At 43.3% G+C, this 115,343-nt stretch carries 115 protein-coding genes and 2 pseudogenes (1 of these 117 running past the window's edge); 58 read left to right on the top strand and 59 right to left on the bottom strand.

Annotated features, from left to right (window positions below):
• The 35 genes from HY064_12185 to HY064_12015 form a co-directional block, all read right to left on the bottom strand.
• Positions 1-487 carry the 5' portion of an N-acetylneuraminate synthase family protein gene (locus HY064_12185; protein MBI3511416.1) on the bottom strand. Its footprint begins 569 nt before the window's first position, so only the first 487 of its 1,056 coding nucleotides appear in the window; its start codon is at positions 485-487; its stop codon lies beyond the left edge, outside the window.
• 16 nt (positions 488-503) lie between these two features.
• Positions 504-1,328, bottom strand: a complete 825-nt coding sequence (locus HY064_12180) for an SDR family oxidoreductase (protein ID MBI3511415.1) — start codon at positions 1,326-1,328, stop codon at positions 504-506.
• Between the two features lies 1 nt (position 1,329).
• Complete coding sequence (locus HY064_12175; protein ID MBI3511414.1) at positions 1,330-2,661, bottom strand: glutamate-1-semialdehyde 2,1-aminomutase; 1,332 nt, start codon at positions 2,659-2,661, stop codon at positions 1,330-1,332.
• A gap of 12 nt (positions 2,662-2,673) precedes the next feature.
• Positions 2,674-3,435: a glycosyltransferase family protein gene (locus tag HY064_12170; protein MBI3511413.1), complete on the bottom strand. Its 762-nt coding sequence runs from the start codon at positions 3,433-3,435 to the stop codon at positions 2,674-2,676.
• Entirely contained in the window at positions 3,432-3,962 is a 531-nt protein-coding gene (locus HY064_12165; protein ID MBI3511412.1) for a GNAT family N-acetyltransferase, read from the bottom strand. Before HY064_12165 ends, HY064_12170 begins: the two co-directional genes overlap by 4 nt.
• A 1-nt stretch (position 3,963) precedes the next feature.
• Positions 3,964-4,617, bottom strand: a complete 654-nt coding sequence (locus HY064_12160) for a glycosyltransferase family 2 protein (GenBank protein MBI3511411.1) — start codon at positions 4,615-4,617, stop codon at positions 3,964-3,966.
• 43 nt (positions 4,618-4,660) lie between these two features.
• Positions 4,661-5,902 carry a glycosyltransferase gene (locus HY064_12155; protein ID MBI3511410.1) on the bottom strand — a complete coding sequence of 414 codons (1,242 nt, stop codon included), beginning with the start codon at positions 5,900-5,902 and terminating at the stop codon, positions 4,661-4,663.
• Between the two features lie 48 nt (positions 5,903-5,950).
• A complete protein-coding gene (locus HY064_12150; protein MBI3511409.1) occupies positions 5,951-7,099 on the bottom strand; it encodes a glycosyltransferase family 4 protein in 1,149 nt (382 codons plus the stop codon).
• Between the two features lie 10 nt (positions 7,100-7,109).
• Positions 7,110-8,267 (bottom strand): glycosyltransferase, encoded by a 1,158-nt coding sequence (locus HY064_12145; protein ID MBI3511408.1) that lies wholly within the window; start codon positions 8,265-8,267, stop codon positions 7,110-7,112.
• Positions 8,264-9,235, bottom strand: a complete 972-nt coding sequence (locus HY064_12140) for an SDR family oxidoreductase (GenBank protein ID MBI3511407.1) — start codon at positions 9,233-9,235, stop codon at positions 8,264-8,266. The genes HY064_12145 and HY064_12140 overlap by 4 nt, the downstream gene beginning before the upstream one ends.
• On the bottom strand, positions 9,232-10,830 hold the full coding sequence (locus tag HY064_12135) for a hypothetical protein (protein MBI3511406.1): 1,599 nt from the start codon (positions 10,828-10,830) through the stop codon (positions 9,232-9,234). Before HY064_12135 ends, HY064_12140 begins: the two co-directional genes overlap by 4 nt.
• A 3-nt stretch (positions 10,831-10,833) precedes the next feature.
• Positions 10,834-11,439 carry an acyltransferase gene (locus HY064_12130; protein ID MBI3511405.1) on the bottom strand — a complete coding sequence of 202 codons (606 nt, stop codon included), beginning with the start codon at positions 11,437-11,439 and terminating at the stop codon, positions 10,834-10,836.
• A gap of 54 nt (positions 11,440-11,493) precedes the next feature.
• Positions 11,494-12,597, bottom strand: coding sequence for a hypothetical protein (locus HY064_12125; protein ID MBI3511404.1), 1,104 nt, complete (start codon positions 12,595-12,597; stop codon positions 11,494-11,496).
• Entirely contained in the window at positions 12,587-13,642 is a 1,056-nt protein-coding gene (locus HY064_12120; GenBank protein ID MBI3511403.1) for an FkbM family methyltransferase, read from the bottom strand. Before HY064_12120 ends, HY064_12125 begins: the two co-directional genes overlap by 11 nt.
• Positions 13,643-13,648: 6 nt before the next feature.
• Positions 13,649-14,476 carry a phytanoyl-CoA dioxygenase family protein gene (locus HY064_12115; protein MBI3511402.1) on the bottom strand — a complete coding sequence of 276 codons (828 nt, stop codon included), beginning with the start codon at positions 14,474-14,476 and terminating at the stop codon, positions 13,649-13,651.
• Between the two features lie 10 nt (positions 14,477-14,486).
• Positions 14,487-15,215 carry a hypothetical protein gene (locus HY064_12110; protein MBI3511401.1) on the bottom strand — a complete coding sequence of 243 codons (729 nt, stop codon included), beginning with the start codon at positions 15,213-15,215 and terminating at the stop codon, positions 14,487-14,489.
• A gap of 1 nt (position 15,216) precedes the next feature.
• On the bottom strand, positions 15,217-16,137 hold the full coding sequence (locus HY064_12105; GenBank protein ID MBI3511400.1) for a hypothetical protein: 921 nt from the start codon (positions 16,135-16,137) through the stop codon (positions 15,217-15,219).
• A gap of 1 nt (position 16,138) precedes the next feature.
• Complete coding sequence (locus HY064_12100; protein ID MBI3511399.1) at positions 16,139-16,750, bottom strand: class I SAM-dependent methyltransferase; 612 nt, start codon at positions 16,748-16,750, stop codon at positions 16,139-16,141.
• Position 16,751: 1 nt separating this feature from the next.
• Positions 16,752-17,414: an acetyltransferase gene (locus tag HY064_12095; protein MBI3511398.1), complete on the bottom strand. Its 663-nt coding sequence runs from the start codon at positions 17,412-17,414 to the stop codon at positions 16,752-16,754.
• An 11-nt stretch (positions 17,415-17,425) separates the two neighbouring features.
• On the bottom strand, positions 17,426-18,499 hold the full coding sequence (locus tag HY064_12090) for a peptidoglycan bridge formation glycyltransferase FemA/FemB family protein (protein MBI3511397.1): 1,074 nt from the start codon (positions 18,497-18,499) through the stop codon (positions 17,426-17,428).
• Entirely contained in the window at positions 18,496-20,385 is a 1,890-nt protein-coding gene (gene asnB, locus HY064_12085; GenBank protein MBI3511396.1) for an asparagine synthase (glutamine-hydrolyzing), read from the bottom strand. Before asnB ends, HY064_12090 begins: the two co-directional genes overlap by 4 nt.
• 95 nt (positions 20,386-20,480) lie before the next feature.
• Complete coding sequence (locus tag HY064_12080; GenBank protein ID MBI3511395.1) at positions 20,481-21,521, bottom strand: acyltransferase; 1,041 nt, start codon at positions 21,519-21,521, stop codon at positions 20,481-20,483.
• Positions 21,521-22,663, bottom strand: coding sequence for a DegT/DnrJ/EryC1/StrS family aminotransferase (locus tag HY064_12075; GenBank protein ID MBI3511394.1), 1,143 nt, complete (start codon positions 22,661-22,663; stop codon positions 21,521-21,523). The genes HY064_12080 and HY064_12075 overlap by 1 nt, the downstream gene beginning before the upstream one ends.
• Positions 22,664-22,781: 118 nt before the next feature.
• Entirely contained in the window at positions 22,782-23,171 is a 390-nt protein-coding gene (locus HY064_12070) for a VOC family protein (protein MBI3511393.1), read from the bottom strand.
• Positions 23,171-23,416 (bottom strand): acyl carrier protein, encoded by a 246-nt coding sequence (locus HY064_12065; GenBank protein ID MBI3511392.1) that lies wholly within the window; start codon positions 23,414-23,416, stop codon positions 23,171-23,173. The genes HY064_12070 and HY064_12065 overlap by 1 nt, the downstream gene beginning before the upstream one ends.
• Before the next feature lie 12 nt (positions 23,417-23,428).
• Positions 23,429-24,340, bottom strand: coding sequence for a class I SAM-dependent methyltransferase (locus HY064_12060; protein ID MBI3511391.1), 912 nt, complete (start codon positions 24,338-24,340; stop codon positions 23,429-23,431).
• Between the two features lie 99 nt (positions 24,341-24,439).
• Complete coding sequence (locus tag HY064_12055) at positions 24,440-26,185, bottom strand: HAD-IIIC family phosphatase (protein MBI3511390.1); 1,746 nt, start codon at positions 26,183-26,185, stop codon at positions 24,440-24,442.
• A gap of 114 nt (positions 26,186-26,299) precedes the next feature.
• Complete coding sequence (locus HY064_12050; protein ID MBI3511389.1) at positions 26,300-27,259, bottom strand: SGNH/GDSL hydrolase family protein; 960 nt, start codon at positions 27,257-27,259, stop codon at positions 26,300-26,302.
• Between the two features lie 2 nt (positions 27,260-27,261).
• The gene (locus HY064_12045; GenBank protein MBI3511388.1) at positions 27,262-28,758 is read right to left on the bottom strand and encodes an MBOAT family protein; all 1,497 of its coding nucleotides are present in this window, start codon (positions 28,756-28,758) and stop codon (positions 27,262-27,264) included.
• A gap of 7 nt (positions 28,759-28,765) precedes the next feature.
• Complete coding sequence (locus tag HY064_12040; GenBank protein ID MBI3511387.1) at positions 28,766-29,737, bottom strand: NAD-dependent epimerase/dehydratase family protein; 972 nt, start codon at positions 29,735-29,737, stop codon at positions 28,766-28,768.
• 2 nt (positions 29,738-29,739) lie between these two features.
• The gene (locus HY064_12035; GenBank protein MBI3511386.1) at positions 29,740-30,378 is read right to left on the bottom strand and encodes a class I SAM-dependent methyltransferase; all 639 of its coding nucleotides are present in this window, start codon (positions 30,376-30,378) and stop codon (positions 29,740-29,742) included.
• Positions 30,375-31,190: a hypothetical protein gene (locus HY064_12030; protein ID MBI3511385.1), complete on the bottom strand. Its 816-nt coding sequence runs from the start codon at positions 31,188-31,190 to the stop codon at positions 30,375-30,377. The genes HY064_12035 and HY064_12030 overlap by 4 nt, the downstream gene beginning before the upstream one ends.
• 6 nt (positions 31,191-31,196) lie before the next feature.
• A complete protein-coding gene (locus tag HY064_12025) occupies positions 31,197-32,495 on the bottom strand; it encodes an ABC transporter ATP-binding protein (GenBank protein MBI3511384.1) in 1,299 nt (432 codons plus the stop codon).
• A 9-nt stretch (positions 32,496-32,504) separates the two neighbouring features.
• Positions 32,505-33,371: an ABC transporter permease gene (locus HY064_12020; protein ID MBI3511383.1), complete on the bottom strand. Its 867-nt coding sequence runs from the start codon at positions 33,369-33,371 to the stop codon at positions 32,505-32,507.
• 164 nt (positions 33,372-33,535) lie between these two features.
• Positions 33,536-35,956: a polysaccharide biosynthesis tyrosine autokinase gene (locus HY064_12015; GenBank protein ID MBI3511382.1), complete on the bottom strand. Its 2,421-nt coding sequence runs from the start codon at positions 35,954-35,956 to the stop codon at positions 33,536-33,538.
• A gap of 108 nt (positions 35,957-36,064) precedes the next feature.
• Here HY064_12015 and HY064_12010 point away from each other — a divergent pair, with 108 nt between their 5' ends.
• The 5 genes from HY064_12010 to HY064_11990 are packed head-to-tail and all read left to right on the top strand — an operon-like array spanning position 36,065 to position 41,248.
• Entirely contained in the window at positions 36,065-38,686 is a 2,622-nt protein-coding gene (locus tag HY064_12010) for a T9SS type A sorting domain-containing protein (GenBank protein ID MBI3511381.1), read from the top strand.
• 11 nt (positions 38,687-38,697) lie between these two features.
• Positions 38,698-38,934, top strand: coding sequence for a hypothetical protein (locus HY064_12005; protein MBI3511380.1), 237 nt, complete (start codon positions 38,698-38,700; stop codon positions 38,932-38,934).
• Positions 38,931-39,476 (top strand): archaeosortase/exosortase family protein, encoded by a 546-nt coding sequence (locus HY064_12000; protein MBI3511379.1) that lies wholly within the window; start codon positions 38,931-38,933, stop codon positions 39,474-39,476. The genes HY064_12005 and HY064_12000 overlap by 4 nt, the downstream gene beginning before the upstream one ends.
• Entirely contained in the window at positions 39,473-39,934 is a 462-nt protein-coding gene (locus HY064_11995; GenBank protein ID MBI3511378.1) for a hypothetical protein, read from the top strand. The genes HY064_12000 and HY064_11995 overlap by 4 nt, the downstream gene beginning before the upstream one ends.
• A gap of 39 nt (positions 39,935-39,973) precedes the next feature.
• Positions 39,974-41,248, top strand: coding sequence for a serine hydroxymethyltransferase (locus HY064_11990; GenBank protein ID MBI3511377.1), 1,275 nt, complete (start codon positions 39,974-39,976; stop codon positions 41,246-41,248).
• Between the two features lie 18 nt (positions 41,249-41,266).
• Here the strand turns inward: HY064_11990 and HY064_11985 are convergent, their stop codons facing one another.
• The 4 genes from HY064_11985 to HY064_11970 are packed head-to-tail and all read right to left on the bottom strand — an operon-like array spanning position 41,267 to position 45,047.
• Complete coding sequence (locus tag HY064_11985; GenBank protein MBI3511376.1) at positions 41,267-41,917, bottom strand: hypothetical protein; 651 nt, start codon at positions 41,915-41,917, stop codon at positions 41,267-41,269.
• Positions 41,918-41,961: 44 nt separating this feature from the next.
• Positions 41,962-42,681 (bottom strand): hypothetical protein, encoded by a 720-nt coding sequence (locus HY064_11980; protein ID MBI3511375.1) that lies wholly within the window; start codon positions 42,679-42,681, stop codon positions 41,962-41,964.
• A gap of 20 nt (positions 42,682-42,701) precedes the next feature.
• Positions 42,702-44,435, bottom strand: coding sequence for a hypothetical protein (locus HY064_11975; protein ID MBI3511374.1), 1,734 nt, complete (start codon positions 44,433-44,435; stop codon positions 42,702-42,704).
• A 27-nt stretch (positions 44,436-44,462) separates the two neighbouring features.
• Positions 44,463-45,047 carry a sigma-70 family RNA polymerase sigma factor gene (locus tag HY064_11970; protein ID MBI3511373.1) on the bottom strand — a complete coding sequence of 195 codons (585 nt, stop codon included), beginning with the start codon at positions 45,045-45,047 and terminating at the stop codon, positions 44,463-44,465.
• A 218-nt stretch (positions 45,048-45,265) separates the two neighbouring features.
• Here HY064_11970 and fahA point away from each other — a divergent pair, with 218 nt between their 5' ends.
• The 8 genes from fahA (at position 45,266) to HY064_11930 (ending at position 54,741) form a co-directional block, all read left to right on the top strand.
• On the top strand, positions 45,266-46,537 hold the full coding sequence (gene fahA / locus HY064_11965) for a fumarylacetoacetase (GenBank protein MBI3511372.1): 1,272 nt from the start codon (positions 45,266-45,268) through the stop codon (positions 46,535-46,537).
• Positions 46,538-46,541: 4 nt separating this feature from the next.
• Entirely contained in the window at positions 46,542-47,345 is an 804-nt protein-coding gene (locus tag HY064_11960; GenBank protein MBI3511371.1) for a hypothetical protein, read from the top strand.
• A gap of 140 nt (positions 47,346-47,485) precedes the next feature.
• On the top strand, positions 47,486-48,241 hold the full coding sequence (locus HY064_11955; protein ID MBI3511370.1) for a hypothetical protein: 756 nt from the start codon (positions 47,486-47,488) through the stop codon (positions 48,239-48,241).
• Positions 48,242-48,333: 92 nt separating this feature from the next.
• Complete coding sequence (locus HY064_11950) at positions 48,334-50,568, top strand: bifunctional (p)ppGpp synthetase/guanosine-3',5'-bis(diphosphate) 3'-pyrophosphohydrolase (protein ID MBI3511369.1); 2,235 nt, start codon at positions 48,334-48,336, stop codon at positions 50,566-50,568.
• Between the two features lie 458 nt (positions 50,569-51,026).
• A complete protein-coding gene (locus HY064_11945) occupies positions 51,027-51,518 on the top strand; it encodes a transcriptional repressor (GenBank protein MBI3511368.1) in 492 nt (163 codons plus the stop codon).
• Complete coding sequence (locus tag HY064_11940; GenBank protein ID MBI3511367.1) at positions 51,515-51,862, top strand: STAS domain-containing protein; 348 nt, start codon at positions 51,515-51,517, stop codon at positions 51,860-51,862. Before HY064_11945 ends, HY064_11940 begins: the two co-directional genes overlap by 4 nt.
• A 1-nt stretch (position 51,863) precedes the next feature.
• Positions 51,864-53,144: an adenylosuccinate synthase gene (locus HY064_11935; GenBank protein MBI3511366.1), complete on the top strand. Its 1,281-nt coding sequence runs from the start codon at positions 51,864-51,866 to the stop codon at positions 53,142-53,144.
• 22 nt (positions 53,145-53,166) lie between these two features.
• Positions 53,167-54,741: a hypothetical protein gene (locus HY064_11930; GenBank protein MBI3511365.1), complete on the top strand. Its 1,575-nt coding sequence runs from the start codon at positions 53,167-53,169 to the stop codon at positions 54,739-54,741.
• A gap of 26 nt (positions 54,742-54,767) precedes the next feature.
• Here the strand turns inward: HY064_11930 and HY064_11925 are convergent, their stop codons facing one another.
• Positions 54,768-55,286 (bottom strand): NAD(P)H-dependent oxidoreductase, encoded by a 519-nt coding sequence (locus tag HY064_11925; GenBank protein MBI3511364.1) that lies wholly within the window; start codon positions 55,284-55,286, stop codon positions 54,768-54,770.
• A 161-nt stretch (positions 55,287-55,447) separates the two neighbouring features.
• Here HY064_11925 and HY064_11920 point away from each other — a divergent pair, with 161 nt between their 5' ends.
• The 6 genes from HY064_11920 to HY064_11895 all read left to right on the top strand — a co-directional run bounded on the left by HY064_11920 (position 55,448) and on the right by HY064_11895 (position 61,916).
• Positions 55,448-56,128 carry a metal-dependent hydrolase gene (locus HY064_11920; protein MBI3511363.1) on the top strand — a complete coding sequence of 227 codons (681 nt, stop codon included), beginning with the start codon at positions 55,448-55,450 and terminating at the stop codon, positions 56,126-56,128.
• 68 nt (positions 56,129-56,196) lie between these two features.
• Entirely contained in the window at positions 56,197-57,006 is an 810-nt protein-coding gene (locus tag HY064_11915; protein ID MBI3511362.1) for a ParA family protein, read from the top strand.
• A gap of 87 nt (positions 57,007-57,093) precedes the next feature.
• A complete protein-coding gene (locus HY064_11910; GenBank protein MBI3511361.1) occupies positions 57,094-57,993 on the top strand; it encodes a ParB/RepB/Spo0J family partition protein in 900 nt (299 codons plus the stop codon).
• 11 nt (positions 57,994-58,004) lie between these two features.
• Positions 58,005-58,625 (top strand): hypothetical protein, encoded by a 621-nt coding sequence (locus tag HY064_11905; protein ID MBI3511360.1) that lies wholly within the window; start codon positions 58,005-58,007, stop codon positions 58,623-58,625.
• 112 nt (positions 58,626-58,737) lie between these two features.
• Complete coding sequence (locus HY064_11900) at positions 58,738-59,400, top strand: hypothetical protein (protein MBI3511359.1); 663 nt, start codon at positions 58,738-58,740, stop codon at positions 59,398-59,400.
• 23 nt (positions 59,401-59,423) lie between these two features.
• Positions 59,424-61,916, top strand: a complete 2,493-nt coding sequence (locus HY064_11895; protein ID MBI3511358.1) for a carboxypeptidase-like regulatory domain-containing protein — start codon at positions 59,424-59,426, stop codon at positions 61,914-61,916.
• A gap of 9 nt (positions 61,917-61,925) precedes the next feature.
• On the opposite strand, the gene HY064_11890 is transcribed toward HY064_11895, so the two are convergent.
• The 3 genes from HY064_11890 to HY064_11880 all read right to left on the bottom strand — a co-directional run bounded on the left by HY064_11890 (position 61,926) and on the right by HY064_11880 (position 63,440).
• Positions 61,926-62,156, bottom strand: a complete 231-nt coding sequence (locus HY064_11890) for a hypothetical protein (protein ID MBI3511357.1) — start codon at positions 62,154-62,156, stop codon at positions 61,926-61,928.
• A gap of 177 nt (positions 62,157-62,333) precedes the next feature.
• Positions 62,334-62,528 carry a hypothetical protein gene (locus HY064_11885; GenBank protein ID MBI3511356.1) on the bottom strand — a complete coding sequence of 65 codons (195 nt, stop codon included), beginning with the start codon at positions 62,526-62,528 and terminating at the stop codon, positions 62,334-62,336.
• Between the two features lie 162 nt (positions 62,529-62,690).
• Positions 62,691-63,440, bottom strand: coding sequence for a helix-turn-helix domain-containing protein (locus HY064_11880; GenBank protein MBI3511355.1), 750 nt, complete (start codon positions 63,438-63,440; stop codon positions 62,691-62,693).
• Between the two features lie 193 nt (positions 63,441-63,633).
• Here HY064_11880 and HY064_11875 point away from each other — a divergent pair, with 193 nt between their 5' ends.
• The 8 genes from HY064_11875 to HY064_11840 all read left to right on the top strand — a co-directional run bounded on the left by HY064_11875 (position 63,634) and on the right by HY064_11840 (position 67,507).
• On the top strand, positions 63,634-63,852 hold the full coding sequence (locus tag HY064_11875; protein ID MBI3511354.1) for a hypothetical protein: 219 nt from the start codon (positions 63,634-63,636) through the stop codon (positions 63,850-63,852).
• Positions 63,853-64,133: 281 nt separating this feature from the next.
• A complete protein-coding gene (locus tag HY064_11870) occupies positions 64,134-64,919 on the top strand; it encodes a methyltransferase domain-containing protein (GenBank protein MBI3511353.1) in 786 nt (261 codons plus the stop codon).
• A gap of 2 nt (positions 64,920-64,921) precedes the next feature.
• Complete coding sequence (locus tag HY064_11865) at positions 64,922-65,152, top strand: sulfurtransferase TusA family protein (GenBank protein MBI3511352.1); 231 nt, start codon at positions 64,922-64,924, stop codon at positions 65,150-65,152.
• Between the two features lie 19 nt (positions 65,153-65,171).
• Entirely contained in the window at positions 65,172-65,534 is a 363-nt protein-coding gene (locus tag HY064_11860; protein MBI3511351.1) for a DsrE family protein, read from the top strand.
• Between the two features lie 33 nt (positions 65,535-65,567).
• Positions 65,568-66,239 (top strand): RNA polymerase sigma factor, encoded by a 672-nt coding sequence (locus HY064_11855; GenBank protein MBI3511350.1) that lies wholly within the window; start codon positions 65,568-65,570, stop codon positions 66,237-66,239.
• The gene (locus HY064_11850; GenBank protein ID MBI3511349.1) at positions 66,236-66,499 is read left to right on the top strand and encodes a hypothetical protein; all 264 of its coding nucleotides are present in this window, start codon (positions 66,236-66,238) and stop codon (positions 66,497-66,499) included. Before HY064_11855 ends, HY064_11850 begins: the two co-directional genes overlap by 4 nt.
• The gene (locus HY064_11845; GenBank protein MBI3511348.1) at positions 66,499-66,822 is read left to right on the top strand and encodes a rhodanese-like domain-containing protein; all 324 of its coding nucleotides are present in this window, start codon (positions 66,499-66,501) and stop codon (positions 66,820-66,822) included. The genes HY064_11850 and HY064_11845 overlap by 1 nt, the downstream gene beginning before the upstream one ends.
• Positions 66,823-66,865: 43 nt before the next feature.
• Entirely contained in the window at positions 66,866-67,507 is a 642-nt protein-coding gene (locus HY064_11840; protein ID MBI3511347.1) for a class I SAM-dependent methyltransferase, read from the top strand.
• A gap of 246 nt (positions 67,508-67,753) precedes the next feature.
• On the opposite strand, the gene HY064_11835 is transcribed toward HY064_11840, so the two are convergent.
• The 5 genes from HY064_11835 to aroC form a co-directional block, all read right to left on the bottom strand.
• On the bottom strand, positions 67,754-69,784 hold the full coding sequence (locus tag HY064_11835; protein ID MBI3511346.1) for a PD40 domain-containing protein: 2,031 nt from the start codon (positions 69,782-69,784) through the stop codon (positions 67,754-67,756).
• Positions 69,785-69,884: 100 nt separating this feature from the next.
• Positions 69,885-72,710 (bottom strand): AsmA family protein, encoded by a 2,826-nt coding sequence (locus tag HY064_11830; GenBank protein ID MBI3511345.1) that lies wholly within the window; start codon positions 72,708-72,710, stop codon positions 69,885-69,887.
• A gap of 99 nt (positions 72,711-72,809) precedes the next feature.
• Complete coding sequence (locus HY064_11825) at positions 72,810-73,574, bottom strand: zeta toxin family protein (GenBank protein MBI3511344.1); 765 nt, start codon at positions 73,572-73,574, stop codon at positions 72,810-72,812.
• 19 nt (positions 73,575-73,593) lie between these two features.
• Entirely contained in the window at positions 73,594-73,977 is a 384-nt protein-coding gene (locus tag HY064_11820) for a hypothetical protein (protein MBI3511343.1), read from the bottom strand.
• Positions 73,978-74,058: 81 nt separating this feature from the next.
• A complete protein-coding gene (aroC, locus tag HY064_11815) occupies positions 74,059-75,141 on the bottom strand; it encodes a chorismate synthase (protein ID MBI3511342.1) in 1,083 nt (360 codons plus the stop codon).
• 90 nt (positions 75,142-75,231) lie between these two features.
• On the opposite strand from aroC, the gene HY064_11810 reads away from it, so the two are divergent.
• From HY064_11810 to HY064_11790, 5 genes are all read left to right on the top strand, one after another.
• Positions 75,232-75,975 (top strand): hypothetical protein, encoded by a 744-nt coding sequence (locus tag HY064_11810; protein MBI3511341.1) that lies wholly within the window; start codon positions 75,232-75,234, stop codon positions 75,973-75,975.
• A 101-nt stretch (positions 75,976-76,076) separates the two neighbouring features.
• The gene (locus HY064_11805) at positions 76,077-77,327 is read left to right on the top strand and encodes an imidazolonepropionase (protein ID MBI3511340.1); all 1,251 of its coding nucleotides are present in this window, start codon (positions 76,077-76,079) and stop codon (positions 77,325-77,327) included.
• Positions 77,308-78,576: a hypothetical protein gene (locus HY064_11800; protein ID MBI3511339.1), complete on the top strand. Its 1,269-nt coding sequence runs from the start codon at positions 77,308-77,310 to the stop codon at positions 78,574-78,576. Before HY064_11805 ends, HY064_11800 begins: the two co-directional genes overlap by 20 nt.
• Before the next feature lie 6 nt (positions 78,577-78,582).
• A complete protein-coding gene (ftcD, locus tag HY064_11795) occupies positions 78,583-80,259 on the top strand; it encodes a glutamate formimidoyltransferase (protein MBI3511338.1) in 1,677 nt (558 codons plus the stop codon).
• A gap of 128 nt (positions 80,260-80,387) precedes the next feature.
• On the top strand, positions 80,388-82,706 hold the full coding sequence (locus HY064_11790; GenBank protein MBI3511337.1) for a hypothetical protein: 2,319 nt from the start codon (positions 80,388-80,390) through the stop codon (positions 82,704-82,706).
• A gap of 4 nt (positions 82,707-82,710) precedes the next feature.
• Here HY064_11790 and HY064_11785 read toward each other — a convergent pair whose 3' ends face one another.
• The gene (locus HY064_11785) at positions 82,711-84,444 is read right to left on the bottom strand and encodes a glycosyltransferase family 39 protein (protein ID MBI3511336.1); all 1,734 of its coding nucleotides are present in this window, start codon (positions 84,442-84,444) and stop codon (positions 82,711-82,713) included.
• Positions 84,445-84,479: 35 nt separating this feature from the next.
• Between HY064_11785 and HY064_11780 the strand changes: the two genes are divergently transcribed.
• Complete coding sequence (locus tag HY064_11780; protein MBI3511335.1) at positions 84,480-84,605, top strand: FeoB-associated Cys-rich membrane protein; 126 nt, start codon at positions 84,480-84,482, stop codon at positions 84,603-84,605.
• A gap of 42 nt (positions 84,606-84,647) precedes the next feature.
• Here the strand turns inward: HY064_11780 and HY064_11775 are convergent, their stop codons facing one another.
• From HY064_11775 to HY064_11765, 3 genes are all read right to left on the bottom strand, one after another.
• On the bottom strand, positions 84,648-84,908 hold the full coding sequence (locus HY064_11775; protein MBI3511334.1) for a hypothetical protein: 261 nt from the start codon (positions 84,906-84,908) through the stop codon (positions 84,648-84,650).
• A 138-nt stretch (positions 84,909-85,046) separates the two neighbouring features.
• A complete protein-coding gene (locus HY064_11770) occupies positions 85,047-85,328 on the bottom strand; it encodes a hypothetical protein (GenBank protein MBI3511333.1) in 282 nt (93 codons plus the stop codon).
• 125 nt (positions 85,329-85,453) lie between these two features.
• A complete protein-coding gene (locus HY064_11765; protein MBI3511332.1) occupies positions 85,454-85,783 on the bottom strand; it encodes a hypothetical protein in 330 nt (109 codons plus the stop codon).
• A gap of 145 nt (positions 85,784-85,928) precedes the next feature.
• On the opposite strand from HY064_11765, the gene HY064_11760 reads away from it, so the two are divergent.
• The 5 genes from HY064_11760 (at position 85,929) to HY064_11740 (ending at position 89,510) form a co-directional block, all read left to right on the top strand.
• Entirely contained in the window at positions 85,929-86,627 is a 699-nt protein-coding gene (locus HY064_11760) for a DUF5011 domain-containing protein (GenBank protein MBI3511331.1), read from the top strand.
• A 72-nt stretch (positions 86,628-86,699) separates the two neighbouring features.
• Positions 86,700-87,038 carry a translation initiation factor gene (locus tag HY064_11755; protein ID MBI3511330.1) on the top strand — a complete coding sequence of 113 codons (339 nt, stop codon included), beginning with the start codon at positions 86,700-86,702 and terminating at the stop codon, positions 87,036-87,038.
• The gene (locus HY064_11750; protein ID MBI3511329.1) at positions 87,004-88,089 is read left to right on the top strand and encodes a CoA transferase; all 1,086 of its coding nucleotides are present in this window, start codon (positions 87,004-87,006) and stop codon (positions 88,087-88,089) included. The genes HY064_11755 and HY064_11750 overlap by 35 nt, the downstream gene beginning before the upstream one ends.
• Positions 88,090-88,139: 50 nt before the next feature.
• Positions 88,140-89,072 (top strand): hypothetical protein, encoded by a 933-nt coding sequence (locus HY064_11745; protein ID MBI3511328.1) that lies wholly within the window; start codon positions 88,140-88,142, stop codon positions 89,070-89,072.
• A 6-nt stretch (positions 89,073-89,078) separates the two neighbouring features.
• Positions 89,079-89,510, top strand: coding sequence for a GNAT family N-acetyltransferase (locus HY064_11740; GenBank protein MBI3511327.1), 432 nt, complete (start codon positions 89,079-89,081; stop codon positions 89,508-89,510).
• Here the strand turns inward: HY064_11740 and HY064_11735 are convergent.
• The 3 genes and pseudogenes from HY064_11735 to aroQ form a co-directional block, all read right to left on the bottom strand.
• Positions 89,502-90,059, bottom strand: a complete 558-nt coding sequence (locus HY064_11735) for a hypothetical protein (GenBank protein ID MBI3511326.1) — start codon at positions 90,057-90,059, stop codon at positions 89,502-89,504. The two genes, HY064_11740 and HY064_11735, sit on opposite strands and share 9 nt — an antisense overlap.
• A pseudogene (locus tag HY064_11730) lies at positions 90,052-91,330 on the bottom strand (NAD(P)/FAD-dependent oxidoreductase). Before HY064_11730 ends, HY064_11735 begins: the two are co-directional and overlap by 8 nt.
• 74 nt (positions 91,331-91,404) lie before the next feature.
• A complete protein-coding gene (gene aroQ, locus HY064_11725; GenBank protein MBI3511325.1) occupies positions 91,405-91,821 on the bottom strand; it encodes a type II 3-dehydroquinate dehydratase in 417 nt (138 codons plus the stop codon).
• A 101-nt stretch (positions 91,822-91,922) separates the two neighbouring features.
• Here aroQ and serC point away from each other — a divergent pair, with 101 nt between their 5' ends.
• The 17 genes and pseudogenes from serC (at position 91,923) to HY064_11640 (ending at position 108,522) form a co-directional block, all read left to right on the top strand.
• Positions 91,923-93,017, top strand: coding sequence for a 3-phosphoserine/phosphohydroxythreonine transaminase (gene serC, locus HY064_11720; GenBank protein ID MBI3511324.1), 1,095 nt, complete (start codon positions 91,923-91,925; stop codon positions 93,015-93,017).
• Between the two features lie 82 nt (positions 93,018-93,099).
• Positions 93,100-93,219: pseudogene (locus tag HY064_11715) on the top strand (3-phosphoglycerate dehydrogenase).
• Between the two features lie 54 nt (positions 93,220-93,273).
• On the top strand, positions 93,274-93,591 hold the full coding sequence (locus HY064_11710) for a nucleotidyltransferase domain-containing protein (protein MBI3511323.1): 318 nt from the start codon (positions 93,274-93,276) through the stop codon (positions 93,589-93,591).
• 1 nt (position 93,592) lies between these two features.
• Positions 93,593-93,979, top strand: a complete 387-nt coding sequence (locus HY064_11705) for a HEPN domain-containing protein (GenBank protein ID MBI3511322.1) — start codon at positions 93,593-93,595, stop codon at positions 93,977-93,979.
• Positions 93,980-93,999: 20 nt separating this feature from the next.
• The gene (locus HY064_11700; protein ID MBI3511321.1) at positions 94,000-94,947 is read left to right on the top strand and encodes a D-2-hydroxyacid dehydrogenase; all 948 of its coding nucleotides are present in this window, start codon (positions 94,000-94,002) and stop codon (positions 94,945-94,947) included.
• A 144-nt stretch (positions 94,948-95,091) separates the two neighbouring features.
• Positions 95,092-96,339, top strand: coding sequence for a DUF1015 domain-containing protein (locus tag HY064_11695; GenBank protein ID MBI3511320.1), 1,248 nt, complete (start codon positions 95,092-95,094; stop codon positions 96,337-96,339).
• A gap of 2 nt (positions 96,340-96,341) precedes the next feature.
• Positions 96,342-96,992 carry a YggS family pyridoxal phosphate-dependent enzyme gene (locus tag HY064_11690; GenBank protein MBI3511319.1) on the top strand — a complete coding sequence of 217 codons (651 nt, stop codon included), beginning with the start codon at positions 96,342-96,344 and terminating at the stop codon, positions 96,990-96,992.
• 44 nt (positions 96,993-97,036) lie between these two features.
• Positions 97,037-97,555 carry a hypothetical protein gene (locus HY064_11685; protein ID MBI3511318.1) on the top strand — a complete coding sequence of 173 codons (519 nt, stop codon included), beginning with the start codon at positions 97,037-97,039 and terminating at the stop codon, positions 97,553-97,555.
• 75 nt (positions 97,556-97,630) lie between these two features.
• Positions 97,631-99,121, top strand: coding sequence for an LptF/LptG family permease (locus HY064_11680; GenBank protein MBI3511317.1), 1,491 nt, complete (start codon positions 97,631-97,633; stop codon positions 99,119-99,121).
• 2 nt (positions 99,122-99,123) lie between these two features.
• Positions 99,124-100,317: a glycosyltransferase gene (locus HY064_11675; protein MBI3511316.1), complete on the top strand. Its 1,194-nt coding sequence runs from the start codon at positions 99,124-99,126 to the stop codon at positions 100,315-100,317.
• Positions 100,314-101,492 carry a glycosyltransferase gene (locus HY064_11670; protein ID MBI3511315.1) on the top strand — a complete coding sequence of 393 codons (1,179 nt, stop codon included), beginning with the start codon at positions 100,314-100,316 and terminating at the stop codon, positions 101,490-101,492. The genes HY064_11675 and HY064_11670 overlap by 4 nt, the downstream gene beginning before the upstream one ends.
• Entirely contained in the window at positions 101,473-102,222 is a 750-nt protein-coding gene (locus tag HY064_11665) for a hypothetical protein (protein MBI3511314.1), read from the top strand. The genes HY064_11670 and HY064_11665 overlap by 20 nt, the downstream gene beginning before the upstream one ends.
• A gap of 173 nt (positions 102,223-102,395) precedes the next feature.
• Positions 102,396-102,749, top strand: a complete 354-nt coding sequence (locus tag HY064_11660) for a hypothetical protein (GenBank protein ID MBI3511313.1) — start codon at positions 102,396-102,398, stop codon at positions 102,747-102,749.
• A 5-nt stretch (positions 102,750-102,754) separates the two neighbouring features.
• Positions 102,755-105,826 (top strand): gliding motility-associated C-terminal domain-containing protein, encoded by a 3,072-nt coding sequence (locus tag HY064_11655; protein ID MBI3511312.1) that lies wholly within the window; start codon positions 102,755-102,757, stop codon positions 105,824-105,826.
• A gap of 91 nt (positions 105,827-105,917) precedes the next feature.
• Positions 105,918-106,424, top strand: a complete 507-nt coding sequence (locus tag HY064_11650) for a phosphoribosyltransferase (protein MBI3511311.1) — start codon at positions 105,918-105,920, stop codon at positions 106,422-106,424.
• 357 nt (positions 106,425-106,781) lie between these two features.
• The gene (locus tag HY064_11645) at positions 106,782-107,192 is read left to right on the top strand and encodes a PIN domain-containing protein (protein MBI3511310.1); all 411 of its coding nucleotides are present in this window, start codon (positions 106,782-106,784) and stop codon (positions 107,190-107,192) included.
• Between the two features lie 61 nt (positions 107,193-107,253).
• Positions 107,254-108,522, top strand: coding sequence for an aspartyl protease family protein (locus HY064_11640; protein ID MBI3511309.1), 1,269 nt, complete (start codon positions 107,254-107,256; stop codon positions 108,520-108,522).
• An 89-nt stretch (positions 108,523-108,611) separates the two neighbouring features.
• On the opposite strand, the gene HY064_11635 is transcribed toward HY064_11640, so the two are convergent.
• On the bottom strand, positions 108,612-109,619 hold the full coding sequence (locus tag HY064_11635) for a redoxin domain-containing protein (GenBank protein ID MBI3511308.1): 1,008 nt from the start codon (positions 109,617-109,619) through the stop codon (positions 108,612-108,614).
• Positions 109,620-109,711: 92 nt separating this feature from the next.
• Positions 109,712-109,900, bottom strand: a complete 189-nt coding sequence (locus tag HY064_11630; protein MBI3511307.1) for a hypothetical protein — start codon at positions 109,898-109,900, stop codon at positions 109,712-109,714.
• Between the two features lie 46 nt (positions 109,901-109,946).
• Between HY064_11630 and HY064_11625 the strand changes: the two genes are divergently transcribed.
• Together HY064_11625 and HY064_11620 are read left to right on the top strand one after the other, a co-directional pair.
• Positions 109,947-110,675, top strand: coding sequence for a hypothetical protein (locus tag HY064_11625; GenBank protein MBI3511306.1), 729 nt, complete (start codon positions 109,947-109,949; stop codon positions 110,673-110,675).
• Positions 110,676-110,701: 26 nt separating this feature from the next.
• Positions 110,702-112,381 carry a T9SS type A sorting domain-containing protein gene (locus HY064_11620; GenBank protein MBI3511305.1) on the top strand — a complete coding sequence of 560 codons (1,680 nt, stop codon included), beginning with the start codon at positions 110,702-110,704 and terminating at the stop codon, positions 112,379-112,381.
• On the opposite strand, the gene HY064_11615 is transcribed toward HY064_11620, so the two are convergent.
• Complete coding sequence (locus HY064_11615; GenBank protein ID MBI3511304.1) at positions 112,382-112,867, bottom strand: hypothetical protein; 486 nt, start codon at positions 112,865-112,867, stop codon at positions 112,382-112,384.
• A gap of 10 nt (positions 112,868-112,877) precedes the next feature.
• The gene (locus HY064_11610; GenBank protein MBI3511303.1) at positions 112,878-113,261 is read right to left on the bottom strand and encodes a RidA family protein; all 384 of its coding nucleotides are present in this window, start codon (positions 113,259-113,261) and stop codon (positions 112,878-112,880) included.
• Between the two features lie 414 nt (positions 113,262-113,675).
• Between HY064_11610 and HY064_11605 the strand changes: the two genes are divergently transcribed.
• Entirely contained in the window at positions 113,676-114,968 is a 1,293-nt protein-coding gene (locus HY064_11605) for a gliding motility-associated C-terminal domain-containing protein (protein MBI3511302.1), read from the top strand.
• Positions 114,969-115,343: the final 375 nt, after the last annotated feature.

The following is a 115,343-nucleotide window of genomic DNA, read 5'->3' as shown; positions in this document are numbered from 1 at the left end:
CCCAATGATACGAGGATCCTGTCGAAAGAATAACAGGTTTTCCGAAACGACACTGGTGTTCAATGAAAGGAAGATTGGTGATATCGCTGGAAGAAATTTTATAGACCGGCATCAGGTCGTTTAGAAAATTTGCCGACTCCACGTCGAATGCAGTTGACATGAATTCAATTCCTGCTTTGTCACAATATTTTTTCAACTCTTCGTATTCTTTCTTCCAGAACTTATCGTACTTCTGAAAAAGTTCGTGCTGGCTGCGCGTGGGTTCCTTTGTAATATCCCAATAGTACGGGCTGTCTTTACTCGCGATCGTGTCGGCTTTGTAAGTTTGAAATTTAATGGCATCGGCCCCGGCTTCAGCCGCTTCATCGATGAGACGTTTCGCCAGTTCCATCGATCCTTCGTGATTCACTCCCGCTTCCGCGATCACATACGGGCGCGTGAGAATTTTCGAATCGTAATCGCTGATGAATTTTAAAATATTTTTCATTGCTCAGATTTAAAATTTACCATGCTGTCCAACCGCCATCCACAATCAGATTGTGTCCCGTAACATAACTGGAAGCATCGCTGAGTAAAAAAATTGCGGCGCTCGCCACTTCGTGATTGTAACTCATTCGTTGCATCGGAGAAAAGTTGGCGAAATTCTTCTCGAACTGATCTTCATGATTATTCCACACACCATGCGGAGTGACCTGGTTCACGCGAACTCCTTTCGCCGCCCAGTAAGTAGAAAGATATTGGGATAACGCTTCCACTCCACCTTTCGAAGCAGAATAAGCCGCCGGGCAACCGATGGAAGTTCCTTTGTAAAGATTCTGATTCGGCGCAACGACAGAATAGGTAGAAGGAATATTAATGATGGCGCCACTGCCCTTCTCCGCCATGTGAGAACCGATAACCTGGCAGGTGAGAAAAGTTCCTTTCAGATTCGTTTGCACCACCGCATCCCAGTTCTCATCGGAATATTCTTCGAACTTCTGGAAAAAATTATTTGTTTTATTCTGGTGGCCATTGATGAGTCCGTCTATTTTCCCGAATGAACCCAGCACATTTTCTTTCAAACTCATCACAGAATTCCGGTCGGCAACATCCACTTCTATTCCAAGCATTTTACGCGCGTGCTTTTTTTCAAGTGCATCTGCTTTTACAGCCGGGTTCGCAGCTTTGATATCGGCGATCACCACGTGCGCGCCAAACTGTGCGCAAGCTTCTGCAAACGCGCGCCCGATGAGCCCGCATCCGCCCGTGATGATGATCACTTTTTCCCGGAGATCAAATTTTGTTTTGAAATCAATAAGATCCGGATCTGTTGTTCTGATGTTTTTCATGTCAGATAATTTTTCTGAAAACGGGTTTGATGCTATCACCAGCAAGATATTTTTCATAACCGTCATCCAGTCCTTTTTTGTAAACACTCATTGCTTCATCGGCCGCCCATAGAATATGATCCATATCTTCTTTCGTGTGGCTGAAGCAGGGACAGAATATTCCCTGGAACAAAACGCCTCGTTTGATCAGTTCCTGGTTGAACAACGTTCGCATTCCGAAATCTGCTTCTTTTTTTGCATTGCGGAATCCCATGCTTGCATGCCAGTTGAACTGGAGTTGATCGATGTACTCATTTAATCCGTGCTTTTCTATCAGCGACTTTATTCCATTCACAAAAATATCGCCAATAGCATGGTTGTGTTTTAACACATCCTTTGTTTCAAATTCATTTATTGTAGCAAGGCCGGCAGCGATCGAACACGTTTCTCCACCGTGAGTTGTTGAAACAAGAAAAAGTTTACGTTCACCTTTCCTGCGGATGCCGCCGAGTTCCATCACTTCTTTTTTCCCGGTGAGTGCGCAGAATGAAAATCCATTTGCAATTCCTTTTCCCCAGGTGGCCAAATCGGGAACGACGCCGAACTTTGCACAGGAACCCGGGAACGCCGTTCTGAAACCGGTGATCATTTCATCAGCGATATACAATGCACCGTGCTGGTGCGTGAGATCGATCGCATTTTTGAGATAATCTTTTTCCAGGATATTTATTTTCTCCGGTTCAGAGATCACGCATGCAATTTGCCCGGGATATTCTTCAAACAGTTCCCTGAGTGAGGAAAGATCATCCGCTTTGTACATCACCGTCATAGCGGCAATTTCCTGCGGGATCCCGAAATTCGCAGCAGTAGAACTGATGAACCAATCATCGTAAGAATAGAATGGATGGTCTGCAGGGCGCGCTATTAATTTTCTTCCCGTGTATGCACGTGCGAGCTTTACCGCTGCAGTAGTAACAACGGAACCATTCTTTGCATACTTGATCAGGTCATGTCCATCAACAAGCGAAAGAAATTTTTCCGCCATCTCTTTCTCGATCACAGAAGGCCTCGAAAAATTATTTCCTTTTTCCAATTCTTCACGCACACGCGCCAGCACCGGCTCGTATGCATGCCCGAGACTCACCGATGCAAGTCCGAGTAAACATTCGATGTATTCATTTCCATCGGCATCCCACACATGCGATCCTTTTCCCCGAACAATTGCAGCCGGAGAATGCAAAGGAAATTGGTCATCACCTTTTGAATACGTATGCGCGCCTCCCGGAATAAGATCGTGAATTGTTCTTCGATACTCATCCGACCGTGTGAAATCTGAAATGTATTTCTTTTCCATCCGGAAAGAATTCTATTTTATTTTTTTGTCTTCGCTAAGCGATCTTGCATAGCCCGCATTGATCACGCTTTTTTTATTCGCAGCAATAATTGAAGGATCACGCAGAATAAGATCTACCACCTGGGTGATCGTAAAATCTGCTGAGGGAGCGAGTGTTTTGAAAATATTTTCTATTGCTTCATGATCTTCGGGAGTATCCACCGAAAGTTTGAAACAATACCGCGGATCGTATTTTTTATAACCGGCGAGAAATTTTCCCGAATCTTTCATGTAAGGAGTCACATGTTCGCGTTGCGATTGCAGATCGGCTTCTTTCCACGTTTGCTCCAGTACACTGTACCGGAAAACTTCCGTATCGCATCCGTCTTCGAAATGCGGGGCAAATGAATTGGTGAAATAATCCAGTTCGTGTCTTGCAAATTCATCGAGTGCAAAACGGATCACGCTCTCGTGATGCAAAGGACAATCTGCGGTAATGCGAACGATGGTGGTGTTGGATGAGGCACCAAATTTTTTTGCCGCTTTATAAAACCGGTCCAGAACATCCTCTTCACTTCCGCGGAAAAATTTTATTTCCTGTTCAACACAGAATTTTTCAATCGCATCATCTGTTTTTTTATCACTCGTAACTACAACCACCTGCCCGCGACCCGTGTACACGCCAAGACGGTCAATGAGATGCTGTAATTGAAGTTTTCCACCGATGGGTTTCAGAACTTTTCCCGGCAGACGTGTGGAGCCCATGCGGGCCTGTATGAAGATCAGCGGATTCATCCTTTTGAATTGTAAACAGACATGATGATCTTATCCACGAATTTTCCATTGGAGAAAACATGTTCGCGAAGGCAACCTTCCTGTACAAAACCCAGTTTTTTATAAAGCTCAACCGCGGTTTCATTATTGGAAAAAACCGTGAGCCAGACTTTATGAAGATTTAGTTTTTCAAAAGCGTATTTCACGAGCAACACACACGCATCTTTTCCGAAACCTTTTCCCCACGAATTTTTATCGCCGATGAGAATTCCCAGTTCACCATTACGATGGACCCAGTTGATATTGCCGAGTTTGATATTCCCGATGTGTTTCTTTTTTTCTTTGTCGATGATGGCGAACATCACATCCGATTTACTTTTCGAAACGTGATCGAGAAATGCTTCGAGCGAAGCGGCCGATGAAGGAAAAATTCCGGTCTCCAGTCCCACTGTAACTTCCGGATCATTGAGCCAGGAAAGATATTCCGGGGTTGCATCATCGGCAGTGACCGGCCTTAATCCTGTTCTTTCAGTTTCAGTAAAATACATATCAGGAATTTGATCCGTTGTGTTTCTGGTCGAGTTTGCGGCGATACTTTTCCATTTCAGCTTCGTTGTCGGTGAGATTTCCTCCGTGACGGCGATAACGGTAAAGCGGAAGAATGATATTGTAGATATTATATTTTTTCAGGAAACGAATTCTGAAATCCTCATCTTCTCTTGCGCGGAAATCATCGTCATACAAACCGATATCGAACAAACGATCTTTGCGGAACATGATGCCGCATGCAATTGGTTTCAGGGATGCGTCGATCCATTCAATATGATCGCCGAATTCATTCACCACATGATAATCGACAGCCACCGCATCAAGACGATTGTTTTCAATAAGAAAAATAGATTGAACTTTCAGCAGATCGGAGTGAATGTAATCATCGGCATCAAGGAACAGAACATATTGTCCGTGTGCTTTTTTTATTCCGAAATTCCGTGAAGCCGCGAGACCGATATTTTTTTCCATCCGGAAGAGGCGGATCTTCTCTCCATAATTTTCGAGCACTCTTGGTGTTTCGTCTGTACTCGCATCGTCGATCACAATAATTTCGAACTGCGAAGGATCGAGCGATTGATTTTGCACACTGCGAATTGCACGTTCGAGGTAGCGAGCATAATTGTAAGCAGTAATAATTACGGAGACAAGCATACGCTCTGGTTGGAAGCACTAAATTACGGAAAATAGAGCGACGTCAGAACAACAGGATCCGGCTGATAAAATCGCGGAAATTAGAGGGCGCGAGGAAATATTTCAGGAAATGCCGGCGAGAATTTTCCGATAATTTTTTCTGTAGTTCAAGATCACCTGCAAGACTCGAAATAAATCCGGCAGCTTCTTCATCCGAAAATTCTTCGGGCAGCAAATGTCCGTTTTCTTCATTCACGATTTCGGGCGTTCCGTAAACTGCAGTTGCCATGGAAGGAATTCCGAATCGTTGTGCTTCCATGATTGAAACCGGAATTCCCTCACAACGACTCAGGTTGATAAAAAGATCGATATCGCCTTCCGCATATTCCTTCGCGATGATCGCGTTGTTGGTGAATCCGCGGAGATCAGATTTAATATTGGAAGACAGAAGCGAAGTTTGTTTAATGAGTTCTTCGAGTGCGATACCTTCTCCTCCATAATGGATCCATCGCACAGGAATTTTCAGTCGCGAAAGAATACCCGGCATGCGCTGGATTCTTTTATTGGCGGAAAGATTCGAACAGGTGACAACAGTGAATTCTTTTCCGCTCCTGTTTTTCCGTTCACCAAGATCGTCTACGCCCAGGCGTGCATACGTGAATTTCGAAACATAAGACGGATAATACTTTTTAAGATGAAGACAACCGTGTTCGGAGATCGCGGCAACTTTATCAATCCATTTCAATTTGAACATCATAAAAGGCAGCGGTGTCATTTTTTCCGAGATACCCGGCCACCATTCGTTGTAGAGATCGATGGAATGTGCGCGTGAAAAAAAATAACGGATGATATTTCTTTTTTTCAGCAATGCCAGCATCAGGGAAGAATTATGCAGCCAATACGTATAGAAAACAGAATTTCCGATGTCGATCTTATTTTCATTCAACCATTTTGTAAATGCATCGGCACTCGCCTGCTGGTAAAGAAGAATGGACGCGTATCTTTTTGTAAAACGAAAAAAATATTTTCTTTTCGGATGAGAAAAAAATTCGGAGAAAAACACAGAAAGAAATTCTCCCCAGTGTTTTTTCGGCGCACCGGAAAGTCCCGGAAGTTTATTGATGAGGAGTATTTCTGTATTGGATGGCAATGGATAGACGGGAGTGCGTTCTTCATCAAAATATTCTGAGGGAATGATAATGATCCTGGAAAATTTTTCGGCGAGAAAGGACAACTCGTCGGAAATATATTTTTCCTGCCTGTCGAACGGGAATTTTTTTGTAAAAAGAAATAATGTCTTTTTCATCGATCGCGGCAACGGTGCGCTGAAATTTCCGGAAAGGTACGGCAAGAATCAGGAACTGAGTTCCTGCAGCACCCTGTAAAATCTTTCCATGATCTTTTTTTTGTCGTGGAATTGTGTGACGTAATTTTTTGCAGCTGCCGACATGCGCTGATAAATTTCTTCCTGCTGGAGGATATTTTCCGTTTCGCCAATTACTTTTTCCAGCGAATCTCCGGCAACAATTCCAGCGTGATGTTTGGAAAGCATTCCTTCGGGATCAACATTCATTGAGATCACCGGGACGCCGTATTTTGCCGCCTGCAGAAATGTATTCGGGAATCCTTCGAATGAAGAAGTGTTGATGAGCAATTTCGATGATGCAAAAAGTGATTCGATCTGATCGGCAGGAACAGTATTCAGCCAATTGACATTCGGGGGTACCGATTGTTTGAGCCGGTCATGCATTTCCGCATCGAGACGATTACAAACCATGCAGAAAGAATTCGACTTCATTATTCGCGCGATCTCCAGCATGAGTTCCGGGCGTTTTACACCGCTGCTTTTTCCAACCCACAGAGCATCGTATTTTTTTTCAATCTTATTATCCGCGTGATGCTCAAGATCGACCGGGTTGTACAACACTTCACCTTTTGCACTGAAACGTTCCAGCATTTCCAGTTGCGAACGATTCTGAACAAAAATGTGATTTGAACATATCACAATATTTTTTAATTGTTCCAGCGAAATTCTGTTCCATTCTTCGGTTTCTTTCTGATCAAAGTTTTTTCCGCCGAGATCCATATCACTCGCGATACGCAGAATGAATTTCTTTTTTGTTTTTTTTGCGTATTCCGAGATTTCCAGCGCTTGTTTTGAAAATCCCTGCAAATAAATAATATCAGGATCGCACTGCGCGATGAATTCAACGAGCGTGACTGTCCTTTTTTCACCGGCCAACCTGTTCTTGATCTTATTCGCCAGCGACCTGCTTTTTTCCCAATGGCCCTGTCCTTTCATTCCCGGGTAACCGATCACTTTCACTTTCCCCGACATTTTCATTCCTTCATCATGATCGCGTGTAACCACCGTTACTTCTATTCCTTTTTCAGAAAGCCCTCTTGCGTAATGCGCAGCTTCGATCTCGATCCCGCCGAAAATGAAATTCGTATGCGGAAAGAAAACCGACCATGCATCCGGTGAATAGACCAGTAATTTCATTGTGAATTTTTCATTTTGCTTCGATCAATTCAAGGTAACTCTTTCCCATTTTGTCAATGGAAAAATCCGATTCAATGCGTTTCTTATTCTGCCCGCCAACTTTTTTTCCGGGTTTTTCATCTGAAATAAATTTCAGGATGAGCGACGACATCTGTTCTGCATCGCCTGCTTTGCATAAATAAGGATAATCATTTCCGAGTACTTCTCTGCAACCTTCAATGTCAGTTGCTACAACAGGCAAACCTGCAGCCATAGCTTCCATCACTGCATTCGGATTTCCTTCGAGGCGTGAACTGTGTACGCACAGATCACAAATGCGTAACAAGCCATCTACATCTTTCACACTGTCAAGAAAAATAATTTCATTTTCAATATTCAGTTCTTTCGCCAATACGCGGAGTTTAGATTCGGTTCCCCCGAATTTTCCTGCGCAGATAAGTTGTGGCTTCCGGTCAGCACAAGCATCGACAACTTTTTTCCACGCGCGCACGAGCGTATCATGATCTTTGTTCGGATGAAAATTCGCAAGCATAACGACGCGAAAATAATTTTCAGGAAGATGAAATTCTTCAGCATTTTTTCCTGTTTCATTTCCCGGGATCACAATCCCGTTGTGGATCACGCGAAGGTTTGCGTCCGCGATGTTCAGTTTTTCTTTCATGAATGCGGCGCCCTGCGTTGAATTGGAAACAAAATGAGTTGTTCCTTTCACTGCAAGTTTTTCCGGATAACTTCCCGTCATTCCTTCAAGGCCAATGTCGCGCTGGTTCCAGATACAGATCTTTGCGCCTGAATTTTTCCTGGCCAGGCCGCAAACCACGTTCGGGTAATAGGTGAATGGCATAAGCACATCGGGCGAGAATTGTTTCAGTTTTTCGGCGTAACTGTTTTTTTCTCTTTTCAATTCGCGGAAATATTTCAATGAATGCCGGTTCATTCCAAGAGCGCCGAAATGATCGATGAAATGAAAGTTGAATGGGATGACGGTATGCGGGATTCCGAGTTTATCCAGTTTTTCATTCACGCGTCCGGGTCCTGAAAAAGAAATGAAGCGCAATTCATGGGTTGTGTTGGAACGCAACCATTCAGCCAGATAAACGGACTGCCGTTCAGCCCCTCCCTGGTTCATATTTCCCAGGACGAAAAGAATTTTTTTCCGGGTCATCATTTTCCGGCCAATGACCTGAACCAGTCGATCGTTTTTTTCAGACCTTCATTCAATCCGACAACAGGCTGATAACCGATAAGGGAAATTGCTTTTGAAATATCGGCCCAACTATCGCGTATATCTCCTTTGCGGAAAGCACCATACTCCGGTTTCAATGAAGAACCAAGCTGGCTGGCGATAACACTGAACAATTCATTGAGTGAAACGGTAGAACCAAAAGCAATGTTAAGAACAGGTGAAGAAGTCCCGATGGTGTCTGCAAATGCGGCGCACATATTCGCACGAACAACATTTTCCACAAAAGTAAAATCGCGCGTATTTTTTCCATCGCCGAAGATGGTCGCACTTTTTCCTTCCATCAAAGCATTAATGAAAAGAGGAATAACGGCTGCATACGGTCCATTCACACTCTGATGCGGGCCAAACACATTGAAATAACGGAGGCCGATCGTTTGCAATCCATACACATCGGCAAAAACTTTTGCATATTCTTCGTTCGTTCTTTTGGTCACTGCGTAAGGCGACAACAATTTTCCCGTACGCTCTTCTACTTTCGGCATTTGAATGTCATCGCCATAAACAGAAGAAGAAGAAGCATAAACAAAACGTTTTATTTTTTTCTGAACCGATGCATGCAGCATATTCACAAATCCATCCACATTCACGGCATTGGTCGCAAGCGGATTTGCAATACTGCGAGGAACAGAACCAAGCGCTGCGTGATGGAGAACAATGTCAACCGAATCGCATGCTTTCATACAAGTCTCCGGGTTACGGATATCGGCTTCGATGAAACGGATCTTGCCGGAAATTTCTTCGAGATTTTTTTTGTAACCGGTTGAAAGATCATCCAGCACACGAACTTCCTTCGCATTATTCTTCACCAGGAAATGAACGATATTGGAACCGATGAATCCTGCGCCTCCGGTAACAAGAAAAGAATTTTTTCCAATAGAATTTCCGTTCATTTCGGGTCGTTGTTGTGGTTTTGATTTCCCGGCATTGAATATACTATAAATCTATCCTTACGGAACACCTGCTTTGGGCTGATGCCGGGCGGAAACAGTTGATCGATGTTTTTTTTCATCAATGCTGTATCGATTACCAGGAAATTCAAACGATAACGTTCAACGAGAACAGGCAGCATATTTTCCGACACGTAAGAATAATTTTCCGAATAAATTTCTGAAAAAGAAAACTCATCGTTCTTCACCGCATTCACAAGATAATAGTACTGGTGAATGCGCTCATCGAAAAGATATTTACACGCGTTCGTGCTGTTACAAATAATTCTTGGAATAAAATTTTTGCATTCACCAACAAGAAATTCATGCACTTCAAGTATTGCTGACTCATAAGCGGTATCCGGATGTTCGGCAACAGCACCATATCGTGTTACCATGAATATTATCCTGATGAAAGAAAGAAAAAGTAAAATGCCAATGACGATCAATGGAAAAACCATCGCGTCGACAACCGCTGCAAACAAAAATGCAAATTCCACATAGCGCTCCGGCTCACCGAGAAATCTTGTTTTGCGGAAACTCGTAAGAAAAAAAAGAGAAAGAGTTGTCCACACAGGAACAGAAATCAATGCTACTCCGGGGATCGCGCGCCCGTACCAGTACGCAACACAGGCCAATGGAACGAGCAACATTTCTGTCACAACAATGAGCATCGGGTTTCCTGCAATGTATGGCTTGCGGAAAGCAGAGAACAAAACGCGCAATGGATTATATCCTTTCCGTATGTCGGTCAATAATATTTTCGGAATATCATACACGAGATCGCGCCAGATACTGTAACGTGTTTTCAGAATAAAGCGATCTGCAAGTTGAGTGAAATATAATTTTTTGTGGCTCCATTGACCAGCGATCGAACGCAATGCGATCCGTGGAAAAAAAACGAGGTAGATAAAAAATCCTGCGAATGGAAACAAAGCAATGAGCGGATCGCGCAATAAAATACAAATGAGAATTGTTCCCAGCACGAGGTATTGCGTAGCAAACTGGCTGGAGAACAAAATGAAAAAAGCGCTTGCAGCGGCAATTCCCATCATGATCTGATTTTCATGATCGTGATGAACGGCGAGCAACGCAAACGTGTACCACAATCCGAAAAGAACACCCACTCCCCTTGCACTCAGCCCCACGTTCTTTGCATTTCCGGGATTGAAGACATAAGGCACGAGTGCATAAATGAGAGCAGAAAAGAGTATTTGGTTTTCAGTAAGCGTAATCCCAAGCATTCCCGGAAAAAGATGAAGAATAAAAATGCAACTCATGCCGAGAAAAAAATTAATCGCAAATGGCATATTGCGATTGAACCATTCGAAAGTTTTGTCGTTGGAAAAAGAAAGCAACCAGTGAACCAATTGCGGATAACTCTGTTTGGTTGTATTCACAAAACAAGTGTGCGTGGTGATGGGATAATATTTATTAGTACGAATAAGTGCGATTAGAAGTTTGTGATAATATTTATCTGAACCTGGAATTGCAAAGAGTCTCCCGAAAATAAATGAGAGGAGCGAAGGCAGCAGGAAGATCAGGGCTGCGTAATGCATTTTTCAGGAATGAAAAATTAATTCCACATTTTCTCCGTTCACCACCACTTTTCCCCTGACGATCGCAGGCACACCCAGCGCAATCGAAAAATCAGGAATATCTTTTGTGACCACCGCTCCTGCTCCCACGAGGCAATGCTTTCCGATCTTCACACCTCTTGTAATGAACGCTCCTGTTCCTATAAAACAAAAATCGCCGATCTCGATGGGTCCATATTCATACGGATTTTTTCCTCCACTAAGCGCCCACTTCACCGAATCGTGCGAAACAATATTTACACCTGAAGAAATGGAACATCCTTTCCCGATCTTCAATCCGGCGGTTCCATCAAGCGCGGTGTACGGGCCGATCCATGTATTCTCACCCACTTCCACTTTACCAACTACTGTGCATGAATTGTAAACCGTAATATTTTTTCCTTTTCCGAAAAGACGTTCGCCCCGCTCTTTCCAGTCGGTGATATCTTCAATGAAAGGATTGGCGCGATCGAAGCGAGTGAGCGTAATATCTCGCATGGCATTTTGCAGTCCCACAATATTCTGCAGCAACGCGACCTTTTCGGGATCGCTGGCAATTGCCGGATCCATCAGAAGAGTTTTCAAATCCATTCCGGAAAGTTAGTCTTTTTCGATTTTCATTTTTGTTCTCACCACAAAGAAGTTTTATTTCACGGAATTGAATTTCATGAATCCTCCTTCGAAATCCTGCCCTGCGCCATGTTTCACCGTTGCTGCAATTGCATTTTCCATTCCATCTCCTGCTCTTTTTGCGCGCGTGTAAACTTCACCGACTTTCAAACCCGTTACATTCAGTTCAAGCACTGCAGCGGGGCCGAGTGAATCTCCGCTGTAAGTCATATATCCGAATGGCATTATCTTTTCGGGATGGTGAAATAATCCGGAGCGTTTCAATTCTTCTTCGTCAATGGTTCCCGAAATATGTCCCCATCGCAAATGAGGAAATTTATTTTTGAGGTCTGTGAATTTCAGATCCGCATTTGCACCGGCGAGTAAAATATTTTCGCGATGCTCCGCACAGATCACGGCATCAATATTTTCTTTTTGCAAAATTGTTTTCAGATCAGAATAAGGAAAGCAATTTGTTTTACGTTCATTGCCATTTTTAGTAAACCAGTCAAATTTCAATCCTATGCGTTCCCACATTTCCGCAATGAGTTTCCCGGTAAGTCCGCCGCCAACGAGAACAAGATCACTGTTACCGGTTTCGATCTGCATCCTGAAAAGCAAATGCAAAGAAAGTAATCCGGGGTACCGAAACATATCGGTGAGCGGATAATTCTCATTGGTGCCGATCACGGGAATGCACGCTTTTTGAGCAGCGGGAATATCAATTTCATTTTTCCTGAGCTCCCACGTTTCCCACATGAGGCAAATGACCGCATCTTTTTTTAATTTGTTGATGATCGCTGAATCGATAGGGCGGACAAAACCTGAATTGGTTACAATATCAAATTCATTCCACGATTGAATTTCTTCTTTTCTGCAAATAGAAACATTCCCGGGAAGATCTGCTTTCTTCACCAATCTTTCCAGCGTGTTTTTATTTTCCACAAAAGTTCCGAATGAAGAATCGCGCCCGACTGCGGTGACCTGTGCACCCGCCATACACGCCATGAGCGCGGTGTATGCATACGCGCCACTCGCACATTCCGTGAGCACGTGCATTCCGCGCAGGTCAAGCTCCAGTTTTTTCACCAGTTGCCAGGCAAGATACAATGTCCGGTCTTCAGAAAAATCAGTGCTCATCTTTTTTCAGAAATAGAAAATTGTAAACTCCTTCTACAGGCGGACCAATGATCTCCGCAATTTTCTGTCGTTCCTTCATCTCGTAATTATTTTTTTGCATCAGGTTGAAAATATTTTCCGCCTCCTGTGTGCCCTCCCGTAATTCGATCAACCACGATCTCACTTTTCCCGATGCAAGTCTTCCTGCAGCTCCCTGCATCACATTCCACTCCGCTCCATCTACATCGATCTTCACATGATCAGGTTCAGGCAAATTAAAATCAGTAATGAGTTTATCGAGCGAAGCGGTAAGCACCATTTGCGTGTGCGCATAAGCAGTATGCAGATCAGAATTTTTTTCCAGCGTTTTATTGTGATGGCCGGCTCCGTAATTCACTGCGTGAAATGAACCGAGATCATATTTATCGGAAGCAGCAACGTTCAAAGAAATGATGGGCGTGCTGATTTTTTTATTATTGAGAAAGTGATTCATTTCAAGTACGGAAAAATTCTGTGCATCGGGTTCGAATGCAACTACACAGCAATTTTTTTTCACCGCAGCATAAACGGCGAACATTCCATTGGAGGCGCCGATATCGTACATCGTTTCTCCGGCGGAAAAAGAATCGATCCAATCGAGCGTTTTAGGTTCGATCGTTTCAAATGCATCGGCAATGAACCGAAGCACGCGTGACGGTGTGTGAAATTTCAACTCCGTTCCCCGCGCAGGGCAAATTGTTATTTCTGTTTTCTCTTCTTCAAAAAAAGGATCTCCGATAGCGAACGAATTCCATTTTACTTCCTGGAGTTTCAATCTCACTTCCCGCCAATAAGAAGTAGTAATGAGAACAAGATCGGGTTGAAAAGAATCAAGTTGTGATGGGTCGATAACCGGCAAACCAAACCGTTCTCCTTTTTTCTGATCGTCAATGAAACAAACCACTTTCACATGTTTTGTTTTTTCAGACTGATCCAGGAAATATTTTCCCACTGCGCCGGCGCCATACAAAGCGATGCGTGCGCCTTTTTCCAACTGGTTCAGATCGCTGATGAAACGTTCTTGCATAAAAGTTCAGGAAAAAGTTTTATCCAGGTCTTCCTTCGTCGGAAAGCCGGGCGTGATTATTTCCTGCTCCGGGCGATAGATAACATACGGATGCGGAAAACTGCGCTGTGCAAAAGAAGGATCGAGCACATCATTATAGCGGAAATGCATTGACCAGCGAATGCGATCCGTAATATTATTTCCGGAACGGTGAACGAGAAATGCGGAGAAGAGAACCATATCTCCGGGTTCAACTTCTGCAGGAACAAAACTATTTTCAGTGATCTCTGCATTATTCACGTGGCGATACCAATCATCTTTTTCGCTTTCAAGCAATCCATGCCGGTGACTTCCGGGAACAAATTCAACAGCCCCAAGATCTTTATCAATAGGAACAAGCGGCATCCACACCACCACTGAATTCAGGCTTCCCTGCATACTTCTCCAATCCTGGTGCGCCGGTGTTTTATAATGCCCTTCCATTTTTGCGAGAAATTTTGAATTGAAAAAAATAATGGGCTTCACACAAATAACAGGATGGCTCAATCCGATTTTTTTCAGCGCCGAGTCGATTTTTTCACTCACAGCAAGGCGATGCATGGATAAAGTATGCTGAACCAATTTTGCGCTGCCGAGAAACCCATTGTAATCTTTTTTGAAAAGTTCGAACAAAGCCAATTCAAACGAATGGAGATCTGCGTTTTTCCCGGGAGAAATTCCATTACGCCGGAGTTGTACATCGAAAATAGATCGCGCTTCATTTAGAATTTCAGTCAGCAAAGAAGGATCGAGATATTTTTTTACGAGACAGTATCCGTCCTTTTTGTATTGCCTGGTGTGGTCGGGTGTGATCACTGAATAAATGCTAAATGAGTTTCAAAGTATCGTGCAGGAACCAGGTTGGTTTCCCGGAAAGATATTCGATCAAATTTACAAAAAAGTTTTCCACTCCTTTTTGACTTTTATTGGCTGCAGCGGAAGCGCTTTCTTCGCTGAGTATTTTCATATCCGGATTATTTTTTTTGAAAGCAGCGTAAAAATTCAGCGAAGGTGTATTCAGAAAAATATTTACAGGATGAAACATCATCACTTTCAATCCCGGCATCTCACTATAACTTTTGAGTTTCCATTCTTTTTCTGATTTGCACAATTCATAATCATCGGCCCAGAAAAAAGGAACACGAACTAAATTCCCATCGGGCAAAAGATGATTCACCGGGCGGATGTGCGGCATCTCCGGAAGAAATATCGTAGAATCAATTTTAATTTTTGTTTTTTTCGCATAATAATTCAGCAACTGTCCTGATTGCACTACCGCGTGTGAGCGCACACTCCTGGCAGCGGGCGCGATCTTCAAAAGATGATCCATCACTTCTTCGGTTGAATTTCCGTGCGACGATCCCGGAAGAAAATTCGGATGAAGCCCGATCTCGATCATCGGATCAAGCAACATTTCGCGGATCGCCGGGCTCTCGTGTGTAATGAACCACGTGGATCTTATTCCTGCTGAAGAAAGTTTTTTACGAATGAAACGCAGCATGAAATCGGGCGCCCAGTCCACATCAAAAGTCAGAATGAATTCATTTCCTGTCATCTTATTCCTTTTCCAGAACAGCCATTCCTATTCCATCGAATCCGAAACGATTTCCGTTGTACAGCATGTACAATTTATTTTTGTGTGCGAATACTTCCTGCTTGTCGAGCGCCTCCGAATCCCATCCGTCAGCAGAAACATCGATACCTGCCAATTCATCTTTTCGTTCCCATTTTATTCCGTCTTTTGATTCTGCGTAACCAATTCTATAACCACGCTCTTCACGCTTGTAAGGATACCAGCACCGATAACCGTTTGAAGTTTTCAGAATAGAAATTCTTGAAATATTTGTTTCTCCTTTTAAAAGCGGAATAGAAATTATCCCTTCGCGTTTCCAGTGAATGCCATCTTCTGACTCTGCGTATTTAATATCGTAGAATGATCTTGCTCCTTTTTCTGTAAGTTCAAATTTCTGTCCGGAAATGTACCACATTCTCCATCGGTCACTTTCTTTCAGCACGCTGCAACCCGAAACCATCCATGGATCGAATTCACTTCGCTCCAAAATTGGCGCTTGTGAATATTTTTTAAAATTCAATCCGCCGTCATCACTATAAGCAAGACCGATGGAAGTATAAAAAACCGGCTGTGTCAAACCCGGACTCCAGCCGAGATAATAAAGCCATATCCGGCCTCCTTCTTTTACGAGACTGCACGTTTGAACACCGTGATCGTCGAAAAATCCGAGTGGTCCAGGAGAAAGAACAGGATATGAACTTCTGCGGAGAATTTTTTCCGGTTGTAAAATATTTATTTCAAACCAACCGGAGTACGTTCTGTTGTTTTCATCTCTGCTTGTAAAATAAATTCTGAATACATCGTCATGAAGATGAAGTGCAGTTGGCAATGCGGCATGCGACTTCTGCCAGGAAGAAATTCCATCGGGTTTAAAAATGAGTCCGTACTTTTTCCAGCGCTGCATTTTATTTTCTGACAATGATGGTCCATTCATAGAGCGGATAATCGTGCAACAAAGCAACCTGTTTCGAACATTCACGTTTACAGAAATCAAAAAAGATCGCCGGATCGGCGTAATAAAGATCGGCTGCTTTGAAATCGACATAACTTGTAAGCAGGTTGAAAGAAAATCCTTTCGTCGAAAACCGATTCATGTTGAGCAATGTTTCTTTGATGTAATCTTCCCAGTCTTCTTTCCGTGCGTCAAACATGACATTGAAAATTCCGGAAGTGGTGCTGTAATCTGCTTCCTGCTCTAATTGCGGCCCTTTGATCAGTTTCACTTTTTCATCTTCACCAAGATAATTGCGCGCACTCTTCAGCATTTCATCGCTGATGTCGTATCCGGAGAATTTATTTACGCTGAAATTTTCTGCGAGAAGGAATTTGTAAAGTTCGCCATAACCGCAACCGAGTTCATTGATCGTGAACGGAACATTTTTTTCACTGACCACGTTCATCAGTTTCTGAAATCTCAACGATTGCGATCCGGCATCTTTCCATCCTACACTGCGCGAATCGATGCCGAACTTTTCGATATTGCCGGAATATAATTTTTCAATTTTCGAAAGATCCATTTCAGTCTTTTTTAATATAGAGTGAAGCTTTTGTGCCAATGTAGGTTTGTCCTTCTTCCGTGTCTTTCACGATCAGGCAACCGGCGCCGAGTGTTGTGAATGGCGCGATCTTTATTCCATCGCGCAAAGTGGAATTCACGCCGAGAAAAGAATGATGGCCAATGCGGCAATGGCCGGAAATGACAACGTGAGAAGAAATAAAAACATTTTCCTCCACCACCGAATGATGGCCAATGTGATTTCCGCTCCAGAGAATGCAGTTGTTGCCGATCTCCACGAATGGCTGAATGGTATTGTCCTCGAAAATAAAACAGTTGTCACCGATGCTGCGCGCATAGTTCGTGCATTTTGAACTTATGTACGTCAGCAGTTTGTATCCTTTTGCTTTTGCTTCGTGATAAAATCTTTCCCGTGTTTTATTCTGCGTGTTGTAGCCGATAGCAATATGCATTTCAAATTCTGAAGGAGAATATTTTTTTTCGATATCTTCGAATGCAACAAGCGGACGGCCGTAGATCGAATTTGTTTTGATAAAATCGTCGGTGGAAGTAAAAGCAACCACATCGTAGCCGCTATCGTTCATGATGAGATGGTCCATCACTTCGGCTTGGCCGGATGTTCCGAAGATGACCGCTTTTTTTGTTTTATTCTGCAGGGAAGACATAATGCTTAAAGTTACACAACAGGTTTCAGTTGACCGAACGGCGCCACGAAAAAGAACGGATATTCGCGGATCAATTCTTCTTTGGAATGTTTCAGAATATTCTCATCGGAAATACGGGTGTAATAAAAATACGGATGGTCTTTTGTTCCCCATTTCTTTTTAAAATCGTAAACACCTCCCTGTGAAAGCCAGGTTCCGCCCCAATTCCACCAATGAAAGTTTTCATTCATTGCATCCAGCATCGCCCTGTAAATAAGTAAAGCGGAAGGTTGTAATTGCCGGAATGCTTCAACAACTGCGGGAGTGAAATATTCCACCGTTTCGTTGAAATAAAAAAGTAACAATGCGGCAATTTTTTCCCCGTTGAGTTCGGCGACATAGATCCTGAAATCTTTTTCTGAAAAATGTGATGGAATAAGGTCGAAGAAACGTTTTTCTTTTGCGATACCGCCGATCGCGGTGATATTCTGCTGATGCACTTCAAAAAGAAAATCAAGATCGGCAGGATCATTGGAGAAACGAACGGTGATATTTTCTTTTTGCGCGCGCCTGATGTTGCGCGGGCGGGGATCTTCGAATAATTTCAAGAGTCGTTCTTCTGCTTCATCGCCTTTCAATGGCAACGGAGTCAACTGGCCAATGCGTTCATCCACGAGATCGTGTTTGAAATGATCGCGGATCCAGTTTCCGGTATCTGCATCGAGCGGATTGGTAATGATCGTGGAAGAGACGCAATCATATTCTTTCATTTTTTTTTCTGCCAATGAAAGAAGAGAAGCGCGGACTTCATTTTTTTCTTCTACACTCAATTGAGAATGCGTGATGATGCCACCGTTACTTCCGTAATAAGGAAGACTGTTGCAGACATTGCCGTATTTTTCATTGAGGCGAATGACAAACGGAAAATAACCGGCGAGTTTCCCATTGGAGAAATGACGCAACACTTCCATTCGCACAGGGGAAAGATAATTTTGCAACAAGGACAAATAACACGGAGAAGAATAAAGTAAATTATTTCCTGAACCGAGTAAAAAAGAATTCAGTTGTTCCGCTTCTTCTGGTTTCAAAGCTCCATTCCCGTTCATTGAAATTTTTCATTATGGATAAATATCCTGCACCACCATTCGAAATTCATCAGCGACCAGATGAGGAGGCGGTGATTCATTTTTTTATGGAGGTGTTCATCCACGATCTTCGCAACAAATTTAGGATCGATGAATTCGGCGTATCTCGCTTTTTTATCGAGCAGCAATTCCTGCACATAGCGCGCGTTCTCTCCCCTGTACCACGATTCATCGGGAGCGGAAAATCCCTGTTTCTTCCTGTTGATGACCGATTCCGGAAGAAATTCAAGCATCGCTTTGCGCAGCACATTTTTTCCATCGTTGAATTCCGTGTAGGCATTTTTATGCGTTACATTTTCATCGACGCGTTTCATCTGCTCGAAATTCCCGAGTTTGTGTTTCACCGGAACACGCTGTGCAAATTCCACGAGATCATTATCGAGAAACGGAAATCGTTCTTCGAGCCCGTTCGCCATCGAAAGTTTGTCACCGACAAGAAGCAATCCGGGAAGAAAAGTTTTTATTTCGAAATAAAGACTGTTGGCAATATGTTCTTCCGGGCGTGAATAGCGGAGTTTTTTATTGAAAGTGAAAACACGTTCAAAGATCTGCCGTGGTTCATTCAAATCCATTTTTGAAACCACGCCCGCATGAAAAAGTTCTGATTTTGATTCGTCGGAAACGAGCCGTTGCCAGTAGGAATAATAATTTGAAAAAAAAGAAGACTGGTCGAGCGATTTTGAAACACGGTAATATCTCCACGGATAACCACCATACAATTCGTCGCCACCGGTTCCCTGCAAACAGACTTTCACAAATTTTGACGCGAGGCGGCTGATGTAATAATTCGGATAACTCATTCCAACGCGCAGGTCTTCGAGATGCCACACCACACGCGGAAGCGACCACGCAAGATCGCCGGCATTGATCACCTGCTCGTAATGTTCTGTCTTGTAAAAATTCGCAGTAAGTTCTGCATCGCGGCGTTCATCATAATTTGCTTCCACGCCGGTAACTTCAGACATATCGAATCCTGCAGTGAAAGTTGTCATTCGCGGAACGTGCTTGCTTGCAATCGCCGTAATGGAAGCGGAATCCATTCCTCCTGACAAATAACTTCCAACCGGAACATCGGAAATCATCTGGCGTTCCACTGCAATTTTCATCAGGCGTTTTGTTTCTTCTGTTGCATCTTCAAAAGAAATTTTTTCATCCGGATTGGAAAAATCATAATCCCACCACGAATTATGTTTGATGAATGAAGTTTCATCGCCACTGATGCGCACGGTATTCGCAGGAGGAAGCATCACTACACCATCGAACAAAGTGCGGAATGTAAAAAGATTCTGAAATGTGAAATATTCGTTCAGCGCGTGATGATTGAGTTGAACACTGAAACCCGGATGAGCAAGAAAAGATTTTATTTCGGAAGCAACAAGAATAGTCTTCCCGTTAAACCAATAGTACAGCGGTTTTATTCCGAAACGGTCGCGGCTTAGAAAAAGTGTTTTGGTTTTTTTATTCCATGCTACAACAGCAAACATGCCGTTGAATTTCCTGAAAACTTCTTCGCCCCATTCTGCAAGGCCTTCGCTGATGACTTCGGTGTCCGATTCCGATCTGAACTGATGCCCGAGTGCGAACAACTCATTCCGGATCTCTTTGTAATTGTAAATGCAACCATTGAAACCGATCACCCATTCTCCATTTTGCGAATGCATGGGTTGTGCCCCCTTCTCAGAAACATCGAGGATCGATAAGCGGCGATGTCCCATTGCAAAATTATCGTGCAGAAAAAATCCTTCATTGTCGGGCCCACGGTGAGCAATAGCCCGCGTCATTTTATTTACGATCTCCTGCGAGGCCGGTTCACCGTTAAGATTGAATATTGCTGTGATTCCGCACATAAAAATTCCGGATGCAGTTGTTTTTCCGTTGGGGAAAAGCAGGATGAAGCCCGCTCTAAAATTAGACTTTTTACCCTTGCGGAATGAACTTTTTATCAGGCGAAGCGTTCCCGCAATTTCAACACCGGTTTTTCGAATGAATAATAGATCACGAACGCGCAGGCGTAAACGACCACGATCGCAAGAGCTGCGTGAAATGTGGAACTCGTTTTTGAAATGAAATAAGGAAACACCAACGGGTGAATAAGATAAATGCTGTAAGTAAGAAGGCTGGTTTGGGTAAAAAAATGAAATGGGATTTTTGCAGCAATATTATCCGACGGAAATTTCAATTGCTCGATGAAAGGGATCGTGATCGCGATGGAAATACTGAAAATAAAAAATCCGATAGTGCGTGGAAAAATAAGATGGTCCCTCATATCAGTTGGCGCAATAATGGAATGAATATAAAAAACATAAGCAGCGATGAATAAAATTCCTGCGATGAAATAAAACACGGATCGCATTCGCGCGTACACGTGCTGCACTTCCTGGCGCAGAAAAGCAATGAACACTCCGCAGAAAAGTGAATCGAAACGGAATGGAAAATTCCCATTCACTCCACCGAACGGCGTATCGCGACGGAGAACGTACCCCAGCCGGAAAATATTTTCTGCAATAAGAAAAACAACCAGCCATAAAAGCAGCCGAACAGGATTGTGTCCCGAGAAATAAAATGCGATCATGAGAAAAAGCGGCGCAAAAATGTAAAACCATTCTTCCACAACCAAACTCCACGTCACATTATAAAAATCGATACCGTAAAAATTATTCTGCAGGAAAAACACATAGTAGAGTATTTTCAAACCGATGAATGGCCCGAAGAAAAATAATTTCGTGAATAGCACCAGATAATAAACGGGAAGAATACGAAACCATCGCCGGATCCAGAATTTTTTCAGCGTATGAAAACTATTTTCTTTCCGAACCTCGCGCAAAAGTATTTGCCCGATGAGAAATCCGCTCAGCACAAAAAAAACTTCTACGCCGAGTGCGCCTATCTTGAGTCCGCCCGGGCTTACTCCTGTATGCTGCAGCAAAACAAGCCAGATGGAAATGGCCCTCACAATATCCAGTCCGTAGTTCCTGTTCTGCATCAGCCGAGTGAAAGAATAGCGTCTGCAACGTAAGCGTAATCTTCAGCTCTCATTCTGTTGTGCAACGGGATAGCCATGGAAAGATCATTCGCTCTTTTTGCGCCGGGAAAATCATCCGGTTTGATATTAAAATTCTTCGCGTAGTACCCGAGCATGTGTACCGCATGCGTACCCGGGCGCGTGCTGATCCCCTTTTGCTGCAACGCTTCCATGATATCATTTCTCTTCATCGGTGAAATTTTTTCATCGATGAATGTGACGAAAGATTGCCATCCGTGACGATAGCCATCGGCAACAACCGGCGTGCGTAACCATTTGAGCGGAGAAAGTTTTCCGGAATACCATTTCGCCCATTTATTTCTTTCATCGATAAACTGATCCAGTTTTTTTATCTGCACAATTCCGAGAGCGCCCTGCACATCGGTCATGCGATAATTATATCCGACGATATCGAATTCAGGGAGAATATACGGACGCGGGCCTTTATGACGCTGTTCTTCGGAAACAGATGCGCCATGATTTCGAAGACGATTCAGGTGTTCGGCAATGGCATCATCATTTGTTGTGAGCATTCCTCCTTCGCCGGTAGTAACTGATTTTCTCGGGTGAAAAGAAAAACATCCAACGTCACCGAGCGCACCGGCTGATCTTCCATGAAGCATGGCTCCCGAAGCACACGCGCCATCTTCTACAATGAAAATTCCGGGTGCTGCATTTTTCACCGCATTCACATCGGCGCACAAACCGAAAAGATGAACGGGAATGATCGCTTTTGTTTTTGATGTTATCCTTTTTTTCATGTCCGCAACATCGAGGTTGAATGTTACCGGATCCACATCGCAGAAAACAGGGGTTGCGTTACAATACAACACTGCATTGGCAGTAGAGACCCATGTGAATGCGGGAATGATCACTTCATCGCCGGGGCCTACTTTTCCTGCGAGTAAAGCAAGATGTAATGCAGTGGTGCAATTGGAAACCGCGAGTGCATGTTTTACCTGGTGACGCTGTGCAAATAATTTTTCGAACTCAGCAACTTTTGGCCCCTGCGTGATCCATCCGCTGAAAACCGGTTCGCGCATGGCTTCCCATTCTTCCTGTCCCATGGACGGCTGAGAGATCTGGATGATACGTTTTTCCATTGGTGAAATTTTATTCAGGAAATTCTTAGAAGCTTCTTAGTGCAATAAAAATACGAGTCTTTGTGGTAACCACTTTCGGGGGAATATTGACTTCATAATATTTTGAATTGCAGAAAATTCATTTCTCGATAAGCTCTATCAGCCGCATATCGGGAGTAAAAAGGAACGCGCATCTTTTTCCAAGGAAAGCTTCGGAAGAAAAAATGCTCAGCACTTTATGATCTGTACTTTCCAATTGTGCGACCGCCTTGTCGAAGTCAGCAACTTTGTAACCGAGATGATAGTAGGTGGTGTGTTTTTTTTTCAAACCGTCGATCACTGACCCTGTTTCATCGGCCTGCACAAATTCAATATGAATTCCAGGCGCAAGTTCCGCGAAACAAACGGTGACCTTCTGTGATGTGATGTGAAATTTTTCAGAAATTTTTCCTCCATTCGACTCAAGATGCAAAGCAACCGACGCATCAATGCTTTCAACAATACAGCCTACGTGGTGGAATTCGAGCATCAGGATATTAATTTTCTTTCAACGGCATCGCACATATCGCCCACCGTTTTGAATGCCATGATCTCCATGGAAGTGAATTTTATTTTGAAATGCTTTTCGGCCGACACCACCACCTGAATATGCGTGAGCGAATCCCATTCCTCGATGTCGAGTGCAGAAGTTTTTTCAGTGATGGTGAGCGCATCATTATCAAAAACTGTTTTGAGAATTGTGCTGACCTGGTTCAGAATTTCTTTTTTGTCCATAAAGCGAATGAATTATTTTTTCCTGAGAAAAGCGGCGTACATGAGCGTGATCTTCAGTTGTTCTGCAATTTCTTCCGGAACATCTTCGGCATAAACACAGAGTTCCTCTTCGATGGCGAACCCGGCTTTGTCGATGACATCGCGAATCTCAGCTGCATTCCGGAAAAGATAAATGTGGTCGATGGCCGGTGCGTTCGTCGGGGTGGTCACGAAAACTCTTCCGTTATCAGCGAGAAGTTCGTGTAATTTTTTCAGCAGCGCTACCGGGTCTTCCACGTGTTCGAGCACTTCGCCCATCGTAATGAAATCGAATTTATTCTCAGGAAAATATTTGAAAATATCCGAGAGAATGAAATTCACCGAGGGAGATTCTACAAAATTCTTCGCCATCTCCAATGAGATCTTCGAAATATCGATCACATTATTGTCTAAAGAATTGGTGAAACAACGAACCGCTTCATTCACATACAACCCGTGCCCGCCACCAACTTCGAGATAATGTTTCACATAAGGTTTGTACCGCGGAAGTGAATCGACATAAAATTTGAGCAATTCGAAATGATGCAGCCAGATGAACTGTGACATGAGCAAACCGTGCATGTAATAATCCATGATGTCGGGATTTGCATAAACACGCTTGTTCACTTCATCAAATGATTTGCTGGTGTATTCTCCGGTTTTTTCAAAATGGATCGATTCATTCATCACATCGTGGATCATTTTGAGATAACTGTCGACCGCATACGCTCTCGTTTTCCCGATCTGTTTGAGAAATGAATCGTACTTATCGTAAAATGCATTTGCTTTCACGCGCGCTTCTTCATTCTCCCATATCTTCTTCACATTTTTCCTGGCCTTCTTGAAATGAAGAGGGTTTTGCTGTGCAATGCGGTTGAGCGTAAAATCGACAAATGATTCTTCCATCTGAACTGTTTTTTTTCTTTGACGATGTGTTGTTACAATGATAGTGATTTTCCTGTTTTCTAAAAGCGATAACGTTTATCCTTCATTCGGATAAAAAAATCATTCCTTTCCGTTCTGATAATCGGCCCTGATGAAACATGGGCGCTCCGGATATTTTTCAAGATCAAGTTGCCATTGACCGTTCCTTTCTTTGAAGCCGAGATCCCTGTAATGTTCTTTCACCATTATGTTTTTAGCCGTTGGAATATATTCACCAATGAGAATTTTTCCTCCTTTATCCCGAACCTGTTTCACGATGGTGTTCAAAGCAAAATTTTCCATTCCGCGGCGAAGCACACGGCAACTCATAAGCCAGGTATCGATGAACCATGCATCCGGTTTTATTTTTTTCAGAATGATAACAGCGATCAAACCATTGTCACCGAATTTATCAACGAGTGTAAAAGTGAGATGGATGTGCTCTTTCGATGAAGAAAGCGTTTCAATTTCTGATTCTGTGTAACGAACTGTGCGGAGATTGAATTGGTTCGAACGTTGAGAAAGTTGTGCAATACGCGGCGTGCTGAACTTGTCAAAATGTTTTATTACCGAAACCATTTCAAGGCTTTCAAGAAAATCTTTTTCACTGGTAAAACTGCGTTGTGCTACATTTCGCTCCGCTTCCTTTTGATACTGTTTGGTCCGTTGCTCATCTTCTTCCGAAACAGATGCCGTTTCGAAAAGATTGAGTGACTGAAGATGATCGAGGTACTCAGCCGGATCTTCCGGCAATTCGGGAACTGTGACCGCAGGAAGATGCTCGCGGATAATATTTCTTTCGAACGGATTATCGTCAATGAAAACCATGGAGTCGAAACCGACCTGCAGAACCGATTGAATATATTTTATGTTGTCGATCTTGCTTTCCCAGTTCGCGGCAAACACGGCGATGTCTTCCATTCTCAAAACCATGTCCGGATGTTTTTCGAATGGTTCTTTTGCAATTTTCTCATCGTTCTTGCTGCAGACTGCGATAATAATTCCGCGTTCCTTCAGTTGCTTTGCCCAGAGCTGCAACCCGGTGAATGCTTTTCCGGCACCAAGATCCCCGATCTGAATATTTTCAATTCCATCATCACCAATGATTCCGCCCCACAGGGTGTTGTCGAGATCAAGGATAAGGCATTTGTGAAAAGTTCCGTCGATGGAAAGAATAATATCCACCAATGATTTCGCCACATGCGGAATAAAATCGAGACTGAAGATCATGTCGGCGCTGAGATACATTTTCGGATCGGACATGATTTCATTTCCGAAACGCGACTGGAGCATAGCAACATCAGCAATAAAGATGTTTTTTTTGTCCGCGGCCCATTTCATCAGGTTCATGTTCAGCGAACGCAGCTGCCAGGTGAAAGAACTTTCGACTTTATTCGCATAATTTCCGAAAACAGAATCGTCGTGCGCCGGAAAATTCATGCAGATGATACGCGCATGCGTACGTGAACTGATGGCTTCGCCAATAGAAGAAAACCACTCTGCTTTTTTTTCTGCAAAATTTTTGCGATGATCTTTCGGTGTGTTGTAAAAATTTTTCAGCAGTTTTCTCACCGAGCAGAAAATAATAACGAAATCGGGATGAAAATTATACATCGCGGAACGTTCGTCAAAAACCTGGAGATCCACCTGGTCGTAATCCGCTTCAAAAATTTCAAGGTCGTACGCACGTTCGTACCCGTACCCGCGCACCGCCTGCGCAAGAAACTGCGTTGCAGAATCGCCGAGGATGGCGACGCGAAGTTTCTTCAATGAAGAAAAATCTTTTTTAAGATTTTTACGAAGTGTGTTGAAATCTATAAGATCCATGATTATACTACTCCCGTGAGTTCGTTTTCATTTGTAAAATTAGCCAAAAAGATTCCCGCTTTATTCCGGGTTAATAATTGACCATTTCGGTTTATGATGATTTAAAAAAATCCATCATCGTTGTGTCATCCAGTCCAGGAGTGAATCAGCAAGGAGCGCCGAAAATATTCCTGATCCTTTCCTGTTGAGATGTGTAAAATCGCGGAAATCCTTGCGCTCATCGCAAATAGAACTTTTTTCAAAATCAAAATACGGGATGGAATTCCTGTTCGCGATCGCATCGAGCGAATCGTGCATCACTTTATTATCGGGTTCATAAGGAAGATAAACTGAATAAGTAGGCGATGTAAAAAACACCACCGTGCAATTATGTTTTCTGGCAAGAGCAATGAGTTGTTGGAGCGATTCTGCAGAAGCTGCGCAATATTCACGATGTTGCACTTTCAATGAATCCGTAAAAACTTTATCGCGCTGTCCATCGTTGTCACGGAGATAAACACCGGCTTCTTTTTCAAAATCGGCGGGCTTGTGCGGAAATCCTGCATAAACGGAATTCATCGGGTAAATATTATTGTACTCCGCGTAAGAAAAGAACGGAAGATATTTTCTCAGGACATGTTTCAGCGGATTGGTGTTTTTAGCAATGACAGAATCGGAAGTTCCTTTGCCAATGAGAAAAAGATAACACTGATCATTGAAAGGATGGGAATACGCTTTTTCTGGTGCAAGCAGTCCCCACATATCCACCTGTATCAATATAATTTTTGCTTTGTTGCCATTTTTGAAAAACTGATCGAGCAGCAGAAAATTCTCTGCATAACCTGTTCCTCCAACGCCAAGATTCACACCTTTCATTCCAAGCACGCTGTCCATCACCAAAGGAGAAACAACATTGAAAACCCGCGATGAACCAACGAGTACATAATCAAAAGTTTTATTCTTCAGTGAAAGCACCCAAATCCCTTTTTCTGCAGTGTCCTTCTGAATCTGCCGGTCATAAAAATGTGCAAGCGGATAGAGCGGTGCAAAAACAAGCACAACAAACAAAACCGATTTATATAAAAAACGTTTCAAGTTCAGAATTGAAAATAGATGAATTCATTTTTACTGTGGTAAACACCGAAGAGAAGAATGAGCCACGTAAGCCCGATGTAAAATCCCCAGCGCACTGTTACTGGTTTTGTGCGGAGTAATTCACGGCCGCTTCTTCCCCGCTGCAACCAGTGCACACTTTCCATCAATGCAATGGCGATGAAAATAACCACGTATTCAAACCAGATCGCATGAAGATCGCGTTTGAGCGTGATCGGTTCGAGCCACAGAAAATGACGATTGGTGAGAAAGTGATAAATATATTTCGGAACACCGGTAGCAATATGCGAGATCATGTACCACGCTTTTGCCAGCGAATCGGCGCGGAAAAATATCCATGCAAAACTTACAAGAGAAAAAACTATTGCCGCCTGCAGAATTTTGTCGAGTAATTTTCTTTTCGTGATGCCAAGAAGATCGCGCATCTTTTTTCTTGTCCCCTGTGTGAGAATTGCAAAGATGAGGTACGAACCGTGCAATGCTCCCCAGATAATGAAGGTCCAGTTGGCACCGTGCCAGAATCCGCTGATGAGAAAAGTGAGAAAGAGATTGCGGTACGTGAAAAATTTTCCTTTCTGGTTTCCACCAAGCGGAATGTAGAGGTAATCGCGGAACCAGGAAGAAAGAGAAATGTGCCAGCGTTTCCAGAATTCCGAAATTGATTTTGAAAAATACGGACGATCAAAATTTTTCATCAGTTTTATTCCCATCACCTGCGATGCGCCAAGAGCGATGTCGGAATAACCGGAAAAATCACAATAGATCTGGAAACTGAAAAAGATCGTGGCGACCAGCATGGAGATCCCTTCGTAATTCTGCGGGTGGTCGAAAACAGGATTTGCGAGTGTAGATAAACGATCGGCGATCACCACTTTTTTGAAAAGCCCCCACGCCATTAATTTCAATCCGTCGGTCACGCGCACGTAATCGAATGTTTGCGGAACGCGGAATTGCCACAACATATTCTGCGGGCGTTCGATGGGGCCGGCAACGAGCTGCGGATAATACATCACGTAGAGCGCATAGATCCCGAAATGTTTTTCCGCTTTCTGGTTCCCGCGGAAAACTTCGATCGTGTAACTCATCGCCTGGAACGTGTGAAAGGAAAGCCCGATGGGCAGAACCATTTTCAACATTGGAATTCCATAATTCCATCCGAGCCGGTGTGCGAGCTCTTCAAAATTGGTATTGAAGAAATTGTAATATTTGAAAACAGCAAGAACGCCTATGTTGGCAACGAGACTCATGATGAGCCACAACTTTTTCCTGCGTGCATTTTTTTCTTTCCCGAGGAGCAGCCCCGCAAAATAATCGACGATGATGGTAAAAATGAGAATGAGCACATACGCCGGGATGAAGAACATGTAGAAAAAACAACTGGCGGCGAGCAGCATGAACCAGCGGAAACGATGCGGCAAAAGAAAATAAAGCCCGGTTACAACAGGAAAAAAAACAAGGAAATTGAAAGAGTTGAATAACATCCGGCTGTCATTTCCTGGACTGGTCTCTCCACTTTATCAAACGGAGAAGGCCTTCATCAAGGTTGTATTGGAACACAAACCCCAGTTCTTTCTCCGCTTTTTCTTTAGAACCGATCCTGTTCTGCACGAGCGAGCGCGCATCATCCGCGCTATAGGGTTTGTAAGTGACTTTTAAACCTGACTTTTTCAGGCGGAGAATAGTATCGCAAAGAGTTTTGATAGTGGTTTGAACACCTGTTCCCACATTGTAGAAACCATAATTCACATCACTTTTCAGCGCAGCCACATTGCACGCAGCCACATCTTCCACATAAATAAAATCGTATGCCTGTGTTCCATCGCCATTGATCACGGGCGCTTCGTTCGCATCGATCTTATTGAGCATGATGGGCACGACTCCGCTGTAAACCGCGTGCTGATCCTGCCCGGGCCCGTACACATTCATGTAACGCAGGCCGATCACATTCAAACCGTAACGATCATTGAAAGCCGTGCACATGGCTTCACCGGCGATCTTCGTTGATCCGTAAAAATTTTTATTATTGAACGGATGATCTTCCGTCATCGGAACTTCCACTGCATCGCCATAAACAGAAGCGGAAGAAGAATAGATCAGTTTTTTCACTTTGTTCTTCACGCAAGCTTCGAGTACGTTGAATGTTCCTGCAATGTTCACATCGAATGCGGTGCGCGGATAATCTTTGCAGTGCAGCAACCACATGGCCGCAAGATGAAAAACATAATCGACGCCTTTCATCGCATCGTTGAGAATATCGGTTTCACGCACATCGCCCCCGAGCGGGTAAATGCTGCAGCGCGAATCCTTAAGCGACGCGCTGATATTTTCCATTTTCCCTCTAGCGAAATTGTCGTAGATGATCACTTCGCCGGCATTTTCTTTCAGCAATTCAGCAACGACAAATCCGCCGATGAACCCGGCTCCACCGATGACCAGTATTTTTTTATTTTTTATTTCCATTTTCAGAATCTGAAAAGATGAGCGATTTGAGTGGGATGCTTCACTGTTTTTTCTACAAATTCAATTTGCAGATCTTTCGCGATGGCGCGATAATAATCCGGGTTGCAGAATGCGCCTGAGATCATCGGGTGAATTCCGCCGTAAAGAAAACCTCTCGGGTAATCGGTTTGAATATTGGTGAATAGAAGTGTTCCTCCTTTTTTCATCACCGCCTTCAGGTTTCGCATGCAGGTTTCTATCTGTTCTTTTGAAAGATGGGTGAATACCGATTGTGCAATTGCGAAATCGAATGTTTCGTTGAATTTCCGGAAGTTGAATTCCTGGTCGAGGATCACCTGGTATTTTTTCTTCAAACCGGTTTCCGTAAAAAATAATTTTCCAAGATCGATGAAAGGAGGATAAGCATCCATTCCGCAATAATTGGAATCATCGAGATAATTTATTGCCTGTATTCCGAGGCGGAGCGGGCCGCAACCGATGTCGAGCAATTTATGTTGCGGTTTCATTCCGCATTCGATGAGCGCATCCATCTGCCATTTGGAATATTCTTCGAAACGATAATGGAATTTTGCATCAGGAATCATTCCAACCTGCAAACTCAGATCGATAATACGTTCAACGGGTAGGGTGATCAGTTTCATGAGCTCAGTTTAAATCGCTTGAGAATTCTTTTACGCAGATGTTTGAAAAGTACAGAAGCGCGTATCTCACTCATCACACTTTCTTCTGATCGCGGAAGAATTGTTTCGGGCGGAAAAATCATTCGCAGGAAACCGACTTGATCCTCGCTGCTCCTCACATTTTCGACGGAGTGTACATTGTTGTATCTCCAGATGACAAGATCACCGGGTTCGAGCGGCATATTTTCCGAATCGAAAACATATTCTGTTTTTTTATCATTGGAAATTGTTTTCATCCCGATCCCATTGTAATCCGTTCCTTTTTTTGAAAGAATAACGGTGGCCTGCAAACGTTCGGGCCTGAAATACGGAGGCGTTGTCCAGTCGGAATGCGGTTCCACTATTTTTTCCCCGTTTCGAGTGATGACCACGCGGTAACTGCAGCAGTATCCGTCAAGCGGATAAAAATCGAGATGATTTTTATTGGATTCGATGAGACTTCTCAATTGCTGCACGGCAAATGCAACGGCGTAAGTAGCTTCATCAACAGGTTTATTCCAGAAATAATTGTAGTACGCTCTTCCGAAACGTGTTTCGTAGAGATAATCGGGATTGCCGAGCCAGAACATTTTCTTTTTGTCAATGCCCTGAAGTTTCACATGCGATTTGGAAATGGGCGCTTCATGGATCCAGAACGAACGCATGTGGTTCAGGAAATTTTCATTGATGAATTTTCTGAAAATGAAAAAACCGGGAGCATCCGAACGGTAAAGTTCAGATCTTATCTGTTTCAATTCTTCATCCGATGGACGGAAAGAAAACTGGTTGATCATCTTGAATTAGTTTAAAACTTCCCATTTGCAGGGAAGGTGAATAAAAGTATTGATCTTCGCCGACAAAACGTGAACATCGCCTTCCGAAATATTTTTTACCTGGAAGCGGAGAAAATTTCCGATCGCATCATAGAAAACCGTTCCCTCCGTGTTGCAGAAGTAAATGAAGAAAGAATATTTTCCCGGCATTAATTTAGGATCCATTTCCACTTTCACAGCATGATCGCCGGGTTCGAAGTTCCATTGCTCTTTCGAATAATTATTGGAACCGGAATAAGTGATCTGTTGCCCGTCGACCGTTGCTATCCTGATCTGTAAAACGGCATTCTCAATTTTCTTTTCCACGTTGAAATGAATAATGAGTGAGAAGGGCTGAAGCAAAAAAAGCTGGCTGACGAGATCATTGGAAGGATTATGCATCTCTATGCGCTTCAGAACAGCATCTCTTCTTCCCCACGGACGTTCCCATTTCTCAGGAACATCATAAATATTATTTTCATCATTCGTTTGCCGGTCAGAATTATCGAGGTATGCGGCCACTACATCAAGCGTATCGCCCTGCATGGCACAACTTCCATTTTCCATCCAGATTGTTCGCTTGCAAAGATTATTTACTGCCGACATATTGTGACTCACAAAAAGAACCGTTCTTCCCTGTGAAGAAACATCTTTCATTTTGCCGAGACATTTTCTCTGGAATTCCGCATCACCTACCGAAAGCACTTCATCGATGATAAGAATTTCGGGATCGAGATGAGCAGCAACAGCGAATGCAAGGCGGACATACATTCCGGAAGAATATCTTTTTACCGGCGTATCGATATAGCGTTCTACGCCGGAAAAATCAACGATCTCGTCGAATTTTTTTTTCACTTCACGAATAGACATTCCCATGATAGTTCCATTGAGAAAAATATTTTCCCTGCCTGAAAGATCCTGGTGAAATCCTGTTCCCACTTCAAGCAGCGCTGCCATTTTCCCGCGCACGCGAATTTGCCCGCGCGTGGGAGCGGTAACGCGCGAAAGAATTTTAAGTAATGTAGATTTTCCAGCACCGTTTCTTCCTACAATTCCAAGTACTTCACCTTTGCTTACTTCGAATGAAACATTGCGAAGCGCCCACACATAATCTGAATTTCCTTTTTTTGTCCGGTCGTTTATATCACCGACTTTCAGGAACGGATCTTCTTTTCCGCGCACACGCGCAATCATGCGCCTGAGATCATTGCCAAGCGAACCTGTTCCAACACTGCCGAGGCGGTATTGTTTCCAAATATCATCAACCTGAATGGCAACTTTATTCATCGTGATCATTTAGACTGTATCCATTACATTTTTTTCGACACGATTGAAAACCATAATGGAAAATAAAAGAAGTACAACGAGAATTCCACCGGCGTAACCGAGTCCCATCCAGCTCCAACTTCCGTAATCAAGAATGGAATAACGTATGCAGCGAATGATCTGCAGCAATGGATTCCATTTGAGAACACTCATGACACGAGGCCCGAACATATCAACCGGAATCACAACTGAAGAAGCATACATGAGCGCCTGGATGCCGACGCCAACGAGAAAAGTAAGATCGCGGTATTTATTGGTGATTGCGGAAATGATGAGTCCGAATGAAAGACTGTACCCGGCGAGAAGCACAATGAGCAAAGGAAGATACGCGAGGAAAATATTCGGATGTACCGGCGCTCCCTTCGCAACATAAAACACGTAGATGATGAGCAGCATCAATAACTGAACACCGAGTTTGATGAGAAAGGAAATCACAACAGAAACAGGAGTGACCAGCCGCGGAAAATAAACTTTCCCGAAAATACTTGCATTGGAAGAAAAAGTGATCGAGGTTTTATTGAGGCAATCAGAAAAATATCCCCATGGAATGACCGCTGACATAATAAAAAGTATAGGCGGCACCGGGCCTGTTTTCATTTTCACAAGGATAACGAAAACGAAGAAATACATGAGCGTATTCACGAGTGGTTGCAGCAGCATCCATACCGGGCCAAGAATAGTTTGTTTGTAAGCAGAAAGAAAATCGCGGCGAATGAGTAAGCGTATGAGGTCACGATATTGCCATACACCATGAAGATCAAGCCTGAACCAATTTGATCTCGGCTTAATTAAAATATCCCATCCGGAATTATCTTCCTGAAGTTCCGGTTTTGCCATAATTACTTTTGAAGAATTGAAAAAACAGAAATCAAAAATAAGGTTTTAATTCCAAAGGTGTTTCCCGAAGGACTTGCTCCCGCCTTTTTTCTGCATTGCCCAATCATTTTTCACAGGAAAAAATAAAAAAAAGAATTTCCTGCGGCAATAAAAAATCATTGCTTTTATTTTTCTTTTTCTTTTTTATCGCCGCCTTTGTTCACTCTCACTTTACCGGAGCCATAACTTCCGTAGCCGCCATAACTTCCATATCCGCCATAACTTCCATATCCGCCATATCCTCCCCCGTAACTTCCGTAACCATATCCATAACGATTGTAATAATATTTTGATTTTTTACGCTTCACGCCATTGAGTACGAAACCGAAATGAACACCGGGATTCATCGTGGAAATCTCATGCGCATTTTCGATGGAAGAACGGTAAGAGAATTTTGTGTTGATCACAAAAAGCATTACGGCAGCTTTACTCATAAGTACAAGCGCATCGCTGATCAATCCTACCGGCGGTGTATCGATGATGATGAATTCATAATGCTGTTTGCAATAATCGAGAATCTCATCCATTTGTTTGGAACTGATGAGTTCCGAAGGATTCGGTGGAAGCGGCCCGGATAGAATAACATCGAGATTCTCGATCCTGGTATTCATCACGCATTCCGGTATGTTGTGTTTGCCGGCGGCGATAGTTGAAATTCCTTTTTCTGCCTTAATGCCAAGCCCGGTTTGCACGCGCGGTTTGTGAAGATCAAGTTCCAGCAGCATGGTTCGTTTTCCCGATTTTGCAAGAACAGCTGCAAGATTGAGTGAGCAGAAAGTTTTTCCTTCTCCCGGATTATTCGAAGTAATAACAATAAGATGCGGGCCCGGACCGGTGGCCATGAATTGCAGGTTGGTGCGAATGGTGCGGAACGATTCTGCCATTGCAGATTTCGGATCGTGCTCCACAGCAATGGAAAGATCTTTCGATACCATATCCTTCACCACATCACCGAGGATCGGAAGTTTGGTATTGTTTTTCAATTCCTCGTACGACTCAATGCGGTAGAAGAATTGTACCCTGATAAATGCAATAATAAGACTGAGAACAAATCCTCCGATAGTGAATGAGATAATTAATTTTTTTTCATCCGGGCTTACAATTCCGGCATAACGCGGCCGTTCAATAATTTTTGTTTCCGGAATGATGCTCGCTCTTGAAATGACCGTATTCGCTCTTCGCTGCAGAAGAAAAATATACATATCCTCATTTACTTTCTGTTTCCTGGTGATATTCAGTAATCCGCGCTGCTGTTCGGGAATCTCCTGCAGCAGCCCTTCATAAAAACCAATCTGAACATCAATCGCTTTTTTATTTTCTCCCAATGCAACACGTGTATTTTTAATATAGATGAGCAAATCACGCTTGGTGGAATCGATCTGGTTTTTGAGATTCGTGATTGAAAAATTATTCGGCTTCGCAATATTCATCAGTTCATTGAGTTCTTTCTGCTTGTCGTAAAGAGCAGAAAGTGTACTGATCTGGAAATTGTCTCCTTCGAGCAGGTACGCCGATGGCGGAAGGAAAGTCGGATCTTTATCTTCAATGATATAACGCTCGAGATCGTTCAGCGTTGTTTCCTTGTATTCGATCTGTTTTTTCTGATCAAGATAATCCACATAGCGTTCAAAATAATTATCGGATTGCTTCGTGATATCGATTATGGAATTCTTCTCACGGAAACGCACCATTGTGTCTTCAATGTTATTGAGAATATTTACCACTTCATCCATCTGGCGATCGATATAGTAGATGGTATTTTTATTCACTTCCAGTTTCGAGATCACACTGTTTTCAATGTACACCTGCGATAACGTGTCAAGAAATTTTATGCCGCGTTCGGGAAGAACATCAGTGTAAGTCATCTTGAGCACATTGGTGTATTCCGGATTTTCCACTTTCAGATTCGCAAGAAAAGTTTTGATGAGAACATCCTTGTCGTGCGGTTGAATAAGATAATTTCCGGATGCACTCACCATGATGGTCTGGCCTGTTATGAAAGATCGTTTCTTGCTGATCAGGATATGCATGTGCTGATTGATGAGGTCTTCTCCGAAATTTCCTTTCACCACATAAGGTTGATCGCCTATGGTATAATCCAGCTCGTAAGTTTCTGGCGACAATAACTTGAATTTCATCTGCTGCTCATAAAGCGCAGGATTCAGTGTAAAGGTTTTTACAGAAAAAGGTACACCGGAATAAACTTCAGTAGTACGCAGCCGTCCCACCAGGAAATAGGATACATCAAAATCAAGCCGGTCGAGCGTTTTTTCAATGAGATCCTGAGACTGGATTACGCGGATCTCATTCGAGTTATCAACATAGGTTTTATAGGTGTTACCGTAGAATTTATTATCAGTAATAAGACTATTTGTATTGTAATCGTCGTTGGATTTCAGTAGCAACTGGGTGGTAACCGAATAGACCTTGCTTAACTTATAAACATATAATTTACCGACCCCATAAAGAATTCCGCTCAGTAAAATAACCAGCCACCAATTTTTACGTACAACAGGTAAGAATTTCCGCAGATCGGAAATTGACATAGCTCCCTTTTCTCGATTATCCTCTCTCATATTTCACCCAAAAGTATGAAAATGAGAGATATTATATTAGAAATTCTTACATTTGAACATACAAAATACCCACCCCGCATGAAACGACTTTACCTCCTTTTCGCGGCTATTTTTCTGGCATCGCTCTCAAGAGCGGCTACCTTTACTTCTATAGCCAGTTCTTCATGGACAACACCAGCCACCTGGAGTGTAGTTGGTGTAGATGCTGACGGAATTCCGGATAATAATGATGTGGTGAATATTGCGGGTGGATTTACTGTGAATATGACGACCGCAGCGGCGTGTCAAACACTTAATATTAATCTCGGATCTACTCTTACCTGCGCAAATTACTCGCTTCTTATTTATGGCGACTTCACAAAAAACGGCGGACTCGGTAGTGCAGGAAGTATCCAGTTTTTCGCAGCAGGAACTGTTACCTCTTCTACTTTGATCTCCAGCAATACAATTTATTTCTATCAGAACTATACGATCGCTGCCGGCACAGTGCTCATCGCTCAATCACTCATCAACATTACCAGTAACAGGATCATCAACAATAGCGGAAGTGTTACCTGTAATTCAAATGTTCAGATCAATTCAGGAGCTACATGGAATAACCTGAATGGTTCTTCACTTACAATGTCGGGATATGCATCAACAGGGACACTCAATGCATCTGCAGCAACCAATACTGTAACTTATCAGAAAGGGTATACTACAATTGTGGGAGGTGCGCAGGCAACTTATTATAATCTTGTTCTGAATACCGCCGCTGCTCAAACAAAAACTTTGTCTGGTGCCCTCACTGTTAATAATGATCTTACCATCAATGCTCTTGTTACTTTGAATTGCAATAATTTCGACGTCACCATTGGCAGAAATTGGAATAACAATGCAAACCTCACTTGTACCAATATGGCAACGGCTACATTCAATGGTGGCGGAGCGCAAAGTATTACCCGCGCATCAACGGAAATCATGAAAAATCTCGTTGTAAACAAAGCTGCCGGAACACTCACACTCGCAACGCCACTAACACTGAATGGAAATTTTACGATCACTGCAGGAACATTTGATGTGAGTGCAGCAAATTTTTTATTGACAATAAAAGGAAACTTTACAAATACGGCCGGAACATTCACCGGGAGATCGGGAACTGTTACGTTTGCCGGCGCTGCTGCTCAAACCATAAGCGGAGCCGTTACTCCTACATTTTTTGATGTGACTTCTTCCAATACACTGGGTGGAGTTTCCGTTACAGGAACAATTATTATTTCTGATATTCTCACTGTAAATACGCAATCATTCGGTACAGGCGGCGCTGGTACAATTATTCTTCCAGCTACCGCGGCAACAACTTGTGCGAAAATCGGAGTTGTCGGAGGTTCGTTGGTTGGTGCGGGATGGAGCGCGCAAGCTTACATTGATGGCCCTGCTACCGGTTATTGGCAATTCCTTGGCTCACCAATTAATGGATCTACTCTTGACGATTGGGATAGCGATGCAAGATTTTATATGAGCGGTGTTGGTGGCAATGATGGCAATGCATGCTGTCCTGTTTTTTATTCTGTTAGAACTTATGACGAGCCTTCAGGAACATGGGTGAATGTTACGACAACAGCAACTGCTCTCACTGCCGGAGAAGGATTCATGTGCTGGATGGCTGATGATATGTCAACTCTTACCGCTCCTCTTGTTTTTGATACTAAAGGAACACCAAGCTTTGGCAATAAAAGTATTGCTGTCACTGCCGGCGGTGTGGGTGGTGGTTATAATCTTGTCAGCAATCCTTATGGATGTCCTATCACTTACGCAACTGTTGTTGCTGCTTCAGGAAATCTCAATCCGAATTTTTACATTCTCCAGGAAAACGGAAGTTATGTTGCAAATCCGAATGGAGGCGTAATTGCCGGGACACAAGGATTCATGTGTCTTGCTACTGCAGGAGGAAATGTAAATTTTACAGAAGCAGCAAAAAATACAGCAGCAAATCCAAATATTATCCGTCTGGCCGATCCGGAAAATTTTGTACGCATTCGTCTTACTAATGATGTAAACGGACTCGGAGGAGAATCAGTTGTAAGTTTTCAACCCGACGCGCTCAATACTTTTGATGTGCGTGAAGACATGCCTTTCCTCGCAAGTCCGTATGATGATGCTTCGCTGATATGGACATCAGATGCTTCTGCAACGAAAATTATGCTGAATACAATGAATACCGATCAGAATTCAGTGAGCATTCCATTGGTGATCAAATCTGCACTTCCGGGAAATCAAATAATTTCTTTTTCGGGAATAGATCATGTAACAGCATACTCCTGCGCCTGGCTTGAAGATCCTTCAAATGGAAAACGAATAGATCTCGCTCAGAATTCATCTTATTCTTTCCTTGCAGAGCCCGGCGAAGAACGTAACCTGATACTTCATTTTGACAAAAAAGGAACATGCCCTCTGGATGAACAGAATATTGCGCAGGCACTCGATGGAAATTGTACTGTTTTCAATAGCAACGGAAATCTGAAAGCTTCGTTCTTCTTCGATCAGCAAACTGATGTAACGATCTCTATTTATGATGTGGAAGGCAAAGAAATTTCTGCGCCAAAACAATTCACCGTTACCAGCGAAACAGTTTCACTGGAGAATCCTTATGCGCACGGAGTTTATTTCGTGAAGATCACACAAGGCGAACAGGTCGTCACTAAAAAGATATTCTATTAAGCGAACCAATTATGAAATTCAACCGGAACATTTTCTTCCTTCTTTTTGTGCTTTGCGTTATTGTATTTGCGCAAACAGCGCATGCGCAACCACCACCACCTCCTCCTGTCGGCGGGCCTCCATGCTGGCCTCCTCCGTGCGTTCCTGTAAATGGCGGGATTTATTATGCTCTTGCTGCGGCAATTATTTTCGGCGCCGCAATGGTATACCGCTCATTCAAACTTCGCGGCGCTTCTGAAAGGGCATGAATCTGAAAATTCCCGAAAGCAGAACGCTTCGGTTCATCGGAATATTTATCGCTTTGTTTTTGGTGTGGATGATGATCTACGAATGGGTCATTCATCCCTGGGGTAAACTCGACCGGCTCGTGATCAACGATAATTCTCTCTGGTCACTTTTTATTCTCAGCAAACTCGGCTTTCATACTTTTATTGGAAATAATCCGACGATAAGGACCATCGGCATCGACGGAACACACGGATTATGGATCGGTGATCCTTGCGATGGAATAACACTCTTCGCCTTATTCACTTTCTTCATAGCGGCCTATCCGGGAAAATGGATTTATAAATTATTCTACATCCCGGCAGGTATCACGGTCATTCATTTTCTGAATATTTTCCGGATCGTACTGCTCTGCATCATTGTAAAAAATCATCCATCGTGGCTGGAATTCAATCACACTTATCTTTTCCAGATACTGATGTATGGAATTATTTTTTTTATGTGGTATTACTGGATAAAAAAATTCAGTGATCCCGGCGGTTTACAGAACTACAGCAAGCCATGAGAAAAAAAATCGCCGGCGGCCTGCTTATCCTGCTCTACATTGTGACCGGGTTCCTTCGTGAATTCATTTTTGTGAATATCAATGAGCAGAGCCGGGTTACTTATTATCATGACGCCGATTCGCACGTTTCTCCTTCCCTGCATTTTCTTTCGGGATGGAGTTACGCTGCTCTTTATTATTCCAAGTGGCTGCTCACCGTTTTATTTGCGATCGTCTTTGCGCTCCTTGCAGCAATCACGGTGAAGACTATTTTCAATGAAAGAGAAAAGATCCGTATTACACTCATCAGTTACGGGATAATTTTCATTCTTGGTTCTTTATTCTACCTCGCCGGTTCATTGACAGGCATGATCGATTCTACTTACAATATTGCGCGCTTTCTCGCCGGGCTAACGGAAACGCCGGCCTTACTTGTGATCTTAATTGCATCCTTCCTCGTTCTCCGAAAAAGTGAATGATTTATTTACTTTTGTCCACACTAATTTCAGTATCGCATCATGAAAAAAGATACCGCCATTTTCGACATCATCAAAAAAGAACTGCATCGCCAGACCAGTGGAATTGAACTGATCGCGTCTGAGAATTTTGTTAGTGACCAGGTCATGAAAGCGATGGGATCTGTGCTCACCAATAAATATGCAGAAGGACTTCCGGGAAAAAGATATTATGGCGGATGCGAATTTGTTGACCTTAGCGAACAGCTTGCCATTGACCGCGCAAAATCTCTTTTCAATGCACAATGGGTGAATGTGCAACCGCATTCCGGCGCACAGGCGAACGCTTCTGTGATGCTTGCCGTTTTAAAACCAGGCGATACAATCCTCGGTTTCGATCTTTCGCACGGCGGACATCTTACGCATGGATCTGCTGTGAATTTTTCCGGCAAACTTTATCGCCCTACATTTTATGGAGTGGAAAAAGAAACCGGGATGATCAATTATGATAACGTTGAAAAAACTGCGAACGCTGAAAAACCAAAACTCATTATCTGCGGCGCCTCTGCGTACTCACGCGATTGGGACTACGCGCGCCTGAGAAAAATTGCGGATTCAGTTGGCGCGCTACTCATGGCCGACATCGCACATCCTGCAGGATTGATAGCGCGGGGAATTCTCAACGATCCGGTTCCGCATTGCCACATCATTACGACAACAACACACAAAACACTTCGCGGACCGAGAGGAGGAATGATTTTCATGGGAAAAGATTTTGAAAATCCCTGGGGACTTAAAACACCGAAAGGAGAAATAAAAATGATGTCGGCACTACTCGACGCTGCTGTTTTTCCCGGAACACAGGGTGGGCCGCTCGAACATGTGATCGCTGCAAAAGCAGTTTCTTTCCATGAAGCGCTGAGCGATGGTTTTCTCCGTTACGCGGTGCAAGTGGTGAAGAATGCGGCGCTGCTTGCTGATGAATTTGTTGCACGCGGTTATCATGTGATCTCCGGCGGAACTGAAAATCATTGCATGCTCATCGATCTTCGTTCAAAAAATATTACGGGTAAAGAAGCAGAGAATGCGCTGGTGAAAGCCGATATAACGGTGAACAAGAACATGGTTCCTTTCGATGACAAATCTCCATTCGTCACATCAGGCATCCGCGTGGGCACGCCTGCGATCACTACGCGCGGAATAAAAGAAAAACAGATCCCGAAGATCGCGGAACTCATTGATGAAGTAGTGATGAATCACACCAGCGAAAAAAAGATAGCGAATGTGAAGAAGGAAGTGAATAAGATGATGAAGAAATACAAATTATTCGCCTGGTAATTTTTCCTGCATTTTTTTTCAGTGATCTATCACTTCGAGCGGTTTCATTCTTCCCGCGCCCGCATCGCGCGCGTAAACAGTGATGAGCAGGTAACTCGGAATATTCTTTGTGCGTAATTTTCTTCTCTTCTTTTTTGTATAGCGCGCCGGATACCAGTAACTGCATTTACGCATCCTGTCGAAAGATTTTTTTTCGAATGCGATCGTTGTACTGTCCGCAATTTTCCACGGCATCAGTTTTATTCCTGCCAAACCATTCTCATCGATCTGCACGGCAAACTGCGCACTGTCGAATCGCACGGTATCGCTCCAGGAAAAACCATAATGCATCGGCAGGAGAAATGTATTCCAGTTGAAACTGTCATTATTCAATGAGCCATGTTCGCGCAACACCGCAAGCATTTCCGCGTTCATGAATGAAGAATCGACATTCACCGGCGACGGAGGAAGAATTCCTCTTGCAGAATCAGACAGCACAATTTCATTGCGTGAAATTTTATCGACGTGGGTTGCTACGCCATATTCGCCATAATCATAATTAATGGAAACTGTGTAAGCCACAGGGATGAGCGGTCGGCGCACAACAATAATTCCTTCCGGAATTGAATCCTGTGCGATCACATCCGCCAAACTGAAAAAAATAAAAATGAAAAGTAAAAGTTTTCTCACCAGATGAAATTAAGAATTAAATGAACGGGGAGAATTGATTTTTTTTATTGCTTCGAAAGATTCCGCTGCAGAAAAGCTTTTTGTTCTTCATCGGAAGCAGGACAGTTAAGCGGAATATCGAACGGGGAAAAAACAGCGCGGGTATTTTTCTGATCGGTGGTAAGCGGCATGGAAGAAACAATGATCGCCATTCGGCAACAATAATTTTCTGCAACGAATTCCGATGGCTTCATCAATTGTTTCGGCGTATCGAATCCTCCCGCAGTTCCCCATTGCTGCCCTTCAAGACTTACAGTGAGTGCGCCGAGTTCCGCCACCAATTCATTATTCATATTTCCTGTATTCACCGTATCGGGATCAGCGTACTGGATTTTTCCGTTCTTCGAGATCCACACATCAACATACATCGTATCAACCGCAGGAGTATCGTTCGCAGGAAAACTGAAAGCAAGATTCAAACCGATGTAACGGGAAATATTTGTGGTCTCGCGCGGATATTCTCTTTTTAGATCGGGACCGTAAAAAAGAGAATCGTAAACCGGCACACGTTGCAGTTGCACATCACCATTGTAATTCACGCTGCGTTCGCCCCACGCTACTTTAGAAAGTTGTAATGAATATTCTACTTTCACATACGGCGTACAGGTGGCTTTGCGAATGTGAATGACTCCCTGTGGAATTTCTTTTTTTGCCGTGTCGGGTTGCGATGAACTATTCAGCGATGAAAATATTCCGAGGACGAATATGGCCGCAACTTTATTCATGATGATAATTCAACGCGAGTTCACTGTCTTTTTGTATGAATGCCGAAGAAATTCTTCATCTCATCGGGCGAAGCGAATGAACGGAGAACCGGTTTCATTACAAATGTTGCAGATGCCTGTCCACGTACATTTTTGAACTGATCGTCATCGGCCGTGTACAACATTCCGTTTTTCACTCCCCATAGCATATTGGAAGAATTGGAATCAAAAGTGAAATTCGCAACAGGATTTCCGCCGTAAGAATACAAACCGAAATGATGGCGATCTACGAGATAAAGACTTGTGAGATCATTCATCGCTTTTCCATCGGCATCTTTCATCGCGAGCACCACGCGCGTATTGCCCGGGTAATCGCCTGCGCAATCGCAATTGTAAATTCCGAAATTACTGATCGTGAAAACGCGCATGAAATTATCCGTCACTTCCACATTCACCGCATCATTCACATGCGAAGAAACAAGATAAGCAAGGCCTCCATTGTTCACTGCTATCTCGTAATTACTTCTTGCTGTTTGTTCTGCTTTATCACGTTTTGCAAGTGCGTCGGAATATTGCTGGTAAAGTTTATCGTACTCCTTTGTTGCATTTTCGAGACCGGTCCCTTCGTACGATGGATACACGTCGAGTTTCAGAACAGTAGTTCCTTTTTTAAGCGTGAGAATATATTTTCCTTCTTCCGTTCCTTTTGAAATTTTAAAATCTTCCCATTGTATGTCGTACGCTTTCGTGTCAAAATTTTCTTTCGATTCATCCACCGTCCAGATCACATCTTTGTAAGCGAGAATTTCAGGAAATTCTCTCGGATCGCAATCAATGGGGAAACGATGTTTTGTTTTATCAGCGTGAATGGGAACTCTGGGCTGCGCGGGAACTGCATTCATCCGGTAAGATTCTGCAATTCCATCATCGCGCTGGGTTTGCAACGCCGAAAGTTTTGCCTGGTCATCTTTTTCCTTTTGCGCTTTCTGTTTCGGTGTGAGTTGCGAAGCGGAAACCGGTTGTTGCACATTATTTTTTCCTTTGAATATCCAATTGCCTGCTGTAGTATCAAAAAGATAAACGCTGAATTTAGAATCGGAATTCTCCGAAGCGAACTGGATCTGCACATTTTTATTTTTATCGAGATAAACAGGAGTTCCGTTCATCGACGCTGTGACTTCCATCATCCCTGCCGATTCGAACTGGAAAGTTTTTCCGGCAGAATCATATTGCATTGGAATGCCCGCAAGAAAAACATCTACAGGATCGTGGAATTCCCGGTAATGAATATCCACATTCCCATTCACCGATTTTCCATTCGCATCCACGAAAGCATTCTCCGGGAAAATAAGTTTCGATCCCGAATTATAAGTCACGGTGCCGCCTTTCGCAGAACTGATTTTGAAATCGGTGAAAGAAATATTCATGCCTTTAAGCGGAGGCGCAATCTTTCTTTTCTGCGGAACGATCGTGTTCGAAGTATTCGTCATTTGCCCCGGCGTTCTCGTATTCGCGGACTGCAACGATGAATTTGTTGCAGCAGGAGAATTATTTTTTTCCGGTTGATTTTTTTCGAGGAGAACAACGGTCATGGAAACAGCGATCACCGCAGTGACGGCCGATCCGGCAAACCATCCTTTTTTCCAGAATGGTTTCTTCCCCGGTTTAAGCGGCGAAGCGTTGTATTGCTTCATCAGGCCGTCGAAATTTCTCTTCGAAAGAATTTCATCTGACGAAGGTTTCTGGCGGTCGATGTTGACTTTATATTTTTTCATGACGCGTAATGCGGGTAAAAAGGTGCATTAGTCCCTGGTTTTTGGTTTTCCGGTGATGATCTTTTTTAATTTTTCAAGTATGCGGTACGTTTTCACTTTTGCATTGTTCTCTGTTATTCCGAAAATTTCTGCGATCTCTTTGAATGCTCTCTTCTCAAAAAATCTCATTTCTATGAACTGCATATCTTCCTCTTCGAGTTCGAGCACTGCTTCTTTCAGAATTCCGATGTAGGCGCCGTATTTATCTTCTTCCATTTCCTCCGCCATGTCGCCCAATAAAACGGTTTCAATATTCACCGTGCGCTGCGCCTGCTGCTGACGAAAAACCGTGTACACTTCACTCTTTGCTATGCGATACAACCACGATGCGAACGGCACACCTTTGAATTCATATTTGTGAAGATTCAACATTGCTTTCAGAAAAACATTCGATGTAACATCATGTGCTGCTTCTTTATCATCCATCCGTTGCCACACGAACAGAAAAATTCTCTCGTAATACTTATTATACAACGCCTGGAAACGCGACGGTTCCTTTTTTGCTTCCTCCACCAGCACCTGCTCGTTGAGCATGTCCTCCCTGGTAGCGTGGTACTTCGAGACAACCTCCATAACCGAAGGATTAATTGTAACTGACCGCATGCAATTCCTTTGATTTGATACTATAACGAATCAGCAATGGAAAGATACAGGTTTTATTGTAATAATTTGGTAAACAAGTGCTTAAGAAACCCAATAATAGAATTTTTCATTCGCATCTCCCTCTGAAAAAACAGGGTTTTCACACGTGTCGCCGATGGATGTTATCTTTGATTCCCAATTGAAAAAGTATGTCTAAAGCAAATGATCCGGATCTGAAAAGCTGGGTGAAGGTTGAGAAAAATTCAGATTTCCCGATACAGAATCTTCCGTTCGGAATTTTTCAAACTTCACAGCGGAGTCCGCGCGCAGGTGTAGCGATCGGTGATTTCATTCTCGATCTTTCTGTTGTGGCCGAATTCGGTTATTTCGATGCAATTGCTTTTGATAAAAAAGTTTTTTCTTCTTCTTCGCTCAATAATTTTATTTCGCTCGGAAAAAATATCACAAACAAAGTGCGCGAGCGCGTTTCGGAATTGCTCGACATTAAAAGTAAAAGTCTGCAGTCACAGGTTGCAGCAAGAGAAAAATGTCTTGTGCCGATGAATGATGTAACCCTGCTCCTGCCCGTTCATATTCCGGATTACACCGATTTTTATTCGAGCATCGATCATGCAACGAACATGGGAAAAATGTTCCGCGATCCCGCGAATGCTTTGCTTCCTAACTGGAAACATATTCCTGTCGGTTATCACGGCCGCGCTTCTTCCATTGTAGTTTCCGGAAAAAATTTTCATCGCCCGCACGGACAATTGAAACCTGCCGATGCAGAAGTTCCGATTTACGGCGAAACAAAATTGCTTGACTTCGAACTGGAAACGGCTTTTGTCATTGGTAAAGCAACTGAAATGGGCGACACGATCTCCACCGAAAATGCAGATGAATATATTTTCGGAATGGTACTTTTCAACGACTGGAGTGCGCGCGATATTCAATCGTGGGAATATGTTCCGCTCGGGCCTTTTCTTGCAAAAAATTTCTGTTCGGTAATGTCGCCGTGGATCGTTACGCTTGAAGCGCTCGAACCTTTCCGCACAAAAGGATATGAGCAGGAACCGAAAGTTCTTCCTTACCTCGAATACAGCGGCGAAAAAAATATTGACATTCAGCTTGAAGTTTCAATTGCCAATGAAAAAAATGAAGAAAATATAGTTTGTCATTCGAATTTCAAATACATGTACTGGACCATGGAGCAGCAGCTTGCTCATCACACCGTGAATGGCTGCAACATGAATGTCGGCGATCTTCTCGCATCTGGAACGATCAGCGGGCCCGAAGAAGGAAGTTTCGGTTCTATGATGGAAATTACATGGCGGGGAACCAAGCCGGTGAAAATGAAAGATGGTTCGGAAAGAAAATTCATTAATGACGGCGACAGTGTCATCCTGCGCGGGTACGCGGAAAAAAATGGAGTGCGCATAGGGTTCGGAGAATGCAGATCAAAAGTTTTACCGGCGAAATAATACCATGAAAAATATTTTTTTTCTTTTTGCCTTTCCTTTTTTTCTCATGGCGTGTTCGGGCGATGAAAAAAAAACGAACACTCCCGATTCCGCCAAAGACAGTATCGGTAAGATCACTTTGCAAACCGACTCGGGGAAAATGGTGGTGGCAACTAAAAATGGTGTGAAGGATGGAAATGCAGTGCTGTATTTTCCCGATGGGAAAGTGAAACAGAAAGGAATGTTTCTTGAAGGCAAAGTCGCGGGCGCGTGGGTGACGTATGATGAAAATGGAAATGCAATCAAAGCAGAACATATTTCGAATGGAAAAGTGCTGCACGAATTGGATGTAAATGATTTTAATTTCCGCGATTACAGGAACGAGAAAATGGGAATAAGTTTCAATGTTCCAAAAGCGTGGAAAGAAATTGAATCGCCGAATGGCGCGCTGCTTGTTTCATTTGAAAAAGAGCTGAACGATACGAGCGTGAAGATGAAACCGAATTTCAATGTGGCGATGGCGGTTTTGCAACCCGGTGATGATCTTGCCTCTTTAGCGCAAATGCAGATCCAGGTGCTGCATGAGAATATGGGCAGAGTGGAAATTGTGAATGAAGAAAAAATGCGAATCGATTCCTGCGATGCTTTCCGGCGTTATGGAATGTACTACGATGAACAGGAGAAAGTCGGTTTTCTGAATCTCATTATTATTTCCGGAAAAAATGTGTGGTTCTTCAGTTGCGATGCGCAGAATAATTCTGATGCCGAATTCCTCAAGTACCAGGGCGTGTTCGAAGCTATTGTCGAAAGTTTTCACCGGTTGAATTAAGGGAGAAATGAGTCTGTAGATTGAACATGGTCATGAGTATTGAGTAATGAGTAATATGAATGAGTTTGGAAATTTCAAAAGTTTCCATTATTCCGTGAACCTTTGATGAAGTTTACGCGTAGAATGTCAAGCTGCACGCCATGCTGAAAAAAATATTCCTGTTTTTCTTCCTGTTAATTTTTCAATCATCTGTTCATTCGCAGAAGTACACGGCTTTCATTAAAGCGCACGGTGTGGAGGGACTCAACAAAAGTCTCGCGATGGGCGGAATTGAAGCAGGCCACCGCAGAATTGTTTTTGATATTGATGCAGGTTTCGGAAAAGGAAAAGACGATGAATCAATTTCTGCTTCGGAACTCAGTGATCAGAAAAAATTAGAACACATTAACGCAAGTCTCACTTTCGATCCTGAACCTGTTCCTGCCAATTCTCACATTGAATCGTGCAACACATTTTACAAAACCATACAGGGGAGAATTGGTTTCACCGTTTACCTGCGCAGGAACGACACGCTCGGGCGTCACCCGTTCACAGGCCCGCATATAGGCGCGCAATTTGTTTTTGCCAACACCATAGAAATGCAGGATGTGATTTATCGCTCCGATGATGAACTCACTGCTTATTCATTCAGTCAAACGAATAATCTCACGGAGATCGGCGCGGCTACTCACATTGGCTGGCAATTCGCATTTTTCAAAGAGCATTTGTATTTTGATTTACGTGCTGTGATCCCGTTTTATTATCCGTTCACTTCATTGCCGAATGTGAATAGTCCATTCGTCGGAAATAAATGGGAAGCACAGGCAAGTATTGGCTGGCATTTTTATCGCGCAGCAAAAACGAAAGAGGAGAAGACGAAGGATGGAGGAACAGGAAAAGTGCGCGGAGGAATTTGAAATTATTTCTTTCATCCTCACCCCATTCTCCATTCTTATTTCTCCATTCTTATTCGTAAATTTAAACCTGAATTATCATCTCCCGAAGAAGTATGGCTGAGAAAGAATTAGCACCGGTTATTGACCTTGAAATAGAACGTAAAGAAATTCTGAAACGTTACCGGAATCTTTTGAAAGCGTGCAAACGCAAATTAGAGAAAGGCGACAAACAAGTTATCCGCAAAGCATTCAACGTTGCTCTTGAAGCGCATAAAGACATGCGCCGCAAATCGGGTGAGCCCTACATCTATCATCCGATTGCAGTGGCGCAGATTTGTGCAGAAGAGATCGGACTCGGAACTACTTCCGTCGTGTGCGCGCTCCTGCACGATACCGTGGAAGACACCGACATCACACTCGATGATGTGCGCGGAATGTTCGGTGAACGTATTGCGAAGATAATTGACGGCCTCACGAAAATTTCGGGCGTATTCGATCAGCAAACGAATTCCCTGCAGGCAGAAAATTTCCGGAAGATGCTGCTCACACTTTCCGATGACATCCGCGTCATTCTCATCAAGCTCGCCGATCGTTTGCACAACATGCGCACACTCGAATCGATGAAGCGCGATAAACAATTGAAGATTGCATCGGAAACACTTTATCTCTACGGCCCGCTTGCACATCGACTCGGATTGAATTCCATCAAAACAGAACTGGAAGATCTCGGGTTGAAATACACCGAAACGGATTCTTACAACGACATTGCCCGAAAACTGAAAGAGACCGAACCGGAAAGAAAAAGATTCATCACCAAATTTATTCAGCCGATCAATGAAATTTTAAAAGAGCAGGGATTCAAAGCGCGCGTCATTGGCCGACCGAAATCCATTTTTTCTATTTTCAATAAAATAAAATTCAAAGCGGTTCCATTCGAAGAGATCTACGATATTTTCGCTATACGCATCATCATAGACACGCCGCCCGAAATGGAAAAAGCAGATTGCTGGCGCGTGTATTCCATTGTCACCGATTTTTATCACCCGAGTCCCGACCGTTTGCGCGACTGGATCTCCACGCCGAAAGGAAATGGTTACGAATCGCTGCACACAACTGTGATGGGCCCCGAGGGAAAATGGGTGGAAGTGCAGATACGTACTGAGCGGATGGATGAACTTGCGGAGAAAGGTTATGCCGCTCACTGGAAATACAAAGACACTGCCACCGGTTTGGAGAATAAAGAAAATCAACTCGAAGACTGGCTGCGCAAGATTCGCGAAATGCTGGAAAATGCCGAAGAGAATGCGCTCGATTTCATTGACGATTTCAAACTGAATCTTTTTGCTGAAGAAATTTTTGTATTCACCCCGCACGGCGAAATGCGCACGCTTCCATCCGGCGCCACTGCGCTCGATTTCGCTTTTGAAATTCACACCAAGGTCGGCGAGAAATGCATCGGCGCAAAAGTGAATCACAAATTGGTGCCGCTCAGTCACCAGCTCAAGAGCGGCGACCAGGTGGAAATTCTCACTTCATCAAAACAAGCGCCAAAAGAAGACTGGCTCACTTACGTGGTGACTGCGAAAGCGAAATCGAAAATAAAAAATGCACTGAAGGAAGAGAAGCGGAAAATTTCGGAAGAAGGGCGCGAAATGCTGGAGCGGAAATTCAATCACCTGAAAAAAGATTTCACAATTCAAAATATCAATGATCTTCAGGTGTTTTTCCGTTTGCCGAATGCGCAGGAATTATTTTACCGCATTGCAAAAGGTGTGATCACGCTCAAGCATGTGAAAGCATGGATGAAGGAAAAAGAAAAACCAACGAAGAGTACGAAGGCCGAGCCGACACTCGAACAAGTGGTGAAAGAAGTGCGCGGAAAAAAAGCAGGAGAAGATACACTCGTCATCGGCGACAACATGACGAAGATCGAATACAAACTTTCTCCCTGCTGCAATCCTATTCCCGGCGACGACGTTTTCGGTTTCATCACGATCAACGAAGGAATAAAAATTCATCGCGTGAATTGTCCGAATGCGGTGCAGATGATGTCGAATTTCGCTTACCGGATTGTAAAAGCAAGGTGGACCGGCCAGGAACAGATCTCTTTCCTTTCAGGAATAAAAGTTGCCGGCATTGATGAAGTGGGACTCGTGAACAACATCACAAAAATTATTTCGAACGAACTGAATGTGAATATGCGTTCACTGAGTTTCGATACGCACGACGGAACCTTCGATGGAACGATCATGCTTTTCGTGCACGATGCGCAACACCTTACCGACCTGATGAAGAAACTGAAAAAAGTAAATGGCGTGATCTCGGTGAGCCGGGTGAATCCGAATTAAAAATTCAAAGATTCAAGAATTCAAATCGCTGCGCTATTCAAAGATTCAAAAATTGTTTCCGAGAATTAATTTTCAAGAAAAAAAATCTTCTCAATTATTTTAGCAGAATAAGGGCCAAACTTATAATAGAATTGAATAAATTTTCCGCCGAAATAATTTTCCGCATGGTGAGTGTCTCTAAATTTTCTTACAATGCGCAATGAACAAGTGAAAAAAAACATCAGAAATTAAACCTTTATTCCCTGAACATTGAATCTTGTGAGTTTGGCATTGTTCATTTGTTGAAATAGAAAATGCTGAATCTTCAAACCCAATAACGCTCAATGTCAAATGCTCAATGCACAATTTACAAGTGAAAAATGTCGAATTTTTAAATCCTCGAATTTTCAAATTCCCTCCCATCTCTCCTCTCAGGTCTCCCATCTTTTACTACTTTTACTCTTCCCCAAAATCACCCGATGCCCGAACCCAACACACGCGAAACAGTAAAACAGATTTTTTCGGAACACCTGACTAAACTCGGCCACCGGAAAACTCCTGAACGTTTTGCCATACTCGATGAAATTTATGCGCAGGGTGGGCATTTTGATATTGAGTCGTTGTATGTTTTCATGAAAAATAAAAAGTACCGGGTGAGCCGCGCCACATTATACAACACGATAGAACTGCTGCTCGAATGCGGATTGGTAACCAAGCACCAGTTCGGAAGAAACCAGGCGCAATTCGAGCGCGCGTACGCTTACAAGCAGCACGATCATCTCATTTGCCAGGATTGTCAGAAGGTTTTTGAATTCTGTGATCCAAGAATACAGCAGATAAAAAAAACAACCGAACAATTTCTCGATTTCAATATTTCTTCTCATGCGCTCAATTTTTTCGGAAGATGTCGTAAACTTGCGTCTGGCGGAAATTGTGAGAATATGAAATCAGGATCAAAACGAAACTCATGAGCTTCACTTATCTACTGGTAAGCAAAGAACCTTACCTCTCCTACTCACTCTACGGCGATCTCATCGACCGGAACCAGGCACAGGAATTCCTCGACAACGTTTACGCGTTGATGGAAGAAGGAAAGAATAATGTTGCGATTGAACTTTCCGAATTGCGCTACATGAACAGCACAGGACTGAATGTACTCATCAACATTCTCACTCGGGCGCGCAAAAGCGGCGGAGAACTTGTGATCTGCGCTGTGCCCCGCAAGATCCAGGAATTATTGCTCGTCACTAAACTCAATTCCGTTTTTACGGTTACGGAAACAGCAGAAGAAGCTGCGGCCAAATTCAAATCATAAAATGAAAGCAGAAGTTTTACTCGGTCTCCAGTGGGGCGACGAAGGGAAAGGAAAAATCGTGGATGTGCTCACACCGAAATATGATGTGATAGCGCGTTTCCAGGGCGGGCCGAATGCAGGACATACACTTGAGTTCAACGGCATCAAACATGTTCTTCATACGATCCCTTCCGGAATTTTTCACGAAAATACCGTGAATGTCATTGGCAACGGAGTGGTGATCGATCCGGTGATCCTCAAAAAAGAAATTGATGCGCTGAAAAAACTCGGAGTCGATGTGAGCAAACGTTTGCTCGTTTCCCGCCGCGCTCATCTTATTCTTCCTACTCATGCGCTTCTCGACAAAGCATCTGAAGCAGCCAAAGGAAAAGAGAAGATCGGTTCTACGCTGAAAGGAATCGGCCCGGCATACATGGATAAAACCGGGAGAAATGGTTTGCGTGTTGGCGATATTGATTCTCCTGACTTCAGAAAAAAATATGATGCACTCGTTGCGAAGCATCAGCAGTTGCTGCGTTACATGAGCGCGGATACGGATGTGAGTGCGCACGAGAGCGCGTGGTTCGAAGGAATTGAAATTCTGAAAACACTTACGCGCATCGACAGCGAACATTACATCAATGAAATGCTTGCGAAAGGAAAACGTGTGCTTGCCGAAGGTGCGCAGGGATCGCTGCTTGATATTGATTTCGGAACTTATCCTTACGTCACCTCTTCGAATACCATGTGTGCTGGCGCATGCACAGGACTCGGCATAGCGCCGGGAAGGATTGGCGGCGTGATCGGAATTTTCAAAGCCTACTGTACGCGCGTTGGAAGCGGCCCCTTCCCTACTGAATTACTCGACGACGATGGAAATAAAATGCGCGACATCGGGAAAGAATTCGGATCCACAACAGGTCGCCCGCGCAGGTGCGGATGGCTTGATCTTCCTGCGTTGCGGTACGCGATCATGATCAACGGCGTAACGGAACTGATGATGATGAAGACGGATATTCTCAGCGCGTTTGAAAATATTCGTGTTTGCACGGCTTATAAAATTGACGGAAAGATCACCGACAAACTTCCGTTCGATATCGTGAATAAAAAAGTGGAACCGGTTTATGTTGATCTGAAAGGATGGAGCCGTGATCTCACCACCACCACTTCCGCTGCAGAAATGCCCTTGGAACTGAATGATTACATCGCATTCATCGAACGCGAAACCGGTGTTCCCATAAGCGTGGTTTCTGTTGGCCCCGATCGCACACAAACTTTGTTAAGGAATGCGGTGTGGGCATAAAGTTTGCCGATCCCTTGCGCGCATGCGTACAAAAACAAAATTATTTTTTCTCGTTTTTATTTTTTGCGGATTTGCTTCTGCAATTTTTGCGCAACCGAATGCGGCGAACGGAAAATTAGTACAGATGAAACATGCTGATCAACTCATCGGCGATAAGAATAAAGGTTACCAGCGCCTCGTGGGAAATGTGCAGTTCGAACACCAGGGCGTACTCATGACGTGCGACAGTTCCCATTTTTTCCTGCAAAAAAATACACTCGAAGCTTTCAGCCGCGTTCACATTCACCAGGGTGATTCGATAAATATTTTTGGTGATCATCTCAATTACGATGGCAATACAAGAAAAGCAGACCTCACCGGAAATGTGATCATGATCGATCATGATATGACGCTGACCACCGACGCGATCACTTACGATATGAATTCAAAAGTGGCAAGCTACAGCAATGGAGGAACGATCGTGAATGAAAATAATACGCTCACCAGCGATATCGGATCTTATTCCACCACAGATAAAATGCTCACGTTCAAAAAAAATGTGCTGCTCGATAATCCCGAGTACACGATGAAATGCGATACGCTGAAATATTTCCCTGTTTCAAAAACCGCTTACTTCCTCGGGCCGACGACTATCGTTGCTACTAATAATTCGAACACGATCTATTGTGAAAATGGATTTTACGATACGAACGCCGACATCTGCCAGTTCCAGAAAAATGCGGTGATCGTTACGCACGACCAGACGCTGAAAGGAGACAGCATCTGGTACAACCGGAAAACAGGAATAGGAAAGGCGATGAAGAATGTGGAGATACAGGATACTTCGCAGGATGTAACGATACGCGGCGATCTAGCGGTACACAATGAGCTAACGAATATTTCCTGGGTAACGGGGCATGCGCTGTACATCCAGTCTTTCACCGACGATTCACTTTTTCTTCATGCTGATACTTTGAAATCAATAACGCTGCTGAAACAGAAAGCTTACCAGAAAAAAAACAAAACAGAAAAACGCGATACGACTTCCAATGATTCGGGAAGAGTGGTACTCGCTTATCATCACGTTCGTTTTTACAAAACCGATATGCAGGGGCGTTGCGATTCGCTCGGGTGGACGTCGATGGATTCCACGATGCGTTTGTACGGTGACCCGGTGATCTGGTCGGATGAAAACCAGATCACTGCGGAAAAAATTTCCATTCTTATTTCGAAAGGAAATATTCTGCGGATGAATATGGATAATCTTGCCTTCATTGTTTCGAAAGTGGACACGTCGCGTTACAACCAGATCAAAGCAAAAAAGATGATCGGTTATTTCCGGAAGAATCAATTGTACTGCATCGACGCAACGGGCAACGGGCAGACTTTATATTACATTGAAGAGGACAGCGCCATCACCGGCATCAATCGCGTGGACTGCATCAGTTTCCGAATCAATCTCGAAGATCAGAAAGTAAATTCCATCAGTTTTTATTCCAAGCCCGACGGAACAATGTACCCGCCTGATGAGATGGATCCGAAAGAAGCATTGCTGAAAGGATTCCGCTGGAGAGAAAATGAAAAACCGATTTCGGTGGCAGAGTTGTTTTTGAAGTGAGAGATGGGGTTGTGTTTGGATACAACTCAAAACTCAACAAACTTCTCGACCTGCGTTCTTATATTTTTCAGGGTAGTTTCATCCGTAATCTTTCCATCGCTGCTTATGTCGCGGACACGCGAGATGGGAAGATGTCCCGGAAAAATAGTCATGCCGAGATAGTGCAGCATATTAGTAAGTTGATCGAGTCCACGCATATTTCCTCCTCTTCCACTGGCAACGCCGGCAAGCAGCACTTTTTTGTGCGCCAATTCACGTGTTGGAACAGCATCAATGAGCAATTTGAAAATTCCGGGAAATGTTCCCTGGTATTCGGGAACGATGAAAATAAATTTCTGCGCGTGATGAAAATATTTTTCAATGATCGCTTTCACTTCTTCCGTCTGCGAACCGTCGAGATAAGTAAAAGCAAAATCGCGCGGCAATTCCTCGAGTGAAAACAACTGGTGTTTCAACTGAAATGAATTGAGTACGCGCACATATTCACCGGCAACGATCCTCGTGTTGCTTGCTTTCCTGTTCGTTCCTGAAATTATTGTGATCATCAGCCGGTTAAGAGTTATCAAACGCTGTTAAAAATTCCTCAAAACTACCTTCGTTCTTTTTCCCCTTATCGCATTCAAATTGCCTACTTTCGAACGAAATTGAAACGGGTTAGTGCGAAGTAAAGAATTTTACCTGAACCCCGTTCCATCCGCAAAAGAAAATGAAGATCACGTATTACGGACATTCCTGTTTTGGTGTGGAAATAAAAGGCGAACATCTTCTCTTTGATCCTTTCATTGCTGCCAATCCGCTGGCATCGCACATTGACCCGAAAAAAATAAAAGCAGATTACATTCTTCAGTCGCACGGCCACTTCGATCATATTTCCGATACCGTTTCCATTGCAAAAAATACGGGCGCAACAGTTGCCGGCTCTTACGAAATCACCGAATGGCTGACGAAGCAAGGCGTGGAAAAAACGCACCCGATGAATACCGGCGGCAAATGGCGCTTTGATTTCGGAAGAGTGAAATGTGTGAATGCCGTCCATTCCAGTTCATTGCCCGACGGAACTTACGGTGGCGCACCAGTTGGATTCGTCGTGGAAAGCGAAGAAGGAAATTTTTATTATTCCGGCGACACTGCGCTCACTTACGACATGAAACTCATTGGTGAAATTGAAAAAATAAATTTTGCATTCCTTCCTGTCGGCGACAATTTCACTATGGGTGCAGACAGCGCAATGATCGCAAGCGATTTCATCAAATGCAATAACATCATCGGCATGCACTTCGATACTTTCGGTTACATCAAGATCAACCACGAAAAGGCGAAGAAAAAATTCAGCGATGCCGGAAAAGAACTTACGCTGATGAAGATCGGTGAAACAATTGAAAAATGACAGATCACAAATTACAAATGAAAATCGCCCCATCTGTAATCAGTAATCTGGTAATCTGTAATTGAACTATGGGAAAAATAATTGCAATAGCAAATCAAAAAGGCGGAGTGGGAAAAACAACCACGGCCATCAATCTCGCAGCGAGTTTCGCCGTCCTGGAATACCGCACCTTACTCGTGGACGCCGATCCGCAGGCGAATTCCACTTCCGGAGTTGGATTCGATCCGAAGAATGTGAAAACTTCTGTTTACGAAACCATCATTGAAGGAAGAGAACCCAAAGACATCATCCTGCAAACCTCCACTCCGAATCTCGATCTTCTTCCCGCGCACATCGATCTTGTGGGCGCAGAAATAGAAATGATCAATCTTCCCAATCGAGAGAAGATGATGCGCCACGCACTCGAGAAAGTTCGCAATTCTTATGATTTCATTATCGTCGATTGTTCTCCTTCACTCGGACTCGTTACAGTAAATTCTCTCACTGCTGCCGATTCTGTTCTCATTCCTGTGCAGTGCGAATATTTTGCACTCGAAGGATTGGGAAAATTACTCAACACTATAAAAATTGTTCAGAGCCGCCTCAATCCGGAACTTGCCATTGAAGGAATTCTGCTCACGATGTACGATATACGTTTGCGGCTGAGCAACCAGGTGGTGGAAGAAGTGAAAACACATTTCCAGAGCATGGTGTTTGACACGATCATTCAGCGCAATACCAAACTCGGCGAAGCTCCTTCATTCGGAGAAACCATCATCATGCACGACGCAACAAGCAAAGGCGCGATCAATTATTTAAATCTTGCAAGAGAAATTCTGCAGAAGAACAACATGACGCGTCTCACCGACGAAGAAAAGATCATCAACATCACGAAATAGAATGGAGTGTGAAGGGAGGAGATCGGGAAAATCAATAAAAAAATCTCCTGGCTCCTCCCTCCATTCTCCAATCTGAAAACAAAAAACATGAGCGTAAAACGAAATGCATTAGGAAAAGGATTGAGCGCACTCCTCGAGAGCGCGAGTACCGATATTACTTCCAACTCAAAAATTTCTCCGGAGCCGGGAGCGATACTGGGCGCCGTTTCGAATATTCCCGTTGCACAGATCGAAGCGAATCCTTTTCAGCCGAGAACACACTTCGAAGAAAATGCATTGCATGAACTTGCAGATTCCATCAAACAGCACGGCATCATTCAACCGGTGACCGTTCGCAAAATGGGATACGATCGTTTCCAATTAATCTCCGGTGAGCGCCGTTTCCGCGCAACGCAACTCGCAGGCATCACGAACATTCCCGCGTACGTGCGCATAGCGAACGACCAGTCGATGCTCGAGATGGCGCTCGTTGAAAATATTCAGCGGGAAAATCTTGACGCGATAGAAATTGCGATCAGCTACAAACGGCTCATTGACGAATGCAGTCTTACACAGGAACAGCTTTCTGAAAAAGTGAGTAAGCAGCGTTCTACCGTTACCAATTATCTGCGACTGCTGAAATTACCGGCGATCGTGCAATTGGGTATCCGCGAGAAAAAAATTTCCATGGGGCATGCGCGCGCGCTGGTAAACGTGGAAAAACAATCGGACATGGTGGAATTGTACAATCGCACGATCGATGAAAATCTTTCTGTCCGCGATGTGGAAGAACTTGCGCGTGATGTAAAAAAAATTGAGCCGCGCATCAAGCACAGGAATCTTACCGGCGAGATGGATGAAAAATATGCGCACAAACTCAAAGCTCTTTCGAAACACTACAATGCGAAGATCGTTTTGAAAAGCAATACAGACGGCGCCGGCAAGATCGTGATCCCTTTCTCTTCTGAAGCGGAACTCCAGCAGATACTCGACGCGCTTGAAGTTTAATTCCATTTCTCATGGCCGATCGTTCGCTGAATTCCCGGAACTGTTTTTTTTCACTGGCGATCGTTATTTTTTTTCCGTTTTTTCTGCGCGCACAATTTTCCGTTGGAATAAAAAATAATTTTCATTACGGAAATTCATTTTCTTTCACCGATTCTCTTCCGCACGATTCTCTTCTCAAACAAAAGATCCATTCCCCGAAAAAAGCGGTGATCTACAGTGCCTGTTTGCCGGGACTCGGGCAGGTGTACAATAAGAAATACTGGAAAGTGCCGATCATTTATGCAGGATTTGCCGGGCTCGGTTATGGATTCTGGTGGAACGAACGTGAATGGACAAAATATCATCACGCATTACTTTATCGTTATGACAATGATCCGAACACGATCGATCCTTATCCTTCTTATTCGGATGATGACCTGGTAACATTGAAAAATTATTACGAACGTTACCGCAATCTTTGTGTCATTGGCGCAACGGCTCTTTACACATTGAATCTTATTGATGCTGCAGTGGATGCGCACCTGATGAGTTTCAATGTGAATGATGATCTCTCCATGAACATCTCCCCTGCAATTTTTCCATCGGGAAACAGTTCCACTTTCGGAATTTATGCTGCACTTCATTTCCGCTGATCTTTCATTCTCCAGCTGACAACTATCAGGGAAAATCCACGTCTTTCATAATAAAATGTGGCAAATGACGTTTGATGTCCGACCTGTTATTTTGAGTAAATTTGAGTCAGCGATGAAGAATATTTTTTCATTCCGGCTCCTGCTTTTGGTCGCAGTTCTTTTGCTTCCGGGAAAAAATATTTTTTCACAGAATCCTGTAGCGAAGGACACGACAAAAAAAGTCATTCAATTCTCAGGCCTGATCGTAGATGGAGACAGTCTCAATCCGCTTCCGTTTGTAGCACTCGTAGTGCGGCATACCGAACGCGGCGTTTTCGGAAATGCCAACGGATATTATTCGATGGTGGTGCAGGAAGGAGATACTGTCGATTTCTTCGGCCTCGGTTACCGGCAGGGAACTTTTATTGTTCCCGACACTTTTGAATTGAGCAACAATTACAATCACGTACAGGCGTTATACCTCGACACGATCTTACTGCGCGAAGCGATCGTTTATCCATGGCCATCCAAAGAAAGATTCCGTACTGCATTTTTATCTGCCAGTGTTCCGTCGGACGATCTCGAGCGCGCGCGGAGCAATCTTGCACAAGCCGACAAGATCAGTTCAACCATGTATCTCGCTGCCGACGCAGGAATGGCTGCAGCAAGCGCGACTCAAATGCGCACGCAGAAAAATTATTATGCGGGAGGACTTCCTCCGAACAACCTGCTCAACCCGATCGCCTGGTCGAGATTCATACAGGCGCTGCACAACGGAGACCTGAAACGTCAATGAAATTTCCGTCCTTTTTATTTTTTATGAAATACAGGACAAAAAAATATTTTTTCTATTCGTTATTTTTTTTCCTTCTCCCGTTTTTTCTTCGCGCACAAACTGCAACACTGAAAGGAACTGTTGCCGATTCTACGGGAAAAAAAATTGAATTCGCTTCTGTTTCTGTTTTCGGAACAAATATTTCTTACACCACTGATTCATCGGGAAATTTCAAACTGAATATTCCTGCTGATAAAACCGATACGATCATCGTCGTATGTTCCGGTTATTTCATTCGCAGGGAAAGTGTCTTTCTGAAAAATGGTGAAACGAAACATCTCGATGTGGTGATGCAACCGAAAGTGAGCGAAACGATCATCATTAAAGAGCACCGCGATTTCGAACATATTCCACCGAAGGAATTCCGCGAGATCGTTTCTACAACAGGTGGCGATGTGAAAGATATTCTTGTGCATGTGGGCGCAAATACGAATAATGAATTGAGTACGCAATATTCGGTGCGCGGCGGAAGTTTCGATGAGAATCTTGTTTATGTGAATGGGATCGAAGTGTATCGCCCGTTACTCACGCGCGCGGGCCAGCAGGAAGGATTGAGTTTTGTGAATGTGGATATGACCGACGATATTTATTTTTCTGCAGGAGGATTCGAAGCGAAGTATGGTGATAAGATGGCGTCGGTACTTGACATCACTTACCGCGAGCCGACAAAATTTGCAGGTGTTGCTTCGATGAGTTTGCTCGGTGCGAGTGCGGAAGTAGAAGGAATTTCAGACAACACGCGTTTCACCTGGATGATCGGCATTCGTGAAAAATCAAATAAATATTTGCTGCGTTCGCTGGAAACAAAAGGAGATTATCACACGAACTTCACTGATGTGCAAACGTTTCTCAATTATCATATCACGCCTGAACTTTCCATCAGTTATCTCGGGAATTATGCGGTGAATAAATACAATCTTGTTCCTTCAACACGGCAAACGGATTTCGGTACGATCAACAACGCATTACAGTTCACTGTTTATTTCGACGGGCAAGAGATCAATCGCTTCAACACTTTGTTCAATGCCGTTTCGCTGAATTATGATCGTCGTCACTGGAATACAAAATTCATCCTCTCTTCTTTTAATACTTACGAATCGGAACAGTTCGATGTGCAGGGACAATACTACATCGATCAACTGGAAGCGGATTTCGGAAAACCTACATTCGGACAAGTTGCATTCAATCGTGGCGTTGGAACTTACATCAATCACGCAAGAAATTATTTGAACGCGTGGGTGAACAATGCAGAAATAAAAACTTCGCGCACTACTGATTCTATTTCCTGGAATTTTGGATTGCGTTTTCAGAATGAAAGAATTCATGATGAGATCAGCGAATGGAATTATGTGGATTCTGCAGGATATTCCATTCCGTATTACCCAACCAGTTCCATTGATCTGCAGGATGTGATCAAAAGCCGCGCAGAATTATTTTCAAACCGCATCATCGGTTATGGGCAAATGCGCTGGAGAAAAACGCTGCGCGATACTTCACAATTGCAGATCACGCTCGGTGTGCGCGGAAATTACTGGGACATGAACAATCAACTCATCGTGAGCCCGCGTGCGCAATTAGAATGGAGGCCGAACAGTAAAAAAAGAAATATTCTTTTCCGTCTCGCCGGCGGATTGTATGATCAGCCGCCTTTTTATAAAGAGTTGCGTGACCTGCAGGGAATTGTTCATCGTGATGTGAAAGCGCAGACTTCTGTTCACGCCATTGCCGGAACTGATGTTACTTTTCTCGCATGGGGACGCCCGTTCCGTTTGATCGTGGAAGGTTATTATAAATATCTCGACAATTTAATTCCGTATGAAGTGAATGATGTGCGCATGCGTTATTTCGGAGCGAATCTTTCGCATGGCTACGCGTACGGGCTCGACGCGCGATTGAACGGAGAATTTGTGAAGGGCGTAGATTCGTGGGTGAATATTTCTTTGCTGCGCACGCGTGAAGATCTTTACAACGATTATTATTACATCTACAAAAATTCAGACGGCGACACCATCATTCCGGGATACACTTACAATAATGTTCCGGTGGACAGCATTAAAGTAACACCGGGATTTATTCCGCGCCCGACCGATCAGTTGCTCACGTTCTCACTTTTTTTCCAGGATTATCTTCCGCATGTGGAATCATGCAAGATGAATCTCGGATTAATTTTCGGAAGCGGACTTCCGTTCGGCCCTCCGACTCACGAACGTTACAAAGCAATTTTCCGTATGCCTCCTTATCGCCGTGTGGACATCGGATTTTCTTACCAGATCATTAAAGAAAGTAAACCGTTGAAACAATCGAGTCCGTTTCATTTCATGAAATCGTTGTGGGTGGGAATGGAAGTTTACAATCTCTTACAAGTGCAGAACACGATCTCTTACTATTGGGTAAAAGATGTGACGGGCAGAACGTATGCGGTGCCGAATTATCTCACGAACCGGCAACTCAGTGTTCGCGTGATCGTACGTTTCTGAAATTTTTTTTCAGAGTGCCCGGTAAGCGCGAATGAGAAATGCGCCGACCACAAGCATGGCGCCACCCACAACATAAGTTTCCATAATATGTCCCGTGGAGTAGCAATAATAAAGTGCGGCGAAATAAATAATGGATGCGCCTGAACTGAAAAAGATGAGCGCTTTTTTTCCGGTACTTTTTTGTTTTTTCCCGATTTTTTCTTCGGCGTAATCGTAGTGTTCGGTAGAAGAAGTATCCATAAAATTTGTTTTTGCCAAATTTCATGAAGATGGAAATTAATTATTATGATGGCGCTCAGTAAAAGAGATGATGCTGGTCAGGAAAATAAAAATGATCGTTCTCAGAAAAAAACCGGCCACTACAAAACCATGGCAATGGAAGCAGTGGCCGGCGGTTAACCGGGGAAAGATTAACGACTAAGAGACCGGGATGAATGGCCAGAATTTTTTCAGGAAGAATTTTTTTTCTTTTTTTCCTGCCGGCATTTTTCCGTCGGGAGAGATCACTTCATAAGTAAGAATGGCATCGAGCGAAGCCAGATATTCTGTATCGTTGATAGACTCCAGTTTTTCGCGGATACTTTTTTTGAGTTGAGTGGTGTAGATCTTCATAAATAATATTGGTTTATGAGTTAATGCAAAGTTGGTTCAGCTTTGATCAGGAACTATTGGCGTTGATTAAAATTTTCTTTACCGATCTGATTTTTTGTCATTGGCCATTTGGCATTCGCTTTATTTGTAATTCATCCCGATTGCAATCGGGATTCGCAACTCTCATTTCATTTTTTTCTCGAGTTGCATCAATCGCTGTTCGATCTCGGAAAATTTATCATGCTCTTTTGGTTTTTCAAGTTCTTTGGTGATGCGCGCTTCTGCTTTCCATAATTGAGCGATCTCTTCTGCATTCACATAATAAGGTTCGTAGGTAGAATTGTCGGAACGGAATTCATATTTATCTCCGCCTATCGGGATAATTCTTTTTGCAACAATAGAGCCATCATGAAGAACAGAAATATACACTTCACCTTTTTTCACTTCGTGCAGGGAATCCACGTAAGCGCCAACGATGAGATCTTTCGGTTTTATTCCCGGAGTCATACTGTCGCCGGTAATTTCAAACGCACGAAAAGTTTTTCCGTGAAATCCGGGCAAACGGAACGAAGGAAGTTTCGAGATGTAATCCGGATCTTCCTGTCCCTGTAAATAGCCGGCAGCAGCTTTACGATCGACGACCACAATATTTTCTTCTTCATCACTTTTATTCACCTGCACCACGAGCGGAATAGCGCCGGTTTTCTTTTTGGAAGATTCAGTCCTGATCATTGAACCTGTTCCGTCCATGAGCCAGGTAGGATCTATTTCAAATTTCTCAATGATGCCTTTGAATACATCGTAAGAAATTCCATTCTTCTCGCCTTCAATTTGCGAGAGTGAAGTTTGCGTGATGTCGATCTTTTCTGCGAAATCTGTCTGACTAAGTCCGAACTGTTTCCTGATCATTTTTATTCGTTGGGCGAGTGTCATGTTTTTCGATTATTGGACAAACTTAATAAAAATATTTGGATTATATTAAGTTTTACTATATTTTTGTTGCGTGAAAGGTAGTAAAAGGCCTTAAAATATAGTAAATGTTAATAACTAAAAACCTCTGCTTATGATCTTCCAGCAACGCACCCACTCCACTCTGCCCATTTCTTTATTGATAGAACCGGCCATGATGGCCTTCTATATAAAGAGTGGCGAAGAATTTTCTGCAGATAAAAATATTAATGAAGAAGCGGAAGAGCGTGCTTCCGTTTCCCAAAAGTCCTGCCCGAGTATAGCGAATGATCCGTTAGAAAGCGGCAGGCACAAATTGACCGGGAAAGAAATTCCGAATGAGAACGATGCCTCGCTCCACGGAAATTCTTCTCCCGGTTTTGAAGTTGCTGCGTAGTGTTGCGAATTACAAATTGATACGGAACTACGAATATTTGTGCGAATGTCTGGAGTTCAGGGTTTGATTTTTTTCTTCGCCAGAATTTAGAGCAGAACGCACTTGCATTGGAGCAAAACATACTTTGTCCGCTGCCTTCTGCATACTGCTTACCACCGCTGACCGCTGCCGCTTAATAACTCCCGCTTTCTATTACTCCTTTTAAAATTTATTTCTCCTAACCGGGAACTTTCCGGGCTCCGTGCGCGTCAATTGTGAAACAACCACAAAACCTTACGACCATGGAACCTACCACCACCCCTAAAAAAGTAAACTCCGGCGAACTCGAAGAAAAAGTAAAAAAAATGTATCGTGATGTGGCTTTGAAGCCGGAAGGACAATATCATTTCGAAATGGGGCGCGGGCTTGCTGAAAAGCTGGGCTATGAAACGGAATGTCTCGATTCAATTCCGGCGGCTTCCATAGAATCATTCGCAGGCGTGGGTTATTTCTGTGATCTTGCAAATTTCAAAGCAGGCGAAAAAGTTCTTGATCTCGGAAGCGGATCGGGAATGGATCTTTTCATTACTGCACTTAAAGTCGGAAAGACAGGACATGTTACCGGAATCGATATGACGGATGAACAATTGGAAAAATCGAAACGCCTGGCGAATGAAAATAATTTTGCGAATGTTGAATTTGTGAAAGGTTACCTCGAACAACTTCCTTTTGCTGATGCAAGTTTCGATGTGATCATCAGCAACGGAGTGATCAATCTTTGTCCGGATAAAGAAAAAGTTTTTGCAGAAGTTGCACGCGTTCTCAAACCGAAAGGAAGAATGGTGATCGCCGATATCGTTACCGAACACCAGTTGCCGGAAAACATCACCTGCGATTCTACACTCTGGGCTTCGTGCATAGGCGGCGCAGGACAGGAAGACACTTACAAATCTTCCATTGAAACGTGCGGAATGGAAGTTCTGTTCGTGCGGAATAATTCTTCGTACGAATTCATTTCCAAATCGGCGAAAGGCGCTTCGAAACAATACGGCGTGAAAAGTGTTTCTTTATTCGCGCAGAAAAAATAAATATGAAAGCCGATAAAGAAATAAATGCGAAGGGCCTCGCGTGCGTGAACCTCACGCCGGAAATAAAAATTGCGATGAAAGAAATTCTTCCGCAGCAGGTGCTCGGCGTTTTCAATGATGATCCGGCTTCGCGCGTGGGCGTACCTGCCTGGTGCCGGCTCACAGGCCACACGCTCGTAGGCACGCAGGAGATCGACACCGACAATACATTGTTCTTCATTCGGAAAAAATAAAATTAAAAAAACCTCTACTATGTCAAAATCACTTTTGATTCACTGCACCTACGGAAAAGAAGATGCTGAACGCGCCATTCTTCCTTTCATCGTTGGAAATGTAGCGGTAACCGCCGATCAGAAAGCAACTGTTTTTCTTACGATCGAAGGTGTGCGATTAGCAACGAAGGGTTATGCAGCGCAGGTAAAAAAAGAGGGTTATGCAAACCTCCAGGACATCATCACTTCTTTCATTGCTAACGGTGGCAGGATCTGGGCGTGCGGCGCATGTACAAAACCGCGCGGCATTACCGAAGCCGATCTGATTGAAGGAGCGCAGATCGTTACGGCTGCCAATCTCGTGGAAGAATTATTGAGCGGCGCTGTTTCCTGTACTATATAAATCCGCCCGCGATATCGTATCTTCATTTTAGCAATGAGTACATCAGAAAATAAAAAGAAACTTTTTACAAAACTCGTAGTGGAAAATCATCTTTCACTGCAGCGATTCGCGTTGAGTCTTTGCAAAAATAATTTCGATGCCGATGATCTTGTTTCTGAAACGATTCTTAAAGCTCATGATAATTTCGGCGGGCTGAAAGATCAGGGCAAGGTGCGGCAATGGCTCTTCCGCATTATGAACAATCAATTCATCAGTAATTACAGGAAGAGAAAAAAAATGGTGGAGATCGGGAATGAAGACCGGGATGAGAACGAAAATAATTTCTCCTTATTCGAAGCATTATCGAAAACCGATTTTGTGGAAGAAGGAAATCCCGAGAAAAAATTCATCAGTGCGCTCACGCAAAAACAGTTTGAAAATGCGATCAACGAATTGCCGGAAGAATTCCGCGAAGCAATTGTTCTTTGCGATATGGAAGATTTCTCTTACGAAGAAATTTCTTCTATCCTGGTAATTCCCATTGGCACGGTACGCAGCCGTGTTTCAAGAGCAAGAATGATCCTGCAGAAAAAATTATGGCTCTATGCAAAAGAACTCGGAATAAAGACCGCGAAAAAACCAAAAGAAAAATCAAACTACACCTGTACCTGCGGTAAAGAGGAAAATGAAATTCAGCTTTCATCCGCAAAAACATTTGAAAAATGAAAACTCCTGAAAAGAAAATTGCCGAGATCGATTGTGACGAAGCTGCACTCCGCTTCAACGATTTCATTGATAATTATATCAAAGGGAAGGCGAGGGAAGAACTTCTTCATCACATCGAAGGATGCCGTCATTGTTTCGATCGTGTTGAATTCGAACGAATAATGAAATCGAAACTCCTGTCGTTCGGGAAAGCAAAACCTGAAAAAAATAAAACGGCTAAAGCTGCTATTGAAAAAATATTATCTAAAATCCGCAAATAATGAATTCAATCAACGCCAGAGAACTCAAGCAAAGGATCGATTCAGGAGAAGATCTCCGTCTTGTAAATGCGATGGAAGAAAATAAATTCCGCGCACGCCATATTCCCGGTTCACTCAATCTCTTCACGAAGGAAGGAATTGAAAATACGCTGAAAAAAAATGACAGGATCATTGTTTACTGCACCGATTTTTCCTGTAATAAAAGCATCCTGCTCTATCATCTCCTCGATGCAATGGGATATGAATATATATTTCGTTTTGCCGGCGGACTCGTGGAATGGGAAGATGCAGGTTATCCGTTAGCAGGAGAAAAAGCAAAATAATGGTTACGAATTACGAATACAACGAATTTTTATTTCGGGCGAATTGAAAACAACTATAGACAGAAAATCCCATTGGGAAAAGATCTACCAGTCCAAACAACCGAAGGAAGTGAGCTGGTTCCAGAAAAAACCTGAAACTTCCCTTGCACTTATTTCAGAACTGGATCTTCCGAAATCGGCAAAAATATTTGACAACGGCGCCGGCGACAGTTTACTCGTAGATAATTTGCTTGAACTGGGATTTGAAAATATTACCGTGCAGGATATTTCGGAAAGTGCTCTTGAAAAAACAAAAAAACGACTCGGCGCAAATGCTTCAAGAATAAAATGGAATGTTTGTGATGAAGCAAATTGCCGGCCGAAAGAGCAATATGATCTCTGGCACGATCGTGCAGCGTTTCATTTTCTAACGGATGAAGAAGAGATCAGGAATTATGTGAATACCATTTCGAAATGCATCAGCCCCGGCGGACATTTCATTGTCGCCACTTTTTCTGAACAGGGCCCGCAGAAATGCAGCGGACTTCCGGTGAAACAATATTCCGAAAGATCAATGACTGAATTACTTTCGGCATCATTTGAAAAAGAAAAATGTTTTACCATCGATCACCACACGCCCTTCAACACGATCCAGAATTTTTTATTCTGCACATTCAGAAGAAAAATTGCCACTGATTTTCACTGATTACGCACAGATTATTTTTACTGCCTTCTGCACATTCAGAAGAAAAATTGCCACTCCTGCCCGACTGCGCACTTGCCTGCACTTTGGCAGGCGGGGATTTTCACTGATTACGCACAGATTATTTTTACTGCCTTCTGCTTTCTGCCTCAGAAATATTGCCACTCCTGCCCGCCTGCGCACTTGCCTGCACTTTGGCAGGCGGGGATTTTCACTGATTACGCACAGATTATTTTTACTGCCTTCTGCTTACTGCGCTATCAGCACAAATTCCGTTCTGCGGTTCATTGCGCGATGTTCATCCGAATCATTTGGAACTTTCGGGCGCGTTTCTCCATAGCCATGTGAACCGGTGATCTGCGAACGCGGCACTCCGAATTTTGTAGTGAGCGCTTCGAACACGGCGTACGCTCTTTCATTGGAGAGATCCATATTTTGTTTATCGTCGCCCACATCATCCGTGTGTCCGTCAATTTCTATTTTAATATGAGGATGTTCTTTTAAATACGCGGCAAATTCTTCGAGCACAACCATCGACTCCGGTTCAATCACCGCAGAACTTGTTGCGAAGTTGATGTCATTGATCGTGTAAGCATTGCCCACTTTTAATTTATCGATGTTCATTGGTTTGAGATCGACCGCACTCGACTTGAATCCATCTTTCGTTGACACCAATGTGGAATTGAAAGCAGCGCTGTCTTTTTTTACGGAGATCACAAAATCTTCTTTTTTAGAAATGCGGATCGCTGCTGCAAAACTTCCTGATGTTGTATCCACTACGGCCTGGTGCACTTCTTTCGTTTGAACATCTTTCACTTCCACATCTACTTTTCCTGAGAGCGGATTTCCGAAATCATCTTTCAATTCTCCTTTTAAAATTACCACCGCTTCCGGCCGCGCTTCCGGATACAATTCAAATTGATAAACATCCCACCCTCCTACCTGCCCGTTGATCTGCGCATTCGAACAGAAAAATCCTGTTTTTCCATCGGTACTCACAAAAAATCCGAGATCATCGCCGGTCGTGTTGATCGGCAAACCGAGATTCACCGGCGTCTGCCAGTTTCCTTTTGCATCGGAGCGTGAATAAAAAATATCATACCCGCCTACACCGGGATGTCCGTTCGAAGAAAAATAAAGTGTCTGGCTGTCGGAATGTATGAATGGAGATTTCTCATCGAATTGCGTATTGATCACCGGCCCTGCATTCACGGGAACACCCCATTCACCTTCTGTATTTTTTTTCGTCACCCAGATATCGATTCCTCCTTGTCCGCCAGGGCGATTGCTCGCGAAATACAAAGTATTTCCATCGGCAGAAACAGTTGGTTGCGAATCCCACCAGATCGGGTCATTCACTTTTTCTCCAATGGAACGGATCTCCGTCCACGCACCATCTACAAAATCGGAAGTGTAAATATCTGTGTTCGGCCCGTCGGGCGTATCTTTCGTGATCGTGTAAAAAAGATGTTTGTTGTCGATGGTGAGTGTTGGCCCGCCTTCATTCGGATTTTTATTGAACGGATCGTCGAGAAATTCTCCCGCATCAAATTCTCCGTTCGATTGTTTTTTACTTTCTGTAAAAACTTCGCGGTAGGAAGCCGATCCCCAAACACGATCCATGGAACTGATGGGAACTTTCCGTATGTAAAGTGCAAGCGTATTATCGGGAGAAACGATGGCGAGATATTCATCTTTATCGGTGCAAATCCCTTTTACCGGAACGGGATCAAACGGATGCGGATGCGTTTTTACATCGACATAAAATTTCGACCACTGCAACATTTCCTGCGCCTGTCCTGAAAAGAAATCATAATCCTTCCCGAGTTTTTTCGGATCATCTGTTTCGTAGTTAATATATTTTGTTAGATAAATAATTGTGTTCGGATAATCTTCCTGGAGATAATACTGCGTTCCCAATTGGTAAAAAGGTTCAGCGCCGATATCGGGACACGCATCGACCGCTGCTTTTAAATAAGGAATTGCACCGGGATAAATTCCTTCGTTTCCATCAGCAACTGCTTTGGTGATAATATTTTTCGCCATCTGGTAATTTGCATCGGCCCACGTAGGTTCTTCTTCGAGCGTAGTTTTTAGAAACGCCATGCGTTCATCCCAATTATATTTTTTTTTGTCTTTCGCTTTTTCAAAATTCTTTTTCGCATCCTCATCATCAGGTGGCGGACACGGAGAAGCAGCTTCATCCTGTGCAAACACGCGCACAGGCACGCACGAGCATGCGATGGAAATAAAAAAAATAAAACGGAAGATGCTGTTCATGATCGCTGGTGTTTATGTAATAACGAAAATTATGCCGAAAAGGTACACCTGAGTTCGGAGTCCGGAGATCTTTTTCATTGTTCAATCTCCATGCTCCTCCCTACTTACATTTGGCATCTTTTTCCGCCTGGGCTCTTGCAACTGCATCCGCCTCTGTTTTATCGGCATCCGTTTTTGCTTTTGTGCAAATGTCATCGGCTTTTTTACGCGCAATGTCTGCCGCTTTTTTATTGGCAATTTTTTGCAGCGGGTTGGATGAACTTTTTTCCAATGCATCGGCCTGGTCATAAGCAGCTTTTTTCGCTGCGTCGGCTGCCTGGTAAGAAGTGGTTTTGACTTGTGCAGCTTTTGCTTTTGCATCATCGAATTGTTTCTGCGCTTCTTCGCACGCTTTATTCACTCCCACATTTTTCAGACTGTCGGCTTTCTGCGTCACCGTATTCACAATATTATTTTTTAATGCATCCATCAGGTTCCCGCCGGCTTCTTTCAGATTCGTTTTCACTGTTGGATTCGTAACTGTTCCGCCGAAGAGTGCCTGTACATTCACCACATCGCCGAGCGTGAATGGAATTCCTTTTGCTTTTACCGAAGATACCATTCCGTCGAGCGCTGCATTGGCCGGGCCGAATTCTGTTCTTGGAATGGCAACGTCCATTGCATAATTGATGGATTGATCGACGCCGGTAGATCCGCCGATCTTGCCTGTTGATTTACCGGACTTGAAATCGAAGGGTTGTGTTGTAACACGACCGTTCTCGATCTTGAAACTGATGTTATTGATATCGGTGATGGTTATTTTTTTAAATTTATTCATCTTGAGCGCGTCATCGAGCTTATTCAGCGGAGCGAACCCGCTTACCTCCACTTGCTTTGTGCTGAGTGTTCCATCGCCGTTGATCGAAGTGACTACCGGCATCATTTTGTGATCAAGATCACTTGCATACTTCAGCTTCGAAGAAAATTTTCCGGTGGTATATTTTGCAACAGGAACCAATTTTTCCACAGTGTTGAAATATTTTTCCGTTTGCTGAATATCAAAATCGCTGATCTCCATCTGCAGATCCACTTTAGGATCCGTTAAAGCAGACATGGAATATTTTCCATCAAGCATCATGGATCCTCCCATTAAATTCATTTTGAGCCGGCTCACATCAACGGTTTTGTCTTTGATCGTTACAATGCCGGAAACATTATCCATGTTGATGTCGGTGTAAATTAATTTCAGGATCGCCGATTTCAATGTGAAATCAATATTTCCCGGAACATCGATCACCGCCATGGAAGCCGTATCCGGAGTTGCAGAAGATGATTCGCCCATGAATTGATTGAGATCCATCATCGAAGAATTGAAATTGAAACTTCCGCGCAGCAATGAATCTTTGAAAATATAAGTGAGCAGGTTGTCGATCCTTCCATCAGCATGCATATCATTCTTCCCGATCTTCCCGTCGAATTTATTCACAGCAACGAATTGCGGCGTGAAATTCATGTTCATCGCATCGATAGTAATATCATACGGCAATGATTTTGTTTTGTAGATCATTTGCTGCACACCGAGCGTTCCGCTGCAATCGAACTGGTCGTACTGTTCTTTTTCGATCTGCGACATTCTTCCTTTCATTTTCACATCGGCATCTACTTTTCCATTGAGCTGATCATCTTTTTCCAATGGCATCACATCTTTCAGTGTAGCAAGGTCCAGATGACATTTCACCCATCCATCAAGATTCGCATCGGAAACAGGAGTGGAAACATGCAATCCTCCTTCCACCGGGTTTCCACCGAAATCAATATGCATTTTATTCACATCGATCTTTGTTTCATCGGGAACGCCGGAAGCATCATCGATCTTACAATCGACATTGATCGCGCTTATGGATTTGGGAACAGAAGGATATTGCACACTTCCATCGGTAATATTGAAATTCAAACCGAAGCCCGGCATTTTATTCTGCTTCTCACTGTAAGTTCCTTTAAGAAATCCGTCGAACGAAAGTTTTCCGGATGCTTTCACGCTTGAAAAATCTTTTGTGTACGCACCGGGAATAAGAGAAAGAAAATTCTTGAAATCATTTTGCTTTGCTTTGAAACTGAGATCCATGTTGTAATCATCTCCCGGCATTGCAAAAAATCCGTTGAGCCCCAAACCAAGATCATTCAGGTTGAATTCATTTTCTTTAAAAGTGAATTTCCAGTTCACGAGATCCATACCGAGTGAAACTTTAGCAACGGTCTTCACATTTTTCAGGTAACTCATTCCGCCGTAGTCCAGCGAAAATTTTTCAATGTTCAGATCATTATCCATATTGAAATTGTCCTGCGTAAAATCACCATCGAGAATATAATTCATATTGTCGATCACGGTTTTCATTCCGAGCGAAGCGTCGTCGTAGGAAATGTAGGCGCCGGTAAGTTCCATTTTTTTCAGTGCCAATTTAAATTTCGAAGGCGTTTTAGGCGTAGCATCTTTTGTTGGAACCGTGTCCGTTTTCACTATATCGTAATTCGATTTTCCGTTCGCGAGCACACGCACGTGAATGTGCGGATGCGTGAGCCGGATGGAATTCACTTTGTACCGGCTGCCCGCGATCACGCTCATGAGATTGAGATCGAGTTTCAGTTCCGGAATATTTGCCAGCGTATCTTTTGCAAATTCATTTTTACCAACAACTTTCACATCCCTGATCGTAAAACGGAAATCCGGAAAACTGCTGATGAGCGTGAGATCGAAATCGCCGAACGTAACAGTAGCGTTGAGATTTTTATTCACTTCATCTTTCACATACTGGATGATCTTATCCTTGAAAATAAAAGGCAGAATGATCGCAGTAATGAGCAATGCAAGAAAAGTTATTCCTGTCCATTTGAGAATTCTCTTCGGCATGCTTTTCTTTTTCTTTTTCGGTTTGATTTCTTCTGTCATGATTTTGATTTGAAAATTTTTGTCTGAATTAATTTCCTGTTGTGCGCTGGCGCAATACATGATCCATGAGTACGATCGCGCACATCGCAAAATGGATCGTTATTTTTTCTTCTTTACTTTAGCAAAATAATGTTTATAAAACCACATTGGAATTTTTTCAATATCCATCTCATCCCATAATTTAACTCCTTTTTGAATTTTGAAATGTGCAAAGTAAGGTTGTAATTGATCAGTAGAGTTATCAAAAAAGAATGCCTGATATGCCAATTGTGAAGCACCATAAAGAAACCGCAAGGAGCGATTGTATCTTGATTTTAGGCGATCTACAGGAACATCATGACCATTTTGCTTTACTCTTTTTTTGACTCGTCTTATATTAATTTCCGGGCTCTCAGTACAAACGAAATAGAGGTAAATTTTGTACCCGGCATTTTTTGCATGCTTCATAATTTCTATTTTTGAAGAATGAGAAAAGACTGTTTCAAAAGAAAACTTTCTGCCATCACTCAAAAGTTTTTTTCTTAAAAAATCTGCAAGTATCTGCGCCAGCGCTTCATCGTCCCGTTTATTAAGCAAATTGATTTTCCCATTCCCTGAAAACCTGAAAGAAGAAAGAAAACGCGACAAAGTAAAATTACTACCGCTAATAAGCCCTGAAGAAATTGAGATTTTGATGAATTCTTCTTTGGTTGTTTTAATATTATATTTATTAAAATGAAACTTGTTTTTTCTTAGCATCACTGCAATGTCATCAGCATTAACATACGTTCCAAAATCAATTTGAAATTCATTTTCACGGTAACTCCTGATTGAGTTAATGATCGTGCTTTTCCCGGAGCCATTCGGTCCTGCAAAGACTCTCATCCGTCGTGATTCTACCTGCTTAATCAAGAATAATCTTTTTCTTACCCTTTAAAGCTTTCACTTTGGATATTTTTTCAAGAACATTTCCATCTCCATCTATTTTAACGACCCAACCGTCCTTTACTGTCACAACGTAGCCCATTAACTTCAAAAACTCCTCCGAAAGATGTTCGGATTCTCTTGCAATGGCTCTTTTAAGATTCCTTTTTGTCAAATAAGTCACTACGCATAAAGATCCAGCTACTTTCTTTTTAACTGGTGAAGGAAAATAAACATAACCAACCATATCTCCAACCGTCAGTCCCAATTCAACAAGATGCGGTTCATTAAAATGCACTTCTAAACCAGTCCTCTTATTAAGAATAATCCCGGTTTTTCTATCCTTATTAATAGATTTTATCACTCCATACTCCATATTCAAAGATAAGTCTTATGAAATAGATAATAATTAAAATCTAAAACGATTTTATCAAAAAAGGAAAAATTATTTGAAGGCGCGCTGGCGCAATACATGATCCATGAGTACGATCGCGCACATCGCCTCCACGATCGGGACCGCGCGCGGCACCACGCACGGATCATGACGGCCCTTTCCCATCATTTCCACAACCTGTCCTTTGGTATTAACAGTTCTTTGCTTTTGCATGATGGTTGCAACAGGTTTGAATGCGACGCGGAAAAAAATATCTTCCCCATTGCTGATTCCTCCCTGTATGCCGCCTGAATTATTTGTTGCCGTTACTATTTTCCGTTCTGCTTTCCCGGGAATAAAAATATCATTGTGTTCTGATCCGTACATTTCTGTTCCGGCAAATCCGCTTCCAAATTCAAATCCTTTCACTGCATTGATCGACAACATTGCTTTCCCTATATCAGCGTGCAGTTTATCAAAAACAGGTTCACCAATTCCGGCAGGAACTCCTTTTGCAATACATTCCACCACTCCGCCAGTTGTGTCTCCGTTCTTTCTTGTTTCCTCAATGAGCGCGATCATTTTTTCGGCGAGATCATGATCGGGACAGCGCACAATATTTTTTTCTGCGAACGACAGATCGAGTTCAAAATATTTTTTTTCAAGTTTCAGTTTCCCAACCTGCGAAACATAAGCGACAACAGAAATTCCATTGGAAGCAAGAAATAATTTTGCCACCGCACCCGCCACTACGCGCGCAGCGGTTTCGCGCGCAGAAGAACGTCCGCCTCCTTTGTGATCACGAACACCATACTTTGCATCGTAAGTGAAATCGGCGTGCGACGGGCGGTAAATTTCGCGGAAGAGATCATAATCTTTCGACTTCGCATCCTGATTGCGGATGATAAATCCTATTGGTGTTCCGGTTGTTTTTCCATCGAGGATCCCGGAGAGAAATTCCACTTCATCTTCTTCTTTGCGCTGTGTAACAATGTGAGATTGTCCCGGGCGGCGGCGGCGCATTTCAGAACGGATGAATCCGTTGTCAATGGAAATTCCGGGCGGGCAACCGTCGATCACTCCGCCAATGGCAGGTCCGTGCGATTCGCCGAAGGAAGTTAATTTGAAAAGTTTACCAATGGAATTGCCGGGCATTCCTGCAAAAATAACTACTTTCACACTGCCCCGTTTCAAAAGTTATTCAACACTTCAAACCATTCGACAGCAGGATCGTCTAACGTGAACATGAAGAAATTTCCGGGCCCTATTTTTTTATGCTTTTTTATTCTTTTCTCACCGGCATTGTCGCTGCATGCACAGGACTCTCTGCTATTGCAACCCAAGCACAAAAACACTTTTAAACCCGCATTCGATTTCGATCAGCGTTTTTCTTTCATCAGAAAAAAAGAAGTGAATATCTGGGGTGCACGGGCAGGTGTGCTTATCAATGATAAATTCAAAGTTGGTTTCGGCGCCTATTTTCTCAAGGATAAATTAAAAAGTATCGCTGTCGATTCTTCAGGGCAATCGGCGTATCATGCCAATCGTTATCTCTATTTCGGCACGGCTTATTTCGAACGGTTTTTATTCCGCTTCAAATTCGTGGAGTTCAGTATCCCTGTGGAAGTGGGCGGTGGAAAATCTGTTTTTCTTGTTTATTCCAATGCAACGAGTGAGCAACTTGCACGAACCGTGAAATTTTTTCTTCCTACCGGTGCCGGACTTTCTCTTTCTTTCAAACTTCCGCCAATAGGAAGATTCAAGCCGACGCGATGGATTGGAATTAATTTTCTCGCCGGTTATCGTTACTGTGCATTCCAGGGCCAGCTGGAAAATATTTTTCCGCACCGGTTCGAAACGGATTACAACGGAATGTTCTGGTCGGTGAGCGGCGCTATTTTTCTTGATCGCGTTTCAGATGATGTGCATGAATGGAGAGTAGAACATCGTTACAAAAAAAGTCAGAAAGAAATGTGGATCAGCTATTGATTTTTTTTAGCTGGATTTTACCAATTTTTTTTCAGGATCTTTCCCTGTAATTTCAGGATGAATTATCTCATTGAGAATTCCCATCTTTGATTCCGATTCCCATGAAAAAATTACTCGTAAAAAATATCGGCCGGCTCGTACAGGTGCGCGAAACTTCTTTGACAAAAGTTTCCGGGAAAGAAATGGCTGTTCTTCCTTCACTTGCAAATGCATGGCTCGCGTGTGAGAACGGAAAGATCGCCGACTATGGAACCATGGAAAATTTTTCTGGAATTTCAGATTGGTCGGAACTCGAAGTGATCGATGCGAATGAAGGTTTTGTTTTTCCCTCGTGGTGCGACTCGCATACGCATCTCGTGTACGCAGGCGATCGCGAAGGAGAATTTGTGGATCGGATACGCGGATTGAGTTATGAAGAAATTGCTGCGCGTGGTGGAGGAATACTTAATTCTGCAAAAAAATTACGCGCCACTTCTGAAGATGAATTGTTTTCACAATCGCTGAAAAGATTCGACGAGATCATTTCACTCGGAACCGGTGCGGTGGAAATTAAAAGCGGTTACGGACTCGACCTGGAAAGTGAATTGAAAATGCTGCGTGTCATACGGCGGCTGAAAGAGCTTGAAAAAATTCCGGTGAAGGCAACTTTCCTCGGCGCACATGCGGTTCCCACGGAATTCAAAAACAATAAGGAAGGTTACATCAAACTCATCATTGATGAAATGATGCCTGCGATCGCCAATGAAAAACTTGCCGACTATTGTGATATTTTCTGCGAAAGAAATTATTTCACCGAAGAAGAATCCGTTCGCATTCTTGAAGCCGGAAAAAAATACGGGATGATCCCGAAAGTTCATGCGAATCAACTCAGCAATTCGGGTGGCGTGCAGGCGGGTGTGAAATGCGGAGCCATCAGTGTCGATCATCTCGAATACGTTGGCGAAGAAGAAATTTCTCTTCTGAAAAATTCTTCCACGATGCCCACTCTTCTTCCCGGCGCGCAATATTTTCTTGGCCTCCCCAATCCTCCCGCGCGAAAGATGATCGACGCAGGATTACCGGTTGCAGTAGCGAGTGATTTCAATCCGGGAAGTTGTCCATCAGGAAACATGATGCAGATGATGAGCATGTGCTGCATAAATTATAAAATGACGCCGGAAGAAGCGATCAATGCCGCAACGATCAATTCATCTTATGCCATGGGAATTTCTTCTTCGCATGGAAGTATCACTATTGGAAAAACTGCAAGTTTCGTTATCACAAAACAAATTCCGTCAGTGGCGTTTCTGCCTTATGCATTCGGAAGTAATTTGGTGGAGCAGGTAATTATCAATGGCAAAGTCCTATCCTGAATTCATGCGCGGAAAAAAAATTATTTTTTTTATTTCCATTACCGTTTTTGTCCAGCTCATTTCTCTTTTCATCCTTCATCCACGGATCATTGTTTGGGAAGATCATTACATGGCGCTGAATAAATTGCAGACGGGCGAGGCCTTCTGCGTGAGTGACGGGCAAAATAATCACAGTTTCGTTTTCCCGGTCTATTATTCCGTTGTTTTTCTCCTTTACAAAATTTTCGGACTGCATCCCATCATCGTGATGGCATTTCACATCCTGCTGAATGGCGTTACTGCTTTTTTCACCTGGAAAACCGCAGATTTCTTCTTTGATAAATTTTTTGCTGATCACCGAATTTATCATTGGAAAGAAAAACTCATTTTAATTCCTGCCGGGGTCGTACTTTTTCACCCGCTTATCCTGTGGTATTCATTTGCGAATGTTCATCCGTTAGTTTTAGATATGTTCTTTTTTTATGCTTGTCTTTTTTTCACGACAGTTTTTTTCAGAAATGCAACAATAAAAAATCTTCTTCTTTTTGCAATTACATTCGGACTTTCCATCCTTGACAGGCCTACACTTATTGTTTGCATCCTTCCATTTCTATTGCTTTCGTTCGAAAATTTCAGAATGAAAAAGATCTTACTTAATTTTTCGCTGGTGCTCTTTGTTTCAATGTTAATCATCATGCCCCTGCTGATCCGGAATTACAGGACCGATAAAATAATCGGGCTCAATTCAGCCACAGGAAAAATTCTCTGGAAAGGAGCGCTCTACAATTCTGAAGGCGGTAATTATCTTGATAACGGAAAAAGTTTTTACGCGGCAATGACCGGGAAGGATTTCGATACGCTCGATCATCTTTCCGTGAGGGAACAGAACAAATTTTTCATGAATAAATATTTAATCATCCTGAAGAACGATCCTGCTCACGTAACTGCGATGTACTTCGTGAAGCTGAAAAATTTCTGGTGGTTCCGGAAGAATATCGGAAATGAATATCCTGCCTTTTGCCGTGAACTGATCCCGTTGTACAAAATAGTTTTCGGGTTGATACTTTTGCTTTTCATCATTTGCTGCATCTTGTCAGGCAGACGGATTTTTTTTCTAATTTCCGCACCGGTTGGGCTTTCACTTTTTCAATCGGTTTTCTATGTGGAAACGCGGCATCGTTTGATCATCGAACCTCTCCTGGTATTTTTAGCGGTAGCCGGACTATTTTTGTTGATTGATAAATTAAAGATCCTGAATAAAAAAAACTGATCACTCATGAACCGGATAATCGAATGCGTTCCTAATTTCTCAGAGGGAAACGATCTCCACATCATCAAACAGATCACAGACAAAATTGAAAGTGTCGAAGGTGTTCGCCTGCTGAACGTAGATCCGGGCAAAGCAACGAACAGAACTGTTGTCACATTTGTGGGTGAGCCCGGCGCTGTAGTAGAAGCTGCATTCCGCGCCATAAAAATTGCCGGTGAGTTGATCGACATGAGCAAACACAAAGGAGAACATCCGCGCATGGGTGCTACTGATGTTTGTCCGCTTGTTCCTGTTTCCGGAATTTCGATGGAAGAAACTGCGGCGTATTCGAAAAAACTTGCTGAACGCGTTGGAAAAGAATTAGGCATTTCCGTTTATCTCTACGAATATGCGCAAGCGGATAAAAAAAGAAATAATCTTTCGGTGATCCGCGCCGGCGAGTATGAAGGATTTTTCAAAAAAATAAAATTGCCGGAATGGAAACCTGATTTCGGCCCGGTTGAATTCGATACGAAGCGGGGGGCAACCGTGATCGGCGCAAGAGAATTTCTCGTCGCTTACAACATCAATCTCAACACCACTTCCACGCGCCGCGCAAATGCGATCGCGTTCGATGTGCGCGAGGCAGGACGAACACAGAAAGATGCGAAAGGAAATAATGTGAAAGATGCCAATGGAAATCCAATCGTCATTCCCGGCACATTGAAATCAGTGAAAGCGATCGGATGGTTCATTGAAGAATATGGCGTTGCGCAGATCTCGATGAATCTCACCAATACAAAGATCACTTCGGTGCACGCTGCATTCGAAGAAGTGAATAAAAAAGCAACGGAGCGCGGCATTCGCGTAACCGGATCGGAGATCGTGGGGCTGATCCCGATGAATTGTTTACTCGACGCCGGAAAATATTTTTTAGAAAAACAACAACGTTCCACCGGTGTTCCTGAAAAAGAACTGATCAGGATCGCGATCAAGTCGCTCGGTCTTGATGAACTTGCTCCATTCAAACCCCATGAACGAATCATCGAATACATGCTGAACAATTCTACCTCATCAAAACTTATTTCCATGTCGCTTGCCGATTTCGCTGATGAAACATCGAGCGAAAGTCCTGCTCCCGGTGGAGGATCCATTTCGGCGTACATGGGCGCACTCGGCGCATCACTCGCTACGATGGTCGCAAATCTCTCTTCGCACAAACGCGGATGGGACGATCGCTGGAAAGGATTTTCAGATTGGGCGGAGAAAGGACAGCAATACAAAAAAGAATTATTGCAATTAGTGGATCGCGACACGGCTGCATTCAACCTCATCATGAATGCATTTGCATTACCGAAATCAACAGAAGAAGAAAAATCGGCGCGCACAAAAGCAATCCAGGATGCAACGCGAACAGCTACTGAAATTCCGTTCCGCGTAATGGAAGTTTCATTCGACTCGATGAATGTGATCAAAGCAATGGCCGAAAGCGGAAATCCGAATTCAGTTTCAGACGCAGGCGTAGGTGCGCTCGCTGCACGTGCATCCGTTATGGGCGCGTACCTGAATGTGAGGATCAACGCCGCCGGATTGGCCGACAAAAATTTTGTAACTGAAATTCTTTCCAAAGGAAAAGCGATCCAGGAAAAAGCAATTGCCATGGAAAACGAAATACTAAGGATCGTGAATGAAAAAATAAAATAATATTCCTGACTCCGCCCGAACTAAAAGAAATTACTTCTGCTTACCGCTGCTGCAAACCGCTTACCGACCACACTATAAATACAACTTTTCTCCTCTGAGAACGTTTAATAAGTAAGAACCCACAACTTATGGTCCGCCTTCGCGCATGGATCGACCGGCATCCCATCATCAGAAGAACGATTTATTTTTTTCCGGTGCAATTGCTGCTCGTGCAGATCAAGAAAAATCCCGTGTTGATCATTTTCTGGTTGCTGATGTTCGGTTTTCTTACCGGCGGGTTGGCATCGCGTTACGGCATTTCACTTTTGTTCGTTGATCCGGAATATATCGGCAAGGTGAATTTCTTTTCTTATTTCGTGGTCGGATTCTCCTGCGGCGGATTCATCATGGCATACCAGATCTCGTGTTACATCTATAATGCATTCCGTTTCCCATTTCTCGCAACGCTTAGTCGGCCGTTTCTCCGTTTCTGCACAAATAATTTTGTGATCCCGCTTGCGTTCCAGGTTACTTATCTTATTCTCATTTTCAGATTTCTTCATGAAGAACCTGTTTCGAAAATGCAGGTGCTGTTCGACGTCGCCGGATTTATTTGCGGCAATGCCATTTTCATTCTGGGTTCACTGTTTTATTTTTTCAGAACGAGTAAGGACATTCAATCGCTTTACGGACTGGTGGTAAATGACATGGAAAGCCCGAAGCCGAAACGCGTCATTCTTAACCGCGATCCGCTAAGCAAAAAACTCAGCTGGAAAACGGTAACACCCGGAAAAGAAGGACGCGACTGGCACGTGGAAAGTTATCTCACCGGGTTAACGAAAATAAGACGCGCACGGCCATTCGAACATTACGATAAAGAATTGCTCAATCGTGTTTTCATGCAGAATCACGGGAAAGCGGTTTGGTTCGAACTCATTGTGATAATTACACTGCTGCTCTTCGGATTTTTCCGCAACATTCCTTTCCTGATGATACCAGCCAGTGCGAGTGTATTTCTTCTTTTCACTTTGTATCTCATGTTCACGGGCGTACTCACGACCTGGTTCCGCGGCTGGTCGAATACCATTTTCGTGGTGCTCATCATTATTCTCAATTTCACTTACAAATTCGATCTTCTCGGTGAACGTACGCTTGCATACGGAATGAATTATCATGTGAAACCGGCAAGTTATTCGAATGAGAAAATAATTTCCATGGGTGAATCCGGAACATTCAGAACGCAAGATTCTATCAACACTATCGCCATTCTCGAAAACTGGAAAAAGAAAAATACAACCGACACACTTCACAAACCGAAAATGATTCTCATGAGTTGCAGTGGTGGCGGATTGCGTTCCACCTTCTGGACTTTTTTCACCATGCAGTATCTCGATAGTCTGACGGGAGGAAAATTTCTTCCGCGCACTGCGCTCATCTGCGGATCATCAGGCGGTATGCTGGGCGCAGCATACATGCGCGAGATCTGGCTGAGGGAACAGAACGGAGAAAATTTCGATCACCGCGATCCTTCCTTCCGAAAAAATGTTTCGAGTGACGTACTCAATCCTATTGCATTTTCAATTGCGGTGAATGACTGGTTCCTTCCATTGCGGCACGTGGATTACGATGGAGAAACTTACAGCAGGAACAGGGCTTATGAATTTGAAAATATTTTTCTTGAAAATACCGGCGGCATTCTTGAAAAACCACTTTGCGATTATACCAAACCGGAAGCAGAAGCAAAGATCCCGATGATGGTTTTCGCTCCGACGATTGTGAACGACGGAAGAAAACTCATCATTGCTTCGCAGGGTGTTTCTTATCTCACGGAACCCACACATTCGCCGAATGTCACTGACAAACTTATACCGGATGCAATTGAATTCAGAAGATTTTTCAAAGATCAGTCGGCCGACAGCGTTCGTTTCATGAGTGTGTTGCGCATGAATGCAACATTCCCTTACATCACCCCGCTCACTGCATTGCCGAGTGATCCCGTGCTCGAAGTTTTCGATGCAGGAATGCGTGATAATTACGGGCTCGATAATGTGTTTCGTTTTCTTTACAATTTCCGGGAATGGATCGCGGAGAATACTTCGGGCGTTATCATTGTTGAAACACGTGACAAGAATAAAGTCCGTCCCGTGGAAGACAATAATTCGCAAACGATCATGCAGGCACTTTCGCGGCCTCTTGGAAGTTTTTACGGAAATCTTTTTACCGTGCAGGATTACAATCACGATTACGCGATCGCGCAAACATCACACTGGTTCGGCGGAAAGATCGACGTGCTCGATTTTGAATTGAAGAATGAATTGCCTGATGTGATCTCGCTGAGCTGGCATCTCACGAACCGGGAGAAAAATAAAGTGATCGGCTCCATGAGTACGAATGACAATCACGCTTCAGCAAAAAGGCTTCTGGAATTGTTGAATGATGAAAGAGTGATAGATCCGGAAATCAGGTAAAAATTTATTTTCCGAATTCAAGAAGGATGCGTTCCCTCAGTACTGAACCCCGCGAAGCAGGAGAAAGAAATTTTCCCGTAAGAAACTGCACAGGGAAATCATCGAACTCTGTTATCTTTTTTATTGTTAATCCATCGTTCTCCACCTGCGGCAATTCACTCATCGAAGTGTAGAGATAAGTTTTCTTCCCATTGTTCAATTCATTTCTTACCAGCGCCGGGTCATAAATGAGCGGAGGATCATCAAGCCGCCCATAGAAATCGAGTGTGTAATCCGTTGCATCTTCCGTAAAAAAAACAGTTTCCCTCCCCTTGCGATTCTGCGCAATTATTTTTCCTGCTTTAATACTTGAAGAATACTGAAGCAAATGGGGATAGAAGTGCAAACTCAGCACGAGATAAAAAGACATCAGCGCGGCAATTAGCGGATACATATTTTTCTCCCAGAAGCCGAAAGAAAAATAGTAACAGAAAAAAACAGAAGAAACCGAAACAACAGCGAGCGCTTTTGACAGGAATGATCCGTCGGGAAAAACATAAAAGAGCAGGAACATACTGCACAGCGTAAGTGCGGCTATGATGATGGAATGAATTACGGAAATCACTCTTTGCAATAAAATATTATTCCGTTCAAGAATTTTTTCACAGAAAAAAACGGCCGCTATCACAGAAGCGAATGGTGTGGTTACATACAGGTAATGCGGAAGTTTGTAACGTGATGCGGACAAAGCAAGAAACAGGAGAAGGAACCCACCGGTGGAAAAAAATTCTTTCAATGAAGATGCACTGCATCTCTTACTGATTATACTGAAAACAGTTGTGCCGATCCCCGCGATGGTAAGCAGGCACCACGGGGCGAATGTCCAAAGAAATGTATGCGTGAAAAAAAATGCTGTTGCCCCGTTATCGTATTTCGTTCCCCAGTCACTTTCACCGGTGATCCTTCCGAAAGATTGTGTCCAGAAATAGAACCGCAGGCCGGAAACCGATTGATGCCCGTTGACTTCTTTTTCCGGATGAAGGTCGAATTGTTCGTACAGTCCTTTGCACATCGGAAAAACAAGGAGTGCAATGACGAATAGCATCACCAGGTATTCCCATCGAAAAATATTTTTCCATTCGCGTTTGAAAATAAAATGCACGCCAAGAATGAACGCCGGAAAAATTATTCCCATTGGCCCTTTTGCAAGCATCGCAAGTCCGATCCCGACCGAAGCCGCGAAAAGATCTGTCCATGCGCGGCCGCGGCTCCACTCGAGTAATTTCCAGACAGAAAAAGCAACACATCCCACCACGATCGTGTCCGTACGCACATCGTTCGTCATGAGGAAAGCAGTTGCGGAAGAACAGAAAAATAATCCGGCGATGAGAGAAGTTCTCCGGTCGTAAAAAATATTCGTCATACGGATCACCGAATGAACAGCAAGAATGAAAAACAAAAAGCTCGGAAGTTTATACGACCACTCGTGAATTCCGAAGATGCGGAAACTTAATGCAGACAACCAGAAATGCAATGGAGGTTTATCGAGATAATCCTGCCCGCGGAGAAAAATATGTGTCCAGTCGGAAGTCCGGCTCAGCTCGCGGGAAATTTCACCGTATTGCGCGGCGTCTACATTGATGAGCGGAATGAAAAGTCCGCTGGTAAGAATGATCACAAATGCAACAATGATTCTGCGGAGAACGCGGATGTTCACTTCCGTGTTCATTGTATTCGGAGAAATATTGTTTGTGTTCATGAATAAGTAAAATTGGAATCGCGTAATTTTACGTTATGGTCGAGAAAGTAATAGTGATTGTTGTTGCGTTGCTGGCCGCATGTTTTCTGTTCTTCAGATTCCGGAAGCAGTTTAATTCTGCGCGTAAAGGAGATTGCGGTGATGATTGCAAATGCAAATGAAAAAGGAGCATCGCTGCCCCTTTGCTCATTGTGACGAGAATATTATTTGGATTTCTTATTGTTTTTTTTCATTGAGTCCGCTTTCATAGTTGAATCTGAAAGCCATTTCATTCTTTCTGCTTTACTGGAACTATCGACAGAGGCAGCAAGTTTAATCGAATCGTCTTTTCTTTTCTTTGCCGCAATATTATTGATCGAGTCCGTTTTCATAGAATCGAGCATTTTTTTTGCAGCTTCATCGGCACCGCCGCATGCAGAGATCACAAAGCAAAGAAAAGCAATAGGTAGTAATATTTTTTTCATTTTCATTTTTTGAAACGCTTCAAAGATATTGATTTCGGTCTTTTCCGGTCGTTGTTAAAGTCCATAAAAAAAGGGACCTATCGTCCCTTTTTTTTGACCGAATAAAATCGGATTTATCTTAGGGCAGAGCCCTTCAGATTATTTTCCTTTTTTACCTTTGCCACCTTTTTTAGCCATTGAGTCGGCTTTCATGGTAGAGTCAGCGCACATTTTAGCTTTCATATCTGCGTCAACTTTAGCCATTGAATCAGCTTTTTTCTTGTCAGCAACCGCTTTGTTAGTAGAGTCGGTTACAAATACACCGTGAGCTGAATCAGCTTTTTTGGTTGAGTCTGCCTTAGCAGCTTCTCCGTTGTCTCCACAAGAGATAACGAATGATGTCATTGTAGCAATAGCTACGAGTGAGAGAACTTTTTTCATTTTGGTTTTTAGAGTTTGGTTAACCGGCGGCAAAGATATAAAAAATTATATAGTTGGTGATTTATCTGGTTTTTTTTCAAAAAAAAAGGGGCCAAAGCCCCTTTTTAGGTAGGAACGAACGGGGATTATCCGCGTCCGCTTGTTGCCTTTTTATTCTCGATGTGCTCTTTTTGTTTAGGAGTCATCGGTTTTTTGCTGCCAGCTTTTGCCATTGAATCGGCTTTCATGGTAGAGTCAGCTGCCATTTTAGCTTTCATATCAGCATCAGCTTTTGCCATAGAATCGGCTTTTTTCTTGTCAGCTACAGCTTTGTTTGTGGAGTCTGTCACGAAAACTCCGTGAGCGGAATCCGCTTTTTTTGTAGAATCTGCTTTTGCAGCAGCGCCACCATCTCCACAGGAGATTACGAAGGTGGTCATAGCAGCCATAGCTGCGATTGAGAGTACTTTTTTCATTTTTGGTTGTTTGAGTTTGGTTAACCGGCGCCAAATGTAAAACAATTTTTAAAACCAAAAAAAGTTTGCTTTCAATATTATATCCGCCTACTTTTGCACGAACTTTGCTATACAGCATATCAAACTCAAAACCATAAACCATAACATGAAAAAACAACTCACTTTGATCGCTTCTGTCGCATTCCTCGCGGGAGTGATTTCCATGTCTTCCTGCAAAAAGGCAGACACCACAGCCCCCGTTATCACTGTTACAGGTGGAAACGACCAGACCGCTTCTCTTGGAACTTCCTGGACAAACCCAACAGCGACCGCAACCGATGATCAGGACGGAGACATTTCTACCTCGATCACCGTTACCGGAACAGTTGACCCGAACACAAAAGGAACTTATACTCTTACTTATTCCGTTTCAGATGCAGCTGGTAACAAAGCCGATCAGGCAGTTGTTATTCATATTGTAAATGATGCCGAAATGTATACAGGTAACTATTCTGTTCATGACACGGTTCCTACTATTCCTGCCTTCAATTATAACATTACTATTACTACTGATAATACTGTAAACGGAAAAATCCATTTTGCACATTACAGTGCAGCGCTCGTTGGTTTCGCAGATTACCAGAATAACGATAACGTTTATGCCACCATCAGCGGAAGCACTGTAACACTTCCTTTGCAGAATGAAAACCCTATTGGAACGGACAATTCTTCGCATGACTTCAGCGGCAATGGAACCGTAACACAAACATCGGCACCTATCATGTTCAACATCACTTACACCGATCATGATATTACCAACTCTACTACAGCTAATGGCTGTGTGCAGACTTACACCCATTTCTAAGCTTATTCAATTATTTTCAAAGATCCCGGTTGGCAACGACCGGGATTTTTCTTTACCCGTTAACTTTGGATAATGGCTGGCAAAAAAAATAAGAGCGGAGGTTTTGTTTATTCCACCAATCCCGATTTCAGGGTGGAAGAAAATGAAAACATTGAAGGATCGACACCGAAGAAACAGGTCACTCTCAAAATATTTCTTGACCGCCTGGGCGGAAGTAAAATGGTGAGCCGCGTAAACGGTTTCCCCGATCATTTTCCGGAAATAGAAGAATTAGCACGATCACTGAAACAAAAATGCGGCGTAGGCGGTTCCGTAAAAAATAATGAGATCCTCATCCAGGGAAATCACCGCGATAAAATTCTCGACATTCTGATCCATGAAGGCTATCAGGCGAAAAAAGCAGGGGGGTAAAAAGAAACCGTTATCAGGGATAAAAGTCCTTGAACTTGCGAGTGTCCTTGCAGGGCCTTTGGTGGGAACTTTTCTTGCTGAACTTGGGGCTCATGTTCTGAAAATCGAAAATCCCGCAACCGGGGGCGATGTAACCCGCAACTGGAGAATGCCGGAGGAAGATCATAATAAACCCTCTGCCTATTACCGGGCTGCAAACCAGGGAAAACAAAATCTGTTGCTTGACATTCTTGGGAAAAGCGGAAAAAAGATTTTGCAGGAATTACTTCGTGATACCGATATCATCCTTGTGAATTTCAAACCGGGCGATGAAAAAAAGTTTGGTTTGAATTATTCAACTCTGAAAAAAAAATTCCCAAAACTCATTTATGCACAGATTTCAGGATACGGAAAAAAAGATCCCCGTCCTGCGTTTGATCTCTGCTTACAGGCAGAAACAGGATTCATGAGCATGAATGGAACTCATGAATCCGGCCCTCTTAAAATGCCATTGGCAATGATCGACATCCTGAGCGCGCACCAACTCAAGGAAGGAATTCTTCTCGCACTTTATGATCGGAAAAAAAACGGCAACGGAAATTATGTTCATGTTTCGCTCTATGATACAGCTGTGATCTCCCTTTCCTATATGGCCACAAATTATTTTCAAACCGGAAAAATTCCCGGACTCAATGGATCCATTCATCCCAACATTGCCCCATACGGAGAAACTTTTTGCCTGAAGGATAAAAAAATAATGGTACTCGCAATTGGCAATGAAATGCAATTCGGTGAACTGTGCACTTCGCTGGAAATGGATTCGCTGGTGACCGACAAAAAATATTCAACCAATGAAATGCGCGTTGCCAATCGCAATGAACTTTTCCGAAAACTGAAAACTGTGATCGAAAAATTCTCTTCCGCCGAGATTGAAAAAAAACTTGAACGAAAAAATATCCCTTTTGCCTTTGTGCGCAATATTGGGGAAGTGCTCTGTCAAACTGATTCGACACGGCTTCTTGTCGAAGATGAATACGGTTTTACCCTGAAAAGTGCAGCTTTTATAGAATAGCTATTCGTTTTTACCGCATTTTTCGTTAAATTTGTATTGACCCTATTTGCATGAAAATTCTATTATTCCGTCGCGTATTATTTATTTGTTTGCTGGCGTTGCCGCTCATTGGCTTTGCACAGCGGAATAAGCATTACAAGTGGGAAGCAGGAGTTGATCTTGGCGCTTCGAATTTTCTCGGTGATCTTGGTGGAGCCAATCAGATAGGAACACATTTTGTCCGCGACCTGGAACTTTCACTCACCCGCCCTTCTTTCGGAGTTCATTTGCGTTACAGGAAAAGCCGTTATGTTGGTTTTCGCGCAAACTTTGTTTACGGAAAAATTTATGGCGATGATAATCTTACCCTTGAACGTTACCGCAATAACCGCAACCTGAATTTTAAATCAAACATTTTCGAATTCTCCGGACAGGTAGAATTCTATTTCTCGAAAGAACGGCCGGGACATATTTACAATTACAAAAAAATTCACGGGTGGAGACATATCGATATTCAGGAATATGGATTCCTCGGAGTGGGCGGATTTTATTTCAACCCGAAAGGTTTCGACCAGGGACAATGGTACAATCTGAGAGATATGCGAACGGAAGGTGAAGGCCTCAAGCCGGGATTACCAATGTATTCCAATTATTCCGTTTGTTTTCCAATGGGACTTGGATTCAAATATGCAATGAATCGCCGTTTCAGTCTTGGAATTGAATTCGGCTTACGACTCACCCTCACCGATTATATTGACGATGTGAGCACTGTGTATGTTGATCCTGCTTTACTGACTTCTTATTTCGGATCGAATGCAACTACTGCTATTCATTTTGCAAATCCTACCAACCACACAATCACTGCTGGTGACAATGGCGGAATTGATCCGACAGGCGTTGGCCAGCAACGAGGCGATTCGAAACACAACGATGCCTATATGTTCATGCACATCACCGTGAATTACAAGTTGGGCAAGATCAAGAAGACGCACTCGAAGTTCTGATCTGTTATGATCATCCGTCAACCGGAATCCTCAGAAGATTTTAAAAAATATTACCGTCTGCGCTGGGAAGTGCTTAGAAAAAAATGGGATCAGCCCGAAGGTTCTGAAAAAGATGAGTTGGAAAAAATTTCTTTCCATGCGATAGCAGTGAATGAAAAAGATGAAGTGGTGGGCGTTGCACGACTCCATAAAAATTCTGCAGAAGAGGGACAAATCCGTTTCATGGGCGTGCGCGAAGATCAACAGGGAAAAGGTGTAGGAAAAAAATTGGTTGATTTTCTCGAAGAAGAAGCACGCCGACTTAAATTCTCAAGAATAATATTGCAGGCGAGAGAGAATGCTGTTCCGTTTTATCTTGCTCTTGGTTACAGGCAAATGGAAAAATCGTTCATCATGTGGAACCTTATCCAGCATTACAGGATGGAAAAATCACTTTGAATTTTTCATGGCGCGCTGCAAGAGTGAAACGATCTTCGCCGATTCATGCTCCGTAAGTTTGTATCCGAAATTAATTTCCTTTTCTCCATGTATGAATGAAATGGAATCGCAATCTGTGTTCCAGTAATCGCCGCCGATCTTATTGATCCATGAAGGCGCATTGTTTTTTTTCACTTCCAGTTTTTTTATTTCATCCAACGGATAATTCTGCACCCATCCTCTTCCATTAATGTCTTTTTTATAATACAAAGTGGATGATCTTATTTTTATGATCTCTCTTCCTTTCCATTGCCACATGGCCGATTTTCCCATGATGTATAAAAAATATCCCCAGAAGGCAAGCCACACCAATGTAACGATCTTCGATTTTTCATCTGTCATTCCGAAATATCCGTAAATGATGGTTGCTCCCCCGGCGATCCATAACACAAGCAACAGTGAAATATTTCTCGTTTTTATTTTGTCGCCCGATGCGGTAATGACAATACTTATCTCTTCCTCTTTTCCAAGATAGGAAGCACGCTCACTTATGTTGAGTATCTCAGCCAATTTTTTTTGATTTGAATGGACGAATAATAAGACGCAACCCGCGTTCATAATTGAAATAACTGATGAGCCAGTTGAAGAATACGATGATCCTGTTGCGGAAACCCACCAAGAATAAAAGATGAATGAACATCCAGATGAGCCATGCAAAAAATCCCTGCGTTTTTATCCGCTTCGTTTCCACCACCGCTTTATTTCTTCCTACTGTAGCCATCGAACCTTTGTCATGATAACTGAATTTTTTCCAATGCACCACATTCATTCCCGAACAAAGATTTTTACCCAGATTAATTCCCTGCTGAATCGCAACCTGCGCAACCTGCGGATGGCCTTTCGGAAATTTTTCCTGCATCATGAAAGCAACATCACCCAAAGCAAAAATATTTTCTGTGCCTGAAACTTTATTGCATTCGTCTACTTTTATTCTTCCATTTTGCAAAACAGCATCAGGCGGAATTCCATTGATAATTTTTCCCATTACGCCCGCAGCCCAGATAAGTGTGGAGCATGGAATATTTTTTTCCGATGCTGTGAAAACATTTTTTCCGTCGTAACCGGTCACTCTTGTTTTCAACCAGACTTTCACTCCCATTTTTTCGAGATACTGTTTTGCTTTTTCAGAAGAACGTTCTCCCATTGCACCCAGCACACGTTCGCCGTTATCCACGAGGTGAATATTCATATTCATGAAATCGAGTTCGGGATAATCATTCGGCAGCACATGTTGTTTCAGTTCCGCGAGTGCGCCCGCGAGTTCCACACCTGTAGGCCCGCCACCGGCGATCACGTACGTCATGAGCGCATCACGCTCGCGCAGGTCTGTACACGTGACGGCCATTTCAAAATTTTCGAGAATGCAACTGCGGAGATTCAACGCTTCCTGCACCGTTTTCATCGGCATACTTTTCATCCGCAATTCTTCCATTCCGAAATAACTCGTATCGGAACCGGTTGCAATTACAAGAAAATCATATTCCAGTTCGCCGATGTTCGTTTCAATTTTATTTTTTTCCGGGAATGACGCTCGTTACTTCCGCCATCCTGAAATAAAAATTTTTCATTCCCTTGAAAATTTTTCTCAATGGAAAAACGATTGAATCGGGTTCGATGCCCGCCGTCGCCACCTGGTAAAGCAACGGCTGAAAAGTGTGAAAATTATTCCGGTCTATCATCACCACCTGGAAATATCCGCGCAACTCTTTTGCCAGTTCAATTCCGGCAAATCCTCCGCCAATGATCACTACACGCTGCAAATAAATTCGAGGAACATCCATTCCCATTGGGCAAAGTTATGAGTCGTGAGTTTTGAATTGTGAATTTCCGGAAATAAATTATGCGCATGAAAGTATCAGAAAAGAAATGCCTCTATCGCCAGCCGATATCCATTGAGCCCGAGTCCGGTTATACTTCCTTTGCAGTGTTTCGCAATGAAAGAAGTGTGGCGGAATTCTTCGCGTGCAAAAACATTTGAAATATGCACTTCGATCACCGGGGTTTTTATGGAAGCAACCGCATCACCGATCGCTACAGAAGTATGCGTGTATCCACCGGGATTGAAAATAATTCCATCGAATGAAAATCCGGTTTCATGAAGTTTGTTAATGAGTTCTCCTTCCACGTTGCTTTGAAAATATTCAAGCTGCACATCAGGAAATTCTTTTTTGAGCGTTGAGAAAAATTCATCGAAACCGGCGTGTCCGTAAATTTCCGGTTCACGTTTGCCCAATAAATTAAGATTCGGCCCGTTGAGGATCAGAATTTTCATGTTCCGAAATTACTTCTTATTTGTGAATGAAGATTTGAGAAAAATCCGTCCCGCAACCCGACTTAAATAGTAACTTTGCCAATGAAAAATACCGGCAAATCATGTCTACTTCAACACTCGTGAAAAAAATCCACAATTTCAGTCCAGGCCCGGGAATTCTTCCGGCCGATGTGATCAAACAAGCTGCTGAAGCTGTTCTCAATTTCGACAACCTGAATCTTTCCCTGCTCGAAATTTCTCATCGCTCGAAAAATTTTGAAAAAGTAATGGACGAATCGCGTGAACTCGTGAAAGAATTGCTCGGGCTCGGAAATGGCTGGCAGGTACTTTATCTCGGTGGAGGAGCAAGCATGCAATTTGCGATGGTGCCTTACAATCTCCTGCGCACCGATGGGTATGCGGCGTATGTGAACACGGGTGTGTGGGCGGGAAAAGCGATCAGGGAAGCGAAGATCGTTGGCAATACAAAAGTGATCGCATCTTCCGAAGACAAAAAATTCGCTTACGTTCCGAAGAATTATGAAATTCCCGGTGACGCCGATTATCTCCACATCACTTCGAACAACACGATCTACGGAACAGAAATGAAATCTTTTCCGAAAACAAATATTCCGGTTGTAGTGGACATGTCATCCGATATTTTCAGCGGGCCTGTTGACGGGAATCAATTCTCACTCATTTACGCAGGTGCACAAAAAAATATGGGGCCGGCTGGTGCAACAATGATTGCTGTGCGTGAAGATATTCTCGGAAAAACCGGGAGAAAAATGCTGAGCATGCTCGATTACCAGGCGCACATCAAAGGCGGATCAATGGCAAACACGCCTCCCGTTTTCCCGATCTACGTTTGCATGCTCACATTGAAATGGCTGAAACAAAACGGCGGACTTTCCTGGATCGATAAAATAAATAATGACAAAGCGAATATGATGTACGGTGAGATCGACCGCAATTGTTTATTCGCCGGAACAGTGCTCGACAAAACAGATCGCTCGCGGATGAATGTAACTTTCGTGATGACACGTCCCGAACTCGAACCGGAATTCGACAAGATGTGGAAAGATGCAGGCATCTCTCAACTGCGCGGCCATCGCGATGTGGGTGGATACCGCGCATCACTGTACAACGCACTCACGCTCGACAGTGTGAAAGCGCTCGTGCAGGTGATGATGGATTTTGAAAAAAAGTTTGCGTAATAAAATTGTCATTGCGCAGTTGTCATTAGGTATTATTCCATTCATGACAAGATCGAAGAACCAATGACCAATAACCATTTTTATGTCAAAGAAAATATTAGCCAACGACGGCATCGACGCAAAAGGAAAAGAACTCCTGGAGAAAGCCTGCTTTGAAGTAGAAACAGAAAAAGTTCCGCAGAATAAATTGGCGGAAGCGATCAACACAAATAAATATTCCGAATTCATATCCGTAATTAAATTTTAATTTCGTCTTATGGCAAACGCTGAAGTTGCTCAACTCATAAAATCAACGGTACTATCGTTGCTGCCCGACGCCAGAGTTTTGCTTTTCGGTTCGCATGCAAGAGGAGACTTTAACAAAAGCAGCGATTACGATGTGTTGGTTATCACAAAAGAAAATTTTAAACCTCATGAAAAATTTACCTGGAGAGGAAAACTTAATCGCGCCCTTGTTTATGCGTTACATGCTCCCGTTGATGTTTTAGTTGACAGCGAGGAGGAAGTTGACAGCAAAAAGGAATTACATGGCCACATCATTCGTTACGCGATTCGTGAAGCTATAGAATTATAAAATGAATAAGAAAGAGCATATTTTATCCTGGCTTGAAAAAGTGGAACACGACTTTTCTTCAGCGCAAGTTCTTTTTGAACACAATCCTTTGGTGTTAGATGTTCCCTGCTTTTTATGTCAGCAATCCGTTGAAAAATATCTCAAAGCTTATCTCTTTTACAACTCTCAGGACATTGAAAAAACTCATGATTGCGAATTTCTACTTGAGAAATGCGGGCATTTTGATCCTGATTTCAGAGGCATCGACTTGAAAAATATTAATGATTTTGCCGTTGACATACGTTATCCCGATGAAGCGATCGCACCCGATCATTCGCAGGCTATGGTCTATCTTCAAATAACTGAAAAAATAAGGGACCTTGTACGAAGCAAAATCAGCTTTGAATAATTCTCAGCTAATAATTTACTATGAAAAAAATTCTCGCCAACGACGGCATCGACGCAAAAGGAAAAGAACTGCTGGAGAAAGCAGGATTTGAAGTGGTCACAGAAAAAGTTCCGCAGGAAAAACTTTCTGAGACGATCAATGAAAAAAAATATGCTGCGCTCACGGTTCGTTCTGCAACGAAGGTGCGCAAAGATCTGATCGACGCCTGCCCCGAATTGAAAGTGATCGCGCGCGGTGGTGTGGGAATGGACAACATCGATGTGGAATATGCAAAAAGCAAAAACATAGAAGTGATCAATACGCCGGCAGCTTCTTCGCATTCTGTTGCTGAACTTGTTTTCGCACATCTCTTCGGCGCCGTGCGTTTTCTTTACGATTCAAACCGGCAAATGCCTGCGAAGGGAAATACAGAATTCGACGCGCTGAAGAAAAAATATTCGAAAGGAATTGAGTTAAAAGGAAAAACGCTCGGCATTGTCGGCTTCGGAAGGATCGGTCAGTCCGTTGCTAAGATCGGGTTGGGATTGGGAATGAAGATCGTTGCGCATGATCCTTACCTGGAAGAAGCGCTGATAGAACTTGATATTTATTCTGTTTCTCCCGTGCGCGTAAAAATTACTACAACAACTTTCGATCATGTACTTGAACAATCTGATTTTATTTCGCTGCATGTTCCAGGTGGAAAAGTGATCACAGAAAAAGAAATTTCAATGATGAAGAAAGGTGTGATCCTCATCAACGCATCACGTGGCGGAGTGATCGAAGAGCATGACCTGATCGAAGCTTTGAATTCAGGAAAAATTGCACACGCCTGTCTCGATGTTTTTGTGAACGAACCGAAACCGATGAAAGAAATTCTCACGCACGAAAAAATTTCATTGACACCGCATATCGGCGCTGCGACTGAAGAAGCGCAGGAAAGAATTGGCGTGGAATTGGCAGAAAAAATTATCATAGCGCTTTCCTGATCTCAAGCAGCCTTCGACCCATTCGACAAGCTCAGGGTTCAGTCTGACAAGTTAGTCAGGCAACCAAGAAACAATGCAACACAAGCAACCAACAAACAAACACAAGTAACCAAGAAACAAACACAAGTAACCGACAACTGAACGATGGCAACAGTTATTCCATTCAAAGGAATTCGTCCAACACGCGACAAAGTGGGTTTGGTGGCTTCACGTTCGGTCGATAATTATTCGAGAAATGATCTTCATGAAAAATTAAAATCAAATCCTTACACATTTCTCCACGTCATTCATCCCGATTTCAAAGACGGAAAACGAACAAAGCCCGGGTCAAATGACCGTCTGAAAAAGATCAGGGATCAATACGCGGAATTTATTGAGGAGGGAATTTTTCTTCACGATGAAAAACCCTGCTTCTATGTTTATCGCCAGGAAAAACTCGGAAATACTTACACCGGCGTTATTGCGTGCACGAGCATTGAAGATTACATGAACGGCACGATCCGTATTCATGAACAAACGCTGACGGAGCGGGAAAAAAAATTAATGGAGTATCTCGACGTTTGCGATTTCAATGCTGAACCGGTTCTCTTCTGTTATCCCGACGAAAAAGGGATTGATAAAATCATTGCTGATAAAACTGCAGAACGTGCCGAGTACGATTTTACCACTACCGATCGTGTGCATCACCAGTTGTGGGTGATCGATGAGGAACAACAGGTGAAGCAATTGAAAAAAGAATTCGAAAATGTTTCGTCCGTTTACATTGCCGACGGACATCATCGTTCCGCTTCTTCTGCATTACTCGGCAGATCACGAAGAGAAAAAAATCCGGGTTACTCCGGGCAAGAGCCGTGGAATTATTATCTCGGTATTTTTTTTCCTGAATCGCAACTGAAAATTTTTGATTTCAACCGCGTCGTTCGTGATCTGAACGGACTTTCTGAATCGCAGTTCATGGATGCACTCAGAAAAGATTTTGATATTGCTGATCATGGCAATAAAATTTTTGTTCCTTCATCCAAACATATTTTCTCCATGTACCTCGGGGGAAAATGGTTCGAACTTAAAATGAAAAGCGGCCGCGCAAAAGATGAAGAACCTGTTCAGTCGCTGGACGCACATTTACTCACAACACTTATTCTCTCCCCTGTTCTCGGCATTTCAGATCTGAAAACAGATCCGCGCATTGGTTTTGTTTCGGGAATAAAAGGCGCAGAAGAATTAAGGAACCAGGTGGACCACTGGAAATTCAAAGTTGCTTTCGGATTATATCCCGTGCAGATGGAAGAACTGAAACGCATTGCCGACAGTGGAAACATCATGCCGCCTAAAACAACATGGATAGAACCAAAGATGAGGAGCGGGCTTGTCGTATTTTCCCTATCGGAGTGAAAATGTCCATCAAAGAAAATATCCTTCAATTAAAGCATTCCCTTCCAATAGAAGTGACCTTAGTTGCCGTTAGTAAAACAAAATCAGTGGCGGAGATCATGCAGGCGTATGATGCGGGCCAGCGCGACTTTGGTGAGAATAAAGTACAGGAGGTTGTGCCCAAATACAACTCACTGCCGAAGGATATTCGCTGGCATCTCATCGGCCATTTGCAATCGAACAAAGTGAAATTCATCGCACCTTTCATTCACCTCATTCATTCTGTGGACAGTGAAAAATTACTCGCTGAGATCGATAAACAGGCAAAAAAAAATAACCGTATCATCCCGGTCTTGCTGCAGATCTTCATCGCGAAGGAAGAAACCAAATTCGGATTTTCCGCCGAAGAAGCAACCGCTCTCCTGAATTCAGATCCTGAAAATAAATATCCGAACGTGGAAATAAAAGGATTGATGGGAATGGCGAGCAATACAGAAGATCATGAACAGGTTCGAGCGGAATTCCGATCCTTAAAACACCTCTTCGATCAATTCATCATTCATCATTCATCATTTATCATTCTTTCCATAGGAATGAGCAGCGACTGGAAAATTGCCGTGAAAGAAGGAAGTTCGATGATCAGGGTGGGAAGTTCGATTTTCGGAGAACGATAACGTTACGAATTTCAAAATTTCAAATCTCAAAATCCATTTGCAAAATGAGTGAAGGCACAAACACATCCGAACCTTTTTTTCACGAATCAGAAAATTTCAGCAGCGCTTATTTCGGGAAAGTTCCTGCCCATATTGTAAAAACAAACAACGGAAAAGTAGATCAGCAATTAGTGTCGTCTCTTGTTGCACAACTCACCGATCCCAACCTGAAAGAAACACGTGAAGATGTTCTGCGAATTCTTCGTGATGGAAAAGCGCAACAATTACTCATCGGTATTCTTTCACTGCGTGAATTTTTCAGGCATCGCGCTGCACTCGTCCGCACCTGCTGGGAAACCGGTCTCGATTTCAGCGAACATCTTGAACTCTTCGTTCACATTGCCACCGACGGAAATTACAGCGATTGCATCGAGAGCATGACCGTGATCGTGGAAAATATGAACGGACCTTTTAATAAAGAACAGTTGGAACGTTCTATAACACTGCTGGAAAAAACAACGAAGAAAAAATCAGAACAATCCGCTCTTCTTGAAATGATCTTTCAAAAGATCAAAAGCTTCTGATCGCCGGCGGAAAATATTTTTTTATTGGGAAAAGTTGGGAGTGTAAATAAACCCGCACGTCTTATCTTTACTTCATTGAAAACGCTCACCCGTTTTACATTAAAAAGTTATTTGCCGCCATTCGCGATGACCTTCGTGATCTCGGTGTTCATTCTCTTCATGCAGTTTTTGTGGAAGTGGGTGGATGAACTCGTCGGTAAAGGGCTTGACTGGAAAACACTCTCGGAACTTTTTTCATACGCTGCACTGTCCATGGTGCCGCTTGCATTACCAATGGCGGTGCTGCTTTCTTCGCTGATGACATTCGGAAATCTTGCAGAACATTATGAACTCGCTTCGCTGAAATCTTCCGGCCTCTCACTCCTGCGCGTTATGCGGCCACTCATTATTTTCACAGTGATCGTCACGATCGGTGCGTTTGCATTCTCCGATTATCTTCTTCCCTACACCAACCTGAAAATGCTTTCTACGCTTTATGATATCCAGAATCAGAAACCGGAGTTGAGTATTCCCGATGGCGTTTTCTACAACCAGATAGAAGGATATACCATTCGCGTACAGCAAAAATCAAAAGACGGAAAAGGACTTTATGGCGTAATGATCTACGATCAGAGCGAAGGTTATGGCAATACCGCGCTCACAGTTGCTGATAGCGGAAAGATGTCGCAGACAGAAGATAAACATTACCTGCTCATAGAATTATTTCACGGCAATACGTACAAGGATATTACCAATCAGGAACGTTCAGGGATCACGCACCCGTTCATGCGCACTGCTTTTAAAGACCAGGTGCTGCGTCTTGATCTTTCTGCTTTCAAACTCAATCGCACGAACGAAGATCTTTTCAAAGAGAATCAGCAGATGCTCAGCGGCGATCAGCTCGTAAAATATATCGACACCATGTACAGGAGAATGGGCGAACATCGTGATGATTTTTACGGTTCGATGAAGAGCGGTTATTTCATGCGCACCGATAAATTCTGCCGCGAAGCGGATACAGCAAAAACAAATTTCTCCAATGGAAATGTGCTCGACGGATCGACTAAAGCAGAAAAGAAAAAAATTTACGAGGTCGCGATAAATTCAGCGACGAATGTGAAAAGTTCTGTTGAATCGAAGATCAATGAACTCGACGCCGACAAAAAAGAGATCCTTCGTTACCAGATAGAATTCTGGAGAAAATTCACGTACTCTTTCGCTTGTCTCCTCATGTTCTTCATTGGCGCACCGCTGGGCGCGATTATCCGCAAGGGCGGACTCGGCATGCCGGTGGTGATCTCCGTTATCGCATTCATTATTTTCTGGGTGCTGAGTATCATTGGCGAAAAACTTTCCAAAGAAGGAAATGTTCCTCCTGAATTCGGAATGTGGCTCGGTTGCATTTGTTTCATTCCGCTTGGAATATGGCTCACAAGAAAAGCAACTGCGGATTCTGATATGTTCGATCCCGGCGCAATTACAAGAACGATCATAAATATCGGCAGGCGGATTCCGGGTTTCAGAAAAAAAAGAATCGGGAGTGAAGTAGTGGAAATTGAAAGTGATGATTTTCCAAAACCGGAATAACAATGCGTGTTCTGCAACTCTGTAATAAACCTCCCCTGCCCGCTGTTGATGGCGGATGTCTTGCCATGCACGCGATAACGCAGGGGTTGCTCGATGCCGGAATACAGGTGAAAATTTTTTCAATCGTTACGCAAAAACATCCTTTTCAGCAGGAAAAAATTCCGGCAGATTATTTACAGCAAACCGGTTTTGAATTTTCATTCATCGATACTGCTGTAAAACCTGCTGCTGCATTGCGGAATATTTTTTCTTCCGATTCACTCAACATTTCAAGATTTTATTCGAAGGAAGTTGAAAATAAAATAAAACATATCCTGCACAATGAAAAATTCGACATCGTGCAACTGGAAAGTGTTTACATGAGTCCGTACATTTCTGTGATAAAGAAAAATTCTGAAGCGAAAATCATTTTGCGCGCGCATAACGCGGAACACCTGCTCTGGCGCAAGCGCGCAGAGGAAGAAAAAGACGGGCTGAAAAAAAAATGGTTCCGCTCACTCGCGAAAAAAATGGAAACCGCCGAGCGGAAAACTTTTTCTCTCGTCGACGGCATCGTTCCGATTTCTTCTGAAGACGAAAAAGTTTTTTCTTCCATGACCGGGACAAAGTTGTGTACCATTCCGTTCGGAATGAAAAAGGATAAGCATGCCGGGAAGGACGCAGAAAAAAAGAATTCCGTTTTTCATATTGGCGCAATGGACTGGGAACCGAATATTCATGCCGTGGACTGGTTCATTCACGAATGCTGGCCTTTGGTGCTTGAAAAAATTCCAGGCGCAGAATTTCATTTCGCCGGCAAAGGGCTCGTGAAAAATGAAAAACGTTTTTTCGGAAAAAATATTTTTAATCACGGTGAAGTGAATGACTCCGTAAAATTCATGGGAGATCATTCCGTGATGGTAGTTCCTCTGCACAGCGGCGGCGGGCTCAAAATAAAAATTGTGGAGGCGATGATGCGCGGAAAAGCCATCGTTACCACTCCCGTTGGCGCAGAAGGAACCGGCATGATGCATGGAGTGAATGCAGTGATCGCAGATTCTGCCCGTGATTTTTCAGAAGGAATCATAGCTTTGCTCAACCAACCGGAAATGAAGAACACGATCGGCGCCAATGCATCACGCATGGCAGAAAAAGAATTCGGACTCGCTTCAGTCACCGGTAAATTAGTTGAATTCTATTCGCAAATTCTCCGATGAAGATCCTCTGCTTCACATCGCGCGTTCCGTGGCCGCTGGAAAAAGGCGACAAACTCCGGGTGTATCATCAATTGAAACAACTGGCAAAGAATCACGAAATCATCCTGTGTTGTGTGAATGATACACCGCTGCACAAAGATGCGCTGACCGAACTCCATAAATTCTGCAAAGAGGTGCACATCACGGATCATTCAAAGTTCCGGCTGTTTTTCAATCTCGTCGCCGGTCTTTTCTCCGGCATACCGCTGCAGGTGGCTTACTTCACTTCTGGAAAAGCAAAAAGAAAATTCAATGCGGTTGTATTAAAACACAAACCCGACCGTATCTTCTGCCAGCTCATCCGTACCGCAGAATACATCCGTGCTCACCGCAATATTCCGGCCACCATCGATTACATGGATGTTTTTTCGAAAGGCGTAGAAAGAAGGATCGATAAAGTAGGATTTGTAAGGCGCCCGGTTTTCCGGATGGAATGGAAACGGTTGCTGCGTTATGAAAAAAATATTTTCGCCGCTTTCAAAGGACATTGCATCATTTCGCAACAGGATCGTGAATTATTGCCGGTGACAGAAAAAAACAAAGTGGCTGTGATCCCTAACGGAGTGGATACCGATTATTTCAAACCCGTTGCTGCTAAAAAAGAATTCGAACTTATTTTCAATGGTAATATGAATTACCCGCCGAATGTGGAAAGCGTAATTTACATTGTAAAAAATATTCTTCCACTTTTGTGGAAAAGCAAACCCGATGCGCGCCTCATTATTTCCGGCGCTTCACCTTCGAATGAAGTACTCGCATTGCGTTCAGAAAAAGTGATCGTCACCGGCTGGGTGGAAGATGTGCGTGAAAATTTTTCAAGATCAAAAATTCTTGTCGCTCCCATGTTGTCGAGCATCGGGATGCAGAATAAAATTCTGGAAGCGATGGCCATGAAAATTCCCTGCATCACCACTACGCTTTCCAACAACGCGGTAGGAGCAGTTCCCGACCGGCAGATACTCGTTGCCGATTCGCCGGAACAATTTGTGAACGCGATCTGCCTGCTGCTCGATCACCCGGAAAAAGGAGAACGGCTTGCTGAGAATGGCTACCAGCTCGTTCATGAAAAATTCAATTGGGAACAATGCTGTAACTTGCTCGGGAAAGTAATTTCAGATGCGGGCCGTTCCAATTAGTTTTTTAATTTTTCTGTTGTGGTTCGTTTCCTGTGGAGAAAATCCGGGGAAACAAACCGCGAAAAATTCAGCAGACACCACGCGTGATTTTTTTCCTGAAAAATTCTGCGGCGATCATTCCTGCTATTCTCTTTTTTTCAAAGGGAATTTGAAAATAGAATTGCGCGATCATCGCCCTACAAAAAAGGATACGGCTGTGAAACTTTGTATTCCCGCAGCATTCACACGGCTTGAAGACGACAGCATCGATGGACTTTTTATTGCCAATGGAAAAATTCACAACGGCAATAAAATAAATCATAATCTTGGCGGCGCGCTTCTCATTAGCAATGAAAAAGTTTCGATCATGGGAACCAACGATGGAAAAGCGATCACCGATTCACTCGTCGCGCAACTGATTGAAGGAAAAAATTCTTTTTTTCAGCAAATTCAATTGGTCAGAGATTCTCTTCCCCTTCCTTTCCATCGCGATCAGAGTTTATTTCAACGCAGAGCAATCGTTATTTTTCAGAACGGAAAAATCGCGATGGTGGAATCAGACAAAGCGCTCACACTCGAAGAATTCGCGCACGATCTTATGGTGATGAAAGTGTGTGATGCCATTTACACCGATATGGGCGACTGGGATGAAGGTTGGTATCGCGATAAAAAAAACGGTGAAATAAAAATTCTCGGAACCTCATTACTCCGCACTTCAAGGCAAAGTAATTGGCTGGTGTTCACGAATTGATTCTGATACACCGGTGGCCTGCCTGTTTATTCTTACGCGATTCAACTTCGCGCATTGGCAGGCGGGGTGCAAAGAATTTTTCAAACAAACACTGGCAACCACAACTTCTCATTTGGAAAATCACTCAATTTTCTTAACTTAGGGCTGCTTTTTACCTACCTAAACCACTGAACATGAAACGATTTCTCGTTATCCTGCTTCTCTCTCTTCCGATGTTTTCGATGACCGACCCCCGGTCATGGGTTTTTACAAATCCAAATACGGTTTCCAACATCGATGATTATAATCTTGCATTGAGTAAAGCCGAACTTGATCATTATCGTTATCACGACAAACGTTACGTGATGCATTTCGAAAGCGGATTGAATGTGGAATTGCTTTCTTCGAATGAACTGGATGCGCTGAATATTCCTTACAAGTCTGATCGCATTCGTGAAAAAGATCCTGAGTTTGACACGAAACCTATTTTCAAATTAGCAAGCGACGGAACAATTCTCGAAGTACAAACCCGAATCAAATACAAATAACCGGCATGAAAAAGATCTACCTCCTTCTTCTCGTTGCCGGCCTAACCGGTTTTACAGAAAAAACTTTCGCGCAACTTTCGAATGACGATTGTTTCGGCGCGCAATCGCTAGGCACACTCGGCGCTCCTGCCGCATGCCCAAGCGGACTCGGTACCGTTTCCACTTTCAACAATCTCACGAACATCGGTTCGCAAACGGAAACTCCTTACGTAACGCTCATCAATTGTCAACCCACGAATACAACACCGATGGCGAATCCTGCTACAGATGTTTGGTATTCATTTGTAAATAACGGAAACGCTGTGAACATTAATATCACCGGCGGAATTTCCAATCCGAACATTGCAGTTTACCAGGGAAGTTGCGGCGGGCTCATCGGGCGCGGATGTTGCATTGGTTCCGGAAATACGTTGAGTTGCACGATCGATCAGATGGTGATCGGTCAAACGTATTACATACAAGTAAGTGGAGGAAGTCCCGGCGATCAGGGAAATTTCAATATGACTTTACAGAATCAGAATAGTTGCGCTGATTGTTTGCTCTCTTCAAATCTCACTGTGAATCCTCTTCCTGTAAATGGAACTTACCAGGGTGGAACAACAGTAACTTTCTGTTACACGATCACGCAATGGGATCAGCAGAATACAAATTGGCTGCACGGTGTTGTTCCGCTGTTCGGAAATGGTTGGAACATGGCAACGCTTACTAATCTTACCGGCGCTGCAACCTGCGATGGCGGACCCGGAGTGTGGCAATGGTTCAATAATATTCCAACACCGAATGGAAATGAAAATGGATTTTTCTTCGATGGTGATATTGTGCAAGGTGGTCCTGATGGAAATCCTTCGAATAATTTCGGCGACGATTGCCAGGGAAATGTGAACTGGACTTTTTGCTGGACGATCACTGCGCAAAACTGTCCGCCTGCTGCAACAGGAGCCGATCTCAGTGTGAACATCGATACGTATGGCGATGGTGAAACAGGAAACTGGACCAACGTCGCATGTTCGAATGATCCTGTTTATCAATTCAACGCAACATTGAATTGTTGTGCGCCACCGCAAATGACTCAAACAAATATTCTCTGCTTCGGTGGCAACAACGGTTCTGCAACTGCAACTCCTGTTGGAACCGGCCCATTTAATTTCAGCTGGGTGAATTCTTCCAACACTGTTATTCAAACTGCAAATGGACAAGCAGGTGCGAACTCGGTGAATAATCTTACTGCAGGAACTTATACCGTTACTGTTACCGATGTAAATAATAATTGTGTTACAACAGGAACAGTGAACATCACACAGCCAACACAATTGCAATTGCTCGTGAGTTCAACCAACGCAAGTTGCAGCCAGTCGAATGGTTCTGCAACAGTAACTCCGCAAGGAGGAGTTGGCCCTTATGATTTTGTGTGGACCGATGCATTGAACAATGTGATTCAAACTGCGAACAACGTTGCAGGATCGAATACGATGAATAATCTTGCGCAGGGAACTTACAACGTTCTTGTTACTGATGCGAATGGTTGCCTTGCAAATATTTCCATTACTGTTCAAGGTTCTCCCGGAAATCTTACCGCTACAGTTACGAATACAAATGAATCTTGCGCAGGCGCGTGTGATGGAACTGCAACGTGCACCGTAAGCGGCGGAACTGGCCCTTACACTTTTCAGTGGGGAGCGAATGCAGCAAATCAAACTACACAAACAGCAACGAATCTTTGCGCAGGAACTTACACTGTGAATTATGCCGATGCAAGTAACTGTTCAGGATCGCAAACAATTGTTGTTACATCACCACCTGCAGTAACAACAACTGCATCTGCAAATCCATCTGTAATTTGCATCGGGCAATCATCAACACTCACTGCAGTTGCAGGCGGTGGCACAGGCGCGGGTTACACCTACACGTGGACACCTGCGGGCACGGGCACCACTGCGAGCGTAACAGTTTCTCCGGTGGTAACAACAGTTTATACTGTGCAAGTGAGCGATGGTAACGGATGTCCGGGGCCAATCGTAAACGTAACAGTAACTGTTCATCCTCCACTCAACGTAACACTCACTGCGAATCCAACTTCAATTTGCACAGGAGGAAATTCTACACTCACTGCAGTTGGTACCGGTGGAAATGGCGGGCCTTACACCTACACCTGGTTGCCAGCGGGAACTGCCGGAAATACTTCTACTGCTTCTGTTTCACCTGCAGTGAATACAACTTACACGGTGATACTTTCTGATGGATGCACTACTCCGAATGATTCTGCTTTTGTAACAGTGAGTGTGAGTCCTCCTCCTGTTGTTACATTCTCCGGAACTCCGCTCACCGGCTGTGCTCCGCTCGCAGTTACGTTCACCAACAATACAGCAGGCAGCACAAGTTGTCTCTGGGATTTCGGCAATACAATTACTTCTACCAATTGCGGGCCGAATGTGAATGCACTTTACAATCTTCCGGGATGTTACAATGTGACGCTTACGGTTACGGATGCAAACAACTGCGTGGGAACTTTAACGATGCCAAATTATGTTTGTGTGAGCCAGAATGTGAATGCAGATTTTTCTGCATCGCCACAACCGACAAATATTTTTGAAACGAATATCACGTTCACCGATCTCTCCACCGGAAATCCAAATTCATGGACGTGGTATTTCGGAAATCTCGACAGTTCATTCGTGGAGAATCCTGTTTATCAGTTTCCGAATGAGCAGCCCGGATGTTATGATGTTATTCTCATTGCTAATAATGCGAATAACTGTCCGGATTCCGATACGCTGCAGGTTTGCATCGATCCGGAGTATTCTATTTATTTCCCGAATGCATTTACACCGAACGGTGATGGTATCAATGACGTATTCACCGGCGTGGGTGAGGGAATAAAAAAATACGAGATGTGGATCTTCGATCGGTGGGGAAATCTTATTTACTATACCGACGATATCAATCATCCGTGGGATGGAACTGTGCAGGGAAAAAGCGGAAAGATCTGCCAGCAAGATGTGTACGTCTGGAAAGCAAGTGTGATTGATGTGTTTGACAAGAAACATAAATTCATCGGCCACGTTTCACTGATAAAATAAAAAACGAAGTAGCGTCGGGTTATCCTTCGACTCGCGCTCAGGATGACCAAGCGGAGTCGGGTGTAACACCCGACACAACCAGGAGAAATTTATGAGCAGGGAAAAAACACTCGTCCTCAATTCAAAACAAATCGGCCAGCGCATCAATCGCCTGGCGTGGCAATTGTTTGAACAATGTTATGAAGAGAAAGAAATTATCATTGCAGGAATTGCTTCGAGCGGATTTGTGATCGCAAAAAAAATAGAAACAGTTCTGCTTTCCATTTCTCCAATGAAGATCACGCTCATCGAACTCTGCATTGACAAAGAGAACCCGCTTTCAAAACCAACCATCAAAGGCGGAAGTATTTCCGATCTCAGCGGAAAAACAATTGTGGTGATCGATGATGTTTCCAATTCAGGCCGCACGCTCATGTACGGCGTAAAATTTTTTCTTGAGTTTCCTGTGAAGTCGGTACTCACACTTGTACTCGTTGATCGCGATCATAATCGTTTCCCGGTGAAGACAAATTTTGTGGGGCTCTCGCTCGCCACCACCATGCAGGAACATATTTCTGTAGAACTCGCCGAAGGAAAAGATGCGGTGTATCTCGATTGAGAAATTTCTTCGCGGCTTAGTTTAGTTCGAGACTGCCAATCGTTACCTGCAAGCCGTGTTTCGAGTTTCAAATAAATGTACGTATCTTTGAAAAAATCATACGTACATGACCTCCAAATTGACATTATCTATTGAAAAGGCTGTTATTCAAAGAGCAAAGGACTATGCCAGCAAGACTGGGCGAAGTCTTTCAGACCTTATTGAATCTTATCTGGAGACCTTAGTGCAATCGGACAAGGAATCCGATTCATCTCAATTGCCTCCAAAACTCAGGTGCCTTTTCGGATCTGCACATATTCCGAGAGGACTTAACCACAAAAAAGAAATCAGAAAAATTCTTTCCTCAAAAGACAAAAAATGACAGATATTTTTCTTGACACCGATATTATTCTGGACTTCCTGGGTGACAGAAAGCCGTTCTCAAAGTTTGCCGCTCAAATCTTCGTGGGGACACATAATGGCCAGTTTAGACTTTACACGTCAAGCAATTCAGTGACTACAGCATACTATATTCTTTGCAAAAATGTTGACGACAATAAAGCAAGGTCGCTCCTAACTGACTTACTTGACTACTTACAAGTCATACCCGTAACAGAAAAAATCCTGCGCCACGCACTGAACTCAGACTTCAATGACTTTGAGGACGCTGTTCAACACCACAGTGCATTGACAGTTGACAAAATAAAATTCATAATTACCAGAAATCTCAGAGACTACAAAAAGAGTCAAATTAAAGCAATCAGTCCCGACCAATTATTCTCAAACTGATTCTTAGATCGGTCAGCCGCTGATCGAGCGGGATGTAACATTAAGCATAAAACATTTTAAAATGAGAAATCTCCTCCTCTCCCTTTTCCTCGCCATTCCCTTTCTCCTCTCAGCAGAATTTCCTTCAGACACAAAAATGAAAACCCACGTTGAGAAAAATGATTTTTTCGGGTTCATGCTGGCGTATGAAAAAGATTCTGCTTCGCTCGGCCAGGAGGATCATTATTATTTCGGCGCTTATTATCATTCCTGGTTCGGAAATGCTGCTACTTCAAATTATTTTATCGATCAACTGTTGAATCAAAAAGAATTTCATCCCGATGATTCGCTGGCTTCGCAACTGGTGCTGCTGCATTTCGGAAATTCTCTTCGTCTATTCAATTATGCGCAGGCGGCGAAAGATGCTGTTGTTATTGAAACCAAATATGCAAACGTGATCGATACAACAACTATGGAAGATATCAGAAACGGAGATGGAATGGTAAAAGCGCTCGCCGATGTGGCTCCGCAGGAAATGATCCGCAACGGCGATCTCGACATGATGTACACACGCGATCTCGCGGGATTGCTGCGAATAAATGTGGAATTGAACGGTGTGAAAGGAAAATTCATTGTGGACAGCGGCGCCAATCTTTCCACCATTTCAGAATCGGAAGCTGCGCGCATGCATGTGAAAATTCTCGATGCCAGTTTCGGTGTTACTTCTTCTTCGAAAAAAAATGTGGGCGCGGAATTAGGCGTGGCCGATGAATTGAAATTCGGAAACGTAACTTTTCATCACGTGGTATTTATTGTCATGCCCGACAAAAATCTGCGCTTCGCCGGCGGACTCTATAAAATAAAAGGGATCGTTGGCTTTCCCGTGATCGCGCAGCTCGGCGAGATCCAAATAAAAAAGAATGGGCACATTTTTTCTCCCTATACATTAACCACTTCTTCTTTTCATAATCTCGGGATGAATGGAAATACTCCTTTTGTGAATATGAAAATTTTCGGAGAAGAACACGCTTATATTTTTGACACCGGAGCGGCGGCTACTATTTTCGACGGAAATTTTCAGAATCATTATTCCGATTCACTTAAAAATGTGAAAGAAGGAAAGTCTGCTGTGGGCGGAGCAGGCGGCGTTCAGAAAGTTTCCATTCTCCTGCTCACGCACGTGCGCTATCACATAGGAACAGCGGGCAATGAACTGAAACGCGCTTCTGTGCAAACGAGCGGCGTGGTGGAAGCATTTGAAGATTATTATGGAATAGTGGGTGAAGATATTTTTTCGCAATGGGATACGATGACCATCAGCTTCACGAATCACTTTGTGGATTTTAATTAAGCGCTGCACTTTTTCTTTACAAAAACATTCTTCAATATATGGCAAATAATATTGCCACTGATTACACATAGATTACTACTGCTTACTGCTTACCGTCCACCGCCGCTTTTTACCCCGATCTTTTCCAGCACATCAAAAATAATTTCGGGATTTAAAAATTCTCCCGCGTTATCAGCGCGCGAACGGTAACGGATAATTCCATTATCGCAAATGAGAAAAGTAGAAGGCATGGGAAGTCCTTCTTCGTAACCCGAACGTCCCTGGAATGGAACAGATTCTTTTTCAATATGCGTTCCGTATGCAATGGAAGTTTTTTGGCCGGGATCGGCAAGAATGCGGAATTCAATTCCTAATTTTTCTGCCATCGCTTTATTTGTTCCCATATCATCGGGGCCAATACCAAGCAATAAAATATTTTTTTCGCGCAGCTTCGCACTGCTTTTCCCGTACGTGCGCAACATCATGTGACACGCGGGACACCAATCGCCACGGATAAAAAGTAAAAGCACCGAACGTTTTTCTTTCAGATCGGAAAGTCGCACCACATTTCCAGTCTGATCCTGCAATTCAAAATCAGGAGCCGGAGATCCCACGCGTGTATCACCTTGTTTTTCCTTGATCTTTTTCATGCTCCTTCCTTCAATTACAAAAACCGATACGAGGTGCGCAGTGAACGCCATTGGAAGAACAGGATAAAACCAGGCCTGCCATCCCTGCGGATAAAAAATATTCACGCAAACATAAGCGCCAATACACAGCAGGATCAGCGGTGGTTCTGCCCAAAGTAATTTTGTGTGCAACATTGCTTTGTAAAAAATAAGACGGAACAACGGAAGAATAGCAGTAATAAAAATGATCACAGTGAAAAAAGGAAAACGTGCATGCCCGTGATCGAGTGTGTAACCGAGAATCGGCCCCAGTATCGCGAGCATGACGAACTGGTACCATGAACTCAGCTTCGGAACTTCAGACAGTGTAAAAAAATACGCAACGAGTGCGAGTGCGCTCGCGATGGACGTGTAACCGGAAAATAAAGTGGCGACCGAAGCGGCGCCAAGACCAATGCCGGCCGTAGTAAGATGATGCATTTTTTTCATGATCCTGATCTTAATAGTGAAACAAGTTACGAAGTGAAAATGAATTTATGGCACTCAAGGAAAAATCGGTAGTGGCTCAGTTTGTTGCTTTCCTATTCAACTTCGCGCCTTCGTACGCAATAGCTCATGGGCCAGCCCGCGCGCTGCGTGAGGCGGTATTCGTACCTGAGAAATATTTTCATGAGTTCCGAAAATCTTTCCCGGTCGTTTCCCACCCACTTCACGATCTTCATGGTCTGATTTTTGGAATGTTCTTCAAGAATTGTTTTGCGTAAATTCATCCCGATATTTACAGGGATTAAATTAACAAAGCTTTCCCGAAAAGAAATGAACCGTATAATTATTTTATTTTTTATTTTTTTCAGCGCAACTCCGATGTTGCATTCCCAATGCGCATTTCCGAAACGTGTGGATATTGCAAAACTGAGTCCGTCTATTCCGAATTCAGAACGCGATCCCGATTATAATTTTGCAGTTTACAATTCGCCTTACGTAGAAAATTTTCATCCTATTGGATGGTCGCCAGATGGAAAAGCAGCTTATCTCGTTTGGGGAGAGCATCGTTCCTCCTGCAAATTCGGTGTGGTGGTTTATGATGCAATGAAAGATACCCTTGCCGGAAAATGGTTTGAAAATATGGATGGAACAAACCTGCTGGATGAAAAACAGGTTCCGGCATTCTGGGAACGTGATAAAGACAGCATTCAACCGCTGCTGAAAAAATTCCACATCAATTGCAGCGACACGATCAACTATGTTGATTTTCCTATTATGAAAAATAATTCGACGTGGAGCATTGAATACACCCTGGCTCCCGCAAAAGATGATAACCGTTTTTTCGAAGGAATGACTGCGACGATCGTTACGCCCGGCGATTCCGTTCACATCAATGATCCGCATATCCGCGCGCTTGATATTCAGCCGACCGGTTTGTGGTTCAGCCCCAATGGAAAATATGCGCTGCTCATTATTTATACAGAAACCGGTTTAGGCAACGGTGTCAATGCCCCGCACGATTTCAATTATCTTGCAAAAGGAATTCGCGTTCCCCAATGAGCATTGACTTCTAAAAAACAATCATCATGAAATTTAAATTTTTTTTTTCTCTCTCCACTTTTTTTCTTTCCACTTTTTTTCTTCGCGCACAATCGCCCGGCTGGACCGACCAGATGGGGAGTCACGATGGCGACAAGGGAAATTCCATTGCTTCTGATGCATTTGGGAATATTTATTCGGCGGGAATTTTTTATGACACGATCGATTTTGATCCGGGCCCCGGTGTGTACACCGTGCCATTTCAATATGGCGGAATGTATTTGCAGAAGTTAGATGCGAATGGAAATTTTCTCTGGGTAAAAGTGTGGCAGATCTATAATGTGGATGAAATAACGCTTGATGCAAATGGAAATATTTATCTGACAGGAGGATTTCAACTCACTACAGATTTCGATCCGGGCCCCGGAGTTTATAACATGACTTGTCCCGGGTTCATTAACACGTTTGTGATGAAATTAAATCCGCTGGGGAATTTTTTATGGGCGAAAGGAATTATCGGTGCGCAGTGGAATGAAGCTTACTCGATCGCTGTCGATGGATCAGGAAATGTTTTCACTACAGGTTTCTTCAACAGCACTGCCGATTTTGATCCGGGTTCGGGAACGGATAATCTTACTCCTGCCGGAAGCGATATTTTTGTTCAGAAGCTCGATGCGAATGGAATTTTTTTGTGGGCCGACCAGATGGGAGGTTCAACCGGCGAACAGGGACAGGGAATTGCGGTGGATGCCAATGGATATTCTTACATCACCGGATTTTTTACAAGCACACCCTGCGATTTTGATCCGGGCCCCAGCTCTACTTTTACCTCTTCCACTGCTAATTGGACAATTTTCATTGAGAAACTTGATCCGATGGGAAATTTTGTGTGGGTGAGAAAAGTAGGCAACAGCAGTTACAATGAAGGAAATTCAATTGTGCTCGATAACGCAGGACATCTTTATGTGACGGGCTATTTTTACCAGAGTTGTGATTTTGATCCGAACAGCGGAAGTTATGTTCTGTCTTCACTCGGCACGAGCGATATTTTCATTCTCAAGTTAGACACTGCCACTAATTTCATTTGGGCAAAACGGGAAGGCGGAAATCTTGAAGATGAAGGAAAAAATATTATTACGGATGCAACGGGAAATGTTTACCTCACCGGATTTTTCAAAAACAATTCTGATTTCGATCCGGGTGCAGGAACTTTTTTTCTCACTTCTTCCGGCGTGGAAGATATTTTTGTTCAGGTACTCGATGCATCCGGAAACCTGGTGTGGGCAAAAAAAGCGGGAGGCACTGCTATCGATGTAGGAAATTCTGTTACGGTGGATATGAACGGAGTGGTGACCGCCACAGGATATTTTGATTCCACAGCAGATTTTGATCCGGGCCCCGGCGTGCATAATTTAGTTTCTGCAGGATATGAAGATATTTTTATTACGCAGATGAATCTCACGACACAGGTTGCTCCTTCTTCGGGCGAAAATTATTTTTCTGTTTTTCCCAATCCATCTTCCGGTGAATTTAAAATTGAAACAGATCCCGCATTCCGTCCGAAAGAAATTCGCGTTACAGATGTTGCAGGAAAATTAATTCTCGAAGAATCTGTAGCAGGCCAAACTCAATTCCGTATCGACAAACTTCCGGCAGGAGTTTATTTGCTGATACTGACAGATGAAGAGGACAGAACACTTTGTAAAAAGATCATCAGTACCGACTGATCATTTTTTCGCGATCACCCAATTTTCCAATTCGCGCGTGAGATCATACTGAAGATCTTCTTCCAGTTCCGAAATTACTTTCCTGATCTTTTCGAGTTGCGTTGAATACAGATTGGAAAGTTTCGTGGTGTCGTAAATGGGAATTCCATTCTTTTTAATACACGCAATAAAATAAATAAGAATCTCGGCCTCCGCTTCTTTTTTCCCGACGTAGCGGATGAATTTATTATTGCTCCGGAGAATTGCACGAAGGCTTTTTTTGGTGAGATAAAGATTGGAGCGGTTCATTTCAGTAAACTGCCGGTCCATTTCAGCTTTCACTTCTGTAAGGTATGCGCGCAGGTCATGCGATTCGTAAATGAGATACGTGAGTAATTCTTTATTTTCTTTTTTGAATCGCGCAAGACGAAGGCAGAGTTCCACAACATCGCCGGGCTCCAGTTCCGCAAGTTCTTTTTTCAATTCATTGACAGTTGCCGATTTCATCGCAAAGAATTTATTTCACCGCGATCACACTGATCTCAATATGCATTCCTTTGGGCAATGCAGCAACGCCCACTGTTTCGCGCGCAGGAAACGGCCCCTTCCCGAAATAAGAAGCGTACACTTCATTCACTGTTTTAAAATTCCCGACGTTGGTGAGATAGATAGTAGTTTTCGCAATATCATTCATCGTGAGATGCGAAGAAGAAAGAATCGCCTTAATATTTTCCATCGCGCGTTTTGTTTCCGACGAAATATCACTTGTATCCGGTTTTCCATTCGACGGATCAATACCTACCTGCCCGGAAACAAAAACTGCATTCCCTTTTCTTATCGCCTGCGAATAGGGACCGATAGGTTTCGGCGCTGAATCCGTTGAGATGACATTTACCGGCACATCATTTTTTTTATTCCTGAAAAAATTCAGGTAAAGCAATGCGCTGATCGCGAGAAGAGCGGTGAGATAAAATGCGGTGTGTTTCATTGGTTACAAATTACGAACAAGTTCAGGACGAATATACGAATCGCTGATCGTTTGTTATTTGTCGGTAGTGTATCAGTTTGGATTTTGACAATATTTTCAGTTTGAAACTTAGTGCCATTGTGTCTTTGTGGCATCGCGAAATTTCATGGATAACAAAACAATTTTTATCTGGAAAATACTTACGAGGCCACAAAGTCACAAAGGCTCAAAGAAATATCAAAAATTTCAAACTGACCCACTACCTATTTGTCATAAATCGCCATCAAATATTCACTATCTTGTAATAGCAATCACGATCATTTCTTCATCCCCACAACAAAAAAAATCATGAAGAAATATTTTTTTCTGTTTTTCCTTTTTATTTCTCCCGTAATTTTTTCTCAGAACACCTGGATTCAGAAAGCGAATTTTCCGGGGCCGGGGAAAGATTATCCTACTTCATTCAGCATCGGCACGAAAGGATATTTCTGTTGCGGTGCGAGTTCTGGTTTCGGAAATGCGGTAAGCGATGCGTGGGAATACGATCCTTCCACTGATGTGTGGACTCAAAAAGCAAATTGTCCGGGCCCGGGAAGATGGATACCAAGCGGATTTTCTATTGGCAATCTCGGTTATGTTGGATTAGGATACGATAATACCAACAATCCGCTATCCGATTTTTATTCTTACGATCCTTCAACTAATCTCTGGACGGCGATCGCTGCATTTCCCGGAACACCGCGCGCAAGTGCTGTCGACTGGAGCATCGGCACACGCGGATACGTGTGTACAGGATTGGGTGCGGGATTCAGTGCGGTGATGAATGATCTCTGGGAATATGATCAGGTAACAAATTCATGGACGCAAAAAACTCCGCTTGCCGGCCCTGCCAGATCAGAAGCAGTTGGATTTTCTATCAGTAATAAAGGTTATGTTGTTTCCGGTTATGATGGAAGTGCCGGATGGTTGAGTGATCTCTGGGAATGGAACCAGGCAACTGATACGTGGACGCAGCTCGCAAATATTCCGGACGGACGCGTGGATGCCGCAGGATTTGCAATTGGTTGCAAAGGATATCTTGTTGCAGGCGAATCACAATCTTCAGGAACTTATGCAAATGATATCTGGATTTATGATGTGGCTTCCAATTCGTGGACACAAGGGCCTTCGATAGGTGGTGTGAATCGCGATGAACTCACAGCAGTGAATATTAATTGCAAAGGATACCTCGCGTACGGGCAAAATGAATCAGGATCTTATGAAAATGATCTCTGGGAATACACGCCGGACACCGTAGCAGCCAACTGTTGTGTTACAGCACCACCACCTCCTCCACCGCCACCGCCGCCACCGCCGCCTGCTGATGCGAGTGCATTCACTGTTCCGAATGTTTTCACTCCGAATGGTGATGGTGTGAATGATCTTTTTTTAATGAATGAAAAAAATATCACTTACTATTCCATTGAAATTTATGATCGCTGGGGAATAAAAATGTATTCGGGAAATGATGTGACAAAAGGATGGGACGGAAAAACGAATGGGAAAGCTGCATCTGACGGAACGTACTACTACCTCATTTTTGCAACGGGAATAGACGGAGTGAAATATGATCAGCACGGATTCCTGACACTGGTGAGATAAGATTGGAGTTTCGGGTTTTGTCCCGATAGCTATCAGGATAATTTTTTTTTTATTTTTATTTCATCAGCACTATTTTCTGTGTTGTCGAAATTTTACCATTCACTTCCAGGATGCAGAAATAAATTCCGTTGGAAAGATTTTCTCCGTTGAACGGAAGCTGGTAATTTCCTTTTTCGGTTTCCGCATCGTTGATCTCGTTGAAAACAATATTGCCCGGTTCCTCCGTTGCTTTTAGCGTAACACGATCATTGTTTGACCATTTTTTTACTGCAGATAATTTTGCCGTCTTTACTTTTTACTTGCAACAAATAAATTCCGCCGGGAAAATTATCTGAAACAATTTCTATTTCATTCATCGTTGCTTCACTCCAAATC

This window comes from Bacteroidota bacterium (assembly GCA_016194975.1).
Lineage (GTDB): Bacteria > Bacteroidota > Bacteroidia > Palsa-965 > Palsa-965.
Note: the sequence above shows the minus strand (reverse complement) of the source record. Positions and strands in the feature narration are given on the sequence as shown.

Excerpts from the sequence above, each read along its gene's own strand:
- HY064_11890 (MBI3511357.1), bottom strand. The coding sequence starts at position 62,156 with ATGGATACTTCTTCTACCGAACACTACGATTACGCCGAAGAAAAAATC.
- HY064_11665 (MBI3511314.1), top strand. The coding sequence starts at position 101,473 with ATGCGGGCCGTTCCAATTAGTTTTTTAATTTTTCTGTTGTGGTTCGTT.
- HY064_11745 (MBI3511328.1), top strand. The coding sequence starts at position 88,140 with ATGAAAATTCTATTATTCCGTCGCGTATTATTTATTTGTTTGCTGGCG.
- HY064_11950 (MBI3511369.1), top strand. The coding sequence starts at position 48,334 with ATGGCTGAGAAAGAATTAGCACCGGTTATTGACCTTGAAATAGAACGT.
- HY064_12140 (MBI3511407.1), bottom strand. The coding sequence starts at position 9,235 with ATGAACGGAAATTCTATTGGAAAAAATTCTTTTCTTGTTACCGGAGGC.
- HY064_11710 (MBI3511323.1), top strand. The coding sequence starts at position 93,274 with ATGGCAAACGCTGAAGTTGCTCAACTCATAAAATCAACGGTACTATCG.
- HY064_11760 (MBI3511331.1), top strand. The coding sequence starts at position 85,929 with ATGAAAAAACAACTCACTTTGATCGCTTCTGTCGCATTCCTCGCGGGA.
- HY064_11660 (MBI3511313.1), top strand. The coding sequence starts at position 102,396 with ATGAAACGATTTCTCGTTATCCTGCTTCTCTCTCTTCCGATGTTTTCG.
- HY064_11780 (MBI3511335.1), top strand. The coding sequence starts at position 84,480 with ATGGTCGAGAAAGTAATAGTGATTGTTGTTGCGTTGCTGGCCGCATGT.
- ftcD (MBI3511338.1), top strand. The coding sequence starts at position 78,583 with ATGAACCGGATAATCGAATGCGTTCCTAATTTCTCAGAGGGAAACGAT.
- HY064_11620 (MBI3511305.1), top strand. The coding sequence starts at position 110,702 with ATGAAATTTAAATTTTTTTTTTCTCTCTCCACTTTTTTTCTTTCCACT.
- HY064_11630 (MBI3511307.1), bottom strand. The coding sequence starts at position 109,900 with ATGAATTTACGCAAAACAATTCTTGAAGAACATTCCAAAAATCAGACC.
- HY064_12125 (MBI3511404.1), bottom strand. The coding sequence starts at position 12,597 with ATGAGCACTGATTTTTCTGAAGACCGGACATTGTATCTTGCCTGGCAA.
- HY064_12080 (MBI3511395.1), bottom strand. The coding sequence starts at position 21,521 with ATGCAGAACAGGAACTACGGACTGGATATTGTGAGGGCCATTTCCATC.
- HY064_11700 (MBI3511321.1), top strand. The coding sequence starts at position 94,000 with ATGAAAAAAATTCTCGCCAACGACGGCATCGACGCAAAAGGAAAAGAA.
- HY064_11900 (MBI3511359.1), top strand. The coding sequence starts at position 58,738 with ATGAAGAATATTTTTTCATTCCGGCTCCTGCTTTTGGTCGCAGTTCTT.
- HY064_11695 (MBI3511320.1), top strand. The coding sequence starts at position 95,092 with ATGGCAACAGTTATTCCATTCAAAGGAATTCGTCCAACACGCGACAAA.
- asnB (MBI3511396.1), bottom strand. The coding sequence starts at position 20,385 with ATGTGCGGAATCACAGCAATATTCAATCTTAACGGTGAACCGGCCTCG.
- HY064_12175 (MBI3511414.1), bottom strand. The coding sequence starts at position 2,661 with ATGGAAAAGAAATACATTTCAGATTTCACACGGTCGGATGAGTATCGA.
- HY064_11810 (MBI3511341.1), top strand. The coding sequence starts at position 75,232 with ATGAAGAAATTTCCGGGCCCTATTTTTTTATGCTTTTTTATTCTTTTC.
- HY064_12090 (MBI3511397.1), bottom strand. The coding sequence starts at position 18,499 with ATGAACGGGAATGGAGCTTTGAAACCAGAAGAAGCGGAACAACTGAAT.
- HY064_11935 (MBI3511366.1), top strand. The coding sequence starts at position 51,864 with ATGAAAGCAGAAGTTTTACTCGGTCTCCAGTGGGGCGACGAAGGGAAA.
- HY064_12145 (MBI3511408.1), bottom strand. The coding sequence starts at position 8,267 with ATGATGACCCGGAAAAAAATTCTTTTCGTCCTGGGAAATATGAACCAG.
- HY064_12035 (MBI3511386.1), bottom strand. The coding sequence starts at position 30,378 with ATGAAACTGATCACCCTACCCGTTGAACGTATTATCGATCTGAGTTTG.
- HY064_12160 (MBI3511411.1), bottom strand. The coding sequence starts at position 4,617 with ATGCTTGTCTCCGTAATTATTACTGCTTACAATTATGCTCGCTACCTC.
- HY064_12030 (MBI3511385.1), bottom strand. The coding sequence starts at position 31,190 with ATGATCAACCAGTTTTCTTTCCGTCCATCGGATGAAGAATTGAAACAG.
- HY064_11645 (MBI3511310.1), top strand. The coding sequence starts at position 106,782 with ATGACAGATATTTTTCTTGACACCGATATTATTCTGGACTTCCTGGGT.
- HY064_11705 (MBI3511322.1), top strand. The coding sequence starts at position 93,593 with ATGAATAAGAAAGAGCATATTTTATCCTGGCTTGAAAAAGTGGAACAC.
- HY064_11625 (MBI3511306.1), top strand. The coding sequence starts at position 109,947 with ATGAACCGTATAATTATTTTATTTTTTATTTTTTTCAGCGCAACTCCG.
- HY064_12110 (MBI3511401.1), bottom strand. The coding sequence starts at position 15,215 with ATGACAGGAAATGAATTCATTCTGACTTTTGATGTGGACTGGGCGCCC.
- HY064_11970 (MBI3511373.1), bottom strand. The coding sequence starts at position 45,047 with ATGGAGGTTGTCTCGAAGTACCACGCTACCAGGGAGGACATGCTCAAC.
- HY064_11605 (MBI3511302.1), top strand. The coding sequence starts at position 113,676 with ATGAAGAAATATTTTTTTCTGTTTTTCCTTTTTATTTCTCCCGTAATT.
- HY064_12170 (MBI3511413.1), bottom strand. The coding sequence starts at position 3,435 with ATGAATCCGCTGATCTTCATACAGGCCCGCATGGGCTCCACACGTCTG.
- HY064_12045 (MBI3511388.1), bottom strand. The coding sequence starts at position 28,758 with ATGTTATTCAACTCTTTCAATTTCCTTGTTTTTTTTCCTGTTGTAACC.
- HY064_12100 (MBI3511399.1), bottom strand. The coding sequence starts at position 16,750 with ATGGATCTTTCGAAAATTGAAAAATTATATTCCGGCAATATCGAAAAG.
- HY064_12105 (MBI3511400.1), bottom strand. The coding sequence starts at position 16,137 with ATGCAGCGCTGGAAAAAGTACGGACTCATTTTTAAACCCGATGGAATT.
- HY064_12065 (MBI3511392.1), bottom strand. The coding sequence starts at position 23,416 with ATGGACAAAAAAGAAATTCTGAACCAGGTCAGCACAATTCTCAAAACA.
- HY064_12165 (MBI3511412.1), bottom strand. The coding sequence starts at position 3,962 with ATGTATTTTACTGAAACTGAAAGAACAGGATTAAGGCCGGTCACTGCC.
- HY064_11750 (MBI3511329.1), top strand. The coding sequence starts at position 87,004 with ATGAAGGCTATCAGGCGAAAAAAGCAGGGGGGTAAAAAGAAACCGTTA.
- HY064_11740 (MBI3511327.1), top strand. The coding sequence starts at position 89,079 with ATGATCATCCGTCAACCGGAATCCTCAGAAGATTTTAAAAAATATTAC.
- HY064_11905 (MBI3511360.1), top strand. The coding sequence starts at position 58,005 with ATGGCCGATCGTTCGCTGAATTCCCGGAACTGTTTTTTTTCACTGGCG.
- HY064_12070 (MBI3511393.1), bottom strand. The coding sequence starts at position 23,171 with ATGCTCGAATTCCACCACGTAGGCTGTATTGTTGAAAGCATTGATGCG.
- HY064_11655 (MBI3511312.1), top strand. The coding sequence starts at position 102,755 with ATGAAAAAGATCTACCTCCTTCTTCTCGTTGCCGGCCTAACCGGTTTT.
- HY064_11895 (MBI3511358.1), top strand. The coding sequence starts at position 59,424 with ATGAAATACAGGACAAAAAAATATTTTTTCTATTCGTTATTTTTTTTC.
- HY064_12075 (MBI3511394.1), bottom strand. The coding sequence starts at position 22,663 with ATGGAAAAACGTATCATCCAGATCTCTCAGCCGTCCATGGGACAGGAA.
- HY064_11860 (MBI3511351.1), top strand. The coding sequence starts at position 65,172 with ATGTCAAAATCACTTTTGATTCACTGCACCTACGGAAAAGAAGATGCT.
- HY064_11975 (MBI3511374.1), bottom strand. The coding sequence starts at position 44,435 with ATGAAAAAATATAAAGTCAACATCGACCGCCAGAAACCTTCGTCAGAT.
- HY064_12180 (MBI3511415.1), bottom strand. The coding sequence starts at position 1,328 with ATGAAAAACATCAGAACAACAGATCCGGATCTTATTGATTTCAAAACA.
- HY064_12095 (MBI3511398.1), bottom strand. The coding sequence starts at position 17,414 with ATGTCTTCCCTGCAGAATAAAACAAAAAAAGCGGTCATCTTCGGAACA.
- HY064_11790 (MBI3511337.1), top strand. The coding sequence starts at position 80,388 with ATGGTCCGCCTTCGCGCATGGATCGACCGGCATCCCATCATCAGAAGA.
- HY064_11775 (MBI3511334.1), bottom strand. The coding sequence starts at position 84,908 with ATGAAAAAAATATTACTACCTATTGCTTTTCTTTGCTTTGTGATCTCT.
- HY064_11640 (MBI3511309.1), top strand. The coding sequence starts at position 107,254 with ATGAGAAATCTCCTCCTCTCCCTTTTCCTCGCCATTCCCTTTCTCCTC.
- HY064_12120 (MBI3511403.1), bottom strand. The coding sequence starts at position 13,642 with ATGCAAGAACGTTTCATCAGCGATCTGAACCAGTTGGAAAAAGGCGCA.
- HY064_11830 (MBI3511345.1), bottom strand. The coding sequence starts at position 72,710 with ATGACAGAAGAAATCAAACCGAAAAAGAAAAAGAAAAGCATGCCGAAG.
- HY064_11670 (MBI3511315.1), top strand. The coding sequence starts at position 100,314 with ATGAAGATCCTCTGCTTCACATCGCGCGTTCCGTGGCCGCTGGAAAAA.
- HY064_11615 (MBI3511304.1), bottom strand. The coding sequence starts at position 112,867 with ATGAAATCGGCAACTGTCAATGAATTGAAAAAAGAACTTGCGGAACTG.
- HY064_11955 (MBI3511370.1), top strand. The coding sequence starts at position 47,486 with ATGCTGAAAAAAATATTCCTGTTTTTCTTCCTGTTAATTTTTCAATCA.
- HY064_11685 (MBI3511318.1), top strand. The coding sequence starts at position 97,037 with ATGAGTGAAGGCACAAACACATCCGAACCTTTTTTTCACGAATCAGAA.
- HY064_11910 (MBI3511361.1), top strand. The coding sequence starts at position 57,094 with ATGAGCGTAAAACGAAATGCATTAGGAAAAGGATTGAGCGCACTCCTC.
- HY064_12040 (MBI3511387.1), bottom strand. The coding sequence starts at position 29,737 with ATGGAAATAAAAAATAAAAAAATACTGGTCATCGGTGGAGCCGGGTTC.
- aroC (MBI3511342.1), bottom strand. The coding sequence starts at position 75,141 with ATGCCCGGCAATTCCATTGGTAAACTTTTCAAATTAACTTCCTTCGGC.
- HY064_11995 (MBI3511378.1), top strand. The coding sequence starts at position 39,473 with ATGAGAAAAAAAATCGCCGGCGGCCTGCTTATCCTGCTCTACATTGTG.
- HY064_12060 (MBI3511391.1), bottom strand. The coding sequence starts at position 24,340 with ATGGAAGAATCATTTGTCGATTTTACGCTCAACCGCATTGCACAGCAA.
- HY064_11825 (MBI3511344.1), bottom strand. The coding sequence starts at position 73,574 with ATGAGAGTCTTTGCAGGACCGAATGGCTCCGGGAAAAGCACGATCATT.
- HY064_11940 (MBI3511367.1), top strand. The coding sequence starts at position 51,515 with ATGAGCTTCACTTATCTACTGGTAAGCAAAGAACCTTACCTCTCCTAC.
- HY064_11920 (MBI3511363.1), top strand. The coding sequence starts at position 55,448 with ATGAAGATCACGTATTACGGACATTCCTGTTTTGGTGTGGAAATAAAA.
- HY064_12025 (MBI3511384.1), bottom strand. The coding sequence starts at position 32,495 with ATGAATAAAGTTGCCATTCAGGTTGATGATATTTGGAAACAATACCGC.
- HY064_11805 (MBI3511340.1), top strand. The coding sequence starts at position 76,077 with ATGAAAAAATTACTCGTAAAAAATATCGGCCGGCTCGTACAGGTGCGC.
- HY064_11960 (MBI3511371.1), top strand. The coding sequence starts at position 46,542 with ATGAAAAATATTTTTTTTCTTTTTGCCTTTCCTTTTTTTCTCATGGCG.
- HY064_11930 (MBI3511365.1), top strand. The coding sequence starts at position 53,167 with ATGCGTACAAAAACAAAATTATTTTTTCTCGTTTTTATTTTTTGCGGA.
- HY064_11990 (MBI3511377.1), top strand. The coding sequence starts at position 39,974 with ATGAAAAAAGATACCGCCATTTTCGACATCATCAAAAAAGAACTGCAT.
- HY064_12150 (MBI3511409.1), bottom strand. The coding sequence starts at position 7,099 with ATGAAATTACTGGTCTATTCACCGGATGCATGGTCGGTTTTCTTTCCG.
- HY064_12000 (MBI3511379.1), top strand. The coding sequence starts at position 38,931 with ATGAATCTGAAAATTCCCGAAAGCAGAACGCTTCGGTTCATCGGAATA.
- HY064_11880 (MBI3511355.1), bottom strand. The coding sequence starts at position 63,440 with ATGACACTCGCCCAACGAATAAAAATGATCAGGAAACAGTTCGGACTT.
- HY064_11865 (MBI3511352.1), top strand. The coding sequence starts at position 64,922 with ATGAAAGCCGATAAAGAAATAAATGCGAAGGGCCTCGCGTGCGTGAAC.
- HY064_11755 (MBI3511330.1), top strand. The coding sequence starts at position 86,700 with ATGGCTGGCAAAAAAAATAAGAGCGGAGGTTTTGTTTATTCCACCAAT.
- serC (MBI3511324.1), top strand. The coding sequence starts at position 91,923 with ATGTCTACTTCAACACTCGTGAAAAAAATCCACAATTTCAGTCCAGGC.
- HY064_11785 (MBI3511336.1), bottom strand. The coding sequence starts at position 84,444 with ATGAACACAAACAATATTTCTCCGAATACAATGAACACGGAAGTGAAC.
- aroQ (MBI3511325.1), bottom strand. The coding sequence starts at position 91,821 with ATGAAAATTCTGATCCTCAACGGGCCGAATCTTAATTTATTGGGCAAA.
- HY064_11845 (MBI3511348.1), top strand. The coding sequence starts at position 66,499 with ATGAATTCAATCAACGCCAGAGAACTCAAGCAAAGGATCGATTCAGGA.
- HY064_12130 (MBI3511405.1), bottom strand. The coding sequence starts at position 11,439 with ATGGATTTGAAAACTCTTCTGATGGATCCGGCAATTGCCAGCGATCCC.
- fahA (MBI3511372.1), top strand. The coding sequence starts at position 45,266 with ATGTCTAAAGCAAATGATCCGGATCTGAAAAGCTGGGTGAAGGTTGAG.
- HY064_11650 (MBI3511311.1), top strand. The coding sequence starts at position 105,918 with ATGAGCAGGGAAAAAACACTCGTCCTCAATTCAAAACAAATCGGCCAG.
- HY064_12020 (MBI3511383.1), bottom strand. The coding sequence starts at position 33,371 with ATGGCAAAACCGGAACTTCAGGAAGATAATTCCGGATGGGATATTTTA.
- HY064_11885 (MBI3511356.1), bottom strand. The coding sequence starts at position 62,528 with ATGAAGATCTACACCACTCAACTCAAAAAAAGTATCCGCGAAAAACTG.
- HY064_11915 (MBI3511362.1), top strand. The coding sequence starts at position 56,197 with ATGGGAAAAATAATTGCAATAGCAAATCAAAAAGGCGGAGTGGGAAAA.
- HY064_11850 (MBI3511349.1), top strand. The coding sequence starts at position 66,236 with ATGAAAACTCCTGAAAAGAAAATTGCCGAGATCGATTGTGACGAAGCT.
- HY064_12005 (MBI3511380.1), top strand. The coding sequence starts at position 38,698 with ATGAAATTCAACCGGAACATTTTCTTCCTTCTTTTTGTGCTTTGCGTT.
- HY064_11925 (MBI3511364.1), bottom strand. The coding sequence starts at position 55,286 with ATGATCACAATAATTTCAGGAACGAACAGGAAAGCAAGCAACACGAGG.
- HY064_11980 (MBI3511375.1), bottom strand. The coding sequence starts at position 42,681 with ATGAATAAAGTTGCGGCCATATTCGTCCTCGGAATATTTTCATCGCTG.
- HY064_11945 (MBI3511368.1), top strand. The coding sequence starts at position 51,027 with ATGCCCGAACCCAACACACGCGAAACAGTAAAACAGATTTTTTCGGAA.
- HY064_11800 (MBI3511339.1), top strand. The coding sequence starts at position 77,308 with ATGGCAAAGTCCTATCCTGAATTCATGCGCGGAAAAAAAATTATTTTT.
- HY064_12055 (MBI3511390.1), bottom strand. The coding sequence starts at position 26,185 with ATGGATCTTATAGATTTCAACACACTTCGTAAAAATCTTAAAAAAGAT.
- HY064_12015 (MBI3511382.1), bottom strand. The coding sequence starts at position 35,956 with ATGTCAATTTCCGATCTGCGGAAATTCTTACCTGTTGTACGTAAAAAT.
- HY064_11690 (MBI3511319.1), top strand. The coding sequence starts at position 96,342 with ATGTCCATCAAAGAAAATATCCTTCAATTAAAGCATTCCCTTCCAATA.
- HY064_11835 (MBI3511346.1), bottom strand. The coding sequence starts at position 69,784 with ATGAACAGCATCTTCCGTTTTATTTTTTTTATTTCCATCGCATGCTCG.
- HY064_11635 (MBI3511308.1), bottom strand. The coding sequence starts at position 109,619 with ATGAAAAAAATGCATCATCTTACTACGGCCGGCATTGGTCTTGGCGCC.
- HY064_11870 (MBI3511353.1), top strand. The coding sequence starts at position 64,134 with ATGGAACCTACCACCACCCCTAAAAAAGTAAACTCCGGCGAACTCGAA.
- HY064_11855 (MBI3511350.1), top strand. The coding sequence starts at position 65,568 with ATGAGTACATCAGAAAATAAAAAGAAACTTTTTACAAAACTCGTAGTG.
- HY064_12010 (MBI3511381.1), top strand. The coding sequence starts at position 36,065 with ATGAAACGACTTTACCTCCTTTTCGCGGCTATTTTTCTGGCATCGCTC.
- HY064_12155 (MBI3511410.1), bottom strand. The coding sequence starts at position 5,902 with ATGAAAAAGACATTATTTCTTTTTACAAAAAAATTCCCGTTCGACAGG.
- HY064_11765 (MBI3511332.1), bottom strand. The coding sequence starts at position 85,783 with ATGAAAAAAGTACTCTCAATCGCAGCTATGGCTGCTATGACCACCTTC.
- HY064_11770 (MBI3511333.1), bottom strand. The coding sequence starts at position 85,328 with ATGAAAAAAGTTCTCTCACTCGTAGCTATTGCTACAATGACATCATTC.
- HY064_11675 (MBI3511316.1), top strand. The coding sequence starts at position 99,124 with ATGCGTGTTCTGCAACTCTGTAATAAACCTCCCCTGCCCGCTGTTGAT.
- HY064_12135 (MBI3511406.1), bottom strand. The coding sequence starts at position 10,830 with ATGCATTACGCAGCCCTGATCTTCCTGCTGCCTTCGCTCCTCTCATTT.
- HY064_11875 (MBI3511354.1), top strand. The coding sequence starts at position 63,634 with ATGGCCTTCTATATAAAGAGTGGCGAAGAATTTTCTGCAGATAAAAAT.